The sequence below is a fragment of the Nocardioides jiangsuensis genome (assembly GCF_019679455.1).
GTDB lineage: Bacteria > Actinomycetota > Actinomycetes > Propionibacteriales > Nocardioidaceae > Nocardioides_C > Nocardioides_C jiangsuensis.
Genome location: NZ_JAIEZQ010000001.1, coordinates 1,647,453 through 1,759,318 on the forward strand (window position 1 = coordinate 1,647,453; position 111,866 = coordinate 1,759,318).

The window sequence follows — 111,866 nt, forward strand, 5'->3', positions numbered from 1 at the left end:
GCCTCGCGGTCGGCCGCCGCCTCCTCGACGAGGCCGGCTGGTCCGGGCCGACCCGGATGCACACCGTCGCCCGCGACGCCTCCGCCGCCGACGTCGACGCGCTGGCGGGGGAGCTGACCCGCCCCGGCGAGCGGGCCGTGCTGCTCGTGCTCGGCGACGGCAGCGCCCGGCGCGGGGAGAAGGCGCCGGGCTACCTCGACGAGCGGGCCTTCCCGTACGACGACGAGCTCGCCGGCGCCCTCGCGAGGGGGGACGCCGACCTCCTCGAGCACCTCGACCCCGGCCTGGCCGACGAGCTGATGGTGCTCGGCCGGTCCGCGTTCGCGGTGCTCGGCGCCGCCGTGCGCCGGGAGGGCGCCACGCCGCAGGCCCGGCTGCTGCACCGCGACGACCCGTTCGGGGTGACCTACCTCGTCGCGCTCTGGCAGCTCGCCTGACCCGACGCCCCGCGCGCGGTCACCGGCGCGCGACGAGGAGCGCCTGGGCGGACCGCGCGACGAGCCCCTGCTCGTCGTACACCTCGGAGACGGCCATCCCGACGCTGCCGCTGCTGAGCGTGGTCTGCGCGTCGAGGCAGACCCACGCGCCGACCGGAGGGCGCAGCACGTGCACGGTGAGCTCGGTGTTGAGGAACGCCCACCGTGCCGGGTCGAGCTCCGCCGAGACGCCGGACGCGGAGTCCACGCACGCCATCAGCCGCTGCAGCGGCGACATCGACTCCCCGGCGACCAGGTCGACGGTCGGCCGCATCCACACCACGCCCGGGCCGGGCTCGGTCACCGCGCCCTTGACCCAGCGCCAGTCGACCGCGTCGAGGTAGCCGCCGAACCAGCTCGTCGGGCGGTCGTGGTGCTCGCCGTCGGCGGGGACGTGCCCGAGCGGGGTGGCGGCCTGCCGCGGGCCGTCGTCGGTCAGCGGGAACCGCCAGGCGGAGGCACGCGCGACGGGCCGGCCGCGCTCCTCGTCGTACAGGGTGGCCTCGCACAGCTCGACCGCGCGTCCCGGGCGCACGACGGACGCCGACACCGACAGCGGGCCGACCGGGACGGGCCCGAGGAGCTCCATGGTCAGCCGCCCGACCGAGCGCGGAGAGCCGGTGTCGAGCGACTCCACGGCCCGGGCCAGCAGGGCTGCCGGAGGGCCGCCGTGCTGGCTGTCGGGGCTCCAGGGGCCGGCGGTGGTGGGCTCGGGCAGTAGGGTCTCGCGACCCGTGTCCGAGGTGCCCTGGGTCACGTAGAAAGAGGTGCTCACGGGAGCCTTTCCGCTCGATTTCATTTCCGTCGGCAGCGTGTGTATTCTTCCTTGTCGCTTGCCCCTTTAGCTCAGTCGGCAGAGCGTCTCCATGGTAAGGAGAAGGTCTACGGTTCGATTCCGTAAAGGGGCTCTGGGTTGGGAAGCCCGGCCGGGAAACCGGTCGGGCCACCCCGTCCCGGTGGCGGGGTAGCTCAGGTGGTTAGAGCACACGGCTCATAATCGTGGTGTCGCGGGTTCGAGTCCCGCCCCCGCTACTCAGACCACGAAAGTCGCCGACGGCTTGCGCTGTCGGGCAGACTTGGTAGGACCGGCAGTACTCACGACGAAGAAGAGGCACCCCGTGGCCAGCAAGAGCTCCGACGTCCGTCCCAAGATCACCTTGGCGTGCGTGGAATGCAAGGAACGCAACTACATCACCAAGAAGAACCGGCGCAACGACCCGGACCGTCTTGAGATGAAGAAGTTCTGCCCGCGCTGCCGCACGCACACCGCGCACCGAGAGACCCGCTGAGGCTCGGCGCAACCGCTTCCGCGAGAGGGCGGCACCCGTCACGGGTGCCGCCCTCTCGTGCGAGTTGCGGCCGCCTGCCTCGCGCCTCGCGGCCCGGCCGCCGGAGCCTCCCGCCGCTCGGCCGTCGCGCCGGCCGCGGGCGCGCTGCTGCTAGCGTCACGCACATGGCTGTCGACCCCTCCCTGGCGGGCCGGACGTTCCCGCCGACCGAGCCCTACGAGGTCTCCCGCGAGAAGATCCTCGAGTTCGCCCGTGCCACCGGATCCGTATACGACGGCGAGGCGGCACCCGCCACGTTCCCGATCGTCGTGGCCTTCTCCGCGATGACCGCGCTGATGGAGGACCCCGACGTGGGGATCTCCCTGCACCGGGTCGTGCACGGCGAGCAGCGGTTCACCTACACGCGGCCCGTGGTGGCCGGCGACCGGCTCTCCGCGACGCTGACCGTCGACTCGCTGCGCCAGATCGGCGGCGCCGACATCATCGGCACCCGCAGCGAGCTCACCGACGCCGACGGCACCCACGTCTGCACGGCGTTCGCGACCCTGGTCCACCGCGGGGAGGACGCATGACCACCACCTTCGAGGCGGGCCAGGCCCTGCCCACCCAGACCTTCCGGGTGACCCGCGCCGACCTCGTCCGGTACGCCGGCGCGAGCGGCGACTTCAACCCGATCCACTGGTCCGACCGGGTCGCCGGCTCCGTCGGTCTGCCCGGCGTGATCGCCCACGGGATGTTCACCATGGCGCTCGCCGCCCGGGCCCTCGACAGCTGGGCCGGCGGCACCGGACGCGTCCGCGAGCTCGGCTGCAAGTTCACCAAGCCGGTCGTCGTGCCCGACGACGACGAGGGCGTGACGGTCACCGTCGACGGCACCGTCAAGGCCGTCACCGACGAGGGCGTGCAGGTCGCGCTCGAGGTGACCTGCGGCGGCGAGAAGGTGCTCGGCCAGCCCAAGGCGGTGCTGCGTGGCTGAGCGCCTCGCGGACCACACCACGCTGCGCCTCGGCGGTCCCGCCGGCACCTTCGCCGACGCCACCACCGAGCGGGAGCTCGTCGACCTGGTCTCGCGCGCGGACGCCGCGGGGGAGCGGGTGCTCCTCGTCGCCGGTGGCAGCAACCTCGTCGTGGGTGACGACGGCTTCCCGGGCCTCGTGGTCCGGGTGGCCACCCGCGGCGTCGAGCTCGACCAGGACACCTGCGGCGGCGCCGTGGTGACGGTGGCGGCCGGCGAGAGCTGGGACGCGTTCGTCGCGCACGCCGTACGCCAGGGCTGGGTCGGCGTCGAGGCGCTCTCCGGGATCCCCGGCAGCGTCGGCGCCACCCCGATCCAGAACGTCGGCGCCTACGGCCAGGAGGTCTCCGAGACGATCGCCTCGGTGCGCTGCTGGGACCGGCGCGACAACGCGCTGCGGACCATCGCCGCGGCCGACTGCGGCTTCGGCTACCGGACCAGCCGGTTCAAGCAGGACCCCGAGCGGTACGTCGTCCTCACCGTCACCTTCCAGCTCCGGCTCGGCGACCTCGGGGCGCCGGTGAAGTACGCCGAGCTCGCCCGCACGCTCGGCGTCGAACCCGGGCAACGCGCCCCGATGACCCAGGTGCGGGAGACCGTGCTGGGGCTGCGGCGCGGCAAGGGCATGGTGCTCGACGCCGACGACCACGACACCTGGAGCGCCGGCTCGTTCTTCACCAACCCGTTCCTCACCGAGGAGCAGTCCGCGCGGCTGCCCGCCGACGCGCCGCGCTGGCCCCAGCCGGACGGGTCGGTGAAGACCAGCGCCGCCTGGCTGATCGAGCACGCCGGCTTCTCCAAGGGCTACGGCAACGGGCGGGTCGGCCTGTCCACGAAGCACACCCTCGCCCTGACCAACCGGGGCGCGGCGAGCACCGCCGACCTGGTCGCGCTGGCGCAGGAGATCCGGCACGGCGTGCACGACCGCTTCGGTGTCTGGCTCGTCAACGAGCCCGTGTTCGTGGAGTGCGAGCTGGTGGCCGGCTGAGCCGTGCGCCGGCTGTCCCGGTCAGTTGTAGCTCGACCACGTACCGAGGCCGATGATGCCGAACATGAAGATGAAGAAGAGGATCCCGAGCGCGAGCAGCACCGTGCCGACGATCCCGAGGATGTAGCCGGCCTGCACCGCGCCCCGCCCGCCGAGCTGGCCGTGTGAGGCGTCGATCTCGTCGAGGGCGCGCTTGCCCATCGACCACGCGAACGGCGCGATCAGCTGGCACACCACGATGCCGAGGATGCCGAGCACGAGGATGGTCGTGGAGCGCGGGTGGTCCGGGGCGTACTGCACCGACGGCTGCGACGGGTAGCCCTGCCCGTAGGGCGGCTGCTGGCCCTGCTGCTCCCAGTAGCCCGGCTGGGCACCGTACTGGCCGTACTGCCCGCTCGTGTCGCCGTACTGGCTGCCGTACGGCTGCCCCGGCTGGTCCTCGCCGGGGCGCTCGCCCTGCGAGGCGTCGCCGTACGGGTCCTGCGGGTCCTGCGGGTTCTGCGGGTTCTGGTCGTCCCCCGGTGTGTTCGTCATGCGGCCTAGTCTGCCAACCAGGCCTTGACCTCGCCGAGCATTGACGACTTCGTGTCCTCCGGGGCGCGGGAGGCGCGGATCGACATCGCCGCGAGCTCCGCGAGCTGCTCGTCGTCGAGGTCGTGCGCAGCCCGCATGGTGGCGTACTGCCCGGCGAGCCGGGAGCCGAACAGGAGCGGGTCGTCCGCGCCGAGCGCGACCGTCGCGCCGGCTTCGAGCAGGGTCGGCAGCGGCACCGAGGTCAGGTCGGAGTAGACGCCGAGCGCCACGTTCGACACCGGGCAGACCTCGAGGGCGACCTCCTCGCGCGCGACGCGCTCGAGCAGCGCGGGGTCCTCCGCGACGCGCACGCCGTGCCCGAGGCGGTCGGCGTGCAGGTCGTCGAGGCAGGTCCGCACGCTCGCCGGCCCGAGCAGCTCGCCGCCGTGCGGGGCCAGCATCAGCCCGGCCCGCTCGGCGATCTTGAACGCGGCCGCGAACTCCGTGGTCGCCCCGCGGCGCTCGTCGTTGCTCAGGCCGAAGCCCACCACGCCGCGGCCGGCGTACTGCGCCGCGAGCCGGGCCAGCGTCCGGGCGTCCATCGGGTGCCGGGTGCGGTTGGCAGCGATCACCACCGCGATCCCCAGGCCGGTACGGCGGGAGGCGTCGCGGACGGCGTCGAGCACCAGGTCGGTGAACGCGGTGATCCCGCCGAACCGGGCGGCGTACCCCGACGGGTCCACCTGGATCTCCAGCCAGTGCGAGCCGTCCGCCACGTCGTCCTCGGCGGTCTCGCGCACCAGCCGGCGTACGTCGTCCTCGGTGCGCAGGACGGACCGCGCGACGTCGTACAGCCGCTGGAACCGGAACCAGCCCTTCTCGTCGGCTGCCGACAGCCGCGGCGGCCAGTCCTCGACCAGGGCGTCGGGCAGCACGATGCCGTCGCGCTCGGCGAGCTCGAGCAGCGTCGTGTGGCGCATCGACCCGGTGAAGTGCAGGTGGAGGTGCGCCTTGGGCAGGGCCGTGAGCGAGCGCGGCTCGGGGTGCTGGGTCATCGCCGGGGCGACGTCTCAGGCGAAGAGCTTCTGGACCCGGGTGATGCCCTCGACCAGGTCGTCGTCGCCGAGCGCGTAGGAGAACCGGAGGTAGCCGGGGGAGCCGAACGCCTCGCCGGGGACCGCGGCCACCTCGACCTTGTCGAGGATCAGCTCGGCGAGCTCCGCGGAGGTCTGCGGGGTGACCCCGTCGACGGTGCGGCCGAGGAGGCCCTTGACCGAGGGGTAGGCGTAGAACGCGCCCTTCGGCTCGGGGCAGAACACCCCGTCGATCTCGTTGAGCATCGCCACGATCGTGCGCCGGCGGCGGTCGAAGGCCTTCTTCATCTCCTCCACCGCGGACAGGTCGCCGGAGACCGCGGCGATCGCGGCCCGCTGGGCGACGTTGGAGACGTTGGAGGTGGCGTGCGACTGCAGGTTTGTGGCCGCCTTGACGACGTCCCGGGGGCCGATCACCCAGCCGATCCGCCAGCCGGTCATCGCGTAGGTCTTCGCGACCCCGTTCACCACGACGCAGCGGTCGGCGATCTCGGGGACCGCCACCGGCAGCGAGGCGGTCTCGAGCCCGTCGTACACCAGGTGCTCGTAGATCTCGTCGGTCATCACCCACAGCCCGTGCTCGAGGGCCCAGCGGCCGATCGCCTCGACCTCGTCGCGGCTGTACACCGCGCCGGTGGGGTTGGAGGGCGAGTTGAACAGCAGCACCTTGGTCCGGTCGGTGCGCGCCGCCTCGAGCTGCTCGGGGGTGACCTTGTAGTCCTGGGTCTCGTCGGCGAGCACCTCGACCGGGACCCCGCCGGCGAGCCGGATCGACTCGGGGTAGGTGGTCCAGTACGGCGCCGGCACGATCACCTCGTCGCCCGGGTCGAGCATGGTCGCGAACGCCTCGTAGATGGCCTGCTTGCCGCCGTTGGTGACGAGCACCTGCGCGGCCTCGACCTCGTAGCCGGAGTCGCGACGCGTCTTCTCCACGATCGCCTGCTTCAGCTCGGGGAGGCCGCCCGCCGGGGTGTAGCGGTGGTTGCGGGGGTCGCGGCAGGCCTCGACGGCCGCCTCGACGATGTAGTCGGGGGTGGGGAAGTCCGGCTCGCCAGCCCCGAACCCGATGACCGGGCGTCCGGCGGCCTTGAGCGCCTTCGCCTTCGCGTCGACCGCGAGGGTGGCGGACTCGGCGATGCCACCGATCCGTGCGGACACGCGACGGTCGGTGCTGGACGCGGGGCTGATCGAGGTTTCGGTCATGGGGTTATCGTTCCACTGACAGCACCTGAGCGGCACCCGGGTCCGCACCGTGGCCCGGACACCACGCGAGGAGTACGGCGGGGGATCCGGCCTCGGTTCGACTTAGGCTCGGTGTTCCCCGTAGAATCCTCGTCTTGGTGGTTCTCACCCTTGGTTGTCATGCCCGCAATCTCGCAGCGCAGGCCGCACCTGCGCCTCGGGGTCGCGTCGTACGGCGCTCGGGGCGAGCGGCCTCCGAAGGGCACTAGCTCAACTGGCAGAGCATCGGTCTCCAAAACCGAAGGTTGGGGGTTCAAGTCCCTCGTGCCCTGCAAGACCCTCCCGGGGACCAGCCCCGGGCAGGCGTACCACGCCAGCCGGCGACGCACAGGAAAGGTGGAGGACAGTGTCGGAGAGCCGCTCCGTTTCTTCGTCGAGTGACAAGCGCACCAGTCCTGTCACCTTCTACCGCCAGGTCGTCGCCGAGCTGCGCAAGGTCGTGTGGCCGACCCAGCAGCAGCTGATCACGTACTTCCTCGTGGTCCTGGTGTTCGTGCTCGTGGTCATGACGATCGTGTCGTTGCTCGACCTGGCCTTCGGTAAGGCCGTCTTCGCCGTCTTCGGCGAGTGACCTCGGGCATCCGGTGCACTCCCGCACAGCATCAACAGTGAAGGTGATTGGTTAACCGTGTCGCAGTCGTACGACGAACAGCCCGAAGGCACGCCCGAGGGCAGTGACGCTGCCGAGGCTCCCGTCGAGCCTGCGGTCGACCCGGCCGTCGCCTCGCTGGAGGAGACCTCGTTCGAGGACGCCGTCGCCGCCGAGGAGGCCGACGCGGCCGACCTGGCCGACACCGCCGACGTGGAGGACGGCCTCCCCGAGGTCGACGCCGCGCTGGCCGCCACCGACGAGCCCGCCGCCGGCGGTTCGGACGCCGAACCCGCCGAGGCAGGCGAGGTCGAGGCCGTCGTCGAGGGCGAGGCCGCTGCCGAGGACCCGCTCGAGGAGTTCCGCCGCACCCTGTGGTCCAAGCCGGGCGACTGGTTCGTGATCCACACCTACTCCGGTATGGAGAACCGGGTGAAGGCCAACCTCGAGAACCGGATCACCTCCCTCAACATGGAGGACTACATCCACGAGGTGATCGTCCCGACCGAGGAGGTCGCGGAGATCAAGAACGGTCAGCGCAAGCTGGTCCGTCGTACGGTCCTCCCCGGCTACGTCCTGGTCCGCATGGACCTGACCGACGAGTCCTGGTCCGCGGTCCGGCACACCCCGTCCGTGACCGGCTTCGTCGGGCACAGCCACCAGCCGGTGCCGCTGAGCCTCACCGAGGTCGAGAACATGCTCGCCCCGGCCGTCGTGGCCGAGGTCGAGGCGTCGACGCCCGAGCAGGCCGGCGCCCCCGCGGCCGCGAAGAAGAAGGTCGAGGTCGCCGACTTCGACGTCCAGGACTCGGTCATGGTCGTCGACGGCCCGTTCGCCACGCTGCACGCGACGATCACCGAGATCAACGCGGACACCCAGAGGGTCAAGGCCCTCGTCGAGATCTTCGGCCGGGAGACCCCGGTCGAGCTGAGCTTCAGCCAGATCCAGAAGGTCTGACCTTTCCGACCTGAGCTGCCGCTCGAGAACCGCTACATCACGTAAGGACCCAAGGAAACATGCCTCCCAAGAAGAAGATCGCTGCGCTGGTCAAGGTGCAGCTGCAGGCCGGGGCGGCAACTCCTGCACCTCCGGTGGGTACCGCTCTCGGTCCCCACGGTGTGAACATCATGGAGTTCTGCAAGGCCTACAACGCCGCCACCGAGTCGATGCGCGGCAACGTCATCCCCGTCGAGATCACCATCTTCGAGGACCGCTCGTTCACCTTCATCACGAAGACGCCCCCGGCGGCTGAGCTGATCAAGAAGGCGGCGGGTCTCCAGAAGGGCTCCGGCGTCCCGCACAAGGAGAAGGTCGGCAAGCTGACCAAGGACCAGGTGCGCGAGATCGCGACGACGAAGCTCCCCGACCTCAACGCCAACGACATCGACGCGGCGATGAAGATCGTCGAGGGCACCGCCCGTTCGATGGGGATCACCACCGACTGACGTCGGTCGTATCCAACAGCACCACAGAAACCGTGGCAGGGCCGCTGACGCGCCCCAACGACCACACCTGGTACCTACCGACAGAAAGAGGGAAACCAGTCATGCAGCGCAGCAAGACGTACCGCGCCGCGTCGGAGACTTTCGACAAGGACGAGCTGTACAGCCCCCTCGCGGCCATCAAGATCGCGAAGACCGGCAGCAAGAAGAAGTTCGACGAGACCGTCGACGTAGCGATGCGCCTCGGCGTTGACCCGCGCAAGGCGGACCAGATGGTCCGCGGCACGGTCAACCTCCCGCACGGCACCGGCAAGACCGCACGGGTCCTGGTCTTCGCCAACGCCGAGAAGGCCGAGGCCGCTCGCGAGGCAGGCGCCGACGTCGTCGGTGGCGACGAGCTCATCGAGAAGGTCAACGGCGGATGGCTCGACTTCGACGCCGTCGTCGCGACGCCGGACATGATGGGCAAGGTCGGCCGCCTCGGTCGCGTCCTCGGTCCCCGTGGCCTCATGCCGAACCCGAAGACCGGCACCGTGACGCCGGACGTGGCCAAGGCCGTGTCCGACATCAAGGGCGGCAAGATCGAGTTCCGCGTCGACCGGCACGCGAACCTGCACTTCATCATCGGCAAGACGTCGTTCTCCGAGGCCCAGCTGGCCGAGAACTACGCCGCCGCTCTGGAGGAGGTGCTTCGTCTGAAGCCGTCGAGCTCCAAGGGCCGCTACCTCAAGAAGGTCACCGTCTCCACGACGATGGGCCCCGGCGTCCAGGTCGACCCGAACCGTACGCGCAACGTCGCCTCCGACGACGAGGCCTGAGCAGCACAGCCGAGCGACGAGCCTGACGTACAGGGCCGGTCATCCCGCGAGGGGTGACCGGCCCTGTCGCATGTCGGGTGGCCGCGACACCTGCCGGGCAGGATGCGCCGGGCCGGGTTACTCGACGAAGACGCGCTCGTCGACGAGCTGTTCCTTGACGCCCTGGCCCTCGGCGTCGAACCGGCCCTGGTCGAACCGCTTCTGGAACTCGAGGTCGACGCCGTCCTTGCCGTTGCGGTTCTTCTCGATGCTGAGCACCGCCCACTGCTTGAAGCGCTCGGCGTTGCCGATGTCGTAGACGAGGTGGTGCCGGGCGACCACGTCGAACTTGTTGTTCAGGATCAGCACGGTGTCGGCCTCGTAGGCGAGGGCCGAGGAGCCGCGCAGGTTGTTCACGCGCAGGCGCTTGCCGGTGGTGAGCCCCTCCTTGTCGGCGGCCACGATCGCCAGGACCGGGATGTCGGTGTCGAGCGCGAGGTCCTTGAGCCCCTCCACGACCACGGTGACCCGGTCGTCATCCGCCGCGGGCGCGTTGGGCACCTTGACCTTCTGCAGGTAGTCGACCACGACGAGCGGCAGCCGGCCGGTCTCGTGCTTGACCTCCTCCACGGCCTCCCGGATCACGTCGAGGGTCGTCGAGCTCCCCGTGGAGCGGTGCAGGATCACCCGGTCGGCGTACCCGGCGACCGTCTCCAGCGCCTTCGTGCCGCCGTCGGTGTCGGCGAGGCGCTCGGCGATCGTGCCCGTGCGCCCGTCCGCGGCCTCGAACGACGCGCGCACCCGGCTCAGGCTCGGGGCCTCGGTGTCGTTGAGGATCCCCGCCTCCATCGCGACCAGCCGGATCAGCAGCGTCTGCGGGTCGTGCTCGAAGGAGAAGAACAGGACCGAGCGCCCGGACAGGGCGACGTTGCGGGCCACCTGGAGTGCCAGGGTGGTCTTGCCGAGGCCCTGCGGTCCCGCGAGCAGGATCAGGTCACCGGAGCGGAAGCCGCCGCCGAGGTGGCGGTCGAGGGCGCCGAACTCGGTCGGCCAGACCCGGGCGGCGGCGTGCGAGCCGGCGCGCAGGCGGCCGTCGGCCTGCTCGAGGACGCCGGTGAGGGACTGAAGCGAAAGGTCCATCTGTTCATGGAAGCACCGGCTCCGGGCTGCTGTGGGGCCTTTGCCGGAATCCGTCACCCGGGGGAGTGGCCCACGGGGCCCCGGGAGCGCTGGCCCCGATTTGGAGGACGACGCCGGTGTCCCCTAGAGTTCTCGCTGAAACCAGAGACCGCCGGTCGTCGGCGTGCCCTGACCCTTCCGGGTCGAGGTGCCCGACTGAAGGTCCCGCGAAGCGGGCGGCCTGCGCAGGTGACACCGAGTGACTTCCGACCCGAGCGGTCGACGTACGCCCTGTGCCTCCTGTGCCAGGGCGTTTTTTCTTCCCGGTCCACGACGCGGCCTCCGGACACGTTCGCAACAAGTGTCGATGAACGGCCGTGATCCCCACGGCGTTCGTGTACGCGGAAGGAGACCCATGGCGCGGCCAGACAAGACAGCAGCCGTCGCAGAGCTCGTGGAGTCGTTCCAGGACTCTGCAGGTGCTGTGCTGACCGAGTACCGCGGTCTCACCGTTAAGCAGCTGCAGGACCTGCGGCGCGCTCTCGGCGAGAACGCCTCTTACGCCGTGGTCAAGAACACGCTCACCCAGCTGGCCGCCTCCGAGGCGGGTGTCGAGGGATTCGACGCCCTGCTCACCGGACCGACCGCCATCGCCTTCATCAACGGCGACGTGGTCGAGGCAGCCAAGGGTCTGCGTGACTTTGCCAAGGCAAACCCCTCTCTCGTGATCAAGGGCGGCGTCCTGGACGGCAAGCCGCTCGACGCGACGGAGATCGCCAAGATCGCTGACCTCGAGTCGCGCGAGGTTCTCCTCGGCAAGCTCGCGGGCGCGATGCTGGCATCGCTCAGCCAGGCCGTCTACCTGCTCAACGCGCCTCTCTCCCAGGCCGCCCGTCTCGCGGGTGCGCTGCAGGAGAAGGCTCAGCAGGACCCGTCGATCCTCCAGGGTGGTGCCGGCGAGCCGGCAACCGCGTCGGATGACGCCTCGAACGAGGCCGAGGAGGACACCGCGGAGGCCCCGGTCACTGACGAGGCTCCCGCGGCCGAGGAGTCGGCTGACGCCGCCTCCGAGGAGACCACCGAGGCTTAACAGGCCCGGGCCGACCAACACCCACACCCGATCCCCGCAGACGCGGGGGTCAGTCACACGGAAGGAAACGCCACCATGGCGAAGCTCACCACCGACGAGCTGCTCGACGCTTTCAAGGAGATGACCCTCCTCGAGCTCAGCGAGTTCGTGAAGCAGTTCGAAGACACCTTCGGCGTCACCGCCGCTGCCCCCGTCGCCGCTGCCGCCGCCCCGGCCGCCGGTGGCGCCGGTGAGGCTGCCGCTGTCGAGGAGCAGGACGAGTTCGACGTCGTCCTCGAGGCTGCCGGCGAGAAGAAGATCAACGTCATCAAGGAGGTGCGCGCGCTCACCAGCCTCGGTCTCAAGGAGGCCAAGGAGCTCGTGGAGTCCGCGCCCAAGGCCATCCTCGAGAAGGTCAACAAGGAAGCCGCCGAGAAGGCCAAGGAGTCCCTCGAGGGCGCCGGCGCCAAGGTGACGGTCAAGTGACCTTGGCTGACGCCTCGCGGTCCTAGACCGCATCGCCGAGACGGCGGTCGTCCCTTCGGGGGCGGCCGCCGTCTTCGCGTTCCACCGCGTTCCCCGCGCTGCCCCGGCCGGGTGCCGCGGGCACCCAGGCCCCCGCCCGCCCGTGTGCCGATCGTGCCGGGTGTGACCGATGTGGCACGGAGGTGACGTTTGAAGGTCTGCCGCGTAACTCGACGCGCGTTTACTCGTTGGTAGGGAAGGGCAGAAGGTGCCGGAGGGGGCACCTTGTGGCTACCCGCGGCTTTCGGGCCACTACGTCGGACAAGGGAGGGCGCGTGGGCGTCGAGATCAAGGTGGACGGGCTCACGAAGTCCTTCGGAAAGCAGCTGATCTGGGGTGACGTCTCCCTGACCATCCCGGCGGGCGAGATCTGCGTGATGCTCGGTCCGTCCGGCACCGGCAAGTCGGTCTTCCTCAAGACCATCATCGGGCTGCTCAAGCCCGACCGGGGCAGCATCGTGATCGAGGGTCTCGACATCGCGAGCTGCTCGGAGAAGGACCTCTACGAGATCCGCAAGCTCTTCGGCGTGCTGTTCCAGGACGGCGCGATGTTCGGGTCGATGAACCTGTACGACAACGTCGCCTTCCCGCTGCGCGAGCACACCAAGAAGTCCGAGTCCGACATCCACAAGATCGTCATGGAGAAGATGGACCTGGTCGGGCTCATCGGTGCCGAGGACAAGCTGCCCGGCGAGATCTCCGGCGGTATGCGCAAGCGCGCCGGCCTGGCCCGCGCCCTCGTGCTCGACCCCGAGATCGTCCTCTTCGACGAGCCCGACTCCGGTCTGGACCCGGTGCGTACGGCGTTCCTCAACCAGCTGATCGTGGACCTCAACGCGCAGATCGACGCGACGTTCCTGATCGTCACCCACGACATCAACACGGCCCGGACCGTGCCGGACAACATCGGCCTGCTCTACCACAAGCACCTCGCCATGTTCGGCCCGCGGGAGATGCTGCTCTCCAGCGAGGAGCCGGTGGTCCGGCAGTTCCTCAACGCCCAGCGTGTCGGCCCGATCGGCATGTCCGAGGAGAAGGACGCCGACGAGCTCGCGCAGGAGAAGGACCAGGAGCTCCCGCCGCTGCCGCCGATCCCGATGCAGCTCGAGCCCTCGAACGGCATCGCCCGGCGCAGCCAGCGCGAGCCGGGGGCCTGGTGCCGAGAGCACGGGGTGACCCCGCCGCCCGGGTCGTTCGACCAGAACATGTCCCTGGCGACCGGGGCCTGACCGATGTCCTCGATCACCTCGTCGAAGGTCCTCGCACCGGTCGGCACCGCGGGCAAGCTCTTCGCCTTCGGTCTCGACGTGGCGCGCGGGCTCTTCAAGCGCCCCTTCCAGCTGCGGGAGTTCCTGCAGCAGGCCTGGTTCATCGCCTCGGTCACGATCGTCCCGACGGCCCTCGTCGCGATCCCGTTCGGTGCGGTCATCGCGCTCCAGGTCGGCGGTCTGATCAAGCAGTTCGGTGCCCAGTCGTTCACCGGCTCCGCCGCGGTGCTGGCCGTGGTCCGCGAGGCCGGGCCGATCGCCACGTCGCTGCTGATCGCCGGCGCCGGCGGGTCCGCGATCGCCGCCGACCTCGGCGCGCGGAAGATCCGCGAGGAGCTCGACGCGATGATGGTGCTCGGCATCGACCCGATCCAGCGGCTCGTCGTACCCCGCGTGCTCGCCACCATGCTCGTCGCGGTCTTCCTCAACGGCCTGGTCAGCGTGGTGGGGGTGGCCGGTGGCTACGTGTTCAACGTGGTCCTCCAGGACGGCACCCCGGGCGCCTACCTCGCGAGCTTCACCGCGCTCGCCCAGCTACCGGACCTGTGGCAGGGCATGGCGAAGGCGCTCGTCTTCGGACTGATCGCCGCGATCGTCGCCGCCTACAAGGGGATGAACGCCGCGGGTGGCCCGAAGGGCGTCGGTGACGCCGTGAACGAGGCGGTCGTCATCACCTTCATGCTCCTGTTCGTCGTCAACTTCGTGATGAGCGCGATCTACTTCCAGCTCGTCCCGCCGAAGACAGGTTGATCGCCATGTCGAGTATGGGAACGACCCTGCGGTCGATCTACCAGAAGCCGCTGAGGTCGCTCGACGGCCTCGGCGCGGAGCTGGCCTTCTACGTGAAGGCGATCGCGTGGACGCCGCGCACCGTCCGCCGCTACAAGAAGGAGATCCTGCGTCTCCTCGCGGAGGTCACCCTCGGCTCCGGCGCGCTCGCCGTGATCGGCGGCACCGTCGGCGTGATCACCGCGATGGCGTTCTTCACCGGCACCGAGGTGGGCCTCCAGGGCTACGCCGCGCTGAACCAGATCGGCACCGCGGCGTTCTCCGGCTTCGTCTCCGCCTACTTCAACACCCGCGAGATCTCGCCGCTGGTGGCCGGGATCGCGCTCGCCGCGACGGTGGGCTGCGGGTTCACCGCCCAGCTCGGCGCGATGCGGATCTCCGAGGAGGTCGACGCGCTCGAGGTGATGGCGATCCCGTCGCTGCCGTTCCTGGTCACCACCCGGATCATCGCCGGGCTGATCGCGATCGTCCCGCTCTACGTGGTGGGCCTGCTCTCGTCGTACTTCGCCACCCGGCTGACCGTCACGCAGTTCTTCGGGCAGAGCGCGGGCACCTACGACCACTACTTCAACGCCTTCCTGCCGCCGGGCGACGTCCTGTGGTCCTTCGGCAAGGTGCTCGTCTTCGCCGTCGTCGTGATCCTCATCCACTGCTACCACGGCTACAACGCCAGCGGCGGCCCCGCCGGAGTGGGCCTGGCCGTGGGCCGCGCCGTGCGGACCTCCATCGTCGCCATCAACGTGATCGACCTGTTCCTGTCCATGGCGATCTGGGGCACCACCACCACCGTCAGGCTGGCGGGGTAGCTGTCATGAACCGTCAGTCCAGAGGCTTCAAGCTGGCCGTCGCGCTCGAGCACCGGGCGTTCGGCGTGGCCTTCCTCGCCCTCCTGCTGCTCTTCGGCTGGCTGACGTACGCCATCTTCAACAAGAAGTTCACCGAGTACGACGAGGTGGCGCTCCGGTCCTCCAAGATCGGCCTGCAGCTCGGCGCGCGCGCCGACGTGAAGATCCGCGGCGTCCAGGTGGGGGAGGTGCTCGCGACCGAGGCGACCCGGGAGGGGGCCACGCTCACGCTGGGCCTCTTCCCCGACTCGATCGACACCATCCCCGCGAACGTGACGGCGCGGATCATCCCCAAGACCCTGTTCGGCGAGAAGTACGTCGCCCTCCAGCTGCCCGCGCGGCCGGACACCGAGCCGATCGCGGCCGGCGACGTGATCGAGCAGAGCGAGGTCAGCATCGAGGTGGAGCGGGTGCTCAACGACCTCTACCCGTTCCTGCGCACGGTCCAGCCGGCCGAGCTGAACTACACGCTGACCGCGATCGCCGACGCGCTCGAGGGCCGGGGCGAGGCGATCGGCAACAACCTGGCCGTCCTGGACGGCTACCTCGAGCGCACCAACCCGCAGCTGCCGGAGCTGGTCGAGGACCTGCGGCTGCTCAGCGAGGTCTCGGACGTGTACCGCTCCGCGGTCCCCGAGATCGCCCGGACGCTGCGCAACAGCGTGACGACGGGCGCCACGTTCATCGAGAAGGAGCAGAAGATCAAGTCCCTGTTCGAGGACGTGGCGAGCCTCTCGTCGACGTCGAAGGACTTCCTGGAGCAGAACGGCGAGAACATCATCCGGCTCGGTGAGCTCGGCGCCGCACAGCTTCCGGTGTTCGCGAAGTACGCGCCCGAGTACCCCTGCCTGCTGGGAGGCATCGTGGGCATCGGCCCCATGCAGGCGGAGGCCTTCCGCGGGTACACCCTGCACATCAACCTCGAGACCCTGCGCAAGCAGCCCCGGGGCTACGGCGCCCAGGACCAGGCGGTGTACGGCGACCGGCGCGGCCCGGCCTGCAACAACCTGCCGAACCCGCCGTGGACCCAGGACAACCTCCCGCCGGACGCGCTGGTGCCCGACATCGTCGACGGCGTCGACGAGCCGACCGGCAAGCAGCGGGTGGCTCCCACGCTCGACCTCACCTCCGGCTTCGCGGGCACCGCCGCCGAGCGCGGCGTGGTGAACTCCGTGGCCGGTCCGGTGCTCGGGATGCCGGCCGCGGAGGTTCCCGACGTGGCGTCGCTGCTGTTCGCGCCGCTGGCCCGCGGGACGGAGGTGGCCGCGCGATGAGCGTCCGTTCCGTGTTCGCCGCCGGCTCCAACCGGGTGCTCGGCGTGGCCTTCCTCGTCCTGCTGCTCACGTTCGTGTGGGGGACGTACGCGATCTTCACCAAGAAGTTCGTCGACGTCGTCCCCGTGACCCTGAAGACCTCCAACATCGGCCTGCAGCTGCCCGCTCTGGCCGACGTCAAGATCCGTGGCGTGATCGTGGGGGAGGTGCGCGAGATCGCCTCCGACGGCGAAGGGGCCCGCCTCGAGCTCGCGCTCGACCCGGCGAAGACCGAGACCATCCCGGCCAACGTGACGGCGCGGATCATCCCCAAGACCCTGTTCGGCGAGAAGTACGTCGCCCTCCAGGTCCCCGCCCGGCCGGACGCCGAGCCGATCGCGGCCGACGACGTGATCGAGGAGGCGGAGGTCTCGATCGAGGTCGAGAAGCTGCTCAACGACCTCTACCCGTTCCTGCGCACGGTCCAGCCGGCCGAGCTGAACTACACGCTGACCGCGATCGCCGACGCGCTCGAGGGCCGGGGCGAGGCGATCGGCAACAACCTGGTCGTGCTCGACCGCTACCTCGAGCGCACCAACCCGCAGCTGCCGGAGCTCATCGAGGACCTGCGGCTGCTGTCCCAGGTGTCCGACGACTACGCCGGTGTGATGCCCGAGCTGGCCCGGCTGCTGCGCAACGGCGTGACGACCGGGAACACGTTCGTGGAGCAGGAGGCGAAGATCCAGGCGCTGTTCAACGACGTCGCCGGGTTCTCCACCACGTCGCGGGACTTCCTGGAGCAGAACGGCGAGAACATCATCCGGCTCGGCGAGGTGAGCGAGGCCCAGCTCCCGCTGTTCGCCGAGTACGCCCCGCAGTACCCCTGCCTGCTCGAGGGGATGGCGGACTGGATCCCCCGGATGAACAGCGGCTGGCGCGGACACACCCTGCACATCAACCTCGAGACGCTCAAGAAGCAGCCGACCGGCTACGGCACCGCCGACGACCCGGAGTACGACGCGAACAACGGCCCGCACTGCGAGACGCTCCCGAGCCCGCCGTACTCCCAGGCCAACCCCGGCCCCCAGCCCCGGATGTCCGAGGTGGACGACGGCGTGGAGGACCCGCACGTGAAGTTCCGACGCCGCCCCGCCCCCGCTCTCGACCTCACCTCCGGCTTCGCCGGGACGGCGGCCGAGCGCTCGGTCGTCGCAGCCCTTGCCGCCCCCGTGATGGGAGTTCCCACCGATGACGTGCCCGACGTGGCGACACTGCTCCTCGGCCCCCTGGCCCGCGGGACGGAGGTGAGCGTGCGATGAGCCTCCTGGACAAGAGGACCGCGAGCGACGCGGTCAAGCTGATGGTGTTCATCGTGGTCACCACGGTCGCGACCAGCCTCCTCGTGATCACGATCGGCAACCTGTCGTTCTCGGCGATGAAGGAGTACAAGGCGGTCTTCAGCGACGCCACCGGCGTCGTGAACGGCGACGACGTGCGGATCGCCGGCGTCAAGGTGGGCAACGTCGAGGACGTCGAGATCGTCGACAAGGACAAGGCGCTGGTCACGTTCAAGGTCGACGCCGACTCGCAGCTCGCCCGGAGCACCCAGGCGCAGATCCGGTACCGCAACCTGGTCGGTCAGCGCTACATCGCGCTGACCCCCGGGGCGGGTTCACCGTCGCTGCTCGCGGACGGCGACACCATCCCGCTCGAGCAGACCACGCCGGCGCTCGACCTGACCGTGCTGTTCAACGGCTTCAAGCCGCTGTTCGAGGCGCTCTCGCCGGAGGACATCAACAAGCTCTCCTACGAGATCATCGCGGTCTTCCAGGGCGAGGGTGGCACGCTCGAGAGCCTGCTCGCGCACACCGCCTCGGTGACCAGCACGCTGGCCAGCCGCGACCAGATCATCGGGCAGCTGATCACCAACCTCAACGAGGTCATGGTGACGCTGGGCGACCGGGACGACGAGCTGTCCAGCCTGCTGATCCGGCTGCGCGAGTTCGTCTCCGGTCTGTCCCAGGACCGCGAGGCGATCCTCGGGTCGCTCGACTCCATCTCAGAGCTCGCCGTCGAGACGTCGGGCCTGGTGACCGGGATCCGGAAGCCGCTGGCCAAGGACGTCAGCGAGCTGCGCCGCCTGACGGGCACCCTCGACGCGAACAAGGGGGAGCTCGACCGGGCGATCAAGGTGCTGCCGATCAAGCTGAACAAGATCGGCGCGACCGCGACCTACGGCTCCTGGTTCAACTTCTACCTGTGCAACTTCGACGGCCGGGTCAAGCTCCCCGGCGGGACCACCGTCCCGGTCGACTACAGCACCGACTCGGCGAGGTGTGATCTCGGATGAGCGTCCCCTTCCGCGAGCGGAACCCCGTGATCGTCGGCGCGGTCAGCCTCGCCGTGATCACCGCGATGATCATGGCCGCCTTCCGCGCCGAGGACCTGCCGCTGATCGGCGGCGGCGACACCTACTACGCGGCCTTCAGCGAGGCCGGTGGCCTCAAGGCCAACGACGAGGTGCGCGTGGCCGGCGTCCGGGTCGGCAAGGTGCAGAGCGTCGACCTCGACGGCGACCACGTGCGCGTCGAGTTCACCGTCGAGCGCGGCGTCGACTTCGGTGCCGAGACCGCGGCGAACATCAAGGTGAAGACGCTCCTCGGCGCCATGTACCTCGCGCTCGACCCGGCGGGCTCCGGTCAGCTCGAGGAGGGCGCGGAGATCCCGCGGGAGCGCACCACGTCGCCGTACGACGTCGTCGACGCGTTCGAGGGGCTGGCCAGCACCTCCGAGCGGATCGACACCGACCGTCTCGCCACCTCCCTCGACACCCTGTCCACGCTCATGCAGGACACCCCCGAGGAGTTCCGGGGCGCGCTGCGCGGGATGTCCGCGCTGTCGCAGAACATCGCGGCCCGCGACGCCCAGCTCAACGAGCTGCTCGGCAACATGCAGAAGGTGTCGAAGGTCCTCGCGGACCGCAACGGCGACCTGGTCACGCTGATGGAGGACGGCGACAAGCTGTTCCGCGCGCTCGTCGCCCGGCGCGAGGCGGTGCACAACCTGCTCGTGGCCACCAGCCAGCTCTCCCGGGAGCTCACGCTCCTGGTGCGCCAGACCCGGGCCGACCTCAAGCCCGCGCTGGACAACCTCGACAGCGTGGTCGACATGCTCAACCGGAACCAGGAGAACCTCGACAACAGCCTGCGGCTGATGGCGCCGTTCTACCGGGTGTTCGCGAACACCCTCGGCACCGGTCCGTGGTTCGACACCTACATCCAGAACCTTCCGCCCGTGCCCCAGATCGGAGGGAACTGACATGAGTGCCGTCTCGAAGCTGGGCGGGCTGACCCGCATCCTCTCGCTGGTCGCCGTCGCGGCCGTCCTGGTCGCCGCCACGCTGACCCTGCTCCCCGGCGAGGAGAAGAAGTACGTCACCGCGAGCTTCCCGCGGACCGTCTCGCTCTACGAGGGCTCCGACGTGCGGATCCTCGGCGTCCCGGTCGGCGAGGTCGAGAGCGTGACCCCGTCGGGCACCGACGTGACCGTGAAGATGTGGTACGACGCCCAGTACAAGGTCCCCGCGGACGCCAAGGCGATCATCATCTCCCCGGCGATCGTGGGCGACCGGTTCGTCCAGCTCACCCCGGTCTTCCAGGGCGGTGACGTGATGGCCGACGACGCCACGATCGACGCCGAGTCCACCTCGACCCCGCTCGAGCTCGACGAGATCTACCGGAGCATCGACGACCTCACCGTCGCGCTGGGCCCCGAGGGCGCCAACAAGGAGGGTGCCCTGACCCGGCTCCTCGACTCGACCGCGCGCAACTTCGCCGGGCAGGGCGAGCAGTTCAACCAGACCATCCAGGACCTCGGCAAGCTCACCGGCACCCTGGAGAACAACAAGGAGGAGCTCTTCGGGACCGCGCAGCAGATCCAGCGCTTCGTCGGCGCGCTCGCGCGCAACGACCAGACGGTCCGGCGGTTCAACCAGTCGCTCGCGGCCGCGGCCGACGTGCTCGAGGGGGAGCGGGACGACCTGGCCGCCTCGCTGCGCAACCTCGGGGTCGCGATGCAGGAGGTCTCCGGCTTCGTCCGGGAGAACCGCTCCGCGCTGACCGAGAACATCGACGGGCTGAACCGGGTCACGAAGATCCTCGTCAAGCAGCGCGACGCGCTGTCGGAGGTGCTCGACGTGGCGCCGCTGACGCTGAACAACCTGTTCCTCACCTACAACCCCGACACCGGCACGCTCGACACCCGGGCCAACCAGGGTGAGCTCGGGGGCCAGATCGAGTCCGACCCGGCCGCGTTCCTGTGCTCGGTGCTCCGGCAGGCCGACCCGAGCGGCGAGTCCTGCTCGGCGGTGCGGGAGGCGCTCCCGCGGGCCGCCGCCCTCGACCGGGGCGCCCCGCAGGACAGACCGACCGAGAGGGTCCCCGTGGAGATCGTCGACAAGTCCCTGGCCGGCCTCGTGGAGGTGAAGTGATGCGCCGCACCACCCCCCGCACCCACCGCACCCGGGCCGGACGCGTCGCCGCGCTGGCCTGCGTCGGCGCCCTCGCGCTGAGCGGCTGCGACTTCAGCGTCTACGACCTGCCGCTCCCGGGCGGTGCGGACCTCGGGGACGACCCCTACTCCGTGCGCGTGCAGTTCCGTGACGTGCTCGACCTGGTCCCGCAGTCCGCGGTCAAGGTCAACGACGTGACCGTGGGCAAGGTCGACGACATCGAGGTCGACGGGTTCACCGCCGAGGTCACCCTGCTGTTGCGCGAGGACGTGAAGCTGCCCCAGAACTCGCTGGCCGAGATCCGGCAGACCAGCCTGCTCGGCGAGAAGTTCGTCTCGCTCGAGGCCCCCGAGACCGGGGCGAGCCGGGACCTGCTCTCCGACGGCGAGCTGATCCCGCTCGAGAGCAGTGGCCGCAACCCTGAGGTGGAGGAGGTGCTCGGCGCGATGTCGCTGCTGCTCAACGGCGGCGGGGTGGCCCAGCTCAAGACCATCGCCACCGAGCTCAACAAGGCCCTGGACGGTCGGGAGAGCGACGTGAAGTCGGTGCTCCGGCAGCTCGACACGTTCATGGGCCAGCTCGACCGGAACAAGCAGGACATCGTCGAGGCGATCGAGAGCCTCAACCGGCTCGCGGTCTCGATCAACAAGCAGCGCGGCTCGATCGAGCTCGCCCTCGACGAGATGCCCCAGGCGCTCGCCTCGATCGACCGGCAGCGCGACGACCTGGTGAAGATGCTGCGCGCGCTCGACGAGCTCAGCGCGGTCGGCACCGACGTGATCCGGCGGTCCAAGACGGCCACGATCAACAGCCTCGAGCTGCTCGACCCGGTGCTCACCAAGCTCGCCGACGCCGGGGACGCGCTGCCCAAGGCGTTCCAGGTCTTCCTCACCTACCCGTTCGTCGACGAGGTGGTCGGGCGCAACCCGGTCCAGGCGGCGAACCTGCACATGGGTGACTACACAAACCTCTCGATCCAGACCGACATCGACCTGACCCAGGGCCTGCCCGACGTCCCCGGCCTGCCCGGCGCACCGGAGATCCCGCTCCCTGACCTGGTCGAGCAGTGCCGGAAGACCCCGGCCAAGCCGATCTGCGACACCCTCGAGGACACCGGGGACAACCTGCCGAACGTGCCGGTCCCCACCGTGGAGAACCCCGACCTGACCGGCGACGGCTCCGGCGGGACCGGCGGCGGTGACGGAGGGTCCGGCGACGGCGGCACCGGCGGGACCGGCGGCGACGGCTCCGGCGACTGCGGCATCCCGCTGCTGTGCCGGACGGCGCCCGGCGGCGCGGCCGGCTCCGGCGGCTCGGGCGGGCCGCGGGACACCATGACCAGCTTCGCGGACCTCGGCTACGACCCGACTCTCAGCGTGCTGCTGACCCAGGGGATGGTGCAGCGATGATCACCCAGCGGACCAAGCTGCAGCTCATCGTCTTCGTGCTGATCACGCTGGTCGGCGTCGCGTACGTCGGCGCCCGCTACGCCCGGCTCGACCGGCTCGTCTTCGACGACTCCTACCGGGTCGTGGCGCACTTCGCCGACTCCGGCGGCATCTTCGAGGGCGCCGAGGTCTCCTACCGCGGCGTCAGCGTCGGCCAGGTCGGCGACATGGTGCTCACCGAGGACGGCGTCGACGTCCTCCTCGACATCGACGACGACAGCGAGAAGATCCCGCTCGACACCAAGGCACTCGTCGGCAACCGTTCGGCGGTGGGGGAGCAGTACGTCGAGCTCCAGCCCAACACCGACTCCGGCCCGTACCTCGGCGAGGACTCCGAGATCGCCATGGACCAGACCGAGACGCCGATCCCGACCACGAAGCTGCTCGTCGACCTCGACAAGATGGTGAACTCGGTCGACAAGGACAGCCTGCGCACCGTGGTCTCCGAGATGGGCAAGGCGTTCAACGGCACCGGTGACGACCTCGGCCAGATCATCGACACGTCGAACTCGTTCATCGAGACCGCGAACGACAACTTCAAGATCACCTCGGCCCTGATCCGCGACAGCAACACCGTGCTCCGGACCCAGCGCGACAGCGCGTCGGACATCCAGAGCTTCGCCCGCGACCTCGCGCTGCTCTCCGACACGCTCGTCGCCAGCGACGGCGACCTGCGCCGCGTGATCGCCAACGGCAGCGCCACGGCGAACGAGCTGCGCCGGTTCATCGAGGAGAACGAGGTCAACCTCGGCCAGCTGATCAACAACCTGATCACCACCGGCGAGGTCACCGTGGCCCACCTCGACGGCATCGAGCAGATCCTCGTGCTCTACCCGTACGTCGTCGAGGGCGGCTACACGGTGGTCGCCAAGGACCCGCAGAGCGGCCTGTACGACGCCCACTTCGGGATGGTCCTCACCGAGGAGCCCAAGGTCTGCCGGGAGGGCTACGAGAGCACCGACGTCCGCGAGCCGCAGGACACCTCGGACCGCCCGATGAACGAGGACGCCCGCTGCACCGAGCCGCAGGCGCAGTCCAACGCCCGAGGCGCGCAGAACGCCCCCCGAGCCGGCACAGCGTACCGGGCCCCTGTGGTGGCCGCGTACGATGCCGGGACGGGGAAGGTCCAGTACACCGACGAGAGCCCGAGCGACGCGATCAGCTACACCGGCGGTGCCGCCTCCGCGTTCGGCGAGGAGTCCTGGAAGTGGCTGCTCCTCCAGCCGCTGGCCGGGCAGCAGGAGCGACCATGACCCACGACCAGCCCCACGCGGGCACCGAGAGCCACGACGACGACCCGGTCGGCCGGGAGTCGCGACGCCCGGTCCTGTCCGCGTCGCTGCGGCGGACGATGGCGGTCGTGCTCACCGTCCTGCTCGTGGTCTCCGCGGGCGTCGGCCTGTGGAGCTTCCAGCAGCTCAGGGAGTCCGACGCCGAGCTCGAGACGCGGGCCGACGTGGCCCGGGTGGCCGAGCAGTTCACGGTCTCGGTGAACAACTACGACTCCGAGTCGGTCGAGGACTACCAGTCCACGGTCAGCCGGATGCTCAGCACCAAGTTCCAGACCGAGTTCGCCAAGGCGATGGAGGACATCGTCGCGTCGGTCCAGCAGGCCCAGATGGACTCGAAGGGAACGGTGCTCGCCTCGGGGGTGGCCACCGTCGACGACGACTCCGCCCGGGTGCTCGTGGTCGCCGACGCCGACGTGAAGACCGTGTTCGACAACCGGCAGCGCCACTTCCGGTGGGAGGTCGCGCTGGTCAAGGTCGACGGCACCTGGCTCGTCGACGACTTCACGCCGGTCGCCTGAGGGAGTGCACACCGACATGAACCCCACCCTGTACGACATCCTCGGCGTCGCCCCCGACGCGAGCCGGGACGAGGTCAAGCACGCCTGGCGCGACGCCGCCGAGCGGTTCGAGCCCGGCTCCGGCGGCTCCACCGCCCAGTTCCGGATGTTCAACGAGGCCGCCGAGGTGCTCCTCGACCCCGAGAGGCGGGCGGAGTACGACGCACGGCTCGCCGCCGCCGAGCCGCGGTCAGGCGGGACCGCCGTACCCCCGGCTGCCCTCCCGACGGCACCGGTGCCGGGCGCGTCGACCGCCACCGTGACCCTGACGAAGGCCGACCCCGCGGACGACCGGGTCGAGCCGAGCCGTGAGCCGGCTCCTCCGGTCGCGGCGGACCGGGTGCCCGACCGGACGCCGGGGGAGCGGGAGACGCAGAAGCGGGGCGTGCCCACCGTGGCTCTGGTCGCCCTCGCCGTGATCACCGCGCTGGTGGTCGGCCTGGCGGCGTACTTCGCGTTCGAGGCCAAGCGGGCCGCGGACTACCGGGAGGCCCTCGACCGGGCTCCGGCAGCCGCCGAGCGTGCCGCGGTCGCCGTGCTCTCCTACGACTACGAGTCGCTCGAGACCGACCGGGACGCGGCGGCGAGGTTCCTCACCGACGACTACGAGAAGACCTACGTCGAGACCTTCGGGCTGGTCGAGGAGAACGCGCCGGACCTGAAGGCGCAGGTCGAGGCGCAGGTGCTGGCGTCCTCGACGATGGTCGTGCCGACCGGTGACCAGGACCCGGACCGGGTGCCGGTGCTGCTGTTCGTCAACCAGACAACGAAGAGCACGGCCAACGACGGCCGCCCGACCACCGCGCTCAACCGGGTGCAGCTGGACATGGAGAACGTCGACGGAACCTGGCTGGTGGACGGGATCACCTCCTACTGACGGCCCCGACCGGAGGCTTCCGCAGGGCGGGCGGCTCGCCCGGTGTGTGGAACTGCTTGACTCGGGGCTCCGATCGGTTCATGCTTTTGCGCAGTTCAGAGCCATCGTTTGTGCGCTCTCGCCGGACCGGTCGACACGACCGGGCCGCGTGATCGAGCCTGATGAGGGCATTCTGCGCTCGGTTGTGCCCTGCGCGCTCTTCGGCTAACATCGATCTTTGCGCCTGCCCTCATATGCTCTCCGCCTGCCCGTGGCTGGACAGTGGTTGGTCGGCGCCATCACCAGATGAGTCCGCGAGCCTTCGGAAGGACCCCTCTTGGCCGCCTCGCGCAACGCCAGCAACACCCTGAACCCCCGCCGTATCTCCTTCGCAAAGATCGATGAGCCTCTCGAGGTTCCTCAGCTCCTTGCCCTGCAGACCAACAGCTTCGACTGGCTGATCGGCAACGAGCGCTGGCAGGAGAACGTCAACCAGCGCCTCGAGAACGGGGAGGACGTCAGCCAGAAGTCCGGACTCCAGGAGATCTTCGAGGAGATCTCCCCGATCCAGGACTTCTCGGACACGATGTCGCTCTCGTTCGAGAACCCCGTCTTCTACGAGCCGAAGTACTCCGTCGACGAGTGCAAGGAGAAGGACTTCACCTACTCCGCGCCGCTCTACGTGTCGGCCGAGTTCATGAACAACGACACCGGTGAGATCAAGGGCCAGACGGTCTTCATGGGGGACTTCCCCCTGATGACCAACAAGGGCACCTTCATCATCAACGGCACCGAGCGCGTGGTGGTCTCGCAGCTCGTCCGTTCCCCGGGCGTGTACTTCGAGCGCACCGCCGACAAGACGTCGGACAAGGACATCTACACCGCGAAGGTCATCCCCTCGCGTGGTGCGTGGCTCGAGTTCGAGATCGACAAGCGCGACATGGTCGGCGTCCGCCTCGACCGCAAGCGCAAGCAGAACGTCACGGTGCTGCTCAAGGCCCTCGGCTGGACCAACGAGCAGATCCGCGAGGAGTTCGGCGAGTACGAGTCGATGATGCTCACGCTCGAGAAGGACCACACCGCGGGCCAGGACGACGCGCTGCTCGACATCTACCGCAAGCTGCGCCCGGGTGAGCCCCCGACGCGCGAGGCCGCGCAGACGCTGCTGGAGAACTACTACTTCAACGGCAAGCGCTACGACCTGGCCAAGGTCGGTCGCTACAAGATCAACAAGAAGCTCGGCGCCACCGAGGCCTTCGACCAGCAGACGCTGACGATCGACGACATCGTCGCCACGATCAAGTTCATCGTCGCGCTGCACGACGGCAAGGACGAGCTCGAGATGCCGGCCGGCCCCGTCGAGGTCCGCGCCGACGACATCGACCACTTCGGCAACCGTCGCATGCGCACGGTCGGCGAGCTGATCCAGAACCAGCTCCGCACGGGCCTCGCCCGCATGGAGCGCGTCGTCCGCGAGCGGATGACCACCCAGGACGTCGAGGCGATCACCCCGCAGAGCCTCATCAACATCCGTCCCGTGGTGGCGGCGCTGAAGGAGTTCTTCGGAACCTCCCAGCTGTCGCAGTTCATGGACCAGACCAACCCGATCGCGGGCCTGACGCACAAGCGTCGTCTGTCCGCGCTCGGCCCCGGTGGTCTGTCCCGTGACCGCGCGGGCTTCGAGGTCCGTGACGTCCACCCGTCGCACTACGGCCGGATGTGCCCGATCGAAACCCCCGAGGGTCCGAACATCGGTCTGATCGGGTCGCTGTCGACGTTCGGCCGGATCAACCCGTTCGGTTTCGTCGAGACGCCCTACCGCAAGGTGGAGAAGGGACGCGTCACCGACAAGATCGACTACCTGACCGCCGACGAGGAGGACCGCTTCGTCATCGCGCAGGCCAACGCGCCGCTGACCGAGGACAAGCGGTTCGCCGAGGAGCGCGTCCTGGTCCGCCAGCGTCACGGCGAGGTCGACGTGATCCCGCGCGACGAGGTGGACTACATGGACGTCTCGCCGCGCCAGATGGTGTCGGTCGCGACCGCCCTGATCCCGTTCCTCGAGCACGACGACGCCAACCGTGCGCTCATGGGCTCCAACATGCAGCGCCAGGCCGTCCCGCTGATCAAGAGCGACGCCCCGCTCGTCGGCACCGGCATGGAGTTCCGTGCCGCCGTCGACGCCGGTGACGTCGTGGTCGCGGACAAGGCCGGCGTGGTCACCGCGGTCTCGGCCGACGCGGTCGAGGTCATGAACGACGACGGGACCTACCAGCTCTACCGGATGCAGAAGTTCAGCCGCTCGAACCAGGGCACCTGCATCAACCAGCGTCCGCTGGTGTCGGAGGGGCAGCGTCTCGAGGTCGGCTCGCCGCTGGCCGACGGTCCGTGCACCGACGAGGGCGAGATGGCTCTCGGCACGAACCTGCTGGTCGCGTTCATGCCGTGGCAGGGCCACAACTACGAGGACGCGATCATCCTCTCCCAGCGTCTGGTGCAGCAGGACGTCCTCACCTCGATCCACATCGAGGAGCACGAGGTCGACGCCCGCGACACCAAGCTGGGCCCGGAGGAGATCACCCGCGACATCCCGAACGTCAGCGAGGAGATGCTCGCCGACCTCGACGAGCGCGGCATCATCCGGATCGGCGCGGAGGTCACCACCGGTGACATCCTCGTCGGCAAGGTGACGCCGAAGGGTGAGACCGAGCTGACCCCCGAGGAGCGTCTGCTCCGCGCGATCTTCGGCGAGAAGGCGCGCGAGGTGCGCGACACCTCGATGAAGGTCCCGCACGGTGAGTCCGGAACCGTCATCGGCGTCCGGGTCTTCGACCGCGAGGACGGCGACGAGCTGCCCCCGGGCGTGAACCAGCTGGTCCGCGTCTACGTGGCGCAGAAGCGCAAGATCTCCGTGGGTGACAAGCTCGCCGGCCGTCACGGCAACAAGGGCGTCATCTCGAAGATCCTGCCCGTCGAGGACATGCCGTTCCTCGAGGACGGCACCCCGGTGGACGTCGTGCTGAACCCGCTCGGTGTGCCCGGTCGTATGAACATCGGACAGATCCTCGAGATCCACCTCGGCTGGCTGGCCAAGACCGGCTGGGAGGTCGAGGGTGACGACGAGGACTGGAAGAAGCGCCTGATCCAGATCCACGCCGAGTCGGCCCCCGCCGACTCCAACGTCGCGACCCCGGTGTTCGACGGTGCCCGCGAGGACGAGATCGTCGGTCTGCTCGGCTCGACCCTGCCCAACCGCGACGGCGTCCGCGTCGTCAAGGAGAACGGCAAGGCGCAGCTGTTCGACGGTCGCTCCGGCGAGCCGTTCCCGGACCCGGTGTCGGTCGGCTACATGTACATCCTCAAGCTGCACCACCTGGTCGACGACAAGATCCACGCTCGTTCGACCGGGCCGTACTCGATGATCACCCAGCAGCCGCTCGGTGGTAAGGCGCAGTTCGGTGGTCAGCGTTTCGGTGAGATGGAGGTCTGGGCGATGGAGGCGTACGGCGCCGCCTACGCCCTCCAGGAGCTCCTCACCATCAAGTCCGACGACGTGCCTGGTCGCGTCAAGGTCTACGAGGCGATCGTGAAGGGCGAGAACATCCCCGACTCCGGTATCCCCGAGTCGTTCAAGGTTCTCGTGAAGGAGATGCAGTCGCTCTGCCTGAACGTCGAGGTCCTCTCGCAGGACGGTTCGGCGATCGAGATGCGTGACGCCGAGGAAGACGTCTTCCGGGCGGCCGAGGAGCTCGGCATCGACCTGTCCCGCCGCGAGCCCAGCAGCGTCGAAGAAGTGTGAGCCACCCGGGCGTCCGTCGTACGGCGGACGCCCGGGACTCCCTCAACAGACATAGCAACCACCGAAATTTACGAGAGAGAAGCCACTGTGCTCGACGTGAACTTCTTCGACCAGCTGAAGATCGGCCTGGCCACCGCTGACGACATCCGTCAGTGGAGCCACGGCGAGGTCAAGAAGCCGGAGACGATCAACTACCGCACGCTCAAGCCCGAGCGTGACGGTCTCTTCTGCGAGAAGATCTTCGGTCCCACCCGGGACTGGGAGTGCTACTGCGGCAAGTACAAGCGCGTGCGCTTCAAGGGCATCATCTGCGAGCGCTGCGGCGTCGAGGTGACCCGCTCCAAGGTGCGTCGCGAGCGCATGGGCCACATCGAGCTCGCCGCTCCCGTGACCCACATCTGGTACTTCAAGGGTGTCCCGAGCCGTCTGGGCTACCTGCTCGACCTCGCCCCGAAGGACCTCGAGAAGGTCATCTACTTCGCGGCGTACATGATCACCTCGGTCGACGAGGACGCCCGTCACCGCGACCTGTCCTCGCTCGAGGGCAAGGTGGACCTCGAGCGCAAGCGCCTCGAGGGCCGTCGCGACACCTCGATCGACGACCGCGCCAAGAAGCTCGAGGAGGACCTCGCGGCCCTGGAGGCCGAGGGTGCCAAGGCCGACGCGCGTCGCAAGGTCAAGGACGGCGCCGAGCGGGAGATGAAGCAGCTGCGTGACCGTGCGCAGCGCGAGATCGACCGTCTCGACGAGGTCTGGAGCCGCTTCAAGAACCTCAAGGTCCAGGACCTCGAGGGCGACGAGATGCTCTACCGCGAGATGAAGACGTGGTTCGGCAAGTACTTCGAGGGTCACATGGGCGCCGCGGCGATCCAGAAGCGCCTCGAGGACTTCGACCTCGACGCCGAGGTGGAGAACCTGCGCGAGACCATCGCCAACGGCAAGGGTCAGCGCAAGGTCCGCGCGCTCAAGCGGCTCAAGGTGGTCGAGGCGTTCCGCAAGACCAACAACAGCCCGCGCGGCATGGTCCTCGACGCGGTCCCGGTCATCCCGCCGGACCTGCGTCCGATGGTGCAGCTCGACGGTGGCCGCTTCGCGACCTCCGACCTCAACGACCTGTACCGCCGCGTGATCAACCGGAACAACCGGCTCAAGCGTCTGCTCGACCTCGGTGCCCCCGAGATCATCGTGAACAACGAGAAGCGGATGCTCCAGGAGGCCGTCGACTCGCTGTTCGACAACGGCCGCCGTGGCCGGCCGGTCACCGGTCCGGGCAACCGGCCGCTGAAGTCGCTGTCCGACATGCTCAAGGGCAAGCAGGGCCGCTTCCGTCAGAACCTGCTCGGCAAGCGCGTCGACTACTCCGGCCGTTCGGTCATCGTGGTCGGTCCGCAGCTCAAGCTGCACCAGTGCGGTCTGCCCAAGCAGATGGCGCTCGAGCTGTTCAAGCCGTTCGTGATGAAGCGCCTGGTCGACCTGAACCACGCGCAGAACATCAAGAGCGCCAAGCGGATGGTCGAGCGCGCCCGCCCGGTCGTGTGGGACGTCCTCGAAGAGGTCATCACCGAGCACCCGGTGCTGCTGAACCGTGCACCCACCCTGCACCGTCTCGGCATCCAGGCGTTCGAGCCGCAGCTGATCGAGGGCAAGGCCATCCAGATCCACCCGCTCGTCTGCTCGGCGTTCAACGCCGACTTCGACGGTGACCAGATGGCGGTGCACCTGCCGCTGTCGGCGGAGGCCCAGGCCGAGGCTCGCATCCTGATGCTCTCGACCAACAACATCCTCAAGCCGTCCGACGGCCGCCCGGTGACCATGCCGACCCAGGACATGATCATCGGCCTGTACTTCCTCACGAACCGTGACGAAGAGCGGGAGATGCCCGGCGACGGCCGCGTGTTCTCCTCCACGTCCGAGGCCATCATGGCGCTCGACCACGCGGAGATCACGCTGCAGAGCAAGGTCAAGATCCGGTTCCCCGAGATCGTGCCGCCCGCCGGCTACGCCCTGCCCGAGGGCTGGGAGCAGGGTCAGCCGCTGATCCTGGAGACCACGCTCGGTCGCGCGCTCTTCAACGAGGCGCTTCCGGCCGACTACGCCTTCGTGAACTACGAGGTCGGCAAGAAGCAGCTCGGCGTGATCGTCAACGACCTCGCGGAGCGCTACACCAAGGTCGAGGTCGCCACCGCGCTGGACGCGCTGAAGGACACCGGCTTCCACTGGGCCACCCGCTCCGGTGTGACCGTCTCGATCGAGGACGTCGTCACCCCGCCGCGCAAGGCCGAGATCCTCGAGGTCTTCGAGGAGCAGGCGAAGAAGGTCCAGACGCAGTTCGAGCGCGGCCTGATCACCGACGACGAGCGTCGCCAGGAGCTCATCGAGATCTGGACGCAGGCATCGAACAAGGTCGCCGACGAGCTCGAGACCACGTTCGAGAAGAGCAACCCGATCTACATGATGGTGCACTCGGGTGCCCGCGGAAACATGATGCAGGTCCGTCAGATCGCCGCCATGCGTGGTCTGGTGGCGAACCCGAAGGGCGACATCATCCCGCGGCCGATCAAGTCGAACTTCCGCGAGGGTCTGTCGGTGCTGGAGTACTTCATCGCCAGCCACGGTGCCCGTAAGGGTCTGGCCGACACCGCGCTGCGTACCGCCGACTCGGGTTACCTGACCCGTCGTCTGGTGGACGTCTCGCAGGACGTCATCATCCGTGAGGACGACTGCGGCACCGAGCGCGGCCTGCCCAAGAAGATCGGCGAGCGTCTCGAGAACGGGCGCGTGGTCAAGGCGGAGAACGCCGAGACCGCGGCGTACGCCCGCTCGGCCGCTGTCGAGGTCACCCACCCGGAGACCGGCGAGGTCCTCGCCACCGCCGGGGAGGACCTGGGCGACGTCAAGATCAACGAGCTCGTGAACGCCGGCATCGAGGAGGTCAAGGTCCGCTCCGTGCTGACCTGTGACGCCAAGACCGGCACCTGCGCCAAGTGCTACGGCCGCTCGTTGGCCACCGGCAAGCTCGTCGACATCGGTGAGGCCGTCGGCATCATCGCGGCGCAGTCCATCGGTGAGCCCGGCACGCAGCTGACGATGCGTACCTTCCACACCGGTGGTGTGGCGTCGGCCGACGACATCACGCAGGGTCTGCCCCGTGTGGTCGAGCTGTTCGAGGCGCGTCAGCCCAAGGGCCGTGCGCCGATCACCGAGGCGGCCGGTCGGGTCACCATCGAGGAGACCGACAAGGCCAAGAAGGTGCTGGTCACCCCGGACGACGGCTCCGAGGTCCAGGAGTACCCGGTCAGCAAGCGCTCGCGCCTGACCATCGGCGAGGGAGACCACGTCGAGGTCGGCCAGCAGCTGACGCAGGGTACGCCGGACCCGCAGGAGGTCCTGCGCATCCTGGGTGTCCGCAAGGCGCAGGAGCACCTCGTGGACGAGGTCCAGGCTGTGTACCGCAGCCAGGGCGTGGCCATCCACGACAAGCACATCGAGATCATCGTGCGCCAGATGCTCCGCCGCGTCACGGTCATCGAGTCCGGTGACACGAAGCTGCTCCCGTCCGACCTGGTCGACCGGGTGCGCTTCGAGGAGGAGAACCGTCGCGTCGTCTCCGAGGGCGGCAAGCCCGCCTCGGGTCGTCCGGTGCTGATGGGTATCACCAAGGCGTCGCTGGCCACCGAGTCGTGGCTGTCGGCGGCCTCCTTCCAGGAGACGACCCGGGTCCTCACCGACGCGGCGATCAACGGCAAGTCCGACTCGCTGCTCGGCCTGAAGGAGAACGTGATCATCGGAAAGCTGATCCCGGCCGGAACCGGTCTCGAGCGGTACCGCAACATCCGGGTGGAGCCGACCGAGGAGGCGCGTGCGAACGCGTACTCCGTGACCGGCTACGAGAACTACGACTACGACTTCGGCAACACCGCCGGTGGTCAGGCCGTGGCGCTCGACGACTTCGACTTCGGTTCCTACCAGAACTGACGTCGACAGCCTGCAGACGTCGGCCCCGGGTCCCGCACAGGGACCCGGGGCCGACGCCGTTCTGCGGTGAACCGGCCGGCGCAGCCCAGCCGTGCGGTCCGTCCGGGCAGTCCGGGCAGTCCGGTCGGGCCGGCTCGGCGAACGACGGACGACGGACGACGACCGATGAGCGATGAGCGACTGACGAGGGGAGCGGCGCGTGGACCTGGTGTACCCGCCGGTGCTGGGCGCCGGGCGGCTGCTGTTCCGGGCTCTCGGGCTGCGGGCCACCCTCGAGGGCGACGAGCACGTGCCCGGGACGGGGCCGGTCCTGCTCGCCGCCAACCACGTGAGCTTCCTCGACTTCCTGCTGGTCGGCCTGGCCGCCCGCCGCGGGGACCGGCTGGTGCGGTTCCTCGCCCGCCACGACGTGTGGCACCACCCGCTCGCAGGCCCGCTGATGCGCGGCATGGGGCACGTCCCCGTGGACCGGCAGGCGCCGGCCGCGGCGTACCTGCGGGCGCGCTCGTTGCTCAGGCAGGGCGAGGCGGTCGGCATCTTCCCCGAGGCGGGGGTGAGCACGTCGTACACCGTGCGACCGCTGATGCCGGGGACGGTGGCGCTGGCCGCGGAGACCGGTGTCCCCGTGCTGCCGGTGGCGCTCTGGGGCCCGCAGCGGATCCTGACCGTGGGCCGGCGCCTCGACCCGACCCGCGGCCGGCCGGTCTCGGTGGCCGTCGGCCCGCCGCTGCACTTCCCTGCCGGCACCGACGTGGTGGCGGGCACCCGTGACCTCGGCCGGACCCTGCAGCGGATGCTCGACGGACTGCAGGCCAGGCCAGAGCACCAGCCGGCGTCTGGAGAGACCGCGCCGTGGCACCCCGCCCACCTCGGCGGGCAGGCACCCTCCGTGGCGCAGGCGCGGGCGGTAGAGGTGCTGCCGGGGACGGCGGTGCCGCCCGGGGCCGGGAGAACCACCCCGAAAATGTGACGACGCTCGCGCATAGACTCACCCGCATGGCTGTCGATGCTGCTCCGCCGCAACGTCAACGCGTCGCGGCGTACGCCCTGCTGACCCGCGGTGGCGAGGTGCTGCTGACCCGGATGTCGTCGCGGACCAGGATCGAGGGCCGCTGGACACTGCCCGGAGGCGGCATCGACCACGGCGAGGACCCGCGCGACGCGCTCCGCCGCGAGGTGTACGAGGAGACCGGCCTGCACGTGGAGCCCGGCCAGGTCGTCGACGTGCACGCCACGCACTTCGTCGGGGCCCGCGCCGACGGGCTCGTCGAGGACTACCACGGCATCCACCTCATCTTCGCCGCCGAGATCACCGAGGCCTCCCGGGACGCCGAGCCGCGCGTCGTCGAGGAGGACGGCTCGACCGAGCACGCCGCGTGGGTACCCGTCGAGCGCGCGACGGAGCTCGACCTGCTCAGCGCCGCCCGCCACGCCCTGACCTTCATCGAGGAGGAGCACCGATGACCCGTACCGCGAGCACCGCGCTCACGACCCCCACGCACCCGGAGACCGTGTTCACCTACGGTGCGCCCGCGCTGAAGTACGGCGCCGGCTCCTCCGACGAGATCGGCTTCGACCTCTCCCAGTACGACGTCCGCCGGGCGCTCGTGGTCACCGACCCCGGCGTCGCGGCCACCGGCCACCCGCAGCGCGTCGCCGACCAGATGGCGCAGTTCGGGATCGAGGCCCGGGTCTTCGATGGGTCCCACGTCGAGCCCACCGACGACAGCCTGCGCGAGGCGATCGAGTTCGCCCGCGAGACCGGTCCCTGGGACGCCTACGTCGCGGTCGGTGGCGGTTCGGCGATCGACACGGCGAAGGCGGTCAACCTGCTCGCCACGAACCCCGGCGAGCTGATGGACTACATCAACGTGCCCGTCGGCAAGGGCGCCGCGCCCGTGAACGCGCTGCGCCCGCTGGTCGCCGTGCCGACCACGACGGGGACCGGCTCGGAGAGCACCACGATCTGCGTGCTCGACGTGTTGTCGCTCAAGGTCAAGACCGGGATCAGCCACCCGCGGCTGCGGCCCACGCTGGCCGTGGTCGACCCGCTGCTCACGCTCACCCAGCCGCCCGGGGTGACCGCGGCGTCGGGGATGGACATCCTCTGCCACGCGCTGGAGAGCTACACGGCGCGGCCCTTCGACTCCTACGAGCGCAAGGAGGCCGCGCAGCGGGTGCCCTACTGCGGGGCCAACCCGATCGCGGACATGTGGGCGGAGAAGTCGATGTCGCTCCTCGCGACGTCCTTCCGCCGGGCGGTCGCGCACGGCGAGGACGCGGACGCCCGCGGCGACATGGCGCTCGCCGCCACCTTCGCCGGGATGGGCTTCGGCAACGCGGGCGTGCACATCCCGCACGCCTGCGCCTACCCGATCGCGGGCCGGGTCAAGGACTTCCGCCCCGACGGCTACCCCGCGGACGAGCCGATGGTGCCGCACGGCATGGCGGTGTCGCTGACCGCGCCCGAGGCGTTCCGGTTCACCTTCGACGCCGCGCCCGAGCGGCACGTCCGCGCCGCGGAGCTGCTCGACCCGTCCCTGGACCGCAGCGGCGACCCGCGGGACCTGCTGCCCGGCGTGCTCACCGCGCTCATGCGCGACATCGGGATCCCCAACGGGATCGGCGCCGTCGGCTACGACGAGGGCGACGTGGACGACCTCGTCGACGGCGCGCTCAAGCAGCAGCGGCTGCTCGCCACCGCGCCGCGCGAGGTGACGGCGGACGACGCCGCGGAGATCCTGCGCGCCTCCCTGTCCCTGTGGTGAGCGCACCGGGGGCGCGCGACGTCGCGGCCGCCCTCCGCGCGGCGGGGATCGGCGACGTCGACGACTCGACGCTGGCCCGGGCGATGTACTCCTCGGACGCGTCGCTGTACCGGGTCGTGCCGCAGGTCGTGGTCCGTCCACTCCACGTGGAGGAGCTGCTCGCGACGGTGGCCACGGCTCGGGCGACCGGCACCCCGCTCACCCTGCGCGGAGCCGGTACGTCGATCGCGGGCAACGCGGTCGGCACCGGCATCGTCGTGGACACCGCCCGCCACCTCAACCGGGTGGTCTCCGTCGACCCCGAGGCCGCGACCGCGGTCGTCGAGCCGGGGACGGTGCACGCCACCCTGCAGCAGCAGGTCCGCGGGCACGGTCTGCGGTTCGGGCCCGACCCGTCGACGCACACCCGGTGCACGATCGGCGGGATGATCGGCAACAACGCCTGCGGCTCCCGGGCCCTGGGCTACGGCCGCACCGTCGACAACGTGGTGGGGCTCGACGTGGTGACCGGCACCGGCGAGCGTCTGACCCTCGGGCCCGGCGCCCCGACCCCGTCGGCCGCGGCGACCGCGCTCGACGAGGTGGTCGCCCGCGGGCTCGCCACGGTCCGCACCGAGTTCGGCCGGTTCGGCCGCCAGGTGTCCGGCTACAGCCTCGAGCACCTGCTCCCCGAGAACGGTCGGCGGCTCGACCGGTTCCTCGTCGGCAGCGAGGGCACCCTCGCGGTGGTGCTCGGCGCGACCGTGCGGCTGGTCCGCGACGCCCCCTACCGTGCGCTGGCGGTGCTCGGCTACCCGTCGATGGCCGAGGCCGCCGACGCCGTACCCGGGCTGCTGCACCACCCGCTCGTGGCCTGCGAGGGGCTCGACGAGCGGATCGTCTCGGTGGTCCGCGCCCGGCGGGGTGCCGCGGTCGTGCCCGAGCTCCCGCGCGGCGCCGGGTGGCTGTTCGCCGAGGTCACCGGTGAGACCGCCGAGGAGGCCACCGCGCGGGCGCAGGCGGTGGCCCGGGACGCCGCGGCCACCGGGCACCGGGTGGTCACCGACGTCGAGGAGATGCTCGCGCTGTGGCGGATTCGCGAGGACGGCGCCGGCCTGGCCGCGCGCAGCCTCGACCGGCCCGCGCATGCCGGGTGGGAGGACGCCGCGGTCCCGCCGGCCCGGCTCGGGGGGTACCTGCGTGCGTTCGACGACCTGCTCCGCGCCCACGGGTACGACGGGGTGCCCTACGGCCACTTCGGCGACGGCTGCGTGCACGTCCGGATCGACTTCGGCCTCGACAGCACCGGCGGCCGGGGTGGTTTCCGGACCTTCCTCGAGGAGGCGGCGGCGCTGGTGGCGTCGTACGACGGCACCCTGTCGGGCGAGCACGGCGACGGCCGCGCCCGCTCGGAGCTGCTCGGCGCGATGTACTCGCAGGACGCGCTCGACCTGTTCCGGCAGGTGAAGCGGGCCCTGGACCCGGCCGGCGTGCTCAACCCGGGGGTGCTCGTCGACCCGCGTCCGGTCGACGCGGACCTGCGGCTGGCGGGCCCGTTGTCCGAGCCGCGGACGAGCCTGCGGCTGCTGCACGACGGCGGCTCGCTGGTGGACGCGGTGCACCGCTGCACAGGCGTGGGCCGCTGCCTGGCCGACAACACCGGCACCGGGGGCGTGATGTGCCCCTCCTACGTGGCGACCCGCGACGAGAAGGACTCCACCCGCGGCCGGGCCCGGGTGCTCCAGGAGATGGTCGACGGGCGGCTGGTCCGTGACGGCTGGCGCTCGGACGAGGTGCACGAGGCGCTCGACCTGTGCCTGTCCTGCAAGGGCTGCTCCACCGACTGCCCCACCGGTGTCGACATGGCCACCTACAAGGCCGAGGCGCTGCACCAGCGGTACCGCGGCAGGCTGCGGCCGCGCAGCCACTACGCGCTCGGCCGGCTGCCCCTGTGGGCCCGGCTGGGCCAGCCGGTGGCGCCGCTGGCCAACCTCGCGCTGCGGTCACCGGCCGTGCGACGCGCGTCCCGGTGGGCGGCCGGCATCGACCAGCGGCGCAGCATCCCCGCCTTCGCGTCGCGCTCGTTCCGCACGCTGGCGGGGGAGCGGACCCGCCGGCAGGATCCGGACGTCGTGATCTGGGCCGACTCGTTCACCGACCACTTTGCCTCGGAGCCGGGGATGGCCGCGGTCGCCCTGCTGGAGTCCGCCGGCCTCCGGGTGGGCGTGGTGCGGGAGCGGGCGTGCTGCGGGCTGACCTGGGTCAGCACAGGCCAGCTCGACCAGGCGCGCCGGATCGTCGGCCGCACCGTCGGGGTGCTGCACGAGTACGTCGCCCGCGGGATCCCGGTGGTCGGGCTCGAGCCGTCCTGCCTCGCGGCGCTGCGCTCCGACGCCGCCGAGCTCACCGCGGACCCCCGGGCGGGCGAGGTGGCCAGCGGTGTGCACACGCTGGCCGAGCTGCTCGAGACCGTGGAGGGGTGGCGGCCACCGGACCTCACCGGCACGCACGTGGTGGTGCAGCCGCACTGCCACCACGCGTCGGTGCTCGGCTTCGAGGCCGACGCCCGGCTGCTGGCCCGCACCGGCGCCACCGTGACCCGGCTCGGCGGCTGCTGCGGGCTGGCCGGCAACTTCGGCGTCGAGAAGGGGCACTACGACGTCTCGGTCGCGGTCGCCGAGCACACCCTGCTGCCGGCGGTGCGGGCGGCGGGGGAGGACGCGGTCGTCCTGGCCGACGGGTTCTCCTGCCGCACGCAGCTGGCCGACCTGGCCGACGTACGCGCGGTTCACATGTCCGAGCTGCTGCTCTCCCCGCGGGACTGCGCCAGCAGGTCCGGGAGCTGAGCCCGGGTCACCTCGAGCTTGCGGTAGGCGTTGGACAGGTGCCACTCGACGGCCTTGACCGTCACGAACAGCGACTGGGCGATCTGGCGGTTGGTGTAGCCGGCCGCGGCCAGCTCCACGACCCGCCGCTCGCCGGGGGTGAGGCTGGCGAGCGGCGACCCGCCGCCCTCGGGGACCGGGACGCCGTGGCGGGTGAGCAGCCCGCTCGCGCGGCGGGCCAGCGGCGGCACGTCCGTCGCCCGGGCGTATCGGAACGCGCCCTCGAGGAGGGAGACCCCCTCGTCGCGGCTCGCCTCCTCCGTCGCGAGGCGGGCGCCGAGGTCGATCGCGGTCCGGGCGGCGTAGTCGGCGAGGTCCGCAGACTCGAGCAGGGCCAGCGACTCGCGCAGGTGCCCGACGGCCTCGTCGCCGGGCGTGGTCTGGGCAAGCGTGCGCAGCGCGAACCCCAGACCGCGCGGGGCACCCCAGCGGCGCGCCAGGCGCACGGCCTCCTCGGCGGTGGCCCGAGCCTCGTCCTCGCGGCCCAGCGACATGAGCGACCACGCCGTGAGCTCGCGCCACTCCACGATCGAGGCGTTGTCACCGCGGGGGCCCATCAGCCGCCCGGCCTCGGCGTAGTCGGCGAGCGCCTGCTCGTGGTCCCCGTGCGTGGCCCGCACCAGCCCGGCCACCGCGATCGGCAGCGCGCTGAGGAACTGCGCCCGCCGGGCGGCCTGCCGCAGCAGCGGTTCGAGGGCGAGGGCCTCCGGGTGCTGGCCGAGCGCGAGGTGGGTCAGCGTGGCGCCGGCGAGCGCGGGCTCCGCGAAGTCGGACCAGCCCCGGGCGCGCATCTGCAGCGCCGGCTCGAACTCCACGAGCGCCTCACGGAGCCGGCCCTGCCGGTAGCGCACGAAGCCGCGGCAGTACGACGCGGTGGCGAACCCGAGCACCGAGCCCCGGCGCCGGCTGTCCTCGAGCGCGGCGTCGAGCACGGCGAGGTTCTCGTCGTAGGCGTCGGACCACGAGAGCACGGCGCTGGCGACGTAGAAGCCGATGCCGTCGCAGGTCTCCTCGGCCAGCAGCGCCCCGTCGCCCAGGGCGCGCCCCGCGAAGGCCAGGGCACGCTCGCGGTCGTGCCCCCGCACCGCGAGGTCGGAGGCGGCCCAGGAGAGCAGCAGCCGGTCGGCGTGCGTGTCCCGCTCCTGGGGCTGGCGTACGGCGTCCTCCACCGCCTCCGTGAGGTCGGCGCCCGACCCGTCGTACAGCGCCCGGGCCATCCCCATCCGGGCCAGCAGCTTGCGCAGCGCCGGCGAGGACGCGTCGTGGCGGTCGCCGGTGAGCAGCCCGATCGCCTCCTGGTACGACGCCTGCGCGGCATGCCGCTCGCCCAGGGTCATCTGGAGGTCACCGATGTCGGCGAGCGTCCTCGCGCGCTTCTCGGTGCCGGTGGTCCGCTCCAGCGAGCGGCGCCAGAGGTCGAAGGCCTCGGTCCGCAGCCCGGCCGAGAGGTGCGCCGACGCGGCGAGCGCGAGGAGGCCGGGGTCGGTGTCCTCGGGCCGGGTCTCGCCGACGGCGCGGAACAGCTGCGCGGCCGCGACGTCGGGGACGCCGGAGTCGAGGGACTCCTCCCCGGCCGCGCGGAGCAGCTCGACCACCGCCGGGTCCTCGTCGGGGAGCGTGTGCAGCAGGTGGCTGGCCACCGCCTGGCGCGGCCGCCCGAGGGAGGTCAGGTGCGCTGCGGCCTTGCGGTGCAGATCGGATCGCTGCGAGGGCGTGAGCGCGGAGAGGATGGCCTCGCGGACCAGGGGGTGCGCCGGCCACGCGCGCCACATGCCCACGGTCAGGACCCCGGCGTCGACGAGCACCTCGAGCGGGTCCGCGATGTCGGCGACGCTCTGAGCGGTCAGGTCGGCGACGGCGTCGAAGCTGGCCTCGTCACCGAGCACCGCGACGGTGCGCGCGAGCTGGACGGCGGGAGCGCCGAGGCGGCCGAGCCGGTGGCGCAGCGACTCCACCACCGTCTGCGGGGTGCCGCCGGCGGTGCCCTCGCGGAGGAGCTCGTGGACCAGGAACGGCACGCCGCCCGTGGCGTCGTGCACCTCCTGCGCGGAGAGCAGCGTGCCGGGGTAGGCGTCGCCGAGGTCGGCCCGCAGCGCGGCCACACCGACGACCGACAGCGGCTGCGGGGAGACCGAGGTGGACCGGGCGACGACGCGGTGCAGCACGTCGGCGTGGCCCACCGGCTCGCCGGTGCGCAGCCCGAGCAGCATCGCCACCGGGCCGAGGTGCAGCCGGGCCGAGAGCAGGTCGAGCAGCTGGAGGGACCCGAGGTCGGCCCACTGCACGTCGTCGACGACGAGGAGGACAGGGCGGTCGGCGGCGAGGTTCTCCAGCAGCCAGGCCAGCGCGTAGTCGAGGGAGGCCAGCGTCCAGGGGTGGTGGTCGAGGCCCGGCCCGGCGAGCGCCTCGCCCAGTGCGGCCGCGGGACCGTCGAAGGGCTTGTTCCCGGGGGAGGCCTCGCGGGCCAGCGGCGCGAGCCAGTCGCGGACGACGGCGTGGGAGAGCTGGGACGTGACCGGGGTGGGGCAGGCGGTGAGCACCCGCATGCCCAGCATCCGGGCACGCTCGGTGGCATGCCCGACCAGCGCTGACTTGCCGACGCCGGCCGGTCCGGACAGTGTCAGGCTGCGACCGGTGCCGCCGAGCGCGTCGGACAGCAGGCCGCTGACCGCAGCAAGCTCTGCGGCCCTTTCTATGAGCCCCCCCATGACTAGTATGTTCCGCGCTCCGGCCCGGTTAGTCATTCATATCGGTAAAATTGGTTGAAACAAACACGAACTGTGCGTACCGGTGAGGAGCCCGTCCCGGCTCGGTCCCGGGAGAGCCGCCGGGCGGGAGCGCCGCCGGCGCCCATACCGCATGCTGCCCGCCCTCGTTTTGACCCGGGTACGGCGAGCCGGTAATCTTTTTCAGCGTGCCTGGGACAGCCAGGCCATCGCGTGTGCTCCGAACCGGATCTCGCGCCCGTGCTGCGGGCAGGGACCCCGCGAGCCGCGTGGCTGCGATCGCAGCGTTCAATCGAAGGAACTTCCGCCGCGAGGTTGCGTGGCGGGCTCCGGGGTGGGCGACACGCCCGACCGCGGGGGAGCCTTCGACGTGGATGCGGGTCGCGGGCCGCGCCGCGGAGCGCACGACCAGCAGGACCAAAGACAGCATCACCGAAGAGGAAAGAGAACCACGCGGTGCCCACCATCCAGCAGTTGGTCCGTAAGGGCCGCCAGGACAAGGTGTCGAAGAACAAGACGCCCGCTCTGAAGGGTTCGCCCCAGCGTCGTGGCGTGTGCACGCGTGTCTACACGACCACCCCGAAGAAGCCGAACTCCGCTCTCCGCAAGGTCGCCCGTGTGCGCCTGTCCAGCGGCATCGAGGTCACGGCCTACATCCCGGGTGTGGGCCACAACCTGCAGGAGCACTCGATCGTGCTCGTGCGTGGCGGTCGTGTGAAGGACCTCCCCGGTGTCCGGTACAAGATCATCCGCGGTTCGCTCGACACCCAGGGTGTCAAGAACCGCAAGCAGGCTCGCAGCCGTTACGGCGCGAAGAAGGAGAAGAGCTAATGCCGCGCAAGGGTCCCGCCCCGAAGCGTCCGGTCGACGTCGACCCGGTCTACGGCAGCACTGTCGTGACCCAGCTGGTCAGCAAGGTGCTCCAGGACGGCAAGAAGCAGGTCGCCCAGCGCATCGTCTACAGCGCCCTCGAGGGCTGCCGTGAGAAGACCGGCACCGACCCGGTCGTCACCCTCAAGCGCGCGCTGGACAACGTCCGCCCCGCGCTCGAGGTCCGCAGCCGCCGCGTCGGCGGTGCGACCTACCAGGTCCCCGTCGAGGTCCGCGGCCCGCGCCAGACCACACTCGCCCTCCGCTGGCTGGTCAGCTACGCCCAGGCTCGCCGTGAGAAGACGATGTCCGAGCGCCTGATGAACGAGATCCTCGACGCCTCCAACGGCCTCGGCGCCGCTGTGAAGCGCCGCGAGGACACCCACAAGATGGCCGAGTCCAACAAGGCCTTCGCGCACTACCGCTGGTGACCCCGCCGGTACGTCGCACCGTGCCGGCGTCCCACGAGGACCCAGCGGTACGACGTACCAGGCCATCAGCCTGCATGCAGACACACCACCCGAGTAACAAACTCCGAGGGGATCACTGACCAGTGGCCGTCGACATCACCACCGACCTCGACAAGGTCCGCAACATCGGCATCATGGCGCACATCGATGCCGGTAAGACCACCACCACCGAGCGGATCCTGTTCTACACCGGCATCACCTACAAGATCGGTGAGGTCCACGAGGGCGCCGCCACCATGGACTGGATGGAGCAGGAGCAGGAGCGCGGAATCACCATCACGTCCGCCGCGACGACCTGCTGGTGGAAGGACCGCCAGATCAACATCATCGACACCCCCGGGCACGTCGACTTCACGGTCGAGGTGGAGCGTTCGCTCCGCGTCCTCGACGGCGCGGTCGCGGTGTTCGACGGTGTCGCCGGTGTCGAGCCGCAGAGCATGACCGTGTGGCGGCAGGCGAACAAGTACTCCGTGCCGCGGATGTGCTTCGTGAACAAGCTCGACCGCACCGGCGCGGACTTCTACCGCTGCGTCGACATGATCGTCGACCGCCTGAACTCCACCCCGCTGGTCCTGCAGATCCCCATCGGTGCCGAGTCCGACTTCATCGGCGTCGTCGACCTGGTCGGCATGCGCGCGCTCACCTGGCGCGGTGAGACCAAGATGGGCGAGGACTACGAGGTCGAGGAGATCCCGGCGGACATGGCCGAGCAGGCCGCCGAGTGGCGCGAGAAGCTGCTCGAGACCCTCGCCGAGGCCGACGACGCCGTCATGGAGAAGTACCTCGAGGGCGAGGAGCTCTCGGTCGAGGAGATCGAGGCCGCGATCCGTCGCGCCACCCTCGCCGACAAGCTCAACCCGGTCCTCACCGGCACCGCGTTCAAGAACAAGGGCATCCAGCCGCTGCTCGACGCGGTCGTGAAGTACCTCCCCTCGCCGCTCGACGTCGAGGCGATCGAGGGCCACAAGGTCAACGACGAAGAGACGATCATCAAGCGTCGCCCCAGCGAGGACGAGCCGTTCGCCGGCCTGGCGTTCAAGATCGCCGCCGACCCGCACCTGGGCAAGCTGACCTACGTCCGCGTCTACTCCGGCAAGCTCGAGGCGGGGCAGTTCGTGCTGAACTCCGTCAAGGGCCGCAAGGAGCGGATCGGCAAGATCTACCAGATGCACGCGAACAAGCGTGAGGAGATCGCGTCGGTCGGCGCCGGCCAGATCGTCGCCGTGATGGGTCTGAAGGACACCACCACCGGCGAGACCCTCTGCGTGCAGAGCGACCCGGTCGTGCTCGAGTCGATGACGTTCCCGGCCCCGGTGATCGAGGTCGCGATCGAGCCCAAGACGAAGGGCGACCAGGAGAAGCTGGGCATCGCGATCCAGCGGCTCTCCGACGAGGACCCGACCTTCACGGTGAAGACCGACGAGGAGACCGGGCAGACGATCATCGCCGGCATGGGCGAGCTGCACCTCGAGGTCCTCGTCGACCGCATGCGGCGCGAGTTCCGCGTCGAGGCGACCGTCGGCAAGCCGCAGGTGGCCTACCGCGAGACCATCCGCAAGGAGGTCAAGAGCCACTCGTACACGCACAAGAAGCAGACCGGTGGTTCGGGCCAGTTCGCGAAGGTCGTCGTCTCGCTGGCCCCCAGCATCGACCCGGAGACGGGCGCGGGTGCGGGCTACGAGTTCGTCAACAACGTGACCGGTGGTCGTGTGCCGCGGGAGTACATCCCCTCGGTGGACCAGGGTGGCCAGGAGGCCATGGAGTTCGGTGTGCTCGCCGGCTACCCGATGGTGGACGTCAAGTTCACCCTCGAGGACGGCGCCTACCACGACGTGGACTCCTCGGAGCTCGCGTTCAAGCTCGCCGGGAACCAGGCCTTCAAGGAGGCCGCCCGCATGGCCAAGCCGGTGCTGCTGGAGCCGATGTTCGCCGTCGAGGTCACGACGCCCGAGAACTTCCTGGGCGACGTGATCGGCGACATCAACTCCCGCCGTGGACAGGTGCAGTCGATGTTCGAGCGCTCCGGCGACCGCGTCGTCGAGGCCCTTGTTCCGCTGTCTGAGATGTTCGGGTACGTTGGCGATCTGAGGTCGAAGACCTCGGGCCAGGCGTCGTACTCGATGGAGTTCGACTCGTACGCCGAGGTTCCCCAGAACGTCGCCGACGAGATCATCAAGAAGGTCCGCGGCGAATAAGCATCGTCCGGCGACACAAACAACGAGTCAAGAAACTAGCTAGGAGGAGCCCCCGTGGCTAAGGCGAAGTTCGAGCGGACTAAGCCGCACGTCAACATCGGAACCATCGGTCACATCGACCACGGCAAGACGACGTTGACCGCAGCGATCACCAAGGTGCTGCACGACAAGTACCCGGACCTGAACCCCTTCACGCCGTTCGACGAGATCGACAAGGCCCCTGAAGAGCGTCAGCGCGGTATCACCATCTCGATCGCGCACGTCGAGTACCAGACCGAGAGCCGGCACTACGCGCACGTCGACTGCCCGGGTCACGCCGACTACATCAAGAACATGATCACCGGCGCGGCCCAGATGGACGGCGCGATCCTCGTGGTCGCCGCCACCGACGGCCCGATGCCGCAGACCCGTGAGCACGTCCTCCTGGCCCGCCAGGTCGGCGTCCCCGCGCTGGTCGTCGCGCTCAACAAGTGCGACATGGTGGACGACGAGGAGCTCATCGAGCTCGTCGAGATGGAGGTCCGCGAGCTCCTCAGCGAGTACGAGTTCCCGGGCGACGACGTCCCCGTGGTCCGCGTCGCTGCCTTCCCGGCGCTGAACGGCGACGAGAAGTGGGGCAACTCGATCGCCGAGCTCATGGACGCCGTGGACGAGTACATCCCGCAGCCTGAGCGCGACACCGACAAGCCGTTCCTGATGCCCGTCGAGGACGTCTTCACGATCACCGGTCGTGGCACCGTCATCACCGGTCGTATCGAGCGCGGCATCGTCAAGGTCAACGAGACCGTCGACATCATCGGTATCCGTGAGGGCAAGCAGTCCACCACGGTCACCGGCATCGAGATGTTCCGCAAGCTCCTCGACGAGGGCCAGGCGGGCGAGAACGTCGGTCTGCTCCTCCGCGGCACCAAGCGCGAGGACGTCGAGCGCGGCATGGTCGTGATCAAGCCGGGCACGACCACCCCGCACACCAACTTCGAGGCGAACGTCTACATCCTCTCGAAGGAGGAGGGCGGCCGTCACACGCCGTTCTTCAACAACTACCGCCCGCAGTTCTACTTCCGTACCACGGACGTGACCGGCGTCGTGACCCTCCCCGAGGGCACCGAGATGGTCATGCCGGGCGACACCACCGAGATGTCGGTCGAGCTGATCCAGCCGATCGCCATGGAGGACGGTCTCCGCTTCGCGATCCGTGAGGGTGGCCGCACCGTCGGTGCCGGCCGCGTCACCAAGATCAACAAGTGATCTAGCTTCACAGCCGAGAGGCCCCGTCCCTTCCAGGGGCGGGGCCTCTCGCGTATCTCCCCGCCGAGAACTCACCGAGAGGAACCCTGCCGATGCCCGAGACGGTGAGGCCCGCGCGACCGCACACGGGGCTGACGGACGACGGCCGCCGCCTGGCGCAGGTGCTGACCTACGCCCGCCGCGGGAGCCGGCTCAACGTGACCCAGGCCGAGGTGTGGGAGCGCCGCCGGGACGAGTGGTGGATCCCGGACGCCGCGGCCGACGACCCCGGCTTCCGGGTGGGCGACTGGTTCGAGCGTGAGGCCCCCCTGGTCGTGGAGATCGGCTGCGGAGTCGGGGAGGCGACCGCCGCGCTCGCCGCGGCGCGGCCGGACGCCAACGTGCTCGGGTTCGAGGTGTGGCCCCCCGGGGTCGCCGACACGTTCCTCCGGTGCGAGCAGGTGGGCGCCTCGAACGTGCGGATGGTCAGCGTCGACGCGGTGTGGTCGATGGAGCACCTCCTCGGCGAGAGCAGCGTCAGCGAGCTGTGGACGTTCTTCCCCGACCCCTGGCCGAAGAAGCGGCACCACCGCCGCCGCCTGGTCAACCCCGCCTTCGCGCACCTGGCGGCGACCCGGCTGGTCCCCGCGGCCGTGTGGCGGCTCGCGACGGACTGGCAGGAGTACGCCGACCGGATGGTCGAGGTGCTGTCCGGGGAGGAGCTGCTGGAGAACGTGTACGACGGAGCCGCGCCGCGGTGGGCCGACAGGCCGCTGACCCGGTTCGAGCGGCGCGGGGTCGAGGCCGGCCACGCCATCACCGACCTGACGTTCCGCCGGCGGGCCTGAGTCGTCGCTGAGCCGGCGGGTCGGATCGGCCTCAGTCCCGGCCGAGCAGGGCGGTGACCGCGCCCGCGAACACCTCGGTGTGCCGGTCGACGTCCGCGGCGACGTGGTACGGGGAGAACAGCGCCATGTTGTGGAACGGCGTCAGCAGGACCCCGCGGTTGAGGGCCCACAGGTGCAGGAACGCCTCGAGCTCCTCGTCGACGGCCGCCGCCGCGGCGGCCCCGGAGCGCGGGGGAGGGCAGAACCAGTACTCCGCGCGCGCCCCCAGCTGCTGCACGTGCCAGGGCACGCCGGCCTTCGCGATCACGCCGGCGACGCCGTCGGCCCACGCCGCGGCCAGCGGCACCGCCACCGCGAAGTCCTCCTCGCGCATGGCCGAGGAGAGCGTCGCGCGCACCGCGGCCATCGCGAGGGCGCTGCCGGTGAGCGTCCCGCCGACCCCGGCGACGTCGATCTCGTGCCCGCGCATCTGCGGCTCGAGGCGGTCGGCCAGCTCCTGGCTGACCCCGTACGCCGCCGCCGGGACACCCCCGCCGATCGGCTTGCCCACCACCAGCATGTCCGGGTCCAGGTGCCACGCGCGGGTGCAGCCGCCCGGCCCCGCGCAGAGCGTGTGCGTCTCGTCGACCACGAGCAGCGTGCCGGTGCGCCGGGTCACGTCGCGGACCGCCTCGAGGTAGCCCTCGTCGGGCAGCACGATGCCGATGTTGGTCAGCGCCGGCTCCATCAGCACCGCGGCCACGTCCCCGGGGGCCAGGGCCCGCTCCAGGGCCTCGACGTCGTTGAAGGGGACCACCTTCGTGGTCAGGGCGACGTCGACCTGCGGGCCGAGCGCCCCGGGCCGGGGCACCACCCGGTCCCCGTCGAGCACGGCCAGCGTCTCGTCGACGGTGCCGTGGTAGCACCAGTCCATCACGCAGATCTTCGTGCGGCCGGTGAGGTGGCGGGCGAAGCGCAGCACGAAGCGGTTGGCGTCGGTCGCGGTCATCGCCATCTGCCAGCGGGGGAGGCCGAACCGGCGGGACAGCTCGGCCCCGACCCAGGCCGCGTCCGGGCTCGGCAGCATCGTGGTCAGCCCGTCGAGCGCGCGCCGGTGCACGGCCTCGGCGACCCGGGGGAGCGCGTGCCCGGTCATCGCGCCGGTGTCGCCGAGGCACAGGTCGACGTACTCCCGGCCGTCGACGTCGGTGAACCGCGCCCCGGCCGCGTGCTCGACGAAGAGGGGGAAGGCGCCGGGCCAGCGCGTCATCCACGGCATGGGCACCCCGGCGAGCAGGGAGCCCCCCGCCTCCTCCGCGAGGCGGGCCGAGCCGGGGTGCTCGGCGACGAACCTGTCCTGCTCCTGACGCATCAGCCCCGCGAGGCGCGCACGGTCGACCATGGGGACACGGTAGGGTACGAGCACCAGCGGGGGCGGCGTGCGGCGGTTCACAGCCGCCGGTCCGACGCCGATTTGATATGGCCCCCCGGTCTCTGACAAGATAGTCCGGTTGCTCCGGCGGGGTCGCCGGGGTGCACTGCACACAGCAGGCCAGGACTCGTTTCCGGCCACGAACACGACTGTGTGGGTCGCACCGAACCAGGAGACCCCACTCAGCCCGACAAACCCGTCGGGCGCCACCCTCAACAATGACAGATCGACTTCGGTCTGGCGCGCGTCGCCTCACGCGACACGCCCGACCGCGGGGGTCGGTGGTGGAGCACGGGCGGAGTACTCCTCCCGGAGTGCGACGAGATACTCAGCGGTACACGAGTAGAAGGACGAACTGAGAGCTATGGCGGGACAGAAGATCCGCATCAGGCTCAAGGCCTACGACCACGAGGTGATCGACACCTCGGCGCGCAAGATCGTTGACACGGTCACCCGTACGGGCGCGAAGGTTGCCGGCCCTGTGCCCCTCCCGACCGAGAAGAACGTCTACTGCGTCATCCGCTCGCCCCACAAGTACAAGGACAGCCGCGAGCACTTCGAGATGCGCACCCACAAGCGTCTTATCGACATCATCGACCCCACGCCGAAGACGGTTGACTCGCTGATGCGTCTCGACCTGCCGGCCGGTGTCGACATCGAGATCAAGCTCTGAAGGCCTGAATCCCATGAGCACTTTTGAACGTAACGTCCGCGGGCTGCTGGGCACCAAGCTCGGCATGACCCAGACCTGGGACGAGAACAACCGCGTCGTGCCCGTGACCGTTGTCGCGGCCGGCACCAACGTGGTCACGCAGGTCCGCCGCCCCGAGACCGACGGCTACAACGCCGTCCAGCTCGGCTTCGGTGAGATCGACGGCCGCAAGGTGACCAAGCCCCTCGCCGGGCACTTCGTCAAGGCCGGCGTCACGCCGCGTCGCCACCTGCTGGAGATCCGCACCGCGGACGCCGCGTCGTACTCCGTCGGCCAGGAGGTCAGCCCGGAGCTGTTCGCCGCCGGCGAGGACGTCGACGTCACGGGCACCAGCAAGGGCAAGGGCTTCGCCGGTGTCATGAAGCGCCACGGCTTCCACGGCTCGCGGGCCTCGCACGGTGCGCACCGCAACCACCGTTCGCCCGGCTCCATCGGCGGCTGCGCGACCCCCGGTCGCGTGTTCAAGGGCCTCCGCATGGCCGGTCGCATGGGTGGCGACGTCGTCACCACCCAGAACGTGTCGGTCCACGCCGTCGACGTCGAGAAGGGCCTGATCCTCCTCAAGGGCGCCGTCCCCGGTCCCAAGGGTGGGCTCGTGATCATCCGTTCCGCCGCGAAGGGCAAGGAGGCCGCGCAGTGACTGCGAAGACCGTCCAGGTCGATCTCCCCGCCGAGATCTTCGACGTCCAGGTCAACATCCCGTTGATCCACCAGGTCGTCGTGGCCCAGCAGGCCGCCGCCCGCCAGGGCACGCACGCGGTCAAGAGCCGCGGCGAGGTCCGCGGTGGTGGCCGCAAGCCCTACAAGCAGAAGGGCACCGGTCGCGCCCGTCAGGGCTCGACCCGCGCTCCGCAGTTCGCCGGCGGTGGCGTGGTGCACGGCCCCACGCCGCGCAGCTACGACCAGCGCACCCCGAAGAAGATGAAGGCCGCCGCCCTGCGCGGTGCCCTCTCCGACCGGGCCCGCTCCGGCCGCGTCCACGTCGTCGAGACCTTCGTCTCGGGTGACAAGCCGTCCACCAGGTCGGCGCTGTCCGCCCTGGCCGGTCTCACCGACCGCCCGCGCACGCTCATCGTGCTCGAGCGCGGCGACGACATGACCTGGCTGTCGCTGCGCAACGTGGACACCGTCCACCTGCTCGCCGTGGACCAGCTCAACACCTACGACGTGCTGCTGTCCGACGACGTCGTGTTCACCAAGGGCGCGTACGACGCGTTCGTGGCGGGCGCCCCGAGCGGCAAGTCCGTCAAGGCTGTCGCCACTTCGACCGAGGCTGATGAGGAGGCCGCCAAGTGAGCACCTTTCACAAGGACCACCGCGACGTCCTGATCGCACCTGTGGTGAGCGAGAAGAGCTACGGCCTGCTCGACGCCAACAAGTACACCTTCCTGGTGCACCCGGACGCCAACAAGACCGAGATCAAGATCGCGGTCGAGAAGGTGTTCAACGTCAAGGTCACCTCCGTCAACACCCTCAACCGTCAGGGCAAGACCCGTCGCACGCGTTTCGGTATGGGCAAGCGAGCCGACACCAAGCGCGCGATCGTCAGCCTGGCCGAGGGGCAGCGCATCGACATCTTCGGGGGTCCGGTCTCCTGACCGGGCGGCTGAGGTAGAGGACTGAGAACTCATGGCAATCCGTAAGTACAAGCCGACCACGCCGGGCCGTCGTGGCTCGTCGGTCGCCGACTTCGTCGAGGTGACGCGGTCGACGCCCGAGAAGTCGCTGGTGCGTCCCCTCCCCAAGAAGGGCGGCCGCAACAACCAGGGCCGGATCACCACCCGTCACCAGGGCGGCGGGCACAAGCGCGCCTACCGCGTCGTCGACTTCCGTCGCTACGACAAGGACGGCGTCCCCGCGAAGGTCGCGCACATCGAGTACGACCCGAACCGGACCGCCCGGATCGCGCTGCTGCACTACGCGGACGGCGAGAAGCGCTACATCATCGCGCCGCAGGGTCTGAAGCAGGGCACCCCGGTCGAGGCCGGCCCGAAGGCCGACATCAAGCCCGGTAACAACCTGCCGCTGCGCAACATCCCGGTCGGTACCACGATCCACTGCATCGAGCTCCGCCCCGGCGGCGGCGCGAAGATGGCCCGCTCGGCCGGCAACTCGGCCCAGCTCGTCGCGAAGGAAGGCAGCCGCGCCCAGCTGCGCCTGCCCTCCGGCGAGATGCGCTACGTCGACGTGCGCTGCCGCGCCACCGTCGGCGAGGTCGGCAACGCCGAGCAGTCGAACATCAACTGGGGCAAGGCCGGCCGCATGCGCTGGAAGGGCAAGCGCCCGACCGTCCGTGGTGTCGTCATGAACCCGGTCGACCACCCGCACGGCGGTGGTGAGGGTAAGACCTCCGGTGGTCGTCACCCCGTGTCCCCGTGGGGCAAGCCGGAGGGCCGTACGCGCAAGCGCAAGGCCTCCGACGCCCTCATTGTCCGTCGCCGCAAGTCCGGCAAGCGTCGCTGAGAAAGGGCCTGAGTACAGATGCCACGCAGCCTGAAGAAGGGTCCCTTCGTTGACGACCACCTGATCAAGAAGGTGGACGGACAGAACGACAAGGGCACCCACAACGTGATCAAGACCTGGTCGCGTCGTTCGATGATCGTGCCGGCCATGATCGGCCACACGATCGCCGTCCACGACGGCCGTAAGCACGTTCCCGTGTTCGTGACCGACTCCATGGTGGGTCACAAGCTCGGGGAGTTCGCCCCGACCCGCACCTACCGCGGGCACGTCAAGGACGACCGGAAGAGCCGCCGCCGCTGACGCGGGGGCCCGACGGAAGACGAGAGAGTTTCGAAATGAGCGTTATGGAGCGTAGGCGCGTGAGCGCCCGACGCGAGAGCCTGCTGGGCGACGAGCCCGGTGCTTTCGCCAGCGCACGCTTCGTCCGGATCACCCCGATGAAGGCCCGCCGTGTCGTCGACATGGTGCGCGGTCTGGGTGTGGACGAGGCCCTGGCCCTGCTGCAGTTCGCGCCGCAGGCAGCCAGCGAGACGGTCTACAAGGTCCTTGAGAGTGCAGTCGCCAACGCGGAGGGCACCGAGAACCTCGACCGCAACACCCTGGTCGTCACCAAGGCCACGGTGGACGAGGGCCCGACCATGAAGCGTTGGCGCCCCCGCGCCCAGGGTCGCGCCTCGCGCATCAACAAGCGCACCAGCCACATCACGCTGGTCGTGCAGCCTGTTGCTGCAGAGGCAACCACTACCAAGAAGGGACGGAAGGCCTGATGGGTCAGAAGATCAACCCGAACGGTTTCCGCCTCGGCATCTCCACCGACCACAAGAGCCGTTGGTACGCCGACAAGCTCTACAAGTCGTACGTCGGTGAGGACGTCGCGATCCGTCGCCTGCTGTCGAAGGGCATGGAGCGCGCCGGCATCAGCCGCGTCGAGATCGAGCGCACCCGCGACCGCGTCCGTGTGGACATCCACACCGCGCGTCCGGGCATCGTGATCGGTCGTCGTGGCGCTGAGGCCGACCGCATCCGCGGCGAGCTCGAGAAGCTCACCGGCAAGCAGGTCCAGCTGAACATCCTCGAGGTCAAGAACCCCGAGGTGGACGCTCAGCTGGTCGCCCAGGGTGTCGCCGAGCAGCTGTCGGGTCGTGTGGCGTTCCGCCGCGCGATGCGCAAGGCGATCCAGACCTCGATGCGCTCCGGCGCCAAGGGTGTCCGGATCCAGTGCTCGGGCCGCCTCGGTGGCGCCGAGATGTCGCGCTCGGAGTTCTACCGCGAGGGCCGCGTGCCCCTGCACACCCTCCGCGCGGACATCGACTACGGCTTCTACGAGGCCCGCACCACCTTCGGCCGCATCGGCGTGAAGGTCTGGATCTACAAGGGCGAGGTCGCCGGCACCCGCGCTGAGCGTGAGGCTCAGGCTGCTGCCCGCGCCACCGCTCCCGGCCGTGGCCGCCCCTCGCGCGGCGGCGACCGCCCCAGCCGCGGCAGCCGCGGTGACCGCCCGACCCGTTCGGACCGCGGCACCCGTGCGCCGGAGGCTGCTGCAGCTGAAGTACCGGCTGAGGCCCCCGCGGCCGAGGCCACGACCGGACAGGAGAGCTGAGCGCCATGCTGATGCCCCGTAGGGTCAAGCACCGCAAGCAGCACCACCCCAAGCGGACCGGTGCCGCCAAGGGTGGGACCAAGCTCGCCTTCGGCGACTTCGGTATCCAGGCGGTCGAGGCTCACTACGTGACCAACCGCCAGATCGAGTCCGCGCGTATCGCGATGACCCGTCACATCAAGCGTGGTGGAAAGGTGTGGATCAACATCTACCCCGACCGCCCGCTGACCAAGAAGCCGGCCGAGACCCGCATGGGTTCCGGTAAGGGTTCGCCGGAGTGGTGGATCGCGAACGTCAAGCCCGGTCGCGTCATGTTCGAACTGTCCGGCGTTCCGGAGGACATCGCTCGCGAGGCCATGCGCCGCGCGATGCACAAGCTTCCGATGAAGTGCCGCTTCGTCACCCGCGAGGCAGGTGAATTCTGATGGCTACCACTGCACACGAACTCGACACAATGACCAACGTCGACCTCGAGCAGAAGCTCCGTGAGGCCAAGGAGGAGCTTTTCAACCTCCGCTTCCAGGCCGCCACCGGGCAGCTGGAGAGCCACGGCCGTCTCCGGACGGTCAAGCGCGACATCGCCCGCATCTACACCGTGGTGCGTGAGCGTGAGCTCGGGATCCGCGAGACCCCGGGTACTGAGGACGGTGCCGCATGACCGAGAAGGCGAATGAAGTGACAGAGCGCAGCTACCGCAAGGTCCGTGAGGGCCTGGTCGTCAGCGACAAGATGGAGAAGACCGTCGTCGTCTCCGTCGAGGACCGCGTGAAGCACGCGCTGTACGGCAAGGTCCTGCGTCGCACGAGCAAGCTCAAGGCGCACGACGAGCAGAACCAGTGCGGCATCGGCGACCGGGTCCTGATCATGGAGACCCGTCCGCTGTCGGCCACCAAGCGCTGGCGCGTCGTCGAGGTCCTCGAGAAGGCCAAGTAAACCCCAGCTCTATCCACCACCGAGTTCCACCAGGCTCGGCACCAGCCGAGAACCGGTGTGACAACCAGGAGAAAAACCGATGATCCAGCAGGAGTCGCGACTCAAGGTCGCCGACAACACCGGTGCGAAGGAAATCCTTTGCATCCGTGTTCTCGGTGGCTCGGGTCGGCGCTACGCCGGCATCGGCGACGTCATCGTCGCCACCGTGAAGGATGCGATCCCCGGTGGCAACGTCAAGAAGGGTGACGTCGTCAAGGCCGTCGTTGTGCGGACTGTCAAGGAGCGCCGCCGTCCCGACGGTTCCTACATCCGTTTCGACGAGAACGCAGCAGTGATTCTCAAGAACGACGGGGAGCCGCGTGGTACCCGCATCTTCGGCCCCGTGGGTCGCGAGCTGCGCGAGAAGAAGTTCATGAAGATCATCTCGCTCGCTCCGGAGGTGCTCTGACGATGGCTAAGAAGAAGAACATGAACATCAAGAAGGGCGATGTCGTCCGCGTCATCGCCGGCAAGGACAAGGGCGCCGAGGGCAAGGTCATCTCCGTCCTGGCCGAGCAGGACCGCGTGATCGTCGAGGGTGTCAACCGCATCAAGCGGCACACCAAGGTGGTCAACCAGGGCGGTCGCGCCGGCACGACGGGTGGCATCGTCACCCAGGAGGCGGCCATCCACGTGTCCAACGTGATGCTCCTCGTCGACGCCCCCAAGGGCGGGGACGACAAGGGCAAGGTCACCAGCCGGATCGGCTTCCGCCGGGACGAGGTGACCAAGCGTCGCCCGGACGGCTCGACCTACACCGCGCAGCGCAGTGTCCGCATCGCGCGCAAGTCCGGTGAGGAGATCTGATGACCAGCACCAGCAACGAGGCTCGTGAGATGCCTCGCCTCAAGCAGCGCTACCGCGAGGAGATCCTCCCCGCGCTCCGCTCGGAGTTCGAGTACGCCAACGTCATGCAGGTGCCCGGCCTGACCAAGATCGTGGTCAACATGGGTGTCGGCGAGGCCGCGCGCGACTCGAAGCTGATCGAGGGTGCCGTGCGTGACCTGACCGCCATCACGGGTCAGAAGCCGCAGGTCACCAAGGCCCGCAAGTCCATCGCGCAGTTCAAGCTGCGTGAGGGCATGCCGATCGGCGCGCACGTCACCCTGCGTGGCGACCGCATGTGGGAGTTCCTGGACCGTCTGCTGTCCCTGGCTCTTCCGCGGATCCGCGACTTCCGTGGTCTGTCGCCCAAGCAGTTCGACGGCCGCGGCAACTACACGTTCGGTCTGACCGAGCAGGTCATGTTCCACGAGATCGACCAGGACAGGATCGACCGGTCGCGCGGAATGGACATCACGGTCGTGACTACCGCCACGAACGACGACGAGGGTCGCGCGCTGCTCAAGCAGCTCGGCTTCCCCTTCAAGGAGCAGTGAGACATGGCGAAGACAGCACTGGTCGTCAAGGCCTCGCGCAAGCCGAAGTTCAAGGTTCGCGGTTACACCCGCTGCCAGCGGTGCGGCCGCCCCAAGGCCGTCTACCGCAAGTTCGGTCTCTGCCGCGTGTGCCTTCGCGAGATGGCTCACCGGGGCGAGCTCCCTGGCGTCACCAAGAGCTCCTGGTAAGTCCCTAGCGGCGCACCGGAGCAACCACATTTTTTGTTCGAACGAGATCGCTGAAGGTCGCCCCCCGTCCACGGGCGGGGGAGCGAAACCACGGTGGGAAAGGGCCTTACGGCCATGACGATGACTGACCCGATCGCAGACATGCTCACGCGTCTGCGTAACGCCAACCAGGCGTACCACGACTCGGTGTCGATGCCTTACAGCAAGCTCAAGGCTGGCGTCGCCGAGATTCTCCAGCAGGAGGGTTACATCACCTCCTGGAGCGTGGAGGACGCCCCCGAGGGCCAGGTCGGCAAGACGCTGACCCTCACCCTCAAGTACGGCCAGCACCGGGAGCGCTCGATCGCCGGCGTACGCCGCATCAGCAAGCCCGGTCTGCGCGTGTACGCCAAGGCCACTGGTCTCCCCAAGGTGCTCGGCGGCCTCGGCGTCGCGATCATCTCGACCAGCCAGGGCCTGCTGACCGACCGTCAGGCCAACAAGAAGGGCGTAGGTGGGGAAGTCCTCGCCTACGTCTGGTGACGAAGGACCAGGAGGAGAACTAAGCATGTCGCGTATTGGCAAGCTCCCCATCACGGTCCCGTCCGGTGTCGACGTGGCCGTCGAGGAGCGCACCGTGACCGTCAAGGGCCCCAAGGGGTCCCTGTCGCACACCGTTGCTGCTCCCATCACGGTCGCTCGCGGTGAGGACGGCGCCCTCGAGGTGACGCGTCCCAACGACGAGCGTCTCAGCAAGTCCCTGCACGGTCTCACCCGCACGCTGATCGCCAACATGGTGACCGGCGTGACCACGGGCTACGAGAAGAAGCTCGAGATCGTGGGCGTGGGTTACCGAGTCCTGTCGAAGGGACCGACCCAGCTCGAGTTCCAGCTCGGCTACTCGCACCCGATCACGTTCAACGCTCCCGAGGGCATCACGTTCACCGTGGATGGCCCGACGAGGCTCGGCGTCCAGGGCATTGACAAGCAGTTGGTCGGTGAGGTCGCCGCGAACATCCGCAAGCTGCGCAAGCCCGAGCCTTACAAGGGCAAGGGCGTTCGCTACGCGGGCGAGCAGATCCGCCGCAAGGTCGGAAAGGCTGGTAAGTGATGGCCATCGCACTCAGGTCCGGAAAGCGCACGAGCGCGCGCACCGCGTCGCGCCTGCGTCGTCAGGTCCGTGGCCGCAAGAAGGTCGCGGGCACCGCGGAGCGTCCGCGTCTGGTCGTCACCCGCTCCACGAAGCACATCACTGTGCAGGTCGTGGACGACGTCGTCGGCAAGACCCTCGCCTCGGCGAGCACGATGGAGGCGGACCTCCGCTCCTTCGACGGCGACAAGACCGCCAAGGCTCGACGCGTCGGCGAGCTCGTCGCCGAGCGCGCCAAGTCGGCTGGGGTCGAGGGCGTGGTCTTCGACCGCGCCGGCAACAAGTACCACGGGCGGGTTGCCGCCCTCGCCGATGGCGCCCGTGAGGGCGGCCTCGCGTTCTGATCGCGAACAGACAACAAGAAGGAAGAGGTAGTTCGAATGAGCGGACCCCAGCGCCGTAGTGGCGGTGCCGGTGGCGACCGCCGCGGCAACCGCGACGACCGTCGCGGCGGCCAGGCTGCGGACAAGACCGCCTACATCGAGCGTGTCGTCGCGATCAACCGTGTCGCCAAGGTCGTGAAGGGTGGACGTCGCTTCAGCTTCACCGCCCTCGTGATCGTCGGTGACGGCGACGGCATGGTCGGTGTCGGGTACGGCAAGGCCAAGGAAGTTCCCGCGGCGATCGCCAAGGGTGTCGAGGAGGCGAAGAAGCACTTCTTCAAGGTTCCTCGCATCCAGGGCACGATCCCGCACCCCGTGCAGGGTGAGAAGGCTGCGGGCGTCGTCCTGCTCCGTCCGGCTGCTCCTGGTACCGGTGTCATCGCCGGTGGCCCGGTGCGCGCCGTCCTGGAGTGCGCCGGCATCCACGACGTGCTGAGCAAGTCGCTCGGCTCGTCGAACCAGATCAACATCGTGCACGCGACCGTCGAGGCGCTCCGCTCCCTGGAGGAGCCGGAGGCCGTCGCCGCGCGCCGTGGCCTGTCCGTCGAGGACGTCGCCCCGGCCGCTCTGCTGAAGGCTCGTGCGGAGGTGGCCCAGTAATGGCGCGCTTCAAGGTCGAGCAGAAGCGGTCGACGATCGGCTGCAAGAAGAACCAGCGGGACACCCTGCGCACGCTTGGTCTCAAGCGCATCGGCGACATCGTCGTCAAGGAGGACCGTCCCGAGATCCGTGGGATGCTCCAGACGGTCAGGCACCTGGTCGTCGTCGAGGAGGTCGACTGACATGACGCTCAAACTGCACCACCTGCGTCCTGCCCCCGGGGCCAAGACCGCCAAGACCCGCGTGGGTCGTGGTGAGGGCTCGAAGGGCAAGACCGCCGGTCGCGGCACCAAGGGCACGAAGGCCCGCTACCAGGTTCCGGAGAGCTTCGAGGGTGGCCAGATGCCGCTCCACATGCGCCTCCCGAAGCTGAAGGGCTTCAAGAACCCCTTCAAGGAGGAGTTCCAGGTGGTCAACCTCGACCGCCTGAACGAGCTCTTCCCCGAAGGCGGCACCGTCGGTGTCGCGGACCTCGTGGCCAAGGGCGCTGTCCGCAGCGGCCGGCCGGTCAAGGTCCTCGGTTCCGGCGACATCTCCGTGGCCCTGCAGGTGAGCGCGCACGCGTTCTCCGCCTCGGCCAAGGACAAGATCGCAGCGGCCGGTGGGAGCACCACCGAGCTGTGACCGGGCTTGCCCGAAAGACAGGCTGAACGAGTGCAGGGGCGTGGACGGCGAGAGCCGACTACGCCCCTGTTCTCGCATCCACGGGGGTAACGCGGTACCGGACGGTCCGGGGCTGCGTGCCTGTTAGGCTTCCGGGGTCCTGCTGCAAACAGCCGGATCCCGCACGTGAAGAAAGAGGACCAGGTGCTAGGCGCTTTCGCCAACGCGTTCCGGACGCCGGACCTGCGACGCAAGTTGCTGTTCGTCCTGCTGATCATCGTCATCTTCCGGCTGGGCTCCCAGATCCCGACGCCCGGCGTCCACGTCGCGAACGTCCAGACCTGTTTCCGGCAGCTCGAGAACGACGGCCTCTACGGCCTGATCAACCTGTTCTCGGGTGGCGCGCTGCTGCAGCTGACGATCTTCGCGCTGGGGATCATGCCCTACATCACCGCGAGCATCATCCTGCAGCTGCTCGTCGTGGTGATCCCGCGGCTGGAGACCCTCAAGAAGGAGGGCCAGGCGGGGCAGACCAAGATCACCCAGTACACCCGGTACCTCACGCTCGCCCTGGCGATCCTGCAGGCCACGGGCATCAGCGCCCTGGCCCGCAACCGCACGCTGCTGCAGGGCTGCGACCAGCCGCTGCTGCACAACGAGGACAGCCTGATGACCATGCTCATCATGGTGATCACGATGACCGCGGGCACCGCGGTGATCATGTGGCTCGGAGAGCTCATCACCGACCGCGGCATCGGCAACGGCATGTCCATCCTGATCTTCACGCAGGTCGTGGCGACGTTCCCCGCGTCCCTGTGGGCGGTCAAGACCTCCCAGGACAGCTGGTGGATCTTCGGCACCGTGATCGTGATCGGCCTCGTGCTGGTCGCCGCGGTGATCTTCATCGAGCAGGCGCAGCGCCGGATCCCCGTGCAGTACGCACGCCGGATGGTCGGGCGCCGCATGTTCGGTGGCTCGTCGACGTACATCCCGCTCAAGGTGAACCAGGCCGGCATCATCCCGGTCATCTTCGCCTCGAGCCTGCTCTACCTCCCGGCGCTGGCCGCCCAGTTCGACCAGAGCGGCACCTCGCCGGTCACGAACTTCATCGCGACCTACCTGGTCGGCGGCAGCCACCCGCTCTACATGGCCATCTACTTCGGCCTCATCATCTTCTTCACCTACTTCTACGTGTCGATCACCTTCAACCCTGCCGAGGTGGCCGACAACATGAAGAAGTACGGCGGCTTCATCCCCGGGATCCGGGCGGGTAAGCCGACTGAGGAGTACCTCTCCTACGTCCTGTCCCGCATCACGCTGCCAGGAGCCCTCTACCTCGGACTGATCTCCCTGGTGCCGTTGATCGCCTTCGCGCTGATCAACGCCAACCAGAACTTCCCCTTCGGCGGCACCTCCATCCTGATCATGGTGGGCGTCGCGCTCGACACGGTGAAGCAGATCGAGAGCCAGCTCCAGCAGCGGAACTACGAAGGATTCCTGCGCTGATGAGAATCATCCTGATGGGTCCCCCCGGGGCCGGCAAGGGCACCCAGGCCAAGGTCGTCGCGGCACGGCTCGAGATCCCGGCGATCTCGACCGGCGACATCTTCCGGGCGAACGTCTCCGAGGGGACGCCGCTCGGCCTGGAGGCCAAGCGGTACATGGACGCCGGTGACTACGTCCCCGACGAGGTCACCAACGGCATGGTCCGGGACCGGATCGCCGAGTCGGACGCCCGCAACGGCTTCCTGCTCGACGGCTACCCCCGCACGGTCGCGCAGGTGGCCGAGCTCGACTCGATGCTGGAGAGCTCCGGCCACGCCATCGACGCGGCCGTCGTGCTGACCGTCGACGAGGACGAGCTGGTCCAGCGGCTGCTGACCCGCGCCAAGATCGAGGGGCGCGCCGACGACACCGAGGACGTCATCCGCAAGCGGCAGAACGTCTACAACGAGCAGACCGCCCCGTTGCTCGAGGTGTACGCCGGCCGCGGCCTGCTCGTCGAGGTCGACGGCATGGGCGAGGTCGCCGAGGTCACCGACCGGGTCTTCGCCGAGCTCGACCGGGTCCGCGGCGAAGCCGCCAGCTGAGGGGCGACGTTGTTCAAGGAGCGCGGCATCGAGATCAAGTCGCCCGAGCAGATCGACAAGATGCGGGTGGCCGGTCTGGTCGTGGGGGAGACCCTCGAGCTGCTGCGTCGCTCGGTCAAGGCCGGGATGACCACCCTCGAGCTCGACGAGATCGCCGAGGACAACATCCGGTCCTCCGGCGCCACCCCGTCGTTCAAGGGCTACCACGGGTTCACCGGGAGCATCTGCGCCTCGGTGAACGACGAGGTGGTGCACGGCATCCCCGGTGACCGGGTGATCGCCGAGGGCGACATCGTGTCCATCGACTGCGGCGCGATCGTCGACGGCTGGCACGGCGACGCCGCCATCACCGTCGCGGTCGGCCCCGTCGGCGACGACGCGCTCGACCTGATCCGGGTCACCGAGGAGGCGATGTGGCGGGGGTTCGCCGCCGCGTCGCTCGGCGGCCGGGTCACCGACATCTCGCACGCCGTCGAGTCCTACGTCCGCAGCCAGGGCGACTACGGCATCGTCGAGGACTACGTGGGCCACGGCATCGGCTCGGCCATGCACCAGCCGCCGAACGTGCCGAACTTCGGCCGGCCGGGCAAGGGCCCCAAGCTGGTCGAGGGCCTCGCGCTCGCGGTCGAGCCGATGGTGGTGCTCGGCGACCAGGCCACCTACCTGCTGGGCGACGACTGGACGGTCAAGACCGACGACGGCTCGCTCGCCGCGCACTTCGAGCACTCGTTCACGCTGACCCCGCAGGGCGCGTGGATCCTCACCGCCCTCGACGGGGGAGAGGCGAAGCTCGCCGAGCTCGGCGTCCCGTTCGGCGGCCGCTGAGCCACGGCGCCGCGGCGGCGACCGGACGGACGCCGCCGATTACCGTTCCGGGGCCTTCTTGGCCTAGACTTGTACGTCGGCCCAACGTGGGCCTGTTTCGTGGTGCCCTGCGGCTGCCCAGCACGTCCTGCGCCTGCTCGTGAGAGCGGGAGCGTCGTGTCCGGGATGGGGTGCCCGGCCGGGTCCGACGAGGTCCACCCGCCGCTCGCAGGAGCGGCCGGGAGGTTCGCGGGCCACGGTAGACCAGTCATCAACAGATTGCGGAGGACATGCCGAAGAAAGAAGGCGTGATCGAGATCGAGGGCACGGTTGTCGAAGCTCTCCCGAACGCTATGTTCCGGGTCGAGCTGAGCAACGGGCACAAGGTCCTCGCCCACATCAGCGGCAAGATGCGTCAGCACTACATCCGTATCCTCCCCGAGGACCGAGTCGTCGTCGAGCTCTCGCCGTACGACCTCACCCGGGGACGGATCGTCTACCGGTACAAGTAACACCCCGAGAGATCGGGCTGCCAGCCGTCCACATGACCTGCCCCGCCCGCGGGTGTCCGGGTCGTTCACATGGAAGAGCTTCGAACATGAAGGTCAACCCGAGCGTCAAGAAGATCTGTGACAAGTGCAAGGTGATCCGTCGCCACGGCCGCGTCATGGTGATCTGCGAGAACCCTCGCCACAAGCAGCGCCAGGGCTGAGCCCCGGCGCCGTCCGAGGCTCACCCCTCCGGGCGCACCAGCACCGCTGGTGACCACAACTGAACACAGCAGGGCCCGGATCCCACGGGCCCACCAATCGTGACCGCTCGCCACCCCGCCGTCGTACGACGTGCAGGAGGGCGTGACCCCCGGACTGGAGGCCGGGGCCTGAGGTCGGTACAGCCGAGGCGGGCTGTACGGGACGCAGGACGCGGCACGAACAGACACCTCCAACGAACCGAAGGGACACCGCCTTACATGGCACGCCTCGTTGGTGTGGACCTCCCGCGCGACAAGCGCATCGAGGTCGCACTCACCTACATCTACGGCATCGGCCGTACCCGCGCCCAGCAGCTCCTGGCCTCCACGGGGGTCAGCCCGGACCTGCGCGTCCACCAGCTGGGTGACGAGGAGCTGGTCAAGCTCCGTGACGAGATCGAAGCCAACTTCAAGATCGAGGGTGACCTCCGTCGCGAGGTCCAGGCCGACATCCGTCGCAAGATCGAGATCGGCAGCTACCAGGGCCGCAGGCACCGTCAGGGCCTGCCCGTCCGCGGTCAGCGCACCAAGACCAACGCGCGTACCCGCAAGGGCCCCAAGCGCACCGTCGCCGGCAAGAAGAAGGCCAAGTGATCCCTGGTCTCGACCGGTCCGCCCCGCGGGCCCCGAAGACCAGCGCAGATCGCTGACCGACTTCCTCAGATCACGCTTACACCAGCAATCCTCAGGAGTAATTGAATGCCTCCCAAGAGCCGTCAGGCTGCCGGCGCCAAGAAGGTGCGTCGCAAGGAGAAGAAGAACATTGCTCAGGGCGAAGCCCACATCAAGAGCACGTTCAACAACACGATCGTCACGATCACCGACCCCACCGGCGCGGTGATCTCGTGGGCCTCGGCCGGCACCGTCGGCTTCAAGGGCTCGCGCAAGTCCACCCCGTTCGCCGCGCAGATGGCAGCCGAGGCTGCTGGTCGTCGGGCGATGGAGCACGGCATGAAGAAGATCGACGTCTTCGTCAAGGGCCCGGGCTCGGGCCGCGAGACGGCGATCCGGTCCCTCGGTGCGATCGGCCTCGAGGTCGGCACCATCGCGGACGTCACGCCCACGCCCCACAACGGATGCCGGCCGCCCAAGCGCCGTCGCGTCTGATCCCCGACCCCAGCGAATCTAAGGAGATTTCCTAACCATGGCCCGTTACACCGGACCCATGACGAAGAAGTCGCGCCGTCTGGGTGTCGACCTCGTCGGTGGCGACCAGGCTTACGAGCGTCGTCCCTACCCGCCCGGCCAGCACGGCCGCGGCCGCATCAAGGAGAGCGAGTACCTCCTCCAGCTTCGTGAGAAGCAGAAGGCGCGCTTCACCTACGGTGTGCTCGAGAAGCAGTTCCACAACTACTACGCGGAGGCCTCGCGTCGTGCCGGCAAGACCGGTGACAACCTCCTGCAGATGCTCGAGTGCCGCCTCGACAACGTGGTCTACCGCGCCGGGTTCGCCCGCACGCGTCGCCACGCGCGTCAGCTCGTCGTGCACGGCCACTTCAAGGTCAACGGCAAGAAGGTCGACATCCCGTCGTTCCAGGTCAGCCAGCACGACGTGATCGACGTACGCGAGAAGTCCCTCGAGATGACCCCGTTCATCGTGGCTCGTGAGACCCACGGCGAGCGGAACGTCCCGGCCTGGATGGAGTCCCTGCCGAACCGGATGCGGGTGCTGATCCACCAGCTCCCGGTCCGCGCGCAGATCGACGTCCCGGTCCAGGAGCAGCTCATCGTCGAGTACTACTCGAAGAAGTAGTACCGACACCTCTCCACTCCTCTTGAGTTCGAGTCCGTCAAATAGCGGGTGGGCTCGGAAAGGAAAAACAAGTGCTTATCGCTCAGCGCCCGACCCTGTCGGAAGAGGTCGTCGACGAGTTCCGTTCGCGGTTCGTGATCGAGCCGCTGGAGCCCGGCTTCGGCTACACGCTCGGCAACTCGCTGCGCCGTACGCTGCTGTCCTCGATTCCTGGCGCCTCGGTGACCAGCATCAAGATCGACAGCGTGCTGCACGAGTTCTCGACGATCGAGGGTGTCAAGGAGGACGTCACCGAGGTCATCTTGAACCTCAAGGACCTCGTGGTCTCCTCCGAGCACGACGAGCCGGTCACCATGTACCTGCGCAAGCAGGGCCCCGGTGACGTCACCGCGGGAGACATCGCGCCCCCGGCCGGCGTCGAGGTGCACAACCCCGACCTGAAGATCGCCACCCTGAACGACAAGGGCAAGCTCGAGATGGAGCTCGTCGTCGAGCGGGGCCGTGGCTACGTCAGCGCGGTGCAGAACAAGGCCGGCGACCTCGAGATCGGCCGCATGCCGGTCGACTCGATCTACAGCCCGGTCCTGAAGGTCACCTACAAGGTCGAGGCCACCCGAGTCGAGCAGCGCACCGACTTCGACCGTCTGGTCATCGACGTCGAGACCAAGGCGTCGATCCGTCCCCGTGACGCGATCGCCTCCGCGGGCAAGACCCTCGTCGAGCTGTTCGGCCTGGCCCGGGAGCTCAACGTCGAGGCCGAGGGCATCGACATCGGGCCCTCGCCGGTCGACGAGCAGCTGGCCGCGGACCTCGCCCTCCCGGTCGAGGACCTGCAGCTGACCGTCCGCTCGTACAACTGCCTCAAGCGCGAGGGCATCCACACCGTGGGTGAGCTCATCTCGCGCTCGGAGCAGGACCTGCTCGACATCCGCAACTTCGGCGCCAAGTCCATCGACGAGGTCAAGGCGAAGCTCGTGGAGATGGGCCTCGCGCTCAAGGACAGCGCGCCGGGCTTCGACCCGCAGGCTGCCCTCGCGGCGTACGAGGACGACGACGACTCGTTCGTCGAGGACGAGCAGTACTGATCCACCCGCCGGCCGCGGCAGGCTCCTTCCGGGAGCCTGCCGGGACCGGCACCCTTTGTGAGATCCCCTCTACCCGGGTACCTGGTACGGCTCGGGAGAATCGAGAAGAGACATGCCTACCCCCAAGAAGGGTGCCCGCCTCGGCGGCAGCCCGGCGCACCAGAAGCTGATCCTCGCGAACCTCGCGACGGCCCTCTTCGAGCACGGTCGGATCACGACGACCGAGGCCAAGGCGCGCGTGCTGCGTCCGGTGGCCGAGCGTCTGATCACCAAGGCAAAGGCCGGTGACCTGCACGCCCGTCGCCAGGTCCTCCGGACCATCCGCGACAAGGGTGTCGTGCACACCCTCTTCGAGGAGATCGGCCCGCGCTTCGCCGAGCGTCCCGGTGGCTACACCCGGATCACCAAGATCGGTCCGCGCAAGGGCGACAACGCCCCCATGGCGGTCATCGAGCTGGTGACCGAGGAGTACGTCGCCAAGGCGAAGACCGTGCGCACCGAGACCCCGGCCGCGGCTGCTCCGGCTGCCCCTGCCGACTCCGAGGCCCCGGCCGAGGAGACCGAGGTCGAGGCCGCCCCCGGCACCGAGGAGCCGGCCGAGCAGGCCGCGTCCGAGGACGCTCCCGGCGACACCACCGTCGAGGAGCCGGCCGAGGCCGACGAGGACGCCAAGTCCTGACGCCACATCGCAGCTCCGCAAGGGCCCGTCACCGACTCCGGTGGCGGGCCCTTGCGCATGCCGGGGCCCCGGTCGGTCTCGGTGGGCCCGATCGTGGCGCGACGTGCACACGTGTGCCGTTGTGACACGGTTCGGGGCACGGACGGTGCCGCAACGGCACACGTGTGCCGCTGTGACGACGGCGCTCGCCTCCGCCCCCAGAGCGTGGGGGTGCGTGACGGTCAGCGGGTGGCGTCGGACCAGGCCCGCTCGACCAGGCGCAGCGCCTCGTCGGCGTTCAGGCCGAGGCGCCGTACGGCGGTGACGTAGTCGGTCGCCGCGGCCCGGGCGGCCGTTGCCGTGTCGGTCCGCCCGTCGACCACGCCGGAGCGGACGAAGGTGCCCTTGCGGCCCTGGGTCACGATCACCCCGTCGGCCTCGAGCTCGCGGTAGGCGCGGGCCACGGTGTTCACCGCGAGGCCGAGGTCGGCCGCGGTCTGCCGCACCGTGCCGAGCCGGCTGCCGGGCTCCAGGTCGCCCGCGGCCACCTGCGCGGCGACCTGCGCGCGCAGCTGCTCGAACGGCGGCACGGCGGAGGCGGCGTCGATGGTGATGCGATCCATGTCTGAGAAGATACGCAGCGTGCGCCTGCGACTCGACCTTGCCTACGACGGCGCGGAGTTCCACGGGTGGGCCGCACAGCCGTCGCTGCGCACCGTGCAGGGCACCCTGGAGGCCGCGCTCGCGCAGGTGCTCCGGGTCGAGCGGGCGCCGCTGACCTGCGCCGGCCGCACCGACACCGGCGTCCACGCCCGGGGCCAGGTGGCCCACCTCGACGTCGACGAGGACGCGCTGGCCGCGAGCGCCGGCCGCAGCAGCCTGCCGCCGGCGCCGGCACTGGTACGCCGGCTGAACGGGATCCTCCCCGCGGACGTCCGGGTGCACCGGGTGCGGGAGGCGCCGGCGGGCTTCGACGCGCGGTTCTCCGCGGTGTGGCGGCGCTACGCCTACCGGATCGCCGACGCCCCGCACCTGGTGGACCCGCTGGTGCGCGGGCACGTGCTGGCCTGGCCGCGCGAGCTCGACGTCGACGCGATGAACGGCGCGGCCGCCCGGCTGACCGGCGAGCACGACTTCGCCGCCTTCTGCAAGAAGCGGGAGGGTGCCACGACGATCCGCACCCTGCTCGACCTGTCCTGGGCCCGCGACACGCGGGGGCTGGCCGTGGCGACGGTGCGCGCGGACGCGTTCTGCCACAACATGGTGCGCTCGCTGGTCGGCTGCATGATCGCGGTCGGCGAGGGGCGCCGCGAGCCCGGCTGGGCCCACGACGTGCTGGCCCGGGGCGAGCGCGACGGGGGAGTGACGGTGGTGCACGCTCACGGGCTGACCCTCGAGGAGGTCGCCTACCCGGCCGACGACGAGCTCGCCGCGCAGGCGGCCGCGGCCCGCGTGGTGCGCACCCTGCCCGCCGCGCGGCCCGTACACCACGCCCGGCCGGCCGAGGAGCCCGCGGATGGATGACCACTACTTCTCCGCCGACCCGGCGGTGCCGTTCAAGCGCGCCCCGGTGGCGGCGTCGGTCTGGGGCCGCGACCTGGAGCTGACCTCCGGGTCCGGGGTGTTCGCCCAGGGCAGGCTCGACGTCGGCACCGCGGTGCTGTTCCGGGAGACCGTCCCGCCCACCCGGGCCAGTGCCGTCCTCGACCTCGGTTGCGGCTACGGCGTGATCGGCCTCGCCGTCGCCGCCTGCGTGCCCGGCGCCCGGGTGTGGGCGGTCGACGTCAACGAGCGGGCGGTGCTACTGGCCAACGAGAACGCCGCCGCCCTCGGGGTCGCCGACCGGTACACCGCGGTCACCCCCGACGCGGTGCCCGCGGACGTGGCCTTCGACGAGATCTGGTCCAACCCGCCGATCCGGGTCGGCAAGCAGGCCCTGCACGAGCTGCTGCTCACCTGGCTGCCCCGGCTCACTCCCGAGGGACGCGCGGTGATGGTGGTGGGCAAGAACCTCGGCGCGGACTCCCTGCAGCGCTGGCTGAGGGAGCAGGGGTACCCCACCGAACGGGTCGCGAGCGCCAAGGGCTTCCGGGTCCTGGAGACCAGGCGAGGGCGGTGAGCCAGGACCTTCCCGTCTGACCGGAACAAAACTTCCCGCGCAGGTCAACGCGAGACGGGGTCCGCTCCGTCTCAGGGGTGAGAATGTCGAGGCACCGAGGGGGACCCATGCGCAGGAGCGAGACCGAGTTCGCGGCCTTCGTGGTCGCGCGCCGGCCACAGCTGCGTCGCATCGCGTACACGTTGTGCGGTGACTGGCACCAGGCCGAGGACCTGGTGCAGACGGCCCTCGCGAAGCTGTACGTCGCCTGGCCGCGGCTGCACAAGGCCGGGGCCGAGGAGGCCTACGCCCGCCGGATCATCGTGCGGGCGAACATCGACGAGTCGCGGCGGCCGTGGCGGCGGGAGCGGCCCGGGGTCGAGCACCACGACCGGCCGGTGGCGGCGGACCACTCCGAGGACGACCGCTCGGAGCTCGTGCGGGCGCTCCAGCAGCTTCCCCCGATGCAGCGGAAGGTAGTCGTGCTCCGGCACTGGCTGGACCTGTCGGTGGAGGAGACCTCCCGGGAGCTCGGCATCTCGACCGGAACCGTCAAGAGCCACACGTCGCGCGGGCTGGCGGCCCTGCACGTGCTGCTCAGCGCCGAGCGCGTGGAGTCGAGGAGCAACCGATGAACGACCAGCAGCAGATGGACCCTGCCGAGCTCGGCGAGCGGCTGCACCGGGCCTTCGGGGCCGAGCCCCCGCACGACCCCGTCGCCGCCGACCTGGCCCGGGGGAGGAGACGGCTGCGCCGCCACCGCGCCTCCGTCGCCCTGGGCGGTCTCGCCGTCGCGACGGTGGTCTCCGGCGCGGCGCTGGCCGTGCCGGGCGTGCTCCCCCGCGCCACGGACGTGGGACCGGCCGCCGGGGGCAGATGAGCGACCGCGAGATCGTCGCCACCTGCATGCGCAAGGAGAACGTGCTGCACCTCGACGCCCGGGGGCGCAGCGTCTCCGAGGAGGCCGCGCTGCGGCTGCTCGGGGAGCCGAGGCTGATGACCACCGCCGCGACCGACCTCCGCACCGAGGCGACGCTGCTGTCGGACGACGGCGGGTTCTGGGGGCGGTGCCAGTTCGCGAACCGGCCGGAAGCCGGGGTGAAGAACGCGATGGGCGTCTTCGCGACCGACGTGAGCCGGGGTGCCGAGCCCGCCGGGAACGCCGCCCACGAGCAGGTGGTGGCGACCCACGAGGGGGACGGCGAGGCGACCCCGCAGCTCGAGGTGCCGTGCCTCGGCTACCTGAGCGACGGCGACCGGGCCGCGACCGACGCGCGCTGCCCGGAGTTCACGATGTACTGGAACGACCGGCGCCCCGCCGAGGTGGCCGCCGTCCGGATCGTCACGCCGGACGGGGTGTCGACCTGGGCGGACGTGCGGCGCGGTTACCTCTCGTTCGCCTACACCGGCGACATGACGCCCCGGCTCGCGGCGCAGGTCGCGCGGGGGGACGAGCCGGGCGCGCGGCGGGTCGTGTTCTACGACGAGGCCGGCGAGGTCCTGGTCGACGACCGGGACCCCGGGCAGGTCCCCGCCGACGGCGGGCTCTCGATCCTGGACTTCCCGTCCCTGGCCGGGTGGCTCCCCTGACCACGCTGGGCGTCGTCGCCGGCCGGGCGGCAGGATGGGCCCCATGAGTGACTACCAGGCTGCAGGCGACCGCTACGACACGATGGAGTACCGCCACACGGGCAAGAGCGGGCTCAAGCTCCCCGTCATCTCGCTGGGGCTGTGGCAGAACTTCGGCGACGACAAGCCCGGCGAGGTGCAGCGGGCGATCCTGCGCCGTGCGTTCGACCGCGGCGTGACCCACTTCGACCTCGCGAACAACTACGGTCCGCCGTACGGCCAGGCCGAGACCAACTTCGGGCACTTCCTCAAGCAGGACCTGATGCCCTACCGCGACGAGCTGGTGATCTCCACGAAGGCCGGCTACGACATGTGGCCGGGGCCGTACGGCCAGGGCGGCGGCTCGCGCAAGTACGTGCTGGCCAGCCTCGACCAGTCGCTGACCAGGATGGGCCTCGACTACGTGGACATCTTCTACAGCCACCGCTTCGACCCCGAGACGCCGGTCGAGGAGACGATGATGGCGCTCGACCACGCGGTGCGCTCCGGCAAGGCGCTGTACGCCGGTATCTCCTCGTACTCCGCGAAGCGGACCCACGAGGCCGCCTCGATCGCGCGGGACCTCGGGACCCCGCTGCTGATCCACCAGCCGTCGTACAGCATGCTCAACCGCTGGATCGAGGAGGAGCTGCTCGACGAGCTCGAGGAGCAGGGCATGGGCTGCATCGTGTTCACCGCGCTCGCGCAGGGGCTGCTCACCGACCGCTACCTCGAGGGCGTGCCCGAGGACTCCCGGGCCGCGCGCAACGGCTCGCTGCGCCCCGAGCACCTCGACGAGGACGTGCTGCGCCACGTGCGGGCGCTCAACGAGGTCGCTCGGTCGCGGGGCCAGAGGCTGGCGCAGATGGCGCTGCAGTGGGCGGTACGCGACCCGCGGGTCACCTCCGCGGTCATCGGGGCCTCCTCGGTGGACCAGCTCGACGTGAACCTCGACGCGCTGAACGGGGCCCCGTTCACCGACGAGGAGCTCGCCCTGATCGACCTGGACGCCGTCGACGCGGACATCAACCTGTGGGCGGAGTCCGCCAGGCACTGACCTTCGGCCCCTGCTGACCGACGGTGAAGTGGTGCATGATCGGCTCATGACCAAGTTCGTGTACGCGTTCTCCGAGGGCAGCAAGGACCAGAAGGACCTGCTCGGGGGCAAGGGGGCCAACCTCGCCGAGATGGCGAACCTCGGTCTGCCGGTCCCTCCCGGGTTCATCATCAGCACCGAGGCCTGCCGGGCCTACCTGGCCGAGGGGCGGGAGCCGGACGCGCTCGCGGCCGAGGTCGCCGAGCACCTCGCGGCGCTGGAGAAGACGATGGGCAAGGCCCTCGGGCAGCCCGACGACCCGCTGCTGGTCTCGGTGCGCTCGGGGGCCAAGTTCTCCATGCCCGGGATGATGGAGACCGTCCTCAACATCGGCCTTAACGACGAGTCGGTGCACGGGCTCGCGGCGCGGGCGGGCGACGAGCGCTTCGCCTACGACTCCTACCGCCGGCTGCTGACGATGTTCGGCAAGACCGTGCTCGGGATGGAGGGTCACCTCTTCGAGGACGAGATGGACGCCCGCAAGGCGCAGCGTGGGTCGACGAGCGACCTCGACCTGACCGCCGAGGACTACCGGGAGCTCGTCACGACGTACCAGCGGCTGATCAAGGAGCACACGGGCGCGGAGTTCCCGCAGGACCCGCGCGAGCAGCTCGACCTCGCGGTGCGTGCGGTCTTCGACTCCTGGAACACCGAGCGTGCGGTGCTCTACCGCCGCCAGGAGCGGATCCCCTCCGACCTCGGCACCGCGGTCAGCGTGGTGGCGATGGTCTTCGGCAACGTCGGCCAGGACTCCGGCACCGGGGTCGCCTTCACCCGCGACCCGGCCTCGGGCGCGCAGGGGGTCTACGGCGACTACTTGCAGAACGCCCAGGGCGAGGACGTGGTGGCCGGCATCCGGAACACGGTGCCGCTCGCCGACCTCGAGCGGATCGACAAGCCGGCGTACGACGACCTGATGCGGATCATGGAGACGCTGGAGGGCCACTACCAGGACCTCTGCGACATCGAGTTCACCGTCGAGCGCGGCAAGCTGTGGATGCTGCAGACCCGGATCGGCAAGCGCACCGCGGAGGCGGCGTTCCGGATCGCCACCCAGCTCGTCGACCAGGGCCTGATCGACATGGACGAGGCGGTACGCCGGGTGAACGGCGCGCAGCTCGCGCAGCTGATGTTCCCGCGCTTCGACAGCGACGCGGAGCGGACCCTCCTCGCGACGGGGATGAACGCCTCCCCGGGCGCCGCGGTCGGGAAGGCGGTCTTCGACTCCACGACCGCCGTCGAGTGGGCCGAGCGGGGCCACGACGTGATCCTGGTCCGCCGCGAGACCAACCCCGACGACCTCAAGGGCATGGTCGCGGCCAAGGGCATCCTGACCAGCCGCGGCGGCAAGACGTCGCACGCGGCCGTCGTCGCGCGCGGCATGGGCCGCACCTGCGTCTGCGGCGCGGACGCCCTCGACGTGGACGTGAAGAACAAGCGGTTCACCAGCCTCGACGGGGTCCGGGTCGAGGAGGGGGACGTGATCTCCATCGACGGCACAACCGGTGAGGTCTTCGCCGGGGAGGTGCCCGTGGTGGACAGCCTCGTCGTGCGGCACTTCGAGGGCGACGAGACCGCGGAGGGCGACGAGCTCGTGCTCGCGGTGGAGCGGGTGATGGCGCACGCCGACGAGTCCCGGCGGCTCGGGGTCCGCGCGAACGCCGACACCCCGGAGGACGCGGCGCGGGCCCGCCGCTTCGGCGCGCAGGGGATCGGCCTGTGCCGCACCGAGCACATGTTCCTCGGCGACCGGAAGGCGCTCGTGGAGCACCTGATCATCGCGGAGAGCGAGCAGGAGCAGGAGGAGGCGCTCTCGGCGCTGCTGCCCCTGCAGCGGTCGGACTTCATCGGCATCCTCGAGGCGATGGACGGCCTGCCCGTCACGATCCGGCTGATCGACCCGCCGCTGCACGAGTTCCTCCCCGACTACACCGACCTCTCCGTGCAGGTGGCCATGGAGGACGACCACGACCGGCGCGACAGCAAGCACCACAAGCTGCTCGACGCGGTGCGCCGGCTGCACGAGCAGAACCCGATGCTGGGGCTGCGCGGCGTCCGGCTCGGCATCGTCATCCCCGGCCTGTTCAAGATGCAGGCCCGGGCGATCCTCGAGGCGACCGCGGAGCGGAAGAAGGCCGGGGGAGACCCGCAACCGGAGATCATGATCCCGCTGGTGGCCGCCGTCCAGGAGCTGGAGCTGGTCAAGGCCGACATCGTGCAGGTCGCCGCGGCCGTCGAGGACGAGACCGGGGTCGACCTGGACTTCAAGGTGGGCACGATGATCGAGCTGCCGCGGGCGGTGATGGCCGCGGGTGAGATCGCCGAGGCCGCGGAGTTCTTCTCCTTCGGCACCAACGACCTGACCCAGATGACCTGGGGCTTCTCCCGCGACGACGTCGAGGCGTCGTTCTTCGGCAGGTACCTCGAGAAGGGCATCTTCGGGGTGTCGCCGTTCGAGACCCTCGACCGCGACGGCGTCGGCCAGCTGGTGCGGATCGCGGTGGAGCGGGGCCGGGCGACCCGGCCGGACCTGCACCTCGGGGTGTGCGGCGAGCACGGCGGCGACCCGGACTCGATCCACTTCTTCGACGACGCCGGGCTCGACTACGTCTCCTGCTCACCGTTCCGGGTGCCGGTGGCGCGGCTCGAGGCCGGGCGGGCCACCTCCATCGGGGAGCTGAGCGACTCCGCCTGACCTGCGGGTGGGTGGCTCGGTCGCCAGGAACAGCAGCCCGAACAGCAGCAGGGGAGCGGCCACCACCGTCGCCGACGCCCGGGGTGCCCCGCCCAGGGCGCCGATGGCCAGGGCCATCCCGGTCACGAGCAGCAGCAGGCCCGCCCGGCCGGGGCGATGCAGGCCTAGGAACGCCAGCGGGATGCTGGTCGCGAACGCCGCGACCGTCGCCACCGGGCCCACCTCGTCCTGCGGGACCAGGCCGGTGAGCGACTCCACGACCACGAGCGCCGCGACGGCGAGGGTCACGATCGGCAGCACCCGCTCGGCGGACGCCGGCCGCAGCAGCGCGAACACGCTCAGCGCGGCGGCCGGGACCACCCAGGCGGCGGCGACCACCACCGCCGCCCACCCGCCGGGGTCGGCGAAGGTCTCGCCGAGCACCAACGCCGAGCCGAGCAGCAGGAACAGCGACATCAGCGCGAACACCGTGTACCGCGCCCAGCGGCGCCCGTCGGTGCCTCTCGTCGTCCCGTCGTTCATCGCGCCCGGCTCCTTCCCCTCCCGCGCGGTGGGCGCCTCCGGCGCGACTGTCGGCCGGGAGCGCTCCTCCCCGGTTCCAGCATCGCGCCGGCCGGCGGTGGCGGGTCAGGGCCGTTCGTCCGCGCGGCGTCGGCCAAGGTCCTGTCGGTCCGTGCGGCGGGGGCGCGGGCGCCGTACGGCGTGCATGCGCCCTGGCCGCGGCCGCGGTACCGGCGATATTGCGGTGCGCGCAGGGGTGCCGCTGGGGGAGGATGCTCCGTTGTGGGCCACGTCGACGTCGCAGGTGTCAGGTACGAGCTCCCGGACGGCCGGGTGCTCCTCGACGACGTCTCGTTCCGGGTGGGCGAGGGCGCGAAGGTGGCGCTCGTCGGCGCCAACGGTGCCGGCAAGACCACGCTGCTCCGGATCATCACCGGCGACCTCGCGCCGCACGCCGGGGCGGTGACCCGCACCGGCGGGCTCGGGGTGATGCGGCAGATGGTCACCCACGGCAACGAGGGGAAGACCGTCCACGACCTGCTGCTGTCGGTGTCCCCGCCGCGGGTCCGCGCCGCCGCCGACCAGGTCGCCGCGTGTGAGCTGGCGATGATGGACAGCGACGACGAGAAGACCCAGATGCGGTACGCCGCGGCGCTGTCGGAGTGGGCCGACGCCGGCGGGTACGACGTCGAGGTCACCTGGGACGTGTGCTGCACCTCCGCACTCGGCGTGCCCTACGACCGGGCGAAGTACCGCGAGCTGACCACCCTGTCCGGGGGTGAGCAGAAGCGCCTGGTGCTGGAGTTCCTGCTGCGCGGCCCCGACGAGGTGCTGCTCCTCGACGAGCCGGACAACTTCCTCGACGTCCCGGGCAAGACCTGGCTCGAGGACCGGATCAACGAGTCCGCCAAGACCATCCTCTACATCAGCCACGACCGGGAGATGCTCGCCAACACCGCCACCCGGGTGGTCACCGTCGAGCTCGGCGCCGCCGGCAACACCGTGTGGGTGCATCCCGCGGGGTTCGCGACCTACCACGAGGCGCGCCGGGAGCGGTTCGCCCGCTTCGAGGAGCTGCGCAAGCGCTGGGACGAGGAGCACGCCAAGCTCCGGGCGCTGATGCTGATGTACAAGCAGAAGGCCGCCTACAACTCCGACATGGCCTCGCGCTACCAGGCCGCGGTGACCCGGCTGCGCCGCTTCGAGGAGGCCGGGCCACCGCAGGCCCTCCCGCGCGAGCAACAGGTGACGATGCGGCTGCGCGGCGGCCGCACCGGCAAGCGCGCGGTGGTGTGCGAGGGGCTCGAGCTGACCGGGCTGATGAAGCCGTTCGACCTCGAGGTCTGGTACGGCGAGCGGGTGGCCGTGCTCGGCTCGAACGGCTCCGGGAAGTCGCACTTCCTACGGCTGCTCGCGGCCGGCGGCTCCGACCCGGACGTGGAGCACCGGCCGGTGGGCGAGGTGCCGGTGAAGCCGGTGGACCACACCGGCCGGGCCCGGCTGGGGGCGCGGGTGCGGCCGGGCTGGTTCGTGCAGACCCACGAGCACCCCGAGCTGATGGGCCGCACGCTGCTGGAGATCCTGCACCGCGGCGACGACCACCGCGACGGGATGCCGCGCGAGCAGGCCTCGCGGGCGCTGGACCGCTACGAGCTCGCGCACGCCGCCGAGCAGCGGTTCGAGTCGCTCTCCGGGGGACAGCAGGCGCGGTTCCAGATCCTGCTGCTCGAGCTGTCCGGGGCGACCCTGCTGCTCCTCGACGAGCCGACCGACAACCTCGACGTGGAGTCCGCCGAGGCGCTGGAGGAGGGGCTGGAGGCGTTCGAGGGCACGGTGGTCGCGGTGACGCACGACCGCTGGTTCGCCCGCCGGTTCGACCGGTTCCTGGTGTACGGCGCCGACGGGTCGGTCTACGAGTCCGACGGGCCGGTGTGGGACGAGGGACGGGTGCAGCGGGCCCGCTGACGGGCGGGGCTCACTCCTCGAGGACGCGCAGCCGCTCGCAGCCGGACAGCACGTCGAGCGGGTCCCGCGGGCCGAACCAGACGACGAGGTCGCCCCCGGGGCCGCAGTCGACGGAGTCGCGGGCGTCGTCGTCCTCGAGCCGCACCTCGTCGTCGCCGGTGTCCGCGCGCACCCGGTCCACGCCGTCCTGCGCGGCGAGCGTGTCGTCGCCGCGGCCGCCGTCGAGCAGGTCCCGGTCGCCCTTCGTGACCGGGCCGCCGAACTGGCCGATGGTGAAGTCGGTGAGCGCGTCGGCACCGCCACCCCCGCGCACCACGTCGTCGCCGGGCCCGCCGGCCATGCTGTCGGCCCCGGGGCCCCCGAGCACGACGTCGCGCCCGCTCTCGCCGTCGAGGTAGTCGCGGCCGGCCCCGCCGTACAGCCGGTCGCGTCCGGGCCCGCCAGCACCGGTGTCCCGCCCGTCGCGGCCGAGCAGCAGGTCGTCGCCCTCCCCGCCGTCGAGCCGGTCACCGCCGGGTCCGCCGTGCACCCGGTCGTCGTCGCGCTGGCCGCGGAGCCGGTCCGCACCGGCGCCGCCGAGCAGGTCGTCGTCCCCGGCGAGGGCGCGGACGACGTCATCGCCGCCCCGGGCCCGCAGCGTGTCGGCGGCGGGGGTGCCGCGCAGCACCTCGCCCTGGCCGGTGCCCGTGACGACGTCGGCGCTCGCGGCGGGGGCGGCGAGCACGGCCGTGGCGGTGAGCAGGGCGGTCGCGAGACGTCTCATCGGGCTCTCCCCCTGGCGTGGACGCGGGATCCTTCCCCCGACTGTGCGTCCACCTCGCGCCGGGTCGCCAGGGCCGAAGGTCATCGCCCCTGAAAGACACGTCGCAAGACCTTGCAGGGGTTGTCAGATTCTTGCTGGATGGTGTTGAGTGTGGTCCGGCTCACCCTGGTTCGAGCCGGTTCGTCACGTTCCTCCCCCTCGGATGTCTGGAGCCCTCGTGCTGCGTCGCACCCCTCGCACGGCCCGTCCCACCCCCAGCCCCACCCGGGCCCCCGCCGCGGCGCTCGCGGCGCTGGTGGCCGCCTCCACGCTGGTCGTCCCGGTCGCCGCCGCCGGCCCGGCCGCGGCGGACCACACCGACCTGCCGCAGAGCGTGACCCTGGTCGGGTCGCTCCAGGACGAGCTCGGCTGCGAGAGCGACTGGCGGCCGGCCTGCGAGGCGACCGGGCTGCGCCCCGTGGACGGGCCGGGCTCCACGACGTACGACGCGGTCTTCACCGTCCCGGCGGGCAGCTACGAGCTCAAGGTGGCCCTCGACGGTTCGTGGGAGGAGAGCTACGGCGGCGGGGGAGACGGCAGCGCCAACCTGCCGCTGCACCTCGAGCACGCCGCGTCGCTCCGGTTCAGCTACGACCACGCCACGCACGCGGTGGCGTTCGCCCCGGCGGAGCAGCCGTCCGGCGAGGTCACCCCGGCCGACGAACGCCTGGCCGGAACCTCGCTGCGCCAGCCCACGTCGCGCGAGAACTTCTACTTCGTGATGGCCGACCGGTTCGCCAACGGCGACCCCGGCAACGACACCGGCGGCCTCGAGGGCGACCGGCTCACGACCGGCCTCGACCCCGAGGACAAGGGCTTCTACCACGGCGGCGACATCGCCGGCCTGACCGAGAAGCTCGACTACATCGAGGGCCTCGGCACCAGCGCGATCTGGCTGACCCCGTCCTTCCGGAACCGCCCGGTCCAGGGCACCGGTGAGAACGCCTCGGCCGGGTACCACGGCTACTGGATCACCGACTTCACCCGGATCGACCCGCACTTCGGCACCAACGCCGAGCTCGAGGCGTTCATCGACAAGGCGCACGCCCGCGGGATCAAGGTCTTCTTCGACATCATCACCAACCACACCGCGGACGTCGTCGACTACGAGGAGCAGCGCTACTCCTACGTCAGCAAGGAGACCTCGCCCTACCGGGACGCCTCGGGAACGGAGTTCGACGACGCCGACCACGCGGGCCGGGACTCCTTCCCCGAGCTCGACGCCGAGACCTCCTTCCCCTACACGCCGGTCTTCCGCACCGACGCCGACCGCACGGTGAAGGAGCCGGCCTGGCTCAACGACCCGACGAACTACCACAACCGGGGCGACTCCACCTTCGCCGGCGAGTCCTCGACGTACGGCGACTTCGTGGGCCTCGACGACCTCTTCACCGAGAAGCCCGAGGTCGTCGACGGGATGACCGACATCTACAAAAGCTGGGTCGACTTCGGCATCGACGGCTTCCGGATCGACACCGTCAAGCACGTGAACATGGAGTTCTGGCAGGAGTTCGCCCCCGCCATCGCCGAGGAGGCCCGACGGGTCGGCAACGACGACTTCTTCGCCTTCGGCGAGGTCTACGAGGCCGACCCGAAGGTCACCTCGACCTACACCACCACCGGCCGGCTCGACGCCACGCTCGACTTCGGCTTCCAGTCCGCGGGGGTCGGCTTCGCCCAGGGCAGGCCCACCACCGGTCTGCGCGACTTCTTCGCCGGGGACGACTACTACACCGACACCGACTCGAACGCCTACGCACTGCCGACCTTCCTCGGCAACCACGACATGGGCCGGGTCGGCTCGTTCCTCGCCGGCGGCGCCGGCGGCGACGAGCTGCTCCGCCGCGACCAGCTCGCCCACACGCTGATGTACCTCACCCGCGGCCAGCCGGTCGTCTACTACGGCGACGAGCAGGGCTTCACCGGCGACGGCGGCGACAAGGACGCCCGGCAGGACATGTTCGCGAGCCGGGTGCCGTCGTACAACGACGACGACCTCATCGGCACCGACGCCACCACGGCGGAGGCCAACTTCGACACCGCGCACCCGCTGTACCGCCGGATCGCCGAGCTCGCCGCGCTCCGCGAGCGGTACCCGGCGCTGGCCGACGGCGCCCAGCTGCACCGCTACGCGAGCGGCCGCGCCGGGATCTACGCGTTCAGCCGGATCTCGCCCGAGGAGAACCGCGAGTACGTCGTCGCGGTCAACAACGCCGCGACGGAGCAGCGCGCCTCCTTCGGCACCCTGATGGAGCGGGGCACGTTCAAGCAGGTGTGGCCGGCCACCGGCACGTCCACCAGGTCCGACCGGGAGGGCCGCCTCGACGTCACCGTCCCGCCGCTGTCCGCGGTCGTGCTGCGCGCGGCCGGCACCGTCGCCGAGCGGGAGGCCGCGCCCGCCGCGTACTTCCGCACCCCCAGCGCCGGCGGCACCGTCGGCGGTCGCCAGGAGGTGGCGGTCTCCGTCCCCGAGGGCGGCTTCAACCAGGTGAGCATCGCCTGGCGGCACGCCGGGGCCGACGACTGGACCGCGCTCGGCACCGACGACAACGCCCCCTACCGCGTCTTCCACGACCTCTCCGGCCTGCCGCAGGGCACGCTGCTGGAGTACCGCGCGGTGCTCCGGGACAGCACGGGCAACCTGTCGGTCGCCTCGACCTACGCCACGGTCGGCAAGCCCGCCTCCGGCGGCGGTGGCGGCGACACCGGCGGTGGCGGCCCGGTCACCCAGCCCTCCGCGGTCTCCATGCCCGGCTCGCACAACGGCGAGATCGGCTGCGCGGGGGACTGGATGCCCGCCTGTGACGAGGCGCAGATGTCCCTCGACCCGGCCGACTCGGTGTGGAAGGCCACCGTCGACGTGCCCGCCGGCACCTACGAGTACAAGGCCGCCATCGACCGCGGCTGGGACGAGAACTACGGCGCCGGCGGCGCGCCCGGCGGGGCGAACATCCCGCTCGACGCCGCCGGGGGACCGGTCTCGTTCTACTACGACCACGCCACCCACTACGCCACCACCGACGCCGAGGGGCCGATCGTCACCGCCGCCGGCTCGTTCCAGGACGAGCTCGGCTGCCCCTCGGACTGGACCCCCGGGTGCATGGCGGCCTGGCTCCAGGACCCCGACGGCGACGGGACCTTCACGTTCGCGACGACCCGGCTCCCGGCCGGCTCGTACCAGGTGAAGGCCACGCATGGTCTGTCGTGGAACGAGAACTACGGGGCAGGAGGTGCGCCCGGTGGAGCGAACATCGACTTCGACGTCCCCTCGGACGGCGTGCAGGTGCTGTTCTCGTACGACGTCGCCAGCCACGTGCTGACCGTCTCCAGTCGAGCCGCGGGGGCCAGCCCGGACCTGTCGAAGCAGGAGGCGCAGTGGCTGCGCGAGGGCATCGTGGCGTGGAACGTGAGCGACCCGGCCGCCCGCCGCTACCGGCTGCACTGGTCCCCGGACGCCGACCTGGCGGTCGACGCCGAGGCGGTCACCGGCGGTGACTCCGTGCCGCTGACCTACGACCCGCAGGGTCTCCCGGCCGACGTGCTCGCCGACTTCCCGCACCTCGAGGACTACGAGGCGTTCCGGCTCTCCGACCAGGACCGCAAGCTCGTCCCGGACATGCTCCGCGGCCAGCTCGCCGTGGCGTCGTACGACGAGGCGGGGCTGCTCGTCGACGCCACCGGGGTGCAGGTCCCGGGCGTGCTCGACGACGTGTACGGCGACGCCCGCGACCGTGCCCTCGGGGTGACCTGGGCCCGCGGCGTCCCGTCGTTCGCGCTGTGGGCGCCGACCGCCCGCGACGTCGACCTGCTCGTCTGGGCCGACGGCGCCGCCGAGCCCGCGCGGGTCCCGATGGACCGCCGGCCGGACGGGTCCTGGACCGCGCCCGGCCGCGCCGGGTGGAAGGGCGCCTCCTACCTCTACGAGGTCGAGGTCTACGCCCCGGCCACCGGCGGGATCGAGCGGAACCGGGTCACCGACCCCTACTCGGTCGCGCTGACCACCAACTCCGCACGCTCGGTCGTCGCGGACCTCGCCGACCCGGCCCTGAAGCCGAGCGGCTGGTCGGCGCTCCAGGCGCCGAGGCTCGCCCAGGACGAGGACCGCAACGTCTACGAGCTGCACGTGCGCGACTTCTCCATCGGCGACACCTCCGTCCCCGCGGGGGAGCGCGGCACCTACCGCGCCTTCGCGCGCGCCGGCTCGGACGGGATGCGCCACCTGCGCACGCTCGCGGAGGCGGGGCTGAACACCGTGCACCTGCTGCCGGCGTTCGACATCGCCACCATCGAGGAGCGTCGCGGCGAGCAGGCCACGCCGGGCTGTGACCTCGCGTCGTACGCCCCGGACTCCGAGGAGCAGCAGCGCTGCGTGGACGAGGTCCGCGGGAAGGACGGCTTCAACTGGGGCTACGACCCGCTGCACTACACCGCGCCGGACGGCTCCTACGCCACCGACCCGGAGGGCACGCGGCGCACATTGGAGTTCCGGGAGATGGTCCAGGGCCTCAACGGCGCCGGCCTGCAGGTGGTCATGGACGTGGTCTACAACCACACCGCGGCCTCGGGCCAGGACGCGAAGTCGGTGCTCGACAAGGTGGTCCCCGGCTACTACCACCGGCTCTCGGCGACCGGCGCGGTCGAGACGTCGACGTGCTGCGCGAACACCGCGAGCGAGCACGCGATGATGGAGAAGCTGATGATCGACTCCGTGCTCACCTGGGCGCGGGAGTACAAGGTCAACGGCTTCCGCTTCGACCTGATGGGCCACCACTCGAAGCAGAACATGCTCAACCTCCGCGCCGCCCTCGACCGGCTCACCGTGCGCCGCGACGGCGTCGACGGCAAGGCCATCTACCTGTACGGCGAGGGCTGGAACTTCGGCGAGGTCGCCGACGACGCCCGCTTCGAGCAGGCCACCCAGGCCAACCTCGGCGGCACCGGGATCGGGTCGTTCTCCGACCGGCTCCGCGACGCCGTGCGCGGGGGAGGGCCCTTCGACGAGGACCCGCGGGTCCAGGGCTTCGCCTCGGGCCTGTTCACCGACCCGAACGGGGCGGCGGTCAACGGCACCGAGCAGGAGCAGCGCGAGCGGCTGCTGCACGCCCAGGACCTGGTCAAGCTCGGCCTGGCCGGGAACCTGGCGGACTTCACCTTCACCGACTCCTCTGGACGTGAGGTGTCCGGCCGCGAGGTGGACTACAACGGGTCGCCCGCCGGCTACGCCGAGGACCCCAGCGAGACGGTGACCTACGTCGACGCCCACGACAACGAGACGATCTTCGACACCCTGACGATGAAGCTGCCCACGGGTACGTCGATGCGCGACCGGGTCCGGATGAACACCCTGGCGCTCTCGACCACCGCGTTCTCCCAGGGGGTCGTGTTCTGGCACGCGGGCGCGGACATCCTCCGCTCGAAGTCGCTGGACCGGAACTCCTACGACTCCGGCGACTGGTTCAACCGCGTGGACTGGACCCGGCAGGAGAACACCTTCGGTTCCGGCCTTCCGCCCGAGGCCGACAACGGCGCGAAGTGGAAGTACATGGCGCCGCTGCTCGGCGACGAGGCGCTGCGCCCCGGCGCCGAGGACATGGACGCCGCGCACGCGGCGGCCGCGGACCTGCTCCGGATCCGGATGTCGACACCGCTGTTCCGCCTCGGCAGCGCAGCCGCGATCCAGCAGAAGGTGTCGTTCCCGCAGGCCGCGCCGGGTGTCGTCGCGATGCACGTGGACGACACCGCGGGCGAGGACGCCGATCCGGCCCTGCGCGACGTGCTCGTCGTCCTCAACGCCTCACCGGGCGAGCAGACCGTGTCCTCGGTCGGCGACGGGTGGACCCTGCACCCGGTCCAGACCTCCGGCTCGGACCCGGTCGTGCGGCGGTCGTCGGCGGCCGGCGGCGCGGTCACCGTTCCGGGCCGGACCGCCGCGGTGTTCGTGCGGCGGTGACACCCCACCGGAGACAGGGGACCTTCGGCCCTGTCTCCGGTGGGGTCGTTCGGGACTGAATGGGGGACATGGCCCGCTCCCGAGTCGTCTCGTTCGAACGTGACCGGAAAGCCGCGGCAGCCCTGGCCGAGCACCACGTCGGCATGCTCGCGACCCTCGACGGTCACGTCGAGGCGCTGGTCGCCGCCGTCGCGCTCGCCCACGCCGGGGACGTGGACACGGTCCGGCTCGAGCTCACCGCATGGTGCCGCGCGGAGCTCCTGCCGCACGCCGCGGCCGAGGAGCGGGTGCTGTACCCGGTGGGCTACGCGGACCCCCGCGGCACCCTGCTGGTCGAGGGGATGCTCGCCGAGCACCAGATGATCCAGCGGCTGGTGACCGAGGTCGACGACACGGTGGACGCCGTGTACGCGGCCGCCACCGCGCACGCGCTGCGGCACGTGTTCGAGGCGCACATGGTCAAGGAGAACGACCTGCTGTTGCCGATGCTGGCCCGGTCCCCGCACGTGTCGCTCGCCGACATCGCCGCGGAGCCGCGCTCGCTCGCCGGCGTCACGGGCTAGGTCCGCCCGGCGGCGGAACTCGTCGCCGGACGGGGGACGTCGCCGGACCTCGGGGGACCCACGGACACGGCACGAGGCCCGCCCCCGACGTGCGGGGACGGACCTCGTGCCGTGCTCCGGGTTCTACCGCGAGACGGTCAGCGCCAGCGCTCCGCGGCCGGCACGAAGTCGCGCGTGCGGTGGCCGGTGTAGATCTGCTTCGGCCGGGCGATCTTCTGCTCCGGGTCCTGCACCAGCTCGAGCCACTGCGCCAGCCAGCCCGAGGTGCGGGGGATGGCGAACAGCACGGTGAACATCTCCGGCGGGAACTGCAGCGCCTCGTAGATCAGGCCGCTGTAGAAGTCCACGTTCGGGTAGAGCCGGCGCTTGACGAAGTACTCGTCCTCGAGCGCGATCTTCTCCAGCTCGACGGCGATCTTCAGCAGCGGGTTGACCCCGGTGACCTCGAAGACGTCGTCGCAGGCCTTCTTGATGATCGTGGCGCGCGGGTCGTGGTTCTTGTAGACCCGGTGCCCGAAGCCCATCAGGCGCTCCTTGCCGTTCTTCACGCCCTCGATGAACTCGGGGACCTTCTCCACCGAGCCGATCCGGCGCAGCATCCGCAGCACGGCCTCGTTGGCGCCACCGTGCAGCGGGCCGTAGAGCGCGCCGATGCCGGCGGTCACCGCGGAGTACGGGTCGACCTGGGTCGAGCCCACCGAGCGGACCGCGTTGGTCGAGGCGTTCTGCTCATGGTCGGCGTGCAGGATGAACAGCACCTCGAGGGCCCGGACCAGGCGCTCGTCGGCGCTGAACTTCGGCTCGCTCATCTTGAAGAGCATGGCGAGGAAGTTCGCGGCGTACCCGAGGTCGTTGTCCGGGTAGACGTACGGCTTGCCCTGCGCGTGACGGAAGGCCCAGGCGCCCAGCGTCGGCATCTTCGCGATGAGCCGGACGATCTGCATGTGCCGGTTGTCCGCGTCGGAGATGTTGCGCGACTCGGGGTAGAACGTCGACAGCGCGCCGACGGAGGCGAGCAGCATGCCCATGGGGTGGGCGTCGTACCGGAAGCCCTCCATGAAGTTCCGCACGTTCTCGTGGACGAACGTGTGGTAGGTGATCTCGTGGGCCCAGGTGTCGTACTGGTCCTTGGTCGGCAGCTCGCCGTGGATCAGGAGGTAGGCCACCTCGAGGTAGCTCGACTTCTCGGCGAGCTGCTCGATCGGGTAGCCGCGGTACTCCAGGATCCCCTTGTCGCCGTCGATGAAGGTGACCGAGCTCCGGCAGGAGGCGGTGTTGACGAACCCGGGGTCGTAGACCGCGAGGCCGGGGGCGTCCTCGGCGGTGCGGATCTTGCCGAGGTCGGCGGCCTTCACGGCGCCGTCGAGGATCGGTACGTCGTACTCCTGGCCGGTGCGGTTGTCGCGGACGGTCAGGGTCTCGCCGGACGTGGCGCCGGCGTTCTGGGTGGAAGCAGTGGCCGTACTGTCGGTCACGTCGGCTCCTCGCTGGTTTCGGGGCCCGGGGACGGGCACCGCTCGTGAGGTGCTCGCCGGGGGACGTCGTACTGTGGTGTCACACTGGTCAGTCCTACCTAACTTATGCCCGAAGCGTCCCCGGAGCGAAACCGGGGCCGTTTTGACCCTGGGCCGGGACCGCCGGTAGTCTTGACGGTCGCGGCACGTCGTATGCGTGGCACCCGGCGAGGTCTGACCCCGTCGCCACCGGCGAGCCGCCTGGCTCGCACCGCGAGCCGCTCCACCACTACCGATTCGATGAGAAGGCAAACATCCGTGCGTACGTACAGCCCGAAGCCCGCTGACATCCAGCGTGAGTGGCACGTCATCGACGCCACCGACGTGGTGCTCGGACGCCTCGCCGTCCAGACCGCGACGCTGCTTCGCGGTAAGCACAAGCCCACGTTTGCCCCGCACGTTGACGGTGGTGACTTCGTCATCATCATCAACGCCGACAAGGTGGCCCTGTCCGGCAACAAGAAGACCACCAAGATGGCCTACCGCCACTCGGGCTACCCGGGCGGTCTGTCGTCCACCCCGTTCGGTGAGCTGCTGGACAAGCACCCCCGCCGCGCCATCGAGAAGGCCGTCTGGGGCATGCTCCCCAAGAACCGCCTCGGCCGCCAGATGCTGAAGAAGCTGAAGGTGTACGCCGGCCCGGAGCACCCGCACCAGGCGCAGAAGGCCAAGCCCTTCGAGATCACCCAGGTCTCCCAGTAACTTCCCGATCGAGCACCACCCGTCGTTTTAAGTGAGGAACACCCGTGGCTGAGACCACTACCGAGAGCGCCGAGGAGACCTACGAGGTCAACGAGCAGGGCGTCGCCTACAGCTCCGAGAGCGCTCCTTCCGAGGACGCTCCCGCCCGCCCGGCGACCATTGCTCCCGCGTCGGCGACCGGCCGTCGCAAGGAGGCCGTCGCCCGCGTCCGCCTCGTCCCCGGCACCGGCCAGTGGACCGTCAACGGACGCCCGCTCGACAACTACTTCCCGAACAAGCTGCACCAGCAGGTCGTGAACGAGCCCTTCGTGAACACCGACCTGGTGGACCGCTTCGACGTGATCGCCCGCATCCACGGCGGCGGCATCACCGGCCAGGCCGGCGCACTGCGTCTCGGTGTGGCGCGTGCGCTCAACGCCATCGACGTCGAGGCGAACCGTCCGTCGCTCAAGAAGGCCGGGCTGCTCACCCGCGACGCCCGCGTGATCGAGCGCAAGAAGGCCGGTCTGAAGAAGGCCCGCAAGGCGCCCCAGTTCAGCAAGCGCTGACGCCCGCGTCTCTCGTGGGACGTCTTTTCGGCACCGACGGTGTCCGCGGTCTCGCCAACGGTCAGCTGACCGCCGAGCTCGCCGTGGACCTGTCGGTCGCCGCAGCACACGTACTCGGCGAGGCCGGTGTCTTCAACGGACACCGGCCCGTTGCCGTTGTCGGCCGCGACACCCGCGTCTCGGGGGAGTTCCTCGAGGCCGCGGTCGTGGCCGGTCTCGCGTCGGCCGGTGTCGACGTGCTCCTGCTCGGGGTCCTGCCCACCCCGGGGGTCGCGTACCTGACCGCCGAGCTCGGCGCCGACCTGGGCGTGATGCTCTCCGCCAGCCACAACCCGATGCCCGACAACGGCATCAAGTTCCTGGCCCGGGGCGGGGTCAAGCTCGACGACGCGATCGAGATCGCCATCGAGAAGCGGCTGCGTGAGCCCTGGGACCGGCCGACCGGCGCCGGCGTGGGCCGGGTGCGGCCCTTCGACTCCGCGGTCGACCTCTACGCCAAGCACCTCACCGAGACTCTGCCCCGGGGCCTCGACGGGATCAGGGTCGTCCTCGACTGCGCCCACGGCGCCGCGTCCGAGGCCGGGCCCCGCGCCCTGCGCGACGCCGGTGCCGAGGTGGTCGCGATCTGCGCCGAGCCCGACGGGCTCAACATCAACGAGGGTTGCGGCTCCACGCACCTCGGCGTGCTCCAGCGGGCCGTCGTCGAGCGGGGCGCCGACGTCGGCTTCGCTCTCGACGGGGACGCCGACCGCTGCCTGGCCGTGGACCACGAGGGCAACGTCGTCGACGGCGACCAGATCCTGGCCATCCTGGCGCTCGCGATGCGCGACGCCGGCACGCTCCACGCCGACACCGTGGTCGCCACCGTGATGAGCAACCTCGGCTTCGTGCAGGCCATGCGCCGCGAGGGCGTCGGGGTCCGTCAGACCAAGGTCGGGGACCGCTACGTCCTCGAGATGATGAAGGCCGGGCACTACTCCCTCGGCGGGGAGCAGTCCGGGCACGTGATCATGAGCGACCACGCCACCACCGGCGACGGCATCCTCACCGCCCTGCACGTGCTGGCCCGGATGGCCGAGAAGAACACGTCGCTGGCCGCGCTGGCCGGCGTGATGACCCGGCTGCCGCAGGTGCTGGTCAACGTCACCGGTGTCGACAAGGCCCGGACCGACGAGGACGCGCTGCTCGCGGCGGCCGTGGCCGAGGCCGAGGCGGAGCTCGGGGAGAGCGGCCGGGTGCTGCTGCGCCCGTCGGGCACGGAGCCGCTGGTCCGGGTGATGGTCGAGGCGGAGAGCGCCGACCAGGCCCAGGCGGTGGCCGACCGGCTCGCCGGCGTGGTCCGGACGCAGCTCGAGCTCTAGACGGCCCGTCGCCGGGCGGTGCCACGCTGCAGAGGAGCCTGTGATGGGACAGTTGGAGATCACCCCGCTCGACGCCGCGGACCCGGCGGCGATGGCGGCCTGGCACGCGGCGTACCACGCGGCCCACGTGGCCGGCCGGGCGTACAGCACGCCCTGGATGCTGGAGGAGATGCGCGCCGACCTCACCGCCGACCGGCCCGGCTCGCGCAGCCTCGGCTTCTCCGGGCACGTCGACGGGACGCTGGTGACCACCGGGCTGCTCGGGCTGCCGCTGATGGACAACCTGCACGCGGCCGACGTCGAGGTGCACACCCACCCCGCCCACCGGGGCCGCGGCCACGGCTCGCGGATGCTCGAGCACCTCGAGGGCGTCGCACGGGAGCACGGCCGCCGAACGCTGCGGTCCGAGGCGGCGACGCCGTACGCCGGGGCGGCTGACGGCAGCGGCCACCCCCACGCGGACTTCCTGCTGCACCGTGGCTTCACCTTCGCGCTCGGCAACGTGATGCGGGTCCTGGACCTGCCGGCCGACGAGCGGATGCTGCAGCGGCTGGCCGACGAGGCAGCGCCCCGGCACGCCGGTTACCGGATCCGTCAGTTCGCCGGACCCGTTCCCGAGGACATCGTCGAGCCGTTCGGGGCGCTGGTCGGTGCGGTGCAGACCGAGGCGCCGACGGGCGAGCTCGACGTGGAGCCGGAGGTCTTCGACGCGGCCCGGATCCGGGCCGACGAGGAGGTCTTCGCGGCGTCCGGGCGCACGAAGTACACCACCGTCGCGATCGCGCCCGACGGCACGGTGGTGGCGTTCTCGGAGGTCGCGGTGCCGGCGCACGACCCGGGACGGGTCTACCAGTGGGGCACCCTGGTGCTGCGCGAGCACCGCGGGCGCCGGCTGGGTCAGGCGACCAAGGCGCACAACCTGCTGTGGCTGCAGCGCGAACGTGCCGACCTGGCCCTGCTCGTCACCTACAACGCCGAGGTCAACCGGCACATGATCGCGGTGAACGAGGCGATGGGCTTCCGCCCGGTGGAGCGGCTGGGGGAGTACCAGCGCACCCTCGGCTGAGCGGGTCGTCGGGCCCGTCGAACCCGCGGACCTCCCTCAGCCGATCCTCCGCAGGAACTCGGCGTTGACCTCCACGGGCCGGAAGCCGATCCGCTCGTTGATCGCGACCATCGGCCCGTTCACCTCCGAGTTGCTGGTGTGCACGCGGCGACGGTCCGGGTGTGCCCGCTGGACCGCGCGGAGGTTGTGCGCCTTGGTCGCCATCCCGAGGTGGTGCCCCCGGTGGTCCCGGCGGACCAGGGTCGCCCACTGGTAGACGTTCGGCTCGTCGACGCCGGCGGCGGGGACGACCAGCACCGAGTGCGCCACGGCCTCGGCGGCGTCGCCCTCCCCGACGGTCGCCACGGTCACGTACAGCGTCCGGCCCTGCGCGCGGGTCCGCTCCAGCCGGGCCCGGTAGGCAGCGACGGTCAGCGCCTCCTCCTCGAAGTCGATGTCGCCGGTCGGTGCGTCGAGGGCGAGCTGGTTGAGCAGGTGGACGTACGACGGCAGCAGAGCCTCGGGCGGCCCGCCGACGTGCGTCGTCACGGCGTACCCCTCGTGGTGCGCGGCGGCCTCCTCGGCCCACTTCCGGAGCAGCGCGTCGTCGACGGGCAGCTCGAGGACCCGGTGCATCTCGGTGTTGGCCAGGTCGAAGCCGTGCTTGGCGGCGAACCGCCGGTGGGGGTGGGACTCGTCGGCGTCCGCGGGGAAGTGGGACTCGCCGACCAGCACGGTGCGGTCCCGGTCGCGGGCCCGGTCGACGACGTGCCCGACCAGCGCGCTGCCGTAGCCGCGGCCCCGGTCACCCGGTGCGACGTGCACCTCGAAGTAAACCTTGTCGAGGTTGTCGTGGAGCGGGAAGAGCGCGTGCGCGGCGCCCACCATCACGCCGTCCTCGAAGACGCCGTGGGCCTCCCAGCTCATGACGCCGTCGTGCTGGCGGAACATGACCGCGGCCTCCTGCTCGCTCCACAGCGTGGCCAGCGGCCGCTCGTGGCGCGACGCCGCCTCCACGATCTCGTGGAAGGCGTGGAACTCGGTGTCGTCGTGCACGTCGACGCTGCGGATCTCCATGCCGAGAAGGGTAGGGAGCGTCCGGTGTCGCGGCATCCGGATTTCCGCGGCGCCGCGGGTCAGTCGTCCTCGACCTCGTGGTGGTGCGGCCGGCCGGGGTCGTCGTACGACGGCTCCTCGTCCCCGGCCCGGCACGCCTCGAGCTGCGCGCACACCGCCGCGCCGTAGAAGAGCGCCATCGAGGTGAGCAGCGCCCACAGCAGCAGCGCGAAGACGCCGCCGAGCGGACCGTAGATGCTCCCGAAGGAGTCGGCGGTGTGCACGTAGGCGGCGAGCAGGCCGGTGGCGGTCATGCTCAGCGTGACCGCGACCCCGGAGCCGAGCGCGAGCCAGGACAGGGACGGCTGGCGGCGGCGCGGGACGTGGTCGAGGACCACCGCGATCGCCAGCACCAGCAGGGCCAGGCCCGCCGGCCAGCGGGCGAGGTTCCAGACCAGCACGGCCCGGTCGCTCCACCCGTAGTCGGCGGCCATCGCCCGCGCGAACGCGCCGCCGGTGACCAGCAGCAGGAAGCCCAGCCCCACCGGCAGCGCGAGCAGGCCGGTCAGCACCGCCGCCCGGCCGTACTTCGCCGGCGCCTTGCGGTCGCGCCGGATCCCGTAGATCCGGTTGGTGCCGCGCTCCACCTGCGCCATCGCGGTGGTCATCGACACCAGCGCGAAGACCAGGCCGAAGCCGAGCGCGATCTCACCCGCCTCCTCGCTGGAGGCCTCGCCGACCACCGCGCCGGCCAGCGCGTCCTGCTGCCCCGACCCGGGGGAGACCGACTCGATGGTCCGGGCCACGACCCGCGAGGGCCGCTCGGAGTCGATGTCCGCGGCGAGCCCGGTCAGCGCGAGCAGGAACGGGACGACGGCCAGCGCCGCCTGGAGCGCGAGCGCCCGGCTGTGGCTGAAGCCGTCGCCGTAGCGGAACCGGACGAACGAGCTCACCGCCAGCCGGCGGAACCCCACCCGCCGGGCCACCCGCCAGGCGTCCCCGGCGTCGAGCTCGTCGCCGTCCATCTCGGTGGTCACCGGGACCGTGCGGGCGGTGGTCACCGGGTCAGAGCTTCCGCAGGCGCACGTAGCGCACCGAGTGGTCGGCGTCCTTGCGGAGCACCAGCGTCGCGCGGCTCCGGGTGGGCTGCACGTTCTGCTCCAGGTTCGGCCCGTTGATGGTGTCCCAGATCCGCCGGGACTCGGCGACGGCCTCGTCCTCGGAGAGGTCGCCGTAGCGGGCGAAGTACGAGGCGGGGTTGCGGAAGGAGGTCTCGCGCAGCCGCAGGAACCGGTCGGTGTACCAGCGGCGGATGTCGCCGGTGGCGGCGTCGACGTACACGGAGAAGTCGAAGAAGTCGCTGATCGCGAGCCCGGTGCGGCCATCCTCGCGCACCCGTGCCGGCTGGAGCACGTTGAGGCCCTCGATGATCACGATGTCGGGGCGCTTCACCACGACCTTCTCGTCGGGCAGCACGTCGTAGACGAGGTGGGAGTACGTCGGCGCCTCCACCTCGTCCTTGCCGGACTTGATGTCCATCACGAAGCGGAGCAGCGCCTTGCGGTCGTAGGACTCGGGGAAGCCCTTGCGGCCGAGCAGGCCGCGGCGCTGGAGCTCGGCGTTGGGGTAGAGGAAGCCGTCGGTGGTGACCAGCGAGACCGAGGGGTGCTCGGGCCAGTGCGCGAGCATCTGCGCCAGCACCCGGGCGGTGGTCGACTTGCCGACGGCCACCGACCCGGCGAGCCCGATCACGAACGGCGTCCGGGGCGGGTGCGGCCTGGCCAGGAACTCCTCCTGGGCCCGGTGCAGCTCGCCGGCGCTCTTCACGTAGAGGCTGAGCAGACGCGACAGCGGCAGGTACACCTGCTGCACCTCGTCGAGGTCCAGCTCGTCGCCGAGACCGCGGACCCGCTCGATCTCGTCGGCCGAGAGCGGCTGCTCCGTGGCGGCCCCGAGGGCGGCCCAGGCGTCGCGGTCGAGCTCGACGTACGGCGAGGACTCGCGGTCGCCGCCGTTGTGCGGGGCAGGGGGCATGCCCGGCATTGTTCCTCACACCGGGGCGAGCGGGGAGGGCGGGCCGAGAGCCCCGTCACGTGCCGCCGTTGCGCGGCAGGCGGGACGATCGGCCGCCGGTAAGGTGTGGCCCATGTGCGGAATCGTGGGATACGTGGGACCGAAGCAGGCGCAGGGCGTCGTGGTCGAGGGGCTCCGGCGCCTCGAGTACCGCGGCTACGACTCGGCCGGAATCGCCTTGGTCCATGCCGGCAGCATCGCCTCGGACAAGCGGGCCGGGAAGCTGGCCAACCTCGACAAGGCGCTCGCCGACAACCCCCTCCCGGAGGCCACGACCGGCATCGGGCACACCCGCTGGGCCACCCACGGCGCCCCCAACGACCGCAACGCGCACCCGCACCTCGGCCAGCGCCGTCGGGTCGCCCTGGTGCACAACGGGATCATCGAGAACTTCGCCCTGCTCCGCGCCGAGCTCGAGGACGCAGGGCACGACCTGCTCTCCGAGACCGACACCGAGGTGGCCTCCCACCTGCTCGAGGTCGAGCTGGCCGGCGGGGTGAACCTCACCGAGGGCATGCAGCGCGTGTGCCGCCGCCTCGAGGGCGCGTTCACCCTCGTCGCCGTGGACGGGGAGGACCCCGACCGGGTCGTCGCCGCCCGCCGCAACTCCCCGCTCGTCGTGGGCGTCGGCGACGGCGAGAACTTCCTCGCCTCCGACGTGGCCGCGTTCATCGAGCACACGCGCGAAGCCCTCGAGCTCGGCCAGGACCAGGTCGTCACGATCACCCGCGAGGGCGTCGAGGTCACCGACTTCCACGGCGCGCCGGCGGACGCGACGCCGTACCACGTCGACTGGGACCTCTCCGCGGCGGAGAAGGACGGCTACGACTGGTTCATGCGCAAGGAGATCTTCGAGCAGCCGCGCGCCGTCGCCGACACCCTGCTCGGCCGCCACGACGAGAACGGCGCCCTCCAGCTCGACGAGATCCGGATCAGCGAGGAGGAGCTGCGTGAGGTCGACAAGATCATCGTGATCGCGAGCGGCACCTCGTTCTACGCCGGCATGGTCGCGAAGTACGCGATCGAGCACTGGACCCGGATCGCCTGCGAGGTGGAGCTCGCTTCGGAGTTCCGCTACCGCGACCCGATCCTGACCCGGTCCACCCTGGTGGTGGCGATCAGCCAGTCCGGCGAGACCGCCGACACGCTGATGGCGATCCGGCACGCCCGCGAGCAGCGCGCCAAGGTGCTCGCGATCTGCAACACCAACGGCTCCACGATCCCGCGCGAGTCCGACGCGGTGATCTACACCCACGCCGGCCCGGAGATCGGGGTCGCCTCGACGAAGGGCTTCACCACCCAGCTCGTCGCCTGCTACCTGCTCGGGCTCTACCTGGCGCAGGTCCGCGGCACCCGGTACGGCGACGAGATCGCCCAGGTGGTCGACCAGATCCAGCACGTCCCCGACAAGATCCAGCAGGTGCTCGACCGGGCCGAGGAGATCTACGGGCTCGCCCGCCGGCTCGCCGACTCCCGCTCGGTGCTGTTCCTGGGCCGCCACGTGGGCTACCCGGTCGCGCTCGAGGGGGCGCTGAAGCTCAAGGAGCTCGCCTACATCCACGCCGAGGGGTTCGCGGCCGGCGAGCTCAAGCACGGCCCGATCGCCCTGGTCGAGGACCAGCTGCCGGTGTTCTGCGTGGTGCCCCCGCGCGGGCGCGACTTCCTGCACGACAAGATGATCAGCGGGATCCAGGAGGTCCGGGCCCGCGGCGCACGCACGATCGTGCTGGCCGAGGAGGGCGACGCGGTGGTCGAGCCGTACGCCGACGTGCTCATCCGGCTGCCGAGGGTCCCCACCCTGCTGCAGCCGCTGCTGTCCGTCATCCCGCTGCAGCTGTTCGCGCTCGAGCTGGCCGCGCACAAGGGGCTCGACGTGGACCAGCCGCGCAACCTCGCCAAGTCCGTCACGGTCGAGTAGCGGGGACCGCACCGTGATCCTCGGCGTCGGCATCGACGTGGTCGACATCGGCCGGTTCGACGAGACGATGCAGCGCACGCCGGCGCTGCGCGAGCGGCTGTTCACCGAGCAGGAGCGGTCCCGGCCCCTCGCCTCGCTGGCCGCCCGGTTCGCGGCGAAGGAGGCGCTCGCCAAGGCGCTCGGCGCCCCCGTCGGCATGCACTGGCTCGACGCCGAGATCGTCAGCGAGGCCACCGGGGACCCGCAGTTCGACATCCGCGGCACCGTGCTGGCCCGGGCCGAGCAGCTCGGGGTGCGCAGCGTGCACGTCTCGCTGTCGCACGACGCCGGGATCGCCTCCGCCGTCGTCGTCCTGGAGGACTGACCGGGTCCCGGTCGTCCGGAGGAGCGCGCGCCATGGCGCACGCTGGTACGGACGACCCGGTCTAGGGTGGGCTGATGCGGAACGCGCACACCGTCGAGCAGGTCCGAGCCGCCGAGGGACTCCTCCTCGACGCCCTTCCCGAGGGCACGCTCATGCGGCGCGCGGCCTCCGGCCTGGCCTTCGCGGTCCTCGACTTCCTCGGCGGCGGCTACGGCCGCCGGGTCCTGCTGCTCGTCGGCTCCGGCGACAACGGCGGCGACGCGCTGTACGCCGGCGCGGCGCTCGCCCGCCGCGGCGCGGGCGTGGAGGCGCTCCTGCTCGGCGGGGACACGGTGCACCGCCGCGGCCTGGCCGCGCTGCTCGCGGAGGGCGGCCGCGTGGTCGCTGACGTCGCGGGCGCGCACCTGCCCGACGTGGTCGTCGACGGGATCGTCGGGATCGGAGGCCAGGGCGGCCTGCGTCCCGACGCCGTCGCCGTCGTCGAGCACCTGCGCGGCGTCCCGGTCGTCGCGGTCGACGTGCCCTCAGGGGTGGACGTCGACACCGGCGAGGTCGCCGGCCCGCACGTCGAGGCCGCGGTCACCGTCACCTTCGGCACCCACAAGATCGCACACCTCGTCGACCCCGCCGCCCGCGCGTGCGGGGCGGTCCACCTCGTCGACATCGGCCTCGACCTGCCGCCCGCCCCGGTCCTCGCGCTCCAGGCCTCCGACGTCGCGGCGCTGCTGCCCGTCCCCGACGCCGCGGGCCACAAGTACACCCGCGGCGTGGTCGGCGTCCGCGCCGGGTCGGCGCAGTACCCGGGCGCCGGGGTGCTCTGCGTGTCCGGCGCCTCCACCGGGCTGGTCGGGATGGTCCGGTACGACGGGGGAGCCGACGCCCTGGTCCACGCCTGCCACCCGGAGGTCGTGGTCGGCGCCGGGCAGGTCCAGGCGTGGGTGGTCGGGTCCGGCGGAGGCGCCGACGCGGCGAAGGCCCTCGCGCGCTCCCGCGCGGACGGGGTCCCGCTCGTGGTGGACGCCGACGGCCTCGCCGCGGTGGACGGCCCGCTCGACGTGCCGGCGCTGCTCACCCCGCACGCCGGTGAGCTGGCCCGGATGCTCGGCGTGGACCGCGCCGAGGTCGAGGCCGCCCCGCTCCGGCACGCGCGCGCCGCCGCGGAACGGTTCGCGGCCGTCGTACTCCTCAAGGGCCGGCACACGCTGGTAGCCGAGCCCGGCGGGCGGGTCGCGGTCACCACGGTGGCGCCGCCCTGGCTCGCGACCGCCGGGTCCGGGGACGTGCTCGCCGGGCTGTGCGGGGCGCTGCTCGCGGCCGGCCTGACGCCGTTCGACGCGGGGGCCGTCGGGTCGTGGCTCCACGGCGCCGCCGCGGCGACCGCCGGGGCCGGCGGACCGGTGACCGCACCCGACGTCGCGGCCGCGGTGCCGACCGTGTGCCGGGCGCTGCTCGCCCCTTCCCACGTCTGACGCCGCGACGGTGGGAGGATGTACCCCGTCATGAGCACCCCTGCCCCGTCTCCACCGCGCGCCGAGATCGTGGTCGACCTCGACGCGGTCCGGCACAACGTCGCCACGCTGCGCGACGCCGTGGGCGGCCGCGCGCTGATGGCCGTGGTCAAGGCCGACGGCTACGGCCACGGGATGACCGAGGTCGCCCGGGCCGCCCGGGAGGCCGGTGCCGAGTGGCTCGGGGTCGCGGTCATGGAGGAGGCCCTCGCGCTGCGCGCCGCCGGCGACACCGGCCGGGTGCTGACCTGGCTCGCGGTGCCCGGCGAGGACTACCGGCCCGCGGTCGCGGCGGCGGTCGACGTCACGGCCTACTCCGTCGCCGAGCTCGACGAGATCCGCGACGCCGCCCGGGAGCTGGGCACGCCCGCCCGGGTCCAGCTCAAGGTCGACACCGGCCTGTCCCGCGGCGGCTCCACCGAGCAGGACTGGCCGGACCTGGTGCTCGCCGCCGTCGAGGCCGAGCGCTCCGGCGAGGTCACCGTCACCGGGGTCTGGTCCCACTTCGCCTGCAGCGACGAGCCCGACCATCCCGCCAACGCCGCGCAGGAGGCCGTCTTCCGCTGGGCCGTCGAGCTCGCCGAGCGGTCCGGCCTCACCCCCGAGGTGCGGCACCTGTGCAACTCCGCCGGCGCGCTCACCCGGCCCTCGGCCCGGTTCGACCTGGTCCGGTGCGGCATCGCGCTGTACGGGCTCTCCCCGGTCCCCGAGGTCAGCACGTCGGCCGAGCTCGGCCTGGTCCCGGCGATGACCGTGCAGGGCCGGTTCGCGATGGTCAAGGAGGTCCGTGCCGGATCCGGCGTGTCCTACGGGCACAGCTACGTGACCGCGCACGACACCACGCTCGGCGTGGTCCCGGCCGGGTACGGCGACGGGGTGCCCCGGCACGCGTCCTCCCGCGCCGAGGTGCTCGCGGCCGGCCGTCGGCGGACCATCGCCGGCCGGGTCTGCATGGACCAGTTCGTGCTCGACCTCGGGGACTCCGACGCGCAGGCCGGCGACCCGGTGGTGCTGTTCGGGCCCGGCGACGCGGGAGAGCCGACCGCGCAGGACTGGGCCGAGGCCTGCGGCACCATCAGCTACGAGATCGTCACCCGCATCGGAGGACGCATGCAGCGCAGGTACGTCGGCAAGCCCGACAGCCCCGAGACCCCCACCGGCCTCGTCGGCTCGTACGGGGAGGGCACATGAGCTCGCGCAGGCGCCGGCTGGCCGCCCTCGGCGCCGCCGCCGTCGGCACGGTGGCCGCCGCCGCGGTGGCCGGCGCGGTCGCGGAGCGCAAGCTCGTCGGCCGCCGCCGCACCGGCGAGGAGGGCGACGACTTCGGCGCGCTGCGCTCCGACCCCGTCGTCGTCGAGACCGAGGACGGGGTCCGGCTGCACGCCGAGGTGGACGAGGTCGACCCGGACGTCGCCGGCGGTGCGCCGGGTGCCTCCGTCGAGCCGACGCTGGTCTTCGTGCACGGCTACGCGCTCAACCTGGACTGCTGGCACTTCCAGCGCGCCCACTTCCGCGGCCGCCGGCGGATGGTCTTCTACGACCAGCGCTCGCACGGCCGCTCCGGCCGCTCCACGAAGCACCACGCCACGATCGAGCAGCTCGGCCGGGACCTGAAGACGGTGCTCGACGAGCTCGTCCCCGACGGCCCGGTCGTGCTCGTGGGCCACTCCATGGGCGGGATGACGGTCATGGCGCTGGCGGAGCAGGAGCCCGAGCTGTTCGGCGAGCGGGTCGTCGGGGTCGGCCTGATCTCCACCGCCGCGGGCGGGCTGCGCACCCACAAGGTGCTCCACCCGCTGCTGCCCGACCGGATCATGCGCCAGATCACCCCGCGCGCCATGGCCCTGCTCGCGCGGGCGCCCGGGCTCGTGGACGGCGCCCGCCGTACCGGCTCCGACGTCGGCTTCCTGGTCACCGGCAAGTTCGCGTTCGGCACCGAGGTGCCCGCGTCCTACGTCGAGTTCGTCGACGAGATGCTCGCGCAGACCCCCTTCGAGGTGCTCGCGGAGTTCTTCCCGAACTTCGACCTGCACGACAAGTTCTCGGTGCTGCACGCCTTCGAGAAGGTGGCGACCGTGATCGTGTGCGGCACCGACGACGTGATCACCTCGATCGGGCACAGCCGCAAGATGGCCGAGCGGATCCGCGGCGCCCAGCTCGTCGAGGTGCTCGACGCCGGGCACATGGCGCTCATGGAGCGCGCGGACCAGGTCAGCTCCGCCCTGGAGCGGATGGTCGCCGCGGCCGACGCCCACCAGCCCGGCTCGCAGTCGGCATGACCGGACGGACCGAGCGGTACGACGAGCGCGTCGGCGGACCCGACGCGGACGCCGGCTCCCTCGTCAGCGGGGCCGTCGCCGTGCACGAGGTCGGCGCCGGGCGCGCCGCCGAGGTGGTGTCGGTGATCCACGCCGGCTTCGGCGCCCGCACCCCGCTCGACCCGCCCTCGACCGCCACCGACGAGACCGAGGAGAGCGTCGCCCGCGTCCTCACCGACCACGGCGGGCTGCTCGCGGAGGCCGGTGGGCGGCCCGTCGGGGCGCTGCTCCTCGAGACCGGCGGCGACCTGCTCGGCCTGCGCCGGGTCGCGGTGCACCCCGACGCCCAGCGGATGGGCGTGGCCGGCGCGCTCGTCGGCACCGCCGAGCGGGTGGCCCGGGAGCGCGGGTACGCCGGGCTCCGGCTCGCCGCGCGCACCGAGCTGCCGGGGACGCTCCGGTTCTGGCGCCACCTCGGCTACGACCAGCTGTCCCGGGAGGGCACCACGGTGACCATGGCGAAGGCGCTGCCCGTGGAGAAGGAGGCCACCACCGCCGAGGAGGCCCGCGCCCTCGGGGCACGGCTGGCCACGTTGCTGCGCGCCGGTGACCTGCTGATCCTGACCGGGGACCTCGGGGCCGGCAAGACCACGTTCACCCAGGGCCTCGGCGAGGGGCTGCAGGTCCGCGGCGGGGTCACCTCGCCCACCTTCGTGATCGCCCGGGTGCACCCGTCGCTGGTCGGCGGCCCCGCGCTGGTCCACGTCGACGCCTACCGGCTCGGCGGCATCGACGAGCTCGACGACCTCGACCTCGACACCTCCCTCGACGAGGCGGTCACCGTGGTCGAGTGGGGAGAGGGGATCGCGGAGGGTCTGGCGGACACCCGCCTCGAGGTCTCCCTCACCCGCGCCCGCGGCGACGACGTACCTCCCGGGGACGGCGACCACGCCGACGACGTCGACCCCCGGCACGTCCGGTTCACGCCGGTCGGCGCCCGCTGGATCGGTTCGGGGCTGCGTGAGGCGCTCGCGTAACCTCGTCCCGTGCTTCTCGCCTTCGACACCGCCACCCCCGCCGTCACCGTCGCGCTGTTCGACGGGGAGCGGGTCGTAGCCGAGCGGACCATGGTCGACGCCATGCGCCACGGTGAGCTGCTCGCGCCCGAGATCGCGGCGGTCCTCGACGAGGCCGGCCTCGTCCGCCAGGACCTGACCGCGCTCGCGGTGGGCGTCGGCCCCGGACCGTTCACCGGGCTCCGGGTCGGCCTGGTCACCGCACGCACGCTCGCCTCGGTGCTCGAGATCCCGGTGTACGGCGTGTGCACGCTCGACGTGCTCGCCGCGGCCGCGGTCGACGACGGCACGGTGGCCGGCCCGTTCCACGTGGCCACCGACGCCCGCCGCAAGGAGGTCTACTGGGCGTCGTACGACGCCGAGGGCCGCCGGCTCGACGGGCCCGAGGTGGTCAAGCCCGCCACCGTCGCGACCGACGGCCCGGTCGTGGGGCGCGGCGCGCTGCTCTACCCCGACGCGTTCCCCGACGCCCGCGGCCCCGAGCACCCGAGCGCCGCGGTGCTCGCGCGAGTGGTCGCCGACGAGCGCGCGGAGCTGCTCGACCCCGAGCCGCTGTACCTGCGCCGTCCCGACATCGCCGAGCCGCACAAGCCCAAGCGGGTCTCGTGATCCTGCGCGACGCCACCTCGCGGGACGCGGCCGGCGTCGCCGCGCTCGAGCGGGACCTGTTCGGGGTCGACGCCTGGCCGCTGCCCGTCGTGGTCGGCGAGCTCGCCGGTGAGGACCGGGAGGCCGTCGTCGCGGTCGAGGGCGACACCCTGCTCGGCTACGCCTGCACCGCGCGCGGCGGGGAGGTCGTGGACCTGCTGCGGATCGCGGTGCACCCCGCACGGCGCCGGGAGGGGCTCGCATCACGGCTGCTGGCCGCCGTACGCGACCGGGCGGCGGAGGCCGGCGCCGAGCGGATGCTGCTCGAGGTCAGCGCGGCCAACGACGGGGCGCGCGCGTTCTACGCCCGCGAGGGGTTCGCGGAGATCGGCCGGCGCCCGCGCTACTACAAGGACGGCACCGACGCCGCGGTGATGCAGCTGCGGCTCGGCGGGAGAGAATGAGGACATGGCAGTGACCGACGGACCGCTGGTGCTCGGCATCGAGACCTCGTGCGACGAGACCGGTGTGGGGATCGTGCGCGGGCACACCCTGCTCGCCGACGCGGTGGCCTCGAGCGTGGAGGAGCACGCCCGCTTCGGCGGCGTCGTCCCCGAGGTCGCCTCCCGGGCGCACCTCGAGGCGATGGTGCCCACGATCGAGCGGGCCTGCGAGACCGCCGGGATCAAGCTGTACGAGGTCGACGCGGTCGCCGTGACCAGCGGCCCCGGTCTCGCGGGCGCCCTGCTCGTCGGGGTGGCGGCGGCGAAGGCGCTCGCGCTCGGCCTCGGCAAGCCGCTGTACGGCGTCAACCACCTGGCCTCGCACGTCGCGGTCGACCAGCTCGAGCACGGGCCGCTGCCGGAGCCGTGCGTGGCGATGCTGGTCAGCGGCGGGCACTCCTCGCTGCTGAAGGTCTCCGACGTGACCACCGGCGTCGAGCCGCTCGGCGCGACCATCGACGACGCGGCGGGGGAGGCCTTCGACAAGGTCGCCCGGCTGCTCGGGCTGCCGTTCCCCGGCGGCCCGCACGTCGACCGGGCGGCCCGGTCGGGCAGCAGCGTCGCCATCGACTTCCCGCGCGGTCTCACCTCCGGCCGCGACCTGGAGCGGCACCGCTTCGACTTCTCCTTCTCCGGCCTGAAGACCGCCGTCGCGCGCTGGGTGGAGGCCCGCGAGCGGTCCGGCGAGCCGGTGCCGGTGGCCGACGTCGCCGCGTCGTTCCAGGAGGCGGTCTGCGACGTGCTCACCCGCAAGGCGGTCGACGCCGCGGTCCGCCACGGCATCGACGACATCCTCATCGGGGGCGGCGTCGCGGCGAACTCCCGGCTCCGGGTGCTCGCCGAGGAGCGCGCCGCCGCGAAGGGGATCCGGGTCCGGGTGCCGCGTCCGGGGCTGTGCACCGACAACGGCGCGATGGTCGCCGCGCTCGGCTCCGAGCTGGTGGCCCGCGGCCGCCGGCCCTCGGCGCTCGACCTGCCCGCCGACTCGAGCCTGCCGGTCACCACCGTGGTGGTGTGACCGGCAGAACCCTGGGCGACAGCCGCGGCCGGGCTCAGGAGCGCGGGCGGTCCGCGAACCAGAGCGGCAGGTTCATCCCGATCGAGTAGGTGTCGGTGACCGCCTCGAGCCGGCCGTCGAGCTCCGCGCGCACCATCCGCGTCTCGTCGCCCTCCACGACGAGCGCCAGGACCGTGTCCGAGTCCTCCCAGACGGCGTTGCTGACCGCGGTGACCGTGCGCTTCGCGGAGGGGCTGAACTCCACGACCGGGTCGCCGCTCGCGGCGTCGAGGACCGCGAGGCCCGAGGGGCCGTACCCGTCGAACTGCGGGGGGCCCGCGATGACGAACCTGCCGTCGGGGCTGAACTCGAACAGCGCGTAGTCGCAGGTGTCCCACACCGTGTCGGTCGTGCTGACGGCGGGGTCCAGCACCCCGTAGCAGCCCGCGCCCTCCATGTCGTCGTAGGAGACCATGCCGGCGACCAGGCCGTTCGCCTCGGAGGCGGCCGAGATCCCCAGGAACCCCTGGAGCGGGACGGTGTGCGGGTCGGCGTCGTCCACCCCGAGGAACAGCTCGCCGTCCTCGGTCGAGAAGGCGACGGTGTCCTCGCCGGCGAAGCCGACCGGTGCGACCGTGCTGCCTCGTGGCGCGTCCCAGCTGATCGGCTCCCGCTCGTAGCCGGGCTCGCTCGGCGCGTCGACCACGACGGTGCGGCCGGCGACGTTGAAGTCGCGCTCGGAGTAGAGGACGCGGGTGCCGTCCGCGTTGGGGACGATGCCCGCCCCGCCGAGCGTGGTCCGCTCGACGTCCATGTCGGCGTCGAGGAAGACGTTCTCGTAACCGTTCTCCCCGCCGGCGAGCGCCAGCCAGCCGTCGAGGTACGGCGTGATCTGGGAGTACGCCTCCGGCAGGTCCACCGGCCCGTCCGGCGTGACCAGCGTCTTCTCGGCGTTGAGCACGTAGCTCACCCCGGGCTCCGCGCCGCGCGGCAGGTCCTTGATGCTGAGCGGGAAGGTCCCGTCGGGCCCGGGCGTCGGTGTCTCGGTGACCGAGGGGGTCGGCTGGTCCGCCGGGGGCGGAGCGCCGTTCCTGGTCGCGTCGGTCACCGAGAGCGCGGTGGGGACCGCGACGGCGAGCACCACCGCGGCCACGGTGCCGGCGACCGCGTTGCGGCGGCGCTGGATTCTGCGGGCCCGGGTGCGGACGTGGTCGAGGCCGAGCGGGTGGCCGCCCACGTCCTGGGAGCGGTCGCGCAGCTCGCGCGTCAGCAGGTCTCTCTCGTCGAAGTCGTTCATCGTTCCTCCTCCCCGTCCCGGGCGAGCATCGGCTGCGTGTGCACGCGCTGCCGCATCGACGCCAGCGCACGGCTGGCCTGCGACTTCACGGTGCCCACCGAGATGCCGAGGATGTCGGCGACCTCGGCCTCGGTGAGGTCCTCGTAGTAGCGGAGCACGATCACCGCGCGCTGCTTGCGGGGCAGGGTCTGCACGAAGTCCCACAGCGCCGACCGCTCACCGTGGTCGTGCCGGTCGGTCACGTGGGCCTGCTCGGGCAGCTCGTCGGTGGTGACCTCCTTGCGCTTCCACGCCCGGCGCCACAGCGAGTTGTTCTCGTTGACCATGATCCGGCGGACGTAGCCGTCGAGCAGCTCGCGCTTCTGCACCTTGTCCCACGAAAGGTAGAGCTTGGCGAGCGAGGTCTGCACGAGGTCCTCGGCACTGTGCCGGTCACCGGTGAGGAGGTACGCCGTCCGCAGCAGGCTCGGCTGGCGCGCGGCCATGTACTCCTCGAACTCCGCGTCGCGGGTGGACGTCGTGGCCCGGTCCATGCGCGTCACGACCCCCGTCTCGACTAGGCATTCCATCTGCTGCTCACCATCCTCTCCGGTTTCCTGCGACCAAGACGCGGAACCGCGCCGATTGGTTGCACGAGCCACCGGACGGGAGGATGGGGGCCATGCTCCCCACCCTGCTCGCCGTGCTCGCGCTGGTCCTGGGCGCCGTGCTGCTGACCGCCGGCGCCGAGGCGTTCGCCGAGCACGTGACGGCCGCCTCCTCGCGCCTCGGCGTCAGTGTGCTCGCGCTCGGCATCCTGCTGGCCGGCGCCGAGCCGGAGGAGGCGGTCACCGCGATGCTCGCCGCCGGGCAGGGGCACCCCGCGCTGGCCGCGGGCGATGCCATCGGCGCGAACCTCGTGATCCTCACGCTCACCGTGGGCCTGGCGGCGCTGGTCACCCGGCTGCCCGTGGGCCGGCGGGTGGTGGAGTACGCCGCGGCGGCGTCCGTCGCGGGAGCGCTGGCCGTGCTGTTCCTGTGGAACGGGGTGCTCGGCCGGCTCGAGGCCACGGTGCTGCTGGCGTCGTACGTCGCCGGGGTGGTCTGGGTCTGGCGCCGGGAGCAGGAGCCGCCGCTGCTGGGGGAGCTGGCCGAGCTCGCCGAGGAGGCCGGCGAGGCCGAGGCGGAGGAGCCGTCCCGGGCCCTGCTCGTCGTGCTGCTCGGCCTGCTCGGCATGGTGGCCGGCGGCTTCTTCGCAGTCCGCGGCGCGGAGGGTCTCGTGGACGCGTTCGGCGTGACCGAGTCCGTGGTCGGGCTCACCGTCCTCGCGCTGGCGACGAGCGCCGAGATGGTCGCGCTGGTCCTGGCCGCCCATCGGCGCGGGCTCACCGAGATCGCCCTGGCAGGTGCGGTCGGTTCCGTCGCCTACAACGCCACCGTCTCGCTCGGGCTCGCCGCCTGGGTCGACCCGCTGGCGATCGGCAGGGGGTCCCCGGTGACCACGGTCGCCCTGGCGACGGCGGTGCTGCCGCTCGTCCTGCTCGCCGGGCGCCGTACCGGGTGGTTCCCCCGTGCACTCGGCGTCGCGCTGGTCGCCTCGTACGTGCTCGCCGCCGGGTGGCTCTTCGCCGGCTGAGCCACCCGCCGCCGGGTCACGGCTGCACGGGCAGGTGGAACGGCGCGGAGGCGGGGTTCCCCTCGACCTGGGCGCCTGGCCTGCCCCGTCTCGCCTCGGCGTCCGCCGCTGCGCCCGCCTCCTGCTGGAGAGACGCCCGGCGGAGCCGCTTGGTTGGTTCTGGCCGGTGGCTAGGGTGGCGAGGGCGGGTTCCCGCCGACTTCCCTACGCAACTCAGGAGGGTCTCCATGCAGCAGGTCCGTGCCGTGGTCGCCAAGAGCAAGGGCGCACCGGTCACCGTCGAGACGATCAACGTCCCCGACCCCGGACCCGGTGAGGCCGTGGTCCGGGTCCAGGCCTGCGGGGTGTGCCACACCGACCTGCACTACCGCGAGGGCGGCATCAACGACGAGTTCCCGTTCCTCCTCGGGCACGAGGCCGCCGGTGTGGTCGAGGCCGTGGGCGAGGGCGTCGAGAACGTCGTGCCCGGTGACTTCGTGGTCCTCAACTGGCGTGCGGTCTGCGGCACCTGCCGGGCGTGTGACCGCGGTGAGCCGTGGTACTGCTTCGCCACGCACAACGCCACCCAGAAGATGACCCTCGAGGACGGCACCGAGCTCTCCCCGGCGCTCGGCATCGGCGCCTTCGCGGAGAAGACCCTGGTGCACTCCGGGCAGTGCACGAAGGTCGACCCGGAGGCCGCGCCGGAGGCCGTCGGCCTGCTCGGCTGCGGCGTGATGGCCGGTCTGGGCGCCGCGATCAACACCGGCAACGTCGGCCGCGGGAAGTCCGTCGCGGTGATCGGCTGCGGCGGGGTGGGCGCGGCCGCCGTGGCCGGGTCCCGCCTCGCGGGGGCCGGCACGATCATCGCCGTCGACATCGACGACCAGAAGCTCGAGTGGGCGCGGGGCATGGGCGCCACGCACACCGTGAACAGCAAGGAGCAGGACCCGGTCGAGGCGATCCAGGCGCTCACCGGCGGCTTCGGGGCCGACGTCGTGATCGACGCGGTCGGCCGGCCCGAGACCTGGAAGCAGGCCTTCTACGCCCGCGACCTGGCCGGGACCGTCGTCCTGGTCGGCGTGCCCACCCCGGACATGAAGGTCCCCGACCTCCCGCTGATCGACGTCTTCGGCCGCGGCGGCTCGCTCAAGTCGAGCTGGTACGGCGACTGCCTGCCCAGCCGTGACTTCCCGATGCTCGTCGACCTGTACCAGCAGGGCAGGCTCGACCTCGACGCCTTCGTCACCGAGAAGGTCGGCCTCGACGACGTGGAGGCCGCGTTCGAGCGGATGCACCACGGCGACGTGCTCCGCTCGGTGGTGGTGCTCTGATGGCCGGGACCGGGGTCCGCGTGGACCACACGACGACGTCGGGGACGTTCAGCCTCGACGGGCAGACCTTCGACGTCGACAACAACGTCTGGGTGGTCGGCGACGACGAGGAGTGCGTGGTGATCGACGCGCCGCACGACGTGGCACCGATCCTCGACCTCGTCGGCGGCCGGCGGGTCAGGGCGATCCTGTGCACGCACGCGCACGACGACCACGTCCGGGTCGCGCCGAGGCTTCGTGAGCAGACCGGCGCGCCGATCCTGCTGCACCCCGACGACAAGCCGGTGTGGGAGCTGACCCACCCGGCCGAGCTGTGGGACGCCGACCTCGCCGACGGCCAGGAGGTCGAGGTGGCCGGGACCCGGCTGACCGTGCTCCACACGCCCGGCCACGCACCCGGGGCGGTCTGCTTCCACGCGCCCGACCTCGGCTGCGTGTTCACCGGGGACACCCTGTTCCAGGGCGGTCCGGGCGCGACCGGACGGTCCTTCAGCGACTACGACAAGATCGTCGCGTCGATCCGTGCGCGGCTGTTCGCGCTGCCGGCCGACACGGTCGTGCACACCGGGCACGGCGACGACACCACGGTCGGTGCGGAGCGGGAGGCGCTCGGGGCCTAGCCGCCCCGGGCCGGGCCCGGCCCCGTCCACGTGCGGGCGGGGGAGGGGGTCAGAGACGCTCGAGGGCGTCCCGCATCCCCTTCTCCGCCTCGTCGCCGAGCTTCTTGAACGCCGGGGCCATGACCACCCCGAGCACCGGGGACAGCGTCCCGAGCAGGCCCTTGAACGCGAAGTCGGCGGTGTAGGTGACCTCGGTGCCGCTGCCGGTGTCGCGGAACCGCATCGTGTCGTGGGCGACGACGGTCTTGTTCTCCCCGCGCAGCGCGAACACCTCGCCGGGGACGAGCTTCTCGACGACGTACGTCAGCTCGGTCTCGCGCCCGGCGAACCTCGAGGTGTTGTGGTACTCCGTGCCCACGCCGCCGTCGCCGGAGACGCGCTCGGTCCGCACCGTGCCGGGGTCCCACTCGGTGGTCGTGGTGAAGTCGCTGAGGTAGTCGAAGACCCGGTCGAGGGGTTTGGCGACGACGACGGTGCGCACCAGGGTGGTCATGGTTCGACGGTACCCACGGTGTGGTTGGTCACTCCCGCCGCGTGAGCGGGCGGCTAGGGTCGGCTCACGAGGTTGAAAACGGGCCAGGAGGGAAGTGTCTGACGGTGACCGCCACCTACCGTCTCCAGCTCCACGCCGGCTTCACCTTCGCCGACGCCCGCGCCCGTGTCCCCTACCTCGCCTCGCTCGGGGTCACCCATCTCTACCTGTCGCCGATCCTCCAGGCCGTGGCCGGGTCGCAGCACGGGTACGACGTCATCGACCACACCCGGGTCAGTGACGAGCTCGGTGGCGAGCAGGGGCTCCTCGACCTCGCCGGGACCGCGCGGGAGCACGGGATGGGCCTCGTCGTCGACGTGGTCCCCAACCACATGGCCTTCGTCGCCCCCGAGCACGTGAACGCGCCGCTGTGGCAGGTGCTGCGCGACGGCCGCGACGCCGCCACCGCGCACTGGTTCGACATCGACTGGAAGGCCGGCGGCGGCCGGCTCGGCCTGCCGATCCTCGGCGGCACCCTGCAGGAGGCGCTCGACGCCGGGGAGATCACGCTCGGCGAGCACGACGGTGCCCCCGTGGTCCGCTACTACGAGCACGTGCTGCCCGTCGCGCTGGGCACCGAGGGCGACGACGTCGCCGAGGTGCTGTCGCGCCAGCACTACACGCTCGCGCACTGGCGCGACAGCGACGCGATGCTCAACTACCGGCGCTTCTTCGACGTCACCGAGCTGATCGCGGTCCGGGTCGAGCTGCCCGACGTCTTCGACGCCACCCACCGGCTGCTGGTCGACCTCAACCACCGCGACGTGATCGAGGGCTTCCGGATCGACCACCCCGACGGCCTCGCCGACCCCGAGGGCTACCTGCAGCGGCTGCGCGAGGTCACCCGGCCCGGCACCGGCATCTGGGTGGAGAAGATCCTCGAGGGCGAGGAGACGCTGCCCACCAGCTGGGCCTGCGACGGCACCACCGGGTACGACGCGATGCGGGTCCTCACCGCGGCGCTCGTCGACCCGCACGCGCTGCCCACGCTCGACGAGACCTGGACCGAGGCCGGTGGCGGCCTCGACCTCGAGCACGCGGTGGAGCGTGCCAAGCGCACCGTCGTCGACGAGCTGCTCGGCCCCGAGGTGCAGCGGCTGACCCGCCGCGCCCGCGAGGCGCTGCCCGACCTCGACGCGGACCGGCTCGAGGACGCCGTCGTCGAGATGCTCGTAGCCAGCGAGGTCTACCGCGCCTACATCCGCCCCGACCAGCGGCTCACCCCGCTGGCGCTCGAGCGGCTCCGGCACGCCTTCGACCTCGCCGTGGACGCCCGCCCCGACCTGCGTGTCGAGCTCGAGCACCTCCTCGACCTGGCCAAGGCCGAGGACCCTGCGGACGTGTGGGCGGTCGACTTCGCCGTACGGCTCCAGCAGACCTGGGGACCGGTGATGGCCAAGGGGATCGAGGACACCACCTTCTACCGCTGGCACCGGCTGGTCGCGCTGAACGAGGTCGGCGGCGACCCGGCGGTCGTCGAGCACGCCGACCCCGCGGTCCTGCACGACTGGGCCGCCCGGCAGCAGCGCGACTGGCCGCGCGGGATGACCACGCTGTCCACGCACGACACCAAGCGCAGCGAGGACGTCCGCGCCCGGCTGCTCGCGGTCGCCGAGGACACGGCCTCCTGGCGGGCGTGCTCGCGCGCCTTCGCCACGGCCGCGGACGCGGCGGGGGTGGACCGGCCCACCGCGCACCTGCTGTGGCAGACCCTCGTCGGGGTCGGGCCGATCTCCCGCGAGCGCCTGCACGGCTACCTGACCAAGGCGATGCGCGAGGCCAAGCGGCACACCGGCTGGCTCGCCGTGAACGAGGAGTACGAGACGCGCGTCCAGGCCTTCGCCGACTCCGCCGTGGCCGACGGCGACCTGCACGAGGCGGTCGCGTCCGCCGTCCGCGAGAACCTGCCGGGGATCCGCGCCGCGGTGCTGGGCCAGAAGCTGCTCCAGCTGCTGCTGCCGGGCACCCCCGACACCTACCAGGGCACCGAGGTCGTCGACCTCTCGCTGGTCGACCCCGACAACCGGCGGCCTGTCGACTACGAGGACCGGGAGGCCAGGCTCGCCCGCCTCGCGCAGGAGGCCCCCGCCTCTTTGGACGACGAGAAGCTGCTGGTCACCTCGCGCGCCCTCCGGGTCCGTCGCGAGCTGTCCGACGCCTTCGGCGAGAAGGGCACGTACGCGCCGCTGGCCGCCTCGACCGAGCACGCGCTCGGCGTCGTGCGCGGCGACCGGGTGGTCGGCGTGGTCACCCGCCTGCCGCGCAGGCTCGCGGACGCCGGTGGCTGGGCCGACCACACGGTGACGCTGCCCGAGGGCACCTGGCGAGACGAGCTCACCGGCCGGGTCCTGGGCGGCGGCGAGGTCGCCTGCGCCGAGGTGTTCGAGCGGTTCCCGGTCGCCCTGCTCGTCGTCCGGTGACCGGGCCCGGCACGGCACGAGACCGACCCAGGGGAGGACGAATGCACGACTTCATGGTGTGGGCGCCCCACGCCGACCAGGTGGACCTGCTGCTGGCCGACGGACCGAAGGCCATGACGCGCGGGGAGGACGGACACTGGCACCTCGCGCTCGACGTGCCCGCCGGGACGTCGTACGCGTTCTCCCTCGACGGCGGCGACCCGCGCCCCGACCCGCGGGGGCTGCGGCTCCCCGACGGGCCGCACGGCTGGTCGCAGCTGTACGACCCGACCGAGTTCCGCTGGACCGACGGCGGCTGGGCCGGGACCCCGCTCGAGGGCGCGGTCGTCTACGAGCTGCACGTCGGCACGTTCACCCCCGAGGGCACCCTCGACGCCGCGATCGCCCGGCTCGGCCACCTGGCCGACCTCGGCGTCACGCTGGTCGAGCTGCTCCCGCTCGCGCCGTTCCCCGGCACGCGCGGCTGGGGGTACGACGGGGTCGCGCCCTACGCCGTGCACGAGGCGTACGGCGGCCCGCAGGCGCTGCAGCGGTTCGTCGACGCGGCGCACTCCCGCGGGCTCGGGGTCTGTCTCGACGTGGTCTACAACCACCTCGGCCCCGACGGGAACTACCTGGGGGAGTTCGGGCCCTACCTGACCGACAAGCACAGCACCCCGTGGGGCCAGGCGCTCAACCTCGACGCCCCGCAGAGCGACCCGGTACGGCGCTGGGTGCTCGACAACGTGGCGCAGTGGCTGGACGCCTTCCACGTCGACGCGCTCCGGCTCGACGCGGTCCACGAGCTGCACGACGACCGCGCCACCCACCTGCTCGAGGAGATGTCCCGCGAGGTCGACGCGCTCGCCGCGCGGCTCGGCCGGCCGCTGACGCTGATCGCCGAGTCGGACCGCAACGACCCCCGTACGGTCACCCCGCGCGGCCGCGGCCACGCGGTCGGCGGGCTCGGCCTGCACGGGCAGTGGGCCGACGACGTGCACCACGCGCTGCACGTCGCGCTGACCGGGGAGACCCAGGGGTACTACGGGGACTTCACAGCCCCCGAGGCGCTGGGCAAGGCGATGCGGTCGCCGTTCTTCCACGACGGCACCTGGTCGTCGTTCCGCGGCCGCGTGCACGGCCGCCCGGTCGACCCCGGCACCGTTCCGGGCTGGCGGTTCGTGGCGTCGCTGCAGACCCACGACCAGGTCGGCAACCGCGCGGTCGGCGACCGGCTCTCCGCGACCCTGCCCGCCGGGCTGCTCGCCTGCGGCGCCGCGCTGCTCCTCACCGCACCGTGGACGCCGATGCTGTTCATGGGCGAGGAGTGGGGAGCCCGGACGCCCTGGCAGTACTTCACCGACCACACCGACCCCGCGCTCGGCGAGGCCGTCCGGCAGGGCCGCAGGGCCGAGTTCGCCTCCCACGGCTGGGAGCGCGAGGAGGTCCCCGACCCCCAGAGCGCCCAGACCTTCGAGGACTCCAAGCTGGACTGGGCCGAGCCCGGGCACGAGCCGCACGCGCGGCTGCTGCGTTGGTACCGCGACCTGATCCGGCTCCGCCGCGACCTGCCGGACCTGCACGACGGGCGGCTCGACCTCGTGCAGCCCCACCACGACCACGAGCGCGGCCTGCTCCTGGTCGTGCGCGGGGAGCACCGGGTCGTGGTGAACCTGTCCGACGAGCCGCGCACCGCTCCGGCCGACGGCCGGGTCCTGCTGAGCTGGGAGCCCGGCGTGACCGCGGCCGACGGCGCGGTCGAGGTGCCGCCGCAGTCGGCCGTCATCGTCGGCCCGTGAACCGGCACCTCCGCCCCGTCCGCGCGGTTCGCCCGTCACGCTTGGCCCCTGCTGGGAGAATCGCCGGATGACCAGAACCACGACGCGGGCCGCGCTGGCCGGGCTCACCCTGCTGCTCGCGGGGTGCTCCACCGAGGCGGACCCGGCGACGGACCGCGGTGTCGCCGAGCGGACCTCGGCGCAGTCCACGCCGTCGGCGTCCACCTCGGAGGCGCCGGACGCCGGCGGGCAGGCCGCCGCCGGGCCCGCCCGGCCGTCGGACGCCGAGCGCCGGCAGGCCGCCGCGGCCGCTCCCGGGTGGGGGCCGACCCCGCGCGAGGTCGGCCGCGCGCAGCGGATCGCGGCCTCGATGCCGCTGAGCCACCTCGCCGGACAGGTCATCGTCGCCCGCTACCCGGGCACGGGGGCGCCCACGTCCCTGGTCAACGGCCTGCACCTCGGCGGGGTGATCGTCATGGGCGACAACGTCGGCAGCACCGGCCAGGTGCGCGCGAGCAACCGCGCCCTCCAGGACTCGGCCCGCCAGGCCGGTCGCCGCTGGCCGGTCTTCATCGGCGTGGACCAGGAGGGCGGCATCGTCGAGCGGGTCCAGGACCGCGCCACCCGCTTCCCGGCCTTCATGACCGCGGGCGCCGCGCGCGACACCGAGCTCACCTCGGCCGCTGCCGCGGCGAGCGGCGCGGAGCTCTCCGGCCTCGGGTTCAGCGTGGTCTTCGCGCCCAACGCCGACGTCACCTCCGGGCCGGACGACCCGACGATCGGGTCCCGGTCCGCCGGCAGCAGCCCGCGGGTGGTCGCCACCCAGATGAACGCCGCGGTCGACGGCTACCTCTCGTCGGGCATCCTCCCGGTGATCAAGCACTTCCCGGGCCACGGGTCGGTCCCCGCCGACAGCCACCTGGAGATGCCGGTCCAGGACAAGTCGCTGCGCCAGCTGCGCAGGAGCGACCTGGTGCCCTTCGCCTCCGGGGTCGACGGCGGCGTCTCGTCGGTGATGGTGGCCCACATCGCGGTCCAGGCGGTCGACCCCGGCACGCCGGCCACCCTGTCGCGGAAGGTGGTCACAGGGCTGCTGCGCCGCGACCTCGGCTTCCGGGGCCTCGTGGTCACCGACGCGCTGAACATGGAGGCCGTGGCCGGCTCCTACTCCAGTGCCGGGGCCGCGGTCCGCGCCCTGCGCGCCGGCAACGACGTGCTGCTGATGCCGACCAGCCCGCGCGCTGCGCGTGACGGGATCGTGGCCGCCGTACGCGACGGACGGCTGTCGCGCGACCGGGTGGAGGAGGCGGCCTCCCGGCAGATCGCGCTGCTGCTGCACCAGCAGGCGGCCGGTCCGACGAAGACCCGACGGCCGGGCAGCAGCATCGGCGTCTCGCAGCGGCTCTCCGCGGCCGGCGCCACGGTGGTCTCGGGTCCCTGCAAGGGCCGGCTGGTCGGCCGCTCGGTCACGGCCAGCGGGCCGGACGACGCGGTGCGGCGGTTCTACGCCGCGGCGGACCGCGCGGGCCTGCGCACCGGCGGCGGCACGACGGTCGCGTTCACGGGCTACGGCGGCTCCGGGCGCAGCGCCGACGTCGTCGTCAGCACCGACACCCCCTACGTCCTCGGCGACAGCTACGGGCGCACCGCGCGGATCGCGATGTACGGCGACACCCCCGGCGCCATGCGGGCCCTCGTCGACGTGCTGACCGGCAAGGAGCGGGCCCCCGGCCGGCTGCCGGTGCCGGTCGACGACGTCGCGCGCACCGGCTGCTGAGGGGGTGACGGGCGGCGCCGCCTCTGGCAGGCTCGCCGGCATGGAGCACGAGGAGAGCGTCGCCGAGCGCTACCGCCGGCTGTCCGAGCGGCTGGTCGGCACGGTCGCCGCCGTCCCTGCGGACGCGTGGGACCGGCCGTCGCCCTGCGAGGGGTGGACCGCCCTCGACCTCGTCGAGCACCTCGTCGACGTGCACGGCAGGTTCCAGGCGCTGGTCGGCCGGTCCGCGGTCGACCATCCGCCGGTCGCCGAGGACCCGGTGGGGGCGCTCACCGCCGTACGCGACCAGATGCAGGCCGACCTCGAGGACCCGGCCCGGCGCGACGAGGAGTACGACGGGCGGCTCGGCCGGTCCACGTTCGGCCGCGCGGTCGACGGGTTCGTCTGCTTCGACCTCGTCGTGCACCGCTGGGACCTGGCCCGCGCAACCGGCCAGGACGAGACCA

Annotated in this window: 112 protein-coding genes and 3 tRNA genes (2 of these 115 cut by a window edge); 98 read left to right on the forward strand and 17 right to left on the reverse strand. The window is 71.1% G+C overall.

Annotation, left to right across the window (positions count from 1 at the left end):
- Positions 1-437 carry the 3' portion of a class III extradiol ring-cleavage dioxygenase family protein gene (locus K1X13_RS07740; RefSeq protein WP_221024352.1) on the forward strand. The gene continues 259 nt to the left of window position 1, outside the view, so 437 of the gene's 696 nt are visible here — the last part of the coding sequence; the start codon falls outside the window, past its left edge; it ends in the stop codon at positions 435-437.
- A gap of 19 nt (positions 438-456) precedes the next feature.
- On the opposite strand, the gene K1X13_RS07745 is transcribed toward K1X13_RS07740, so the two are convergent.
- Positions 457-1,251: a thioesterase family protein gene (locus K1X13_RS07745; RefSeq protein ID WP_221024353.1), complete on the reverse strand. Its 795-nt coding sequence runs from the start codon at positions 1,249-1,251 to the stop codon at positions 457-459.
- 60 nt (positions 1,252-1,311) lie between these two features.
- Between K1X13_RS07745 and K1X13_RS07750 the strand changes: the two genes are divergently transcribed.
- From K1X13_RS07750 to K1X13_RS07775, 6 genes are all read left to right on the forward strand, one after another.
- Positions 1,312-1,384: transfer RNA gene (locus K1X13_RS07750), tRNA-Thr, on the forward strand.
- A gap of 50 nt (positions 1,385-1,434) precedes the next feature.
- A tRNA-Met gene (locus K1X13_RS07755) sits at positions 1,435-1,508 on the forward strand.
- An 86-nt stretch (positions 1,509-1,594) separates the two neighbouring features.
- Complete coding sequence (gene rpmG, locus K1X13_RS07760; RefSeq protein WP_221024354.1) at positions 1,595-1,765, forward strand: 50S ribosomal protein L33; 171 nt, start codon at positions 1,595-1,597, stop codon at positions 1,763-1,765.
- Positions 1,766-1,929: 164 nt separating this feature from the next.
- Positions 1,930-2,337 (forward strand): FAS1-like dehydratase domain-containing protein, encoded by a 408-nt coding sequence (locus tag K1X13_RS07765; RefSeq protein WP_221024355.1) that lies wholly within the window; start codon positions 1,930-1,932, stop codon positions 2,335-2,337.
- Entirely contained in the window at positions 2,334-2,741 is a 408-nt protein-coding gene (locus tag K1X13_RS07770; RefSeq protein ID WP_221024356.1) for a MaoC/PaaZ C-terminal domain-containing protein, read from the forward strand. The genes K1X13_RS07765 and K1X13_RS07770 overlap by 4 nt, the downstream gene beginning before the upstream one ends.
- Entirely contained in the window at positions 2,734-3,768 is a 1,035-nt protein-coding gene (locus K1X13_RS07775; protein WP_221024357.1) for a UDP-N-acetylmuramate dehydrogenase, read from the forward strand. The genes K1X13_RS07770 and K1X13_RS07775 overlap by 8 nt, the downstream gene beginning before the upstream one ends.
- 21 nt (positions 3,769-3,789) lie before the next feature.
- On the opposite strand, the gene K1X13_RS07780 is transcribed toward K1X13_RS07775, so the two are convergent.
- Genes K1X13_RS07780 through K1X13_RS07790 form a run of 3 tightly spaced genes read right to left on the reverse strand, consistent with a single transcriptional unit; the run spans position 3,790 to position 6,578 of the window.
- Positions 3,790-4,302, reverse strand: coding sequence for a DUF4190 domain-containing protein (locus K1X13_RS07780; RefSeq protein ID WP_221024358.1), 513 nt, complete (start codon positions 4,300-4,302; stop codon positions 3,790-3,792).
- Between the two features lie 5 nt (positions 4,303-4,307).
- A complete protein-coding gene (locus tag K1X13_RS07785) occupies positions 4,308-5,336 on the reverse strand; it encodes an adenosine deaminase (protein WP_221024359.1) in 1,029 nt (342 codons plus the stop codon).
- 15 nt (positions 5,337-5,351) lie between these two features.
- Positions 5,352-6,578: a pyridoxal phosphate-dependent aminotransferase gene (locus tag K1X13_RS07790; protein WP_221024360.1), complete on the reverse strand. Its 1,227-nt coding sequence runs from the start codon at positions 6,576-6,578 to the stop codon at positions 5,352-5,354.
- A 238-nt stretch (positions 6,579-6,816) separates the two neighbouring features.
- Here K1X13_RS07790 and K1X13_RS07795 point away from each other — a divergent pair.
- The 5 genes from K1X13_RS07795 to rplA all read left to right on the forward strand — a co-directional run bounded on the left by K1X13_RS07795 (position 6,817) and on the right by rplA (position 9,466).
- Positions 6,817-6,889: transfer RNA gene (locus tag K1X13_RS07795), tRNA-Trp, on the forward strand.
- A gap of 74 nt (positions 6,890-6,963) precedes the next feature.
- Positions 6,964-7,188: a preprotein translocase subunit SecE gene (gene secE, locus K1X13_RS19050; protein WP_221024361.1), complete on the forward strand. Its 225-nt coding sequence runs from the start codon at positions 6,964-6,966 to the stop codon at positions 7,186-7,188.
- 57 nt (positions 7,189-7,245) lie between these two features.
- Positions 7,246-8,163 (forward strand): transcription termination/antitermination protein NusG, encoded by a 918-nt coding sequence (gene nusG / locus K1X13_RS07805; RefSeq protein ID WP_308249454.1) that lies wholly within the window; start codon positions 7,246-7,248, stop codon positions 8,161-8,163.
- Positions 8,164-8,222: 59 nt separating this feature from the next.
- The gene (gene rplK / locus K1X13_RS07810) at positions 8,223-8,651 is read left to right on the forward strand and encodes a 50S ribosomal protein L11 (protein ID WP_221024362.1); all 429 of its coding nucleotides are present in this window, start codon (positions 8,223-8,225) and stop codon (positions 8,649-8,651) included.
- A 101-nt stretch (positions 8,652-8,752) separates the two neighbouring features.
- On the forward strand, positions 8,753-9,466 hold the full coding sequence (gene rplA, locus K1X13_RS07815) for a 50S ribosomal protein L1 (protein WP_221024363.1): 714 nt from the start codon (positions 8,753-8,755) through the stop codon (positions 9,464-9,466).
- 117 nt (positions 9,467-9,583) lie between these two features.
- On the opposite strand, the gene K1X13_RS07820 is transcribed toward rplA, so the two are convergent.
- On the reverse strand, positions 9,584-10,585 hold the full coding sequence (locus K1X13_RS07820; protein ID WP_221024364.1) for a DnaB-like helicase C-terminal domain-containing protein: 1,002 nt from the start codon (positions 10,583-10,585) through the stop codon (positions 9,584-9,586).
- A gap of 394 nt (positions 10,586-10,979) precedes the next feature.
- Here K1X13_RS07820 and rplJ point away from each other — a divergent pair, with 394 nt between their 5' ends.
- The 20 genes from rplJ (at position 10,980) to K1X13_RS07920 (ending at position 38,343) form a co-directional block, all read left to right on the forward strand.
- Positions 10,980-11,654, forward strand: a complete 675-nt coding sequence (gene rplJ, locus K1X13_RS07825; protein ID WP_221024365.1) for a 50S ribosomal protein L10 — start codon at positions 10,980-10,982, stop codon at positions 11,652-11,654.
- A 75-nt stretch (positions 11,655-11,729) separates the two neighbouring features.
- A complete protein-coding gene (rplL, locus tag K1X13_RS07830) occupies positions 11,730-12,119 on the forward strand; it encodes a 50S ribosomal protein L7/L12 (RefSeq protein WP_221024366.1) in 390 nt (129 codons plus the stop codon).
- A 314-nt stretch (positions 12,120-12,433) separates the two neighbouring features.
- Complete coding sequence (locus tag K1X13_RS07835; RefSeq protein WP_221024367.1) at positions 12,434-13,387, forward strand: ABC transporter ATP-binding protein; 954 nt, start codon at positions 12,434-12,436, stop codon at positions 13,385-13,387.
- A 3-nt stretch (positions 13,388-13,390) separates the two neighbouring features.
- The gene (locus tag K1X13_RS07840) at positions 13,391-14,176 is read left to right on the forward strand and encodes an MlaE family ABC transporter permease (protein WP_221024368.1); all 786 of its coding nucleotides are present in this window, start codon (positions 13,391-13,393) and stop codon (positions 14,174-14,176) included.
- Between the two features lie 14 nt (positions 14,177-14,190).
- The gene (locus K1X13_RS07845; protein ID WP_221024652.1) at positions 14,191-15,021 is read left to right on the forward strand and encodes an MlaE family ABC transporter permease; all 831 of its coding nucleotides are present in this window, start codon (positions 14,191-14,193) and stop codon (positions 15,019-15,021) included.
- Positions 15,022-15,026: 5 nt separating this feature from the next.
- Positions 15,027-16,334, forward strand: a complete 1,308-nt coding sequence (locus K1X13_RS07850; RefSeq protein ID WP_221024369.1) for an MCE family protein — start codon at positions 15,027-15,029, stop codon at positions 16,332-16,334.
- On the forward strand, positions 16,331-17,632 hold the full coding sequence (locus tag K1X13_RS07855; RefSeq protein ID WP_221024370.1) for an MCE family protein: 1,302 nt from the start codon (positions 16,331-16,333) through the stop codon (positions 17,630-17,632). The genes K1X13_RS07850 and K1X13_RS07855 overlap by 4 nt, the downstream gene beginning before the upstream one ends.
- Complete coding sequence (locus K1X13_RS07860; RefSeq protein ID WP_221024371.1) at positions 17,629-18,663, forward strand: MCE family protein; 1,035 nt, start codon at positions 17,629-17,631, stop codon at positions 18,661-18,663. The genes K1X13_RS07855 and K1X13_RS07860 overlap by 4 nt, the downstream gene beginning before the upstream one ends.
- Positions 18,660-19,631, forward strand: coding sequence for an MCE family protein (locus K1X13_RS07865; RefSeq protein WP_221024372.1), 972 nt, complete (start codon positions 18,660-18,662; stop codon positions 19,629-19,631). The genes K1X13_RS07860 and K1X13_RS07865 overlap by 4 nt, the downstream gene beginning before the upstream one ends.
- A 1-nt stretch (position 19,632) precedes the next feature.
- Positions 19,633-20,802, forward strand: a complete 1,170-nt coding sequence (locus tag K1X13_RS07870) for an MCE family protein (RefSeq protein ID WP_221024373.1) — start codon at positions 19,633-19,635, stop codon at positions 20,800-20,802.
- On the forward strand, positions 20,802-22,232 hold the full coding sequence (locus K1X13_RS07875; protein WP_221024374.1) for an MCE family protein: 1,431 nt from the start codon (positions 20,802-20,804) through the stop codon (positions 22,230-22,232). The genes K1X13_RS07870 and K1X13_RS07875 overlap by 1 nt, the downstream gene beginning before the upstream one ends.
- Positions 22,229-23,524 (forward strand): MCE family protein, encoded by a 1,296-nt coding sequence (locus tag K1X13_RS07880; RefSeq protein WP_221024375.1) that lies wholly within the window; start codon positions 22,229-22,231, stop codon positions 23,522-23,524. The genes K1X13_RS07875 and K1X13_RS07880 overlap by 4 nt, the downstream gene beginning before the upstream one ends.
- A complete protein-coding gene (locus K1X13_RS07885; protein WP_221024376.1) occupies positions 23,521-24,081 on the forward strand; it encodes an Rv1363c family protein in 561 nt (186 codons plus the stop codon). The genes K1X13_RS07880 and K1X13_RS07885 overlap by 4 nt, the downstream gene beginning before the upstream one ends.
- Positions 24,082-24,097: 16 nt before the next feature.
- Positions 24,098-24,997, forward strand: a complete 900-nt coding sequence (locus K1X13_RS07890; protein WP_221024377.1) for a J domain-containing protein — start codon at positions 24,098-24,100, stop codon at positions 24,995-24,997.
- A 316-nt stretch (positions 24,998-25,313) separates the two neighbouring features.
- On the forward strand, positions 25,314-28,775 hold the full coding sequence (gene rpoB / locus K1X13_RS07895) for a DNA-directed RNA polymerase subunit beta (RefSeq protein ID WP_221024378.1): 3,462 nt from the start codon (positions 25,314-25,316) through the stop codon (positions 28,773-28,775).
- Between the two features lie 87 nt (positions 28,776-28,862).
- Positions 28,863-32,750 carry a DNA-directed RNA polymerase subunit beta' gene (locus tag K1X13_RS07900; protein ID WP_221024379.1) on the forward strand — a complete coding sequence of 1,296 codons (3,888 nt, stop codon included), beginning with the start codon at positions 28,863-28,865 and terminating at the stop codon, positions 32,748-32,750.
- A gap of 199 nt (positions 32,751-32,949) precedes the next feature.
- The gene (locus tag K1X13_RS07905; protein ID WP_221024380.1) at positions 32,950-33,720 is read left to right on the forward strand and encodes a lysophospholipid acyltransferase family protein; all 771 of its coding nucleotides are present in this window, start codon (positions 32,950-32,952) and stop codon (positions 33,718-33,720) included.
- A 26-nt stretch (positions 33,721-33,746) separates the two neighbouring features.
- Positions 33,747-34,214, forward strand: a complete 468-nt coding sequence (locus tag K1X13_RS07910; RefSeq protein ID WP_221024381.1) for an NUDIX hydrolase — start codon at positions 33,747-33,749, stop codon at positions 34,212-34,214.
- Positions 34,211-35,518 (forward strand): hydroxyacid-oxoacid transhydrogenase, encoded by a 1,308-nt coding sequence (locus tag K1X13_RS07915; RefSeq protein ID WP_221024382.1) that lies wholly within the window; start codon positions 34,211-34,213, stop codon positions 35,516-35,518. Before K1X13_RS07910 ends, K1X13_RS07915 begins: the two co-directional genes overlap by 4 nt.
- Positions 35,515-38,343, forward strand: coding sequence for an FAD-binding and (Fe-S)-binding domain-containing protein (locus tag K1X13_RS07920; protein ID WP_221024383.1), 2,829 nt, complete (start codon positions 35,515-35,517; stop codon positions 38,341-38,343). The genes K1X13_RS07915 and K1X13_RS07920 overlap by 4 nt, the downstream gene beginning before the upstream one ends.
- Here K1X13_RS07920 and K1X13_RS07925 read toward each other — a convergent pair.
- Positions 38,286-41,090 (reverse strand): ATP-binding protein, encoded by a 2,805-nt coding sequence (locus tag K1X13_RS07925; RefSeq protein WP_221024384.1) that lies wholly within the window; start codon positions 41,088-41,090, stop codon positions 38,286-38,288. The genes K1X13_RS07920 and K1X13_RS07925 overlap by 58 nt on opposite strands.
- A gap of 474 nt (positions 41,091-41,564) precedes the next feature.
- Here K1X13_RS07925 and rpsL point away from each other — a divergent pair, with 474 nt between their 5' ends.
- From rpsL to trmB, 5 genes are all read left to right on the forward strand, one after another.
- Positions 41,565-41,939 carry a 30S ribosomal protein S12 gene (gene rpsL / locus K1X13_RS07930; protein ID WP_221024385.1) on the forward strand — a complete coding sequence of 125 codons (375 nt, stop codon included), beginning with the start codon at positions 41,565-41,567 and terminating at the stop codon, positions 41,937-41,939.
- A complete protein-coding gene (rpsG, locus tag K1X13_RS07935; RefSeq protein WP_221024386.1) occupies positions 41,939-42,409 on the forward strand; it encodes a 30S ribosomal protein S7 in 471 nt (156 codons plus the stop codon). Before rpsL ends, rpsG begins: the two co-directional genes overlap by 1 nt.
- 122 nt (positions 42,410-42,531) lie before the next feature.
- Entirely contained in the window at positions 42,532-44,643 is a 2,112-nt protein-coding gene (gene fusA / locus K1X13_RS07940; protein ID WP_308249455.1) for an elongation factor G, read from the forward strand.
- 54 nt (positions 44,644-44,697) lie between these two features.
- Positions 44,698-45,891 carry an elongation factor Tu gene (gene tuf, locus K1X13_RS07945; protein WP_221024387.1) on the forward strand — a complete coding sequence of 398 codons (1,194 nt, stop codon included), beginning with the start codon at positions 44,698-44,700 and terminating at the stop codon, positions 45,889-45,891.
- Positions 45,892-45,983: 92 nt separating this feature from the next.
- Positions 45,984-46,718 carry a tRNA (guanosine(46)-N7)-methyltransferase TrmB gene (trmB, locus tag K1X13_RS07950; protein ID WP_221024388.1) on the forward strand — a complete coding sequence of 245 codons (735 nt, stop codon included), beginning with the start codon at positions 45,984-45,986 and terminating at the stop codon, positions 46,716-46,718.
- A 31-nt stretch (positions 46,719-46,749) separates the two neighbouring features.
- Here the strand turns inward: trmB and K1X13_RS07955 are convergent, their stop codons facing one another.
- Positions 46,750-48,099, reverse strand: coding sequence for an aspartate aminotransferase family protein (locus tag K1X13_RS07955; RefSeq protein WP_221024389.1), 1,350 nt, complete (start codon positions 48,097-48,099; stop codon positions 46,750-46,752).
- A gap of 394 nt (positions 48,100-48,493) precedes the next feature.
- Here K1X13_RS07955 and rpsJ point away from each other — a divergent pair, with 394 nt between their 5' ends.
- The 31 genes from rpsJ (at position 48,494) to rplQ (ending at position 65,321) form a co-directional block, all read left to right on the forward strand.
- Positions 48,494-48,802 carry a 30S ribosomal protein S10 gene (gene rpsJ / locus K1X13_RS07960; RefSeq protein WP_008360994.1) on the forward strand — a complete coding sequence of 103 codons (309 nt, stop codon included), beginning with the start codon at positions 48,494-48,496 and terminating at the stop codon, positions 48,800-48,802.
- Positions 48,803-48,815: 13 nt separating this feature from the next.
- Positions 48,816-49,481 carry a 50S ribosomal protein L3 gene (gene rplC / locus K1X13_RS07965; protein ID WP_221024390.1) on the forward strand — a complete coding sequence of 222 codons (666 nt, stop codon included), beginning with the start codon at positions 48,816-48,818 and terminating at the stop codon, positions 49,479-49,481.
- Positions 49,478-50,137, forward strand: a complete 660-nt coding sequence (gene rplD, locus K1X13_RS07970; protein ID WP_221024391.1) for a 50S ribosomal protein L4, sunset domain variant — start codon at positions 49,478-49,480, stop codon at positions 50,135-50,137. The genes rplC and rplD overlap by 4 nt, the downstream gene beginning before the upstream one ends.
- Positions 50,134-50,439: a 50S ribosomal protein L23 gene (gene rplW / locus K1X13_RS07975; RefSeq protein ID WP_221024392.1), complete on the forward strand. Its 306-nt coding sequence runs from the start codon at positions 50,134-50,136 to the stop codon at positions 50,437-50,439. Before rplD ends, rplW begins: the two co-directional genes overlap by 4 nt.
- 31 nt (positions 50,440-50,470) lie before the next feature.
- Entirely contained in the window at positions 50,471-51,304 is an 834-nt protein-coding gene (gene rplB, locus K1X13_RS07980) for a 50S ribosomal protein L2 (protein ID WP_221024393.1), read from the forward strand.
- An 18-nt stretch (positions 51,305-51,322) separates the two neighbouring features.
- The gene (gene rpsS, locus K1X13_RS07985; protein WP_221024394.1) at positions 51,323-51,604 is read left to right on the forward strand and encodes a 30S ribosomal protein S19; all 282 of its coding nucleotides are present in this window, start codon (positions 51,323-51,325) and stop codon (positions 51,602-51,604) included.
- Between the two features lie 35 nt (positions 51,605-51,639).
- The gene (gene rplV / locus K1X13_RS07990) at positions 51,640-52,071 is read left to right on the forward strand and encodes a 50S ribosomal protein L22 (protein WP_221024395.1); all 432 of its coding nucleotides are present in this window, start codon (positions 51,640-51,642) and stop codon (positions 52,069-52,071) included.
- A complete protein-coding gene (gene rpsC, locus K1X13_RS07995) occupies positions 52,071-52,904 on the forward strand; it encodes a 30S ribosomal protein S3 (protein ID WP_221024396.1) in 834 nt (277 codons plus the stop codon). Before rplV ends, rpsC begins: the two co-directional genes overlap by 1 nt.
- A 5-nt stretch (positions 52,905-52,909) precedes the next feature.
- Positions 52,910-53,329: a 50S ribosomal protein L16 gene (gene rplP, locus K1X13_RS08000; RefSeq protein WP_221024397.1), complete on the forward strand. Its 420-nt coding sequence runs from the start codon at positions 52,910-52,912 to the stop codon at positions 53,327-53,329.
- Positions 53,329-53,562 (forward strand): 50S ribosomal protein L29, encoded by a 234-nt coding sequence (gene rpmC, locus K1X13_RS08005; RefSeq protein ID WP_221024398.1) that lies wholly within the window; start codon positions 53,329-53,331, stop codon positions 53,560-53,562. The genes rplP and rpmC overlap by 1 nt, the downstream gene beginning before the upstream one ends.
- Positions 53,559-53,837 carry a 30S ribosomal protein S17 gene (rpsQ, locus tag K1X13_RS08010; protein WP_221024399.1) on the forward strand — a complete coding sequence of 93 codons (279 nt, stop codon included), beginning with the start codon at positions 53,559-53,561 and terminating at the stop codon, positions 53,835-53,837. The genes rpmC and rpsQ overlap by 4 nt, the downstream gene beginning before the upstream one ends.
- A 79-nt stretch (positions 53,838-53,916) precedes the next feature.
- Entirely contained in the window at positions 53,917-54,285 is a 369-nt protein-coding gene (gene rplN / locus K1X13_RS08015; protein WP_011757324.1) for a 50S ribosomal protein L14, read from the forward strand.
- A gap of 2 nt (positions 54,286-54,287) precedes the next feature.
- The gene (rplX, locus tag K1X13_RS08020; RefSeq protein WP_221024400.1) at positions 54,288-54,683 is read left to right on the forward strand and encodes a 50S ribosomal protein L24; all 396 of its coding nucleotides are present in this window, start codon (positions 54,288-54,290) and stop codon (positions 54,681-54,683) included.
- Positions 54,683-55,255, forward strand: a complete 573-nt coding sequence (gene rplE / locus K1X13_RS08025) for a 50S ribosomal protein L5 (RefSeq protein WP_221024401.1) — start codon at positions 54,683-54,685, stop codon at positions 55,253-55,255. The genes rplX and rplE overlap by 1 nt, the downstream gene beginning before the upstream one ends.
- A gap of 3 nt (positions 55,256-55,258) precedes the next feature.
- A complete protein-coding gene (locus tag K1X13_RS08030) occupies positions 55,259-55,444 on the forward strand; it encodes a type Z 30S ribosomal protein S14 (protein ID WP_221024402.1) in 186 nt (61 codons plus the stop codon).
- A gap of 114 nt (positions 55,445-55,558) precedes the next feature.
- The gene (gene rpsH, locus K1X13_RS08035; RefSeq protein WP_221024403.1) at positions 55,559-55,966 is read left to right on the forward strand and encodes a 30S ribosomal protein S8; all 408 of its coding nucleotides are present in this window, start codon (positions 55,559-55,561) and stop codon (positions 55,964-55,966) included.
- Between the two features lie 25 nt (positions 55,967-55,991).
- Positions 55,992-56,534 carry a 50S ribosomal protein L6 gene (gene rplF, locus K1X13_RS08040; RefSeq protein WP_221024404.1) on the forward strand — a complete coding sequence of 181 codons (543 nt, stop codon included), beginning with the start codon at positions 55,992-55,994 and terminating at the stop codon, positions 56,532-56,534.
- Positions 56,534-56,917 carry a 50S ribosomal protein L18 gene (gene rplR, locus K1X13_RS08045; RefSeq protein WP_221024405.1) on the forward strand — a complete coding sequence of 128 codons (384 nt, stop codon included), beginning with the start codon at positions 56,534-56,536 and terminating at the stop codon, positions 56,915-56,917. Before rplF ends, rplR begins: the two co-directional genes overlap by 1 nt.
- Positions 56,918-56,953: 36 nt before the next feature.
- On the forward strand, positions 56,954-57,556 hold the full coding sequence (rpsE, locus tag K1X13_RS08050; RefSeq protein ID WP_221024406.1) for a 30S ribosomal protein S5: 603 nt from the start codon (positions 56,954-56,956) through the stop codon (positions 57,554-57,556).
- Entirely contained in the window at positions 57,556-57,738 is a 183-nt protein-coding gene (gene rpmD, locus K1X13_RS08055) for a 50S ribosomal protein L30 (protein ID WP_221024407.1), read from the forward strand. Before rpsE ends, rpmD begins: the two co-directional genes overlap by 1 nt.
- 1 nt (position 57,739) lies before the next feature.
- Positions 57,740-58,180 carry a 50S ribosomal protein L15 gene (gene rplO / locus K1X13_RS08060; protein WP_221024408.1) on the forward strand — a complete coding sequence of 147 codons (441 nt, stop codon included), beginning with the start codon at positions 57,740-57,742 and terminating at the stop codon, positions 58,178-58,180.
- 183 nt (positions 58,181-58,363) lie between these two features.
- Positions 58,364-59,665, forward strand: a complete 1,302-nt coding sequence (gene secY / locus K1X13_RS08065; RefSeq protein ID WP_221024409.1) for a preprotein translocase subunit SecY — start codon at positions 58,364-58,366, stop codon at positions 59,663-59,665.
- Positions 59,665-60,249 carry an adenylate kinase gene (locus K1X13_RS08070; protein ID WP_221024410.1) on the forward strand — a complete coding sequence of 195 codons (585 nt, stop codon included), beginning with the start codon at positions 59,665-59,667 and terminating at the stop codon, positions 60,247-60,249. The genes secY and K1X13_RS08070 overlap by 1 nt, the downstream gene beginning before the upstream one ends.
- A 9-nt stretch (positions 60,250-60,258) precedes the next feature.
- A complete protein-coding gene (gene map, locus K1X13_RS08075; protein WP_221024411.1) occupies positions 60,259-61,074 on the forward strand; it encodes a type I methionyl aminopeptidase in 816 nt (271 codons plus the stop codon).
- Positions 61,075-61,343: 269 nt separating this feature from the next.
- Positions 61,344-61,565 (forward strand): translation initiation factor IF-1, encoded by a 222-nt coding sequence (infA, locus tag K1X13_RS08080; RefSeq protein WP_011757309.1) that lies wholly within the window; start codon positions 61,344-61,346, stop codon positions 61,563-61,565.
- Between the two features lie 86 nt (positions 61,566-61,651).
- Positions 61,652-61,765, forward strand: a complete 114-nt coding sequence (rpmJ, locus tag K1X13_RS08085) for a 50S ribosomal protein L36 (protein ID WP_008361054.1) — start codon at positions 61,652-61,654, stop codon at positions 61,763-61,765.
- A gap of 258 nt (positions 61,766-62,023) precedes the next feature.
- On the forward strand, positions 62,024-62,398 hold the full coding sequence (rpsM, locus tag K1X13_RS08090) for a 30S ribosomal protein S13 (RefSeq protein ID WP_221024412.1): 375 nt from the start codon (positions 62,024-62,026) through the stop codon (positions 62,396-62,398).
- 105 nt (positions 62,399-62,503) lie between these two features.
- Positions 62,504-62,911 (forward strand): 30S ribosomal protein S11, encoded by a 408-nt coding sequence (gene rpsK / locus K1X13_RS08095; protein WP_221024413.1) that lies wholly within the window; start codon positions 62,504-62,506, stop codon positions 62,909-62,911.
- 37 nt (positions 62,912-62,948) lie between these two features.
- Positions 62,949-63,557: a 30S ribosomal protein S4 gene (rpsD, locus tag K1X13_RS08100; protein ID WP_221024414.1), complete on the forward strand. Its 609-nt coding sequence runs from the start codon at positions 62,949-62,951 to the stop codon at positions 63,555-63,557.
- A gap of 71 nt (positions 63,558-63,628) precedes the next feature.
- Entirely contained in the window at positions 63,629-64,642 is a 1,014-nt protein-coding gene (locus tag K1X13_RS08105; RefSeq protein ID WP_221024415.1) for a DNA-directed RNA polymerase subunit alpha, read from the forward strand.
- 112 nt (positions 64,643-64,754) lie between these two features.
- On the forward strand, positions 64,755-65,321 hold the full coding sequence (gene rplQ / locus K1X13_RS08110) for a 50S ribosomal protein L17 (protein ID WP_221024416.1): 567 nt from the start codon (positions 64,755-64,757) through the stop codon (positions 65,319-65,321).
- Positions 65,322-65,542: 221 nt separating this feature from the next.
- Here the strand turns inward: rplQ and K1X13_RS08115 are convergent, their stop codons facing one another.
- Positions 65,543-65,923 carry a GntR family transcriptional regulator gene (locus tag K1X13_RS08115; RefSeq protein WP_221024417.1) on the reverse strand — a complete coding sequence of 127 codons (381 nt, stop codon included), beginning with the start codon at positions 65,921-65,923 and terminating at the stop codon, positions 65,543-65,545.
- On the opposite strand from K1X13_RS08115, the gene truA reads away from it, so the two are divergent.
- From truA to ppdK, 7 genes are all read left to right on the forward strand, one after another.
- Positions 65,922-66,824: a tRNA pseudouridine(38-40) synthase TruA gene (gene truA / locus K1X13_RS08120; protein ID WP_225914551.1), complete on the forward strand. Its 903-nt coding sequence runs from the start codon at positions 65,922-65,924 to the stop codon at positions 66,822-66,824. The two genes, K1X13_RS08115 and truA, sit on opposite strands and share 2 nt — an antisense overlap.
- Complete coding sequence (locus tag K1X13_RS08125; protein WP_221024418.1) at positions 66,817-67,419, forward strand: class I SAM-dependent methyltransferase; 603 nt, start codon at positions 66,817-66,819, stop codon at positions 67,417-67,419. The genes truA and K1X13_RS08125 overlap by 8 nt, the downstream gene beginning before the upstream one ends.
- 107 nt (positions 67,420-67,526) lie before the next feature.
- The gene (locus tag K1X13_RS08130) at positions 67,527-68,033 is read left to right on the forward strand and encodes a SigE family RNA polymerase sigma factor (RefSeq protein ID WP_221024419.1); all 507 of its coding nucleotides are present in this window, start codon (positions 67,527-67,529) and stop codon (positions 68,031-68,033) included.
- Positions 68,030-68,278 (forward strand): hypothetical protein, encoded by a 249-nt coding sequence (locus K1X13_RS08135; RefSeq protein ID WP_221024420.1) that lies wholly within the window; start codon positions 68,030-68,032, stop codon positions 68,276-68,278. The genes K1X13_RS08130 and K1X13_RS08135 overlap by 4 nt, the downstream gene beginning before the upstream one ends.
- Positions 68,275-68,988 (forward strand): hypothetical protein, encoded by a 714-nt coding sequence (locus K1X13_RS08140; protein ID WP_221024421.1) that lies wholly within the window; start codon positions 68,275-68,277, stop codon positions 68,986-68,988. The genes K1X13_RS08135 and K1X13_RS08140 overlap by 4 nt, the downstream gene beginning before the upstream one ends.
- Before the next feature lie 43 nt (positions 68,989-69,031).
- Positions 69,032-70,063, forward strand: a complete 1,032-nt coding sequence (gene mgrA, locus K1X13_RS08145; protein WP_221024422.1) for an L-glyceraldehyde 3-phosphate reductase — start codon at positions 69,032-69,034, stop codon at positions 70,061-70,063.
- 46 nt (positions 70,064-70,109) lie between these two features.
- Positions 70,110-72,797, forward strand: coding sequence for a pyruvate, phosphate dikinase (gene ppdK / locus K1X13_RS08150; RefSeq protein ID WP_221024423.1), 2,688 nt, complete (start codon positions 70,110-70,112; stop codon positions 72,795-72,797).
- On the opposite strand, the gene K1X13_RS08155 is transcribed toward ppdK, so the two are convergent.
- On the reverse strand, positions 72,720-73,319 hold the full coding sequence (locus tag K1X13_RS08155; protein ID WP_221024424.1) for a hypothetical protein: 600 nt from the start codon (positions 73,317-73,319) through the stop codon (positions 72,720-72,722). The genes ppdK and K1X13_RS08155 overlap by 78 nt on opposite strands.
- A gap of 261 nt (positions 73,320-73,580) precedes the next feature.
- Between K1X13_RS08155 and K1X13_RS08160 the strand changes: the two genes are divergently transcribed.
- Positions 73,581-75,263: an ABC-F family ATP-binding cassette domain-containing protein gene (locus K1X13_RS08160; RefSeq protein ID WP_221024425.1), complete on the forward strand. Its 1,683-nt coding sequence runs from the start codon at positions 73,581-73,583 to the stop codon at positions 75,261-75,263.
- 10 nt (positions 75,264-75,273) lie between these two features.
- Here K1X13_RS08160 and K1X13_RS19640 read toward each other — a convergent pair whose 3' ends face one another.
- A complete protein-coding gene (locus tag K1X13_RS19640; RefSeq protein ID WP_221024426.1) occupies positions 75,274-76,026 on the reverse strand; it encodes a calcium-binding protein in 753 nt (250 codons plus the stop codon).
- 202 nt (positions 76,027-76,228) lie between these two features.
- On the opposite strand from K1X13_RS19640, the gene pulA reads away from it, so the two are divergent.
- Complete coding sequence (pulA, locus tag K1X13_RS08170) at positions 76,229-82,015, forward strand: pullulanase-type alpha-1,6-glucosidase (protein ID WP_221024427.1); 5,787 nt, start codon at positions 76,229-76,231, stop codon at positions 82,013-82,015.
- Positions 82,016-82,083: 68 nt separating this feature from the next.
- Positions 82,084-82,578: a hemerythrin domain-containing protein gene (locus tag K1X13_RS08175; protein ID WP_221024428.1), complete on the forward strand. Its 495-nt coding sequence runs from the start codon at positions 82,084-82,086 to the stop codon at positions 82,576-82,578.
- A 137-nt stretch (positions 82,579-82,715) separates the two neighbouring features.
- Here K1X13_RS08175 and K1X13_RS08180 read toward each other — a convergent pair whose 3' ends face one another.
- Complete coding sequence (locus K1X13_RS08180) at positions 82,716-84,053, reverse strand: citrate synthase (RefSeq protein ID WP_221024429.1); 1,338 nt, start codon at positions 84,051-84,053, stop codon at positions 82,716-82,718.
- A gap of 297 nt (positions 84,054-84,350) precedes the next feature.
- Here K1X13_RS08180 and rplM point away from each other — a divergent pair, with 297 nt between their 5' ends.
- Genes rplM through K1X13_RS08200 form a run of 4 tightly spaced genes read left to right on the forward strand, consistent with a single transcriptional unit; the run spans position 84,351 to position 87,769 of the window.
- Positions 84,351-84,794, forward strand: a complete 444-nt coding sequence (rplM, locus tag K1X13_RS08185; RefSeq protein WP_221024430.1) for a 50S ribosomal protein L13 — start codon at positions 84,351-84,353, stop codon at positions 84,792-84,794.
- A gap of 44 nt (positions 84,795-84,838) precedes the next feature.
- Positions 84,839-85,342: a 30S ribosomal protein S9 gene (gene rpsI, locus K1X13_RS08190; protein ID WP_221024431.1), complete on the forward strand. Its 504-nt coding sequence runs from the start codon at positions 84,839-84,841 to the stop codon at positions 85,340-85,342.
- A gap of 14 nt (positions 85,343-85,356) precedes the next feature.
- Positions 85,357-86,703, forward strand: coding sequence for a phosphoglucosamine mutase (gene glmM, locus K1X13_RS08195; protein ID WP_221024432.1), 1,347 nt, complete (start codon positions 85,357-85,359; stop codon positions 86,701-86,703).
- A 43-nt stretch (positions 86,704-86,746) separates the two neighbouring features.
- Positions 86,747-87,769, forward strand: a complete 1,023-nt coding sequence (locus K1X13_RS08200; protein ID WP_221024433.1) for a GNAT family N-acetyltransferase — start codon at positions 86,747-86,749, stop codon at positions 87,767-87,769.
- A 36-nt stretch (positions 87,770-87,805) separates the two neighbouring features.
- On the opposite strand, the gene K1X13_RS08205 is transcribed toward K1X13_RS08200, so the two are convergent.
- Genes K1X13_RS08205 through coaA form a run of 3 tightly spaced genes read right to left on the reverse strand, consistent with a single transcriptional unit; the run spans position 87,806 to position 90,838 of the window.
- Positions 87,806-88,825, reverse strand: a complete 1,020-nt coding sequence (locus tag K1X13_RS08205) for a GNAT family N-acetyltransferase (RefSeq protein WP_221024434.1) — start codon at positions 88,823-88,825, stop codon at positions 87,806-87,808.
- Between the two features lie 59 nt (positions 88,826-88,884).
- The gene (locus tag K1X13_RS08210) at positions 88,885-89,865 is read right to left on the reverse strand and encodes a YihY/virulence factor BrkB family protein (RefSeq protein WP_221024435.1); all 981 of its coding nucleotides are present in this window, start codon (positions 89,863-89,865) and stop codon (positions 88,885-88,887) included.
- 4 nt (positions 89,866-89,869) lie between these two features.
- Positions 89,870-90,838: a type I pantothenate kinase gene (gene coaA / locus K1X13_RS08215; protein ID WP_221024436.1), complete on the reverse strand. Its 969-nt coding sequence runs from the start codon at positions 90,836-90,838 to the stop codon at positions 89,870-89,872.
- A 112-nt stretch (positions 90,839-90,950) separates the two neighbouring features.
- Here coaA and glmS point away from each other — a divergent pair, with 112 nt between their 5' ends.
- The 9 genes from glmS to tsaD all read left to right on the forward strand — a co-directional run bounded on the left by glmS (position 90,951) and on the right by tsaD (position 100,110).
- Positions 90,951-92,795: a glutamine--fructose-6-phosphate transaminase (isomerizing) gene (gene glmS / locus K1X13_RS08220; RefSeq protein ID WP_221024437.1), complete on the forward strand. Its 1,845-nt coding sequence runs from the start codon at positions 90,951-90,953 to the stop codon at positions 92,793-92,795.
- A 13-nt stretch (positions 92,796-92,808) separates the two neighbouring features.
- On the forward strand, positions 92,809-93,159 hold the full coding sequence (locus K1X13_RS08225) for a holo-ACP synthase (RefSeq protein ID WP_221024438.1): 351 nt from the start codon (positions 92,809-92,811) through the stop codon (positions 93,157-93,159).
- A gap of 74 nt (positions 93,160-93,233) precedes the next feature.
- The gene (locus K1X13_RS08230) at positions 93,234-94,628 is read left to right on the forward strand and encodes a bifunctional ADP-dependent NAD(P)H-hydrate dehydratase/NAD(P)H-hydrate epimerase (protein ID WP_221024439.1); all 1,395 of its coding nucleotides are present in this window, start codon (positions 93,234-93,236) and stop codon (positions 94,626-94,628) included.
- Between the two features lie 30 nt (positions 94,629-94,658).
- Complete coding sequence (alr, locus tag K1X13_RS08235) at positions 94,659-95,858, forward strand: alanine racemase (RefSeq protein ID WP_221024440.1); 1,200 nt, start codon at positions 94,659-94,661, stop codon at positions 95,856-95,858.
- Positions 95,855-96,946, forward strand: coding sequence for an alpha/beta fold hydrolase (locus tag K1X13_RS08240; RefSeq protein WP_221024441.1), 1,092 nt, complete (start codon positions 95,855-95,857; stop codon positions 96,944-96,946). The genes alr and K1X13_RS08240 overlap by 4 nt, the downstream gene beginning before the upstream one ends.
- Complete coding sequence (gene tsaE / locus K1X13_RS08245; protein WP_221024442.1) at positions 96,943-97,962, forward strand: tRNA (adenosine(37)-N6)-threonylcarbamoyltransferase complex ATPase subunit type 1 TsaE; 1,020 nt, start codon at positions 96,943-96,945, stop codon at positions 97,960-97,962. The genes K1X13_RS08240 and tsaE overlap by 4 nt, the downstream gene beginning before the upstream one ends.
- Positions 97,963-97,971: 9 nt before the next feature.
- Positions 97,972-98,610, forward strand: a complete 639-nt coding sequence (gene tsaB / locus K1X13_RS08250) for a tRNA (adenosine(37)-N6)-threonylcarbamoyltransferase complex dimerization subunit type 1 TsaB (protein ID WP_221024443.1) — start codon at positions 97,972-97,974, stop codon at positions 98,608-98,610.
- Complete coding sequence (rimI, locus tag K1X13_RS08255; RefSeq protein ID WP_221024444.1) at positions 98,607-99,053, forward strand: ribosomal protein S18-alanine N-acetyltransferase; 447 nt, start codon at positions 98,607-98,609, stop codon at positions 99,051-99,053. The genes tsaB and rimI overlap by 4 nt, the downstream gene beginning before the upstream one ends.
- A gap of 4 nt (positions 99,054-99,057) precedes the next feature.
- Complete coding sequence (gene tsaD / locus K1X13_RS08260) at positions 99,058-100,110, forward strand: tRNA (adenosine(37)-N6)-threonylcarbamoyltransferase complex transferase subunit TsaD (protein ID WP_221024445.1); 1,053 nt, start codon at positions 99,058-99,060, stop codon at positions 100,108-100,110.
- 34 nt (positions 100,111-100,144) lie between these two features.
- On the opposite strand, the gene K1X13_RS08265 is transcribed toward tsaD, so the two are convergent.
- A complete protein-coding gene (locus K1X13_RS08265) occupies positions 100,145-101,386 on the reverse strand; it encodes a hypothetical protein (RefSeq protein WP_221024446.1) in 1,242 nt (413 codons plus the stop codon).
- Positions 101,383-101,919: a SigE family RNA polymerase sigma factor gene (locus K1X13_RS08270; RefSeq protein ID WP_221024655.1), complete on the reverse strand. Its 537-nt coding sequence runs from the start codon at positions 101,917-101,919 to the stop codon at positions 101,383-101,385. Before K1X13_RS08270 ends, K1X13_RS08265 begins: the two co-directional genes overlap by 4 nt.
- A 128-nt stretch (positions 101,920-102,047) precedes the next feature.
- Between K1X13_RS08270 and K1X13_RS08275 the strand changes: the two genes are divergently transcribed.
- The 3 genes from K1X13_RS08275 to K1X13_RS08285 all read left to right on the forward strand — a co-directional run bounded on the left by K1X13_RS08275 (position 102,048) and on the right by K1X13_RS08285 (position 104,934).
- On the forward strand, positions 102,048-103,001 hold the full coding sequence (locus K1X13_RS08275) for a sodium:calcium antiporter (protein ID WP_221024447.1): 954 nt from the start codon (positions 102,048-102,050) through the stop codon (positions 102,999-103,001).
- 227 nt (positions 103,002-103,228) lie between these two features.
- On the forward strand, positions 103,229-104,314 hold the full coding sequence (locus K1X13_RS08280) for an S-(hydroxymethyl)mycothiol dehydrogenase (RefSeq protein WP_221024448.1): 1,086 nt from the start codon (positions 103,229-103,231) through the stop codon (positions 104,312-104,314).
- Positions 104,314-104,934, forward strand: coding sequence for an MBL fold metallo-hydrolase (locus K1X13_RS08285; protein WP_221024449.1), 621 nt, complete (start codon positions 104,314-104,316; stop codon positions 104,932-104,934). Before K1X13_RS08280 ends, K1X13_RS08285 begins: the two co-directional genes overlap by 1 nt.
- 49 nt (positions 104,935-104,983) lie before the next feature.
- On the opposite strand, the gene K1X13_RS08290 is transcribed toward K1X13_RS08285, so the two are convergent.
- The gene (locus K1X13_RS08290; RefSeq protein WP_221024450.1) at positions 104,984-105,427 is read right to left on the reverse strand and encodes an SRPBCC family protein; all 444 of its coding nucleotides are present in this window, start codon (positions 105,425-105,427) and stop codon (positions 104,984-104,986) included.
- Positions 105,428-105,531: 104 nt separating this feature from the next.
- On the opposite strand from K1X13_RS08290, the gene treY reads away from it, so the two are divergent.
- The 4 genes from treY to K1X13_RS08310 form a co-directional block, all read left to right on the forward strand.
- Positions 105,532-107,886, forward strand: coding sequence for a malto-oligosyltrehalose synthase (treY, locus tag K1X13_RS08295; RefSeq protein ID WP_308249456.1), 2,355 nt, complete (start codon positions 105,532-105,534; stop codon positions 107,884-107,886).
- Between the two features lie 41 nt (positions 107,887-107,927).
- Positions 107,928-109,664: a malto-oligosyltrehalose trehalohydrolase gene (gene treZ, locus K1X13_RS08300; RefSeq protein WP_221024451.1), complete on the forward strand. Its 1,737-nt coding sequence runs from the start codon at positions 107,928-107,930 to the stop codon at positions 109,662-109,664.
- Positions 109,665-109,731: 67 nt separating this feature from the next.
- Positions 109,732-111,420, forward strand: coding sequence for a glycoside hydrolase family 3 protein (locus K1X13_RS08305; protein ID WP_221024452.1), 1,689 nt, complete (start codon positions 109,732-109,734; stop codon positions 111,418-111,420).
- A 40-nt stretch (positions 111,421-111,460) separates the two neighbouring features.
- Positions 111,461-111,866, forward strand: partial view of a TIGR03086 family metal-binding protein gene (locus K1X13_RS08310; protein WP_221024453.1) — the 5' portion only. 152 nt of this gene lie beyond the right edge of the window; only the first 406 of its 558 coding nucleotides appear in the window; it begins with the start codon at positions 111,461-111,463; its stop codon lies beyond the right edge, outside the window.

Bases quoted from the DNA above. Each gene is read 5' to 3' on its own strand.
- K1X13_RS07765 (WP_221024355.1), top strand. From the start codon at position 1,930: ATGGCTGTCGACCCCTCCCTGGCGGGCCGGACGTTCCCGCCGACCGAG.
- K1X13_RS07770 (WP_221024356.1), top strand. From the start codon at position 2,334: ATGACCACCACCTTCGAGGCGGGCCAGGCCCTGCCCACCCAGACCTTC.
- K1X13_RS07780 (WP_221024358.1), bottom strand. From the start codon at position 4,302: ATGACGAACACACCGGGGGACGACCAGAACCCGCAGAACCCGCAGGAC.
- K1X13_RS07785 (WP_221024359.1), bottom strand. From the start codon at position 5,336: ATGACCCAGCACCCCGAGCCGCGCTCGCTCACGGCCCTGCCCAAGGCG.
- K1X13_RS07790 (WP_221024360.1), bottom strand. From the start codon at position 6,578: ATGACCGAAACCTCGATCAGCCCCGCGTCCAGCACCGACCGTCGCGTG.
- rplK (WP_221024362.1), top strand. From the start codon at position 8,223: ATGCCTCCCAAGAAGAAGATCGCTGCGCTGGTCAAGGTGCAGCTGCAG.
- rplA (WP_221024363.1), top strand. From the start codon at position 8,753: ATGCAGCGCAGCAAGACGTACCGCGCCGCGTCGGAGACTTTCGACAAG.
- K1X13_RS07820 (WP_221024364.1), bottom strand. From the start codon at position 10,585: ATGGACCTTTCGCTTCAGTCCCTCACCGGCGTCCTCGAGCAGGCCGAC.
- rplJ (WP_221024365.1), top strand. From the start codon at position 10,980: ATGGCGCGGCCAGACAAGACAGCAGCCGTCGCAGAGCTCGTGGAGTCG.
- rplL (WP_221024366.1), top strand. From the start codon at position 11,730: ATGGCGAAGCTCACCACCGACGAGCTGCTCGACGCTTTCAAGGAGATG.
- K1X13_RS07840 (WP_221024368.1), top strand. From the start codon at position 13,391: ATGTCCTCGATCACCTCGTCGAAGGTCCTCGCACCGGTCGGCACCGCG.
- K1X13_RS07845 (WP_221024652.1), top strand. From the start codon at position 14,191: ATGGGAACGACCCTGCGGTCGATCTACCAGAAGCCGCTGAGGTCGCTC.
- K1X13_RS07850 (WP_221024369.1), top strand. From the start codon at position 15,027: ATGAACCGTCAGTCCAGAGGCTTCAAGCTGGCCGTCGCGCTCGAGCAC.
- K1X13_RS07855 (WP_221024370.1), top strand. From the start codon at position 16,331: ATGAGCGTCCGTTCCGTGTTCGCCGCCGGCTCCAACCGGGTGCTCGGC.
- K1X13_RS07860 (WP_221024371.1), top strand. From the start codon at position 17,629: ATGAGCCTCCTGGACAAGAGGACCGCGAGCGACGCGGTCAAGCTGATG.
- K1X13_RS07865 (WP_221024372.1), top strand. From the start codon at position 18,660: ATGAGCGTCCCCTTCCGCGAGCGGAACCCCGTGATCGTCGGCGCGGTC.
- K1X13_RS07870 (WP_221024373.1), top strand. From the start codon at position 19,633: ATGAGTGCCGTCTCGAAGCTGGGCGGGCTGACCCGCATCCTCTCGCTG.
- K1X13_RS07875 (WP_221024374.1), top strand. From the start codon at position 20,802: ATGCGCCGCACCACCCCCCGCACCCACCGCACCCGGGCCGGACGCGTC.
- K1X13_RS07880 (WP_221024375.1), top strand. From the start codon at position 22,229: ATGATCACCCAGCGGACCAAGCTGCAGCTCATCGTCTTCGTGCTGATC.
- K1X13_RS07885 (WP_221024376.1), top strand. From the start codon at position 23,521: ATGACCCACGACCAGCCCCACGCGGGCACCGAGAGCCACGACGACGAC.
- K1X13_RS07890 (WP_221024377.1), top strand. From the start codon at position 24,098: ATGAACCCCACCCTGTACGACATCCTCGGCGTCGCCCCCGACGCGAGC.
- K1X13_RS07910 (WP_221024381.1), top strand. From the start codon at position 33,747: ATGGCTGTCGATGCTGCTCCGCCGCAACGTCAACGCGTCGCGGCGTAC.
- K1X13_RS07915 (WP_221024382.1), top strand. From the start codon at position 34,211: ATGACCCGTACCGCGAGCACCGCGCTCACGACCCCCACGCACCCGGAG.
- K1X13_RS07925 (WP_221024384.1), bottom strand. From the start codon at position 41,090: ATGGGGGGGCTCATAGAAAGGGCCGCAGAGCTTGCTGCGGTCAGCGGC.
- rpsG (WP_221024386.1), top strand. From the start codon at position 41,939: ATGCCGCGCAAGGGTCCCGCCCCGAAGCGTCCGGTCGACGTCGACCCG.
- trmB (WP_221024388.1), top strand. From the start codon at position 45,984: ATGCCCGAGACGGTGAGGCCCGCGCGACCGCACACGGGGCTGACGGAC.
- K1X13_RS07955 (WP_221024389.1), bottom strand. From the start codon at position 48,099: ATGGTCGACCGTGCGCGCCTCGCGGGGCTGATGCGTCAGGAGCAGGAC.
- rpsJ (WP_008360994.1), top strand. From the start codon at position 48,494: ATGGCGGGACAGAAGATCCGCATCAGGCTCAAGGCCTACGACCACGAG.
- rplC (WP_221024390.1), top strand. From the start codon at position 48,816: ATGAGCACTTTTGAACGTAACGTCCGCGGGCTGCTGGGCACCAAGCTC.
- rplB (WP_221024393.1), top strand. From the start codon at position 50,471: ATGGCAATCCGTAAGTACAAGCCGACCACGCCGGGCCGTCGTGGCTCG.
- rpsS (WP_221024394.1), top strand. From the start codon at position 51,323: ATGCCACGCAGCCTGAAGAAGGGTCCCTTCGTTGACGACCACCTGATC.
- rplV (WP_221024395.1), top strand. From the start codon at position 51,640: ATGAGCGTTATGGAGCGTAGGCGCGTGAGCGCCCGACGCGAGAGCCTG.
- rpsC (WP_221024396.1), top strand. From the start codon at position 52,071: ATGGGTCAGAAGATCAACCCGAACGGTTTCCGCCTCGGCATCTCCACC.
- rplP (WP_221024397.1), top strand. From the start codon at position 52,910: ATGCTGATGCCCCGTAGGGTCAAGCACCGCAAGCAGCACCACCCCAAG.
- rpmC (WP_221024398.1), top strand. From the start codon at position 53,329: ATGGCTACCACTGCACACGAACTCGACACAATGACCAACGTCGACCTC.
- rpsQ (WP_221024399.1), top strand. From the start codon at position 53,559: ATGACCGAGAAGGCGAATGAAGTGACAGAGCGCAGCTACCGCAAGGTC.
- rplN (WP_011757324.1), top strand. From the start codon at position 53,917: ATGATCCAGCAGGAGTCGCGACTCAAGGTCGCCGACAACACCGGTGCG.
- rplX (WP_221024400.1), top strand. From the start codon at position 54,288: ATGGCTAAGAAGAAGAACATGAACATCAAGAAGGGCGATGTCGTCCGC.
- rplE (WP_221024401.1), top strand. From the start codon at position 54,683: ATGACCAGCACCAGCAACGAGGCTCGTGAGATGCCTCGCCTCAAGCAG.
- K1X13_RS08030 (WP_221024402.1), top strand. From the start codon at position 55,259: ATGGCGAAGACAGCACTGGTCGTCAAGGCCTCGCGCAAGCCGAAGTTC.
- rpsH (WP_221024403.1), top strand. From the start codon at position 55,559: ATGACGATGACTGACCCGATCGCAGACATGCTCACGCGTCTGCGTAAC.
- rplF (WP_221024404.1), top strand. From the start codon at position 55,992: ATGTCGCGTATTGGCAAGCTCCCCATCACGGTCCCGTCCGGTGTCGAC.
- rplR (WP_221024405.1), top strand. From the start codon at position 56,534: ATGGCCATCGCACTCAGGTCCGGAAAGCGCACGAGCGCGCGCACCGCG.
- rpsE (WP_221024406.1), top strand. From the start codon at position 56,954: ATGAGCGGACCCCAGCGCCGTAGTGGCGGTGCCGGTGGCGACCGCCGC.
- rpmD (WP_221024407.1), top strand. From the start codon at position 57,556: ATGGCGCGCTTCAAGGTCGAGCAGAAGCGGTCGACGATCGGCTGCAAG.
- rplO (WP_221024408.1), top strand. From the start codon at position 57,740: ATGACGCTCAAACTGCACCACCTGCGTCCTGCCCCCGGGGCCAAGACC.
- K1X13_RS08070 (WP_221024410.1), top strand. From the start codon at position 59,665: ATGAGAATCATCCTGATGGGTCCCCCCGGGGCCGGCAAGGGCACCCAG.
- infA (WP_011757309.1), top strand. From the start codon at position 61,344: ATGCCGAAGAAAGAAGGCGTGATCGAGATCGAGGGCACGGTTGTCGAA.
- rpmJ (WP_008361054.1), top strand. From the start codon at position 61,652: ATGAAGGTCAACCCGAGCGTCAAGAAGATCTGTGACAAGTGCAAGGTG.
- rpsM (WP_221024412.1), top strand. From the start codon at position 62,024: ATGGCACGCCTCGTTGGTGTGGACCTCCCGCGCGACAAGCGCATCGAG.
- rpsK (WP_221024413.1), top strand. From the start codon at position 62,504: ATGCCTCCCAAGAGCCGTCAGGCTGCCGGCGCCAAGAAGGTGCGTCGC.
- rpsD (WP_221024414.1), top strand. From the start codon at position 62,949: ATGGCCCGTTACACCGGACCCATGACGAAGAAGTCGCGCCGTCTGGGT.
- rplQ (WP_221024416.1), top strand. From the start codon at position 64,755: ATGCCTACCCCCAAGAAGGGTGCCCGCCTCGGCGGCAGCCCGGCGCAC.
- truA (WP_225914551.1), top strand. From the start codon at position 65,922: ATGTCTGAGAAGATACGCAGCGTGCGCCTGCGACTCGACCTTGCCTAC.
- K1X13_RS08115 (WP_221024417.1), bottom strand. From the start codon at position 65,923: ATGGATCGCATCACCATCGACGCCGCCTCCGCCGTGCCGCCGTTCGAG.
- K1X13_RS08125 (WP_221024418.1), top strand. From the start codon at position 66,817: ATGGATGACCACTACTTCTCCGCCGACCCGGCGGTGCCGTTCAAGCGC.
- K1X13_RS08130 (WP_221024419.1), top strand. From the start codon at position 67,527: ATGCGCAGGAGCGAGACCGAGTTCGCGGCCTTCGTGGTCGCGCGCCGG.
- K1X13_RS08135 (WP_221024420.1), top strand. From the start codon at position 68,030: ATGAACGACCAGCAGCAGATGGACCCTGCCGAGCTCGGCGAGCGGCTG.
- K1X13_RS08140 (WP_221024421.1), top strand. From the start codon at position 68,275: ATGAGCGACCGCGAGATCGTCGCCACCTGCATGCGCAAGGAGAACGTG.
- mgrA (WP_221024422.1), top strand. From the start codon at position 69,032: ATGAGTGACTACCAGGCTGCAGGCGACCGCTACGACACGATGGAGTAC.
- ppdK (WP_221024423.1), top strand. From the start codon at position 70,110: ATGACCAAGTTCGTGTACGCGTTCTCCGAGGGCAGCAAGGACCAGAAG.
- K1X13_RS08155 (WP_221024424.1), bottom strand. From the start codon at position 73,319: ATGAACGACGGGACGACGAGAGGCACCGACGGGCGCCGCTGGGCGCGG.
- K1X13_RS19640 (WP_221024426.1), bottom strand. From the start codon at position 76,026: ATGAGACGTCTCGCGACCGCCCTGCTCACCGCCACGGCCGTGCTCGCC.
- pulA (WP_221024427.1), top strand. From the start codon at position 76,229: ATGTCTGGAGCCCTCGTGCTGCGTCGCACCCCTCGCACGGCCCGTCCC.
- K1X13_RS08175 (WP_221024428.1), top strand. From the start codon at position 82,084: ATGGCCCGCTCCCGAGTCGTCTCGTTCGAACGTGACCGGAAAGCCGCG.
- K1X13_RS08200 (WP_221024433.1), top strand. From the start codon at position 86,747: ATGGGACAGTTGGAGATCACCCCGCTCGACGCCGCGGACCCGGCGGCG.
- K1X13_RS08205 (WP_221024434.1), bottom strand. From the start codon at position 88,825: ATGGAGATCCGCAGCGTCGACGTGCACGACGACACCGAGTTCCACGCC.
- coaA (WP_221024436.1), bottom strand. From the start codon at position 90,838: ATGCCCCCTGCCCCGCACAACGGCGGCGACCGCGAGTCCTCGCCGTAC.
- glmS (WP_221024437.1), top strand. From the start codon at position 90,951: ATGTGCGGAATCGTGGGATACGTGGGACCGAAGCAGGCGCAGGGCGTC.
- K1X13_RS08230 (WP_221024439.1), top strand. From the start codon at position 93,234: ATGCGGAACGCGCACACCGTCGAGCAGGTCCGAGCCGCCGAGGGACTC.
- alr (WP_221024440.1), top strand. From the start codon at position 94,659: ATGAGCACCCCTGCCCCGTCTCCACCGCGCGCCGAGATCGTGGTCGAC.
- K1X13_RS08240 (WP_221024441.1), top strand. From the start codon at position 95,855: ATGAGCTCGCGCAGGCGCCGGCTGGCCGCCCTCGGCGCCGCCGCCGTC.
- tsaE (WP_221024442.1), top strand. From the start codon at position 96,943: ATGACCGGACGGACCGAGCGGTACGACGAGCGCGTCGGCGGACCCGAC.
- tsaD (WP_221024445.1), top strand. From the start codon at position 99,058: ATGGCAGTGACCGACGGACCGCTGGTGCTCGGCATCGAGACCTCGTGC.
- K1X13_RS08265 (WP_221024446.1), bottom strand. From the start codon at position 101,386: ATGAACGACTTCGACGAGAGAGACCTGCTGACGCGCGAGCTGCGCGAC.
- K1X13_RS08270 (WP_221024655.1), bottom strand. From the start codon at position 101,919: ATGGACCGGGCCACGACGTCCACCCGCGACGCGGAGTTCGAGGAGTAC.
- K1X13_RS08275 (WP_221024447.1), top strand. From the start codon at position 102,048: ATGCTCCCCACCCTGCTCGCCGTGCTCGCGCTGGTCCTGGGCGCCGTG.
- K1X13_RS08280 (WP_221024448.1), top strand. From the start codon at position 103,229: ATGCAGCAGGTCCGTGCCGTGGTCGCCAAGAGCAAGGGCGCACCGGTC.
- K1X13_RS08285 (WP_221024449.1), top strand. From the start codon at position 104,314: ATGGCCGGGACCGGGGTCCGCGTGGACCACACGACGACGTCGGGGACG.
- K1X13_RS08290 (WP_221024450.1), bottom strand. From the start codon at position 105,427: ATGACCACCCTGGTGCGCACCGTCGTCGTCGCCAAACCCCTCGACCGG.
- treZ (WP_221024451.1), top strand. From the start codon at position 107,928: ATGCACGACTTCATGGTGTGGGCGCCCCACGCCGACCAGGTGGACCTG.
- K1X13_RS08305 (WP_221024452.1), top strand. From the start codon at position 109,732: ATGACCAGAACCACGACGCGGGCCGCGCTGGCCGGGCTCACCCTGCTG.